This is a genomic window from Acinetobacter sp. T63, assembly GCF_053852345.1.
In genome coordinates this window covers 1,672,473-1,787,815 of the sequence record NZ_CM132659.1, presented here as the reverse complement: position 1 = coordinate 1,787,815, position 115,343 = coordinate 1,672,473, and the positions used below count along the sequence as shown (strand labels likewise).

The 115,343-nt window shown below is 45.9% G+C and carries 104 protein-coding genes and 1 pseudogene (2 of these 105 cut by a window edge); 47 read left to right on the top strand and 58 right to left on the bottom strand.

From position 1 onward, the window contains the following. The 10 genes from ACVLR6_RS08660 to ACVLR6_RS08615 all read right to left on the bottom strand — a co-directional run. Window positions 1–209: the beginning of a MetQ/NlpA family ABC transporter substrate-binding protein gene (locus ACVLR6_RS08660; protein ID WP_005178787.1), read on the bottom strand. 661 nt of this gene lie to the left of the window's left edge; 209 of the gene's 870 nt are visible here — the first part of the coding sequence; it begins with the start codon at window positions 207–209; the stop codon falls past the left edge of the window. Window positions 210–715: 506 nt separating this feature from the next. After that, on the bottom strand, window positions 716–1,267 hold the full coding sequence (locus ACVLR6_RS08655) for a GNAT family N-acetyltransferase (RefSeq protein WP_075174398.1): 552 nt from the start codon (window positions 1,265–1,267) through the stop codon (window positions 716–718). 251 nt (window positions 1,268–1,518) lie between these two features. Further along, window positions 1,519–2,802, bottom strand: coding sequence for a phosphoribosylamine--glycine ligase (purD, locus tag ACVLR6_RS08650; protein ID WP_016659107.1), 1,284 nt, complete (start codon window positions 2,800–2,802; stop codon window positions 1,519–1,521). Between the two features lie 155 nt (window positions 2,803–2,957). Then, window positions 2,958–4,532 carry a bifunctional phosphoribosylaminoimidazolecarboxamide formyltransferase/IMP cyclohydrolase gene (gene purH, locus ACVLR6_RS08645; RefSeq protein WP_005178775.1) on the bottom strand — a complete coding sequence of 525 codons (1,575 nt, stop codon included), beginning with the start codon at window positions 4,530–4,532 and terminating at the stop codon, window positions 2,958–2,960. Window positions 4,533–4,623: 91 nt separating this feature from the next. Further along, the gene (fis, locus tag ACVLR6_RS08640) at window positions 4,624–4,893 is read right to left on the bottom strand and encodes a DNA-binding transcriptional regulator Fis (protein WP_001086304.1); all 270 of its coding nucleotides are present in this window, start codon (window positions 4,891–4,893) and stop codon (window positions 4,624–4,626) included. Window positions 4,894–5,261: 368 nt separating this feature from the next. Continuing rightward, complete coding sequence (locus ACVLR6_RS08635) at window positions 5,262–6,131, bottom strand: DUF3426 domain-containing protein (RefSeq protein ID WP_104491618.1); 870 nt, start codon at window positions 6,129–6,131, stop codon at window positions 5,262–5,264. Window positions 6,132–6,149: 18 nt separating this feature from the next. Next, window positions 6,150–7,052, bottom strand: a complete 903-nt coding sequence (prmA, locus tag ACVLR6_RS08630) for a 50S ribosomal protein L11 methyltransferase (RefSeq protein WP_005178769.1) — start codon at window positions 7,050–7,052, stop codon at window positions 6,150–6,152. Window positions 7,053–7,169: 117 nt separating this feature from the next. Beyond that, a complete protein-coding gene (locus tag ACVLR6_RS08625; RefSeq protein WP_016659105.1) occupies window positions 7,170–8,057 on the bottom strand; it encodes a bile acid:sodium symporter family protein in 888 nt (295 codons plus the stop codon). A 77-nt stretch (window positions 8,058–8,134) separates the two neighbouring features. Next, window positions 8,135–9,019, bottom strand: a complete 885-nt coding sequence (locus tag ACVLR6_RS08620; protein ID WP_160241209.1) for a bile acid:sodium symporter family protein — start codon at window positions 9,017–9,019, stop codon at window positions 8,135–8,137. A 162-nt stretch (window positions 9,020–9,181) separates the two neighbouring features. Next, window positions 9,182–9,541 carry a hypothetical protein gene (locus ACVLR6_RS08615; RefSeq protein WP_045794918.1) on the bottom strand — a complete coding sequence of 120 codons (360 nt, stop codon included), beginning with the start codon at window positions 9,539–9,541 and terminating at the stop codon, window positions 9,182–9,184. Between the two features lie 261 nt (window positions 9,542–9,802). Here ACVLR6_RS08615 and mnmG point away from each other — a divergent pair, with 261 nt between their 5' ends. Further along, complete coding sequence (mnmG, locus tag ACVLR6_RS08610; protein ID WP_016659103.1) at window positions 9,803–11,683, top strand: tRNA uridine-5-carboxymethylaminomethyl(34) synthesis enzyme MnmG; 1,881 nt, start codon at window positions 9,803–9,805, stop codon at window positions 11,681–11,683. Window positions 11,684–12,007: 324 nt separating this feature from the next. Here the strand turns inward: mnmG and ACVLR6_RS08605 are convergent, their stop codons facing one another. Continuing rightward, entirely contained in the window at window positions 12,008–13,006 is a 999-nt protein-coding gene (locus tag ACVLR6_RS08605) for a helix-turn-helix transcriptional regulator (protein ID WP_016659102.1), read from the bottom strand. A gap of 245 nt (window positions 13,007–13,251) precedes the next feature. Here ACVLR6_RS08605 and ACVLR6_RS08600 point away from each other — a divergent pair, with 245 nt between their 5' ends. The 5 genes from ACVLR6_RS08600 to ACVLR6_RS08580 all read left to right on the top strand — a co-directional run bounded on the left by ACVLR6_RS08600 (window position 13,252) and on the right by ACVLR6_RS08580 (window position 17,497). Beyond that, window positions 13,252–14,802: a circularly permuted type 2 ATP-grasp protein gene (locus tag ACVLR6_RS08600; RefSeq protein ID WP_455994985.1), complete on the top strand. Its 1,551-nt coding sequence runs from the start codon at window positions 13,252–13,254 to the stop codon at window positions 14,800–14,802. Between the two features lie 20 nt (window positions 14,803–14,822). Then, window positions 14,823–15,425, top strand: coding sequence for an alpha-E domain-containing protein (locus ACVLR6_RS08595; RefSeq protein WP_045794921.1), 603 nt, complete (start codon window positions 14,823–14,825; stop codon window positions 15,423–15,425). Continuing rightward, window positions 15,422–16,201 (top strand): transglutaminase family protein, encoded by a 780-nt coding sequence (locus ACVLR6_RS08590; RefSeq protein ID WP_104491613.1) that lies wholly within the window; start codon window positions 15,422–15,424, stop codon window positions 16,199–16,201. The genes ACVLR6_RS08595 and ACVLR6_RS08590 overlap by 4 nt, the downstream gene beginning before the upstream one ends. Before the next feature lie 30 nt (window positions 16,202–16,231). Next, the gene (locus ACVLR6_RS08585; RefSeq protein ID WP_104471041.1) at window positions 16,232–16,966 is read left to right on the top strand and encodes a proteasome-type protease; all 735 of its coding nucleotides are present in this window, start codon (window positions 16,232–16,234) and stop codon (window positions 16,964–16,966) included. Between the two features lie 96 nt (window positions 16,967–17,062). Continuing rightward, window positions 17,063–17,497, top strand: coding sequence for a BLUF domain-containing protein (locus ACVLR6_RS08580; protein WP_104488928.1), 435 nt, complete (start codon window positions 17,063–17,065; stop codon window positions 17,495–17,497). Window positions 17,498–17,565: 68 nt separating this feature from the next. Here the strand turns inward: ACVLR6_RS08580 and alr are convergent, their stop codons facing one another. From alr to ppsA, 12 genes are all read right to left on the bottom strand, one after another. Next, window positions 17,566–18,636, bottom strand: coding sequence for an alanine racemase (gene alr / locus ACVLR6_RS08575; protein WP_455994982.1), 1,071 nt, complete (start codon window positions 18,634–18,636; stop codon window positions 17,566–17,568). 45 nt (window positions 18,637–18,681) lie between these two features. Continuing rightward, window positions 18,682–20,127 (bottom strand): replicative DNA helicase, encoded by a 1,446-nt coding sequence (gene dnaB / locus ACVLR6_RS08570; protein ID WP_005178744.1) that lies wholly within the window; start codon window positions 20,125–20,127, stop codon window positions 18,682–18,684. 209 nt (window positions 20,128–20,336) lie between these two features. Continuing rightward, on the bottom strand, window positions 20,337–20,783 hold the full coding sequence (gene rplI / locus ACVLR6_RS08565) for a 50S ribosomal protein L9 (RefSeq protein ID WP_005178742.1): 447 nt from the start codon (window positions 20,781–20,783) through the stop codon (window positions 20,337–20,339). Window positions 20,784–20,792: 9 nt separating this feature from the next. Then, window positions 20,793–21,020: a 30S ribosomal protein S18 gene (gene rpsR, locus ACVLR6_RS08560; protein WP_004719336.1), complete on the bottom strand. Its 228-nt coding sequence runs from the start codon at window positions 21,018–21,020 to the stop codon at window positions 20,793–20,795. A gap of 11 nt (window positions 21,021–21,031) precedes the next feature. Then, the gene (gene rpsF / locus ACVLR6_RS08555; RefSeq protein WP_005178734.1) at window positions 21,032–21,421 is read right to left on the bottom strand and encodes a 30S ribosomal protein S6; all 390 of its coding nucleotides are present in this window, start codon (window positions 21,419–21,421) and stop codon (window positions 21,032–21,034) included. 298 nt (window positions 21,422–21,719) lie between these two features. Then, a complete protein-coding gene (gene cyoE / locus ACVLR6_RS08550) occupies window positions 21,720–22,598 on the bottom strand; it encodes a heme o synthase (RefSeq protein ID WP_016659096.1) in 879 nt (292 codons plus the stop codon). A 10-nt stretch (window positions 22,599–22,608) separates the two neighbouring features. Further along, window positions 22,609–22,938 carry a cytochrome o ubiquinol oxidase subunit IV gene (locus ACVLR6_RS08545; protein WP_171065104.1) on the bottom strand — a complete coding sequence of 110 codons (330 nt, stop codon included), beginning with the start codon at window positions 22,936–22,938 and terminating at the stop codon, window positions 22,609–22,611. Then, entirely contained in the window at window positions 22,935–23,555 is a 621-nt protein-coding gene (cyoC, locus tag ACVLR6_RS08540) for a cytochrome o ubiquinol oxidase subunit III (protein ID WP_005178726.1), read from the bottom strand. The genes ACVLR6_RS08545 and cyoC overlap by 4 nt, the downstream gene beginning before the upstream one ends. A gap of 4 nt (window positions 23,556–23,559) precedes the next feature. Beyond that, window positions 23,560–25,542 carry a cytochrome o ubiquinol oxidase subunit I gene (gene cyoB / locus ACVLR6_RS08535; RefSeq protein WP_104491607.1) on the bottom strand — a complete coding sequence of 661 codons (1,983 nt, stop codon included), beginning with the start codon at window positions 25,540–25,542 and terminating at the stop codon, window positions 23,560–23,562. Window positions 25,543–25,545: 3 nt separating this feature from the next. Further along, entirely contained in the window at window positions 25,546–26,622 is a 1,077-nt protein-coding gene (gene cyoA, locus ACVLR6_RS08530) for a ubiquinol oxidase subunit II (protein ID WP_104491605.1), read from the bottom strand. Between the two features lie 297 nt (window positions 26,623–26,919). Further along, window positions 26,920–27,714, bottom strand: coding sequence for an RDD family protein (locus ACVLR6_RS08525; protein WP_104488924.1), 795 nt, complete (start codon window positions 27,712–27,714; stop codon window positions 26,920–26,922). Window positions 27,715–27,780: 66 nt separating this feature from the next. Continuing rightward, the gene (gene ppsA, locus ACVLR6_RS08520) at window positions 27,781–30,159 is read right to left on the bottom strand and encodes a phosphoenolpyruvate synthase (protein ID WP_005178721.1); all 2,379 of its coding nucleotides are present in this window, start codon (window positions 30,157–30,159) and stop codon (window positions 27,781–27,783) included. 155 nt (window positions 30,160–30,314) lie between these two features. Here ppsA and ppsR point away from each other — a divergent pair, with 155 nt between their 5' ends. After that, window positions 30,315–31,151: a posphoenolpyruvate synthetase regulatory kinase/phosphorylase PpsR gene (gene ppsR, locus ACVLR6_RS08515; RefSeq protein ID WP_104488923.1), complete on the top strand. Its 837-nt coding sequence runs from the start codon at window positions 30,315–30,317 to the stop codon at window positions 31,149–31,151. Window positions 31,152–31,334: 183 nt separating this feature from the next. On the opposite strand, the gene ACVLR6_RS08510 is transcribed toward ppsR, so the two are convergent. From ACVLR6_RS08510 to ACVLR6_RS08495, 4 genes are all read right to left on the bottom strand, one after another. Next, the gene (locus tag ACVLR6_RS08510) at window positions 31,335–31,904 is read right to left on the bottom strand and encodes an NAD(P)/FAD-dependent oxidoreductase (protein ID WP_005178717.1); all 570 of its coding nucleotides are present in this window, start codon (window positions 31,902–31,904) and stop codon (window positions 31,335–31,337) included. A 220-nt stretch (window positions 31,905–32,124) separates the two neighbouring features. After that, a complete protein-coding gene (locus ACVLR6_RS08505) occupies window positions 32,125–33,120 on the bottom strand; it encodes an LLM class flavin-dependent oxidoreductase (RefSeq protein ID WP_005178716.1) in 996 nt (331 codons plus the stop codon). A gap of 150 nt (window positions 33,121–33,270) precedes the next feature. Next, the gene (locus tag ACVLR6_RS08500) at window positions 33,271–33,774 is read right to left on the bottom strand and encodes a glycine zipper domain-containing protein (RefSeq protein ID WP_005178715.1); all 504 of its coding nucleotides are present in this window, start codon (window positions 33,772–33,774) and stop codon (window positions 33,271–33,273) included. Between the two features lie 223 nt (window positions 33,775–33,997). Beyond that, entirely contained in the window at window positions 33,998–34,420 is a 423-nt protein-coding gene (locus tag ACVLR6_RS08495) for a glycine zipper domain-containing protein (RefSeq protein ID WP_005178713.1), read from the bottom strand. A gap of 358 nt (window positions 34,421–34,778) precedes the next feature. Between ACVLR6_RS08495 and prfA the strand changes: the two genes are divergently transcribed. Together prfA and prmC are read left to right on the top strand one after the other, a co-directional pair. Beyond that, on the top strand, window positions 34,779–35,867 hold the full coding sequence (gene prfA / locus ACVLR6_RS08490) for a peptide chain release factor 1 (RefSeq protein ID WP_005178710.1): 1,089 nt from the start codon (window positions 34,779–34,781) through the stop codon (window positions 35,865–35,867). Next, window positions 35,867–36,694, top strand: coding sequence for a peptide chain release factor N(5)-glutamine methyltransferase (prmC, locus tag ACVLR6_RS08485; protein WP_075166875.1), 828 nt, complete (start codon window positions 35,867–35,869; stop codon window positions 36,692–36,694). Before prfA ends, prmC begins: the two co-directional genes overlap by 1 nt. Here the strand turns inward: prmC and ACVLR6_RS08480 are convergent. The 3 genes from ACVLR6_RS08480 to ACVLR6_RS08470 all read right to left on the bottom strand — a co-directional run bounded on the left by ACVLR6_RS08480 (window position 36,691) and on the right by ACVLR6_RS08470 (window position 39,345). Then, entirely contained in the window at window positions 36,691–37,602 is a 912-nt protein-coding gene (locus ACVLR6_RS08480) for a bestrophin family protein (RefSeq protein WP_005178708.1), read from the bottom strand. The two genes, prmC and ACVLR6_RS08480, sit on opposite strands and share 4 nt — an antisense overlap. A 149-nt stretch (window positions 37,603–37,751) precedes the next feature. Next, a complete protein-coding gene (locus tag ACVLR6_RS08475) occupies window positions 37,752–38,102 on the bottom strand; it encodes a hypothetical protein (RefSeq protein ID WP_005178707.1) in 351 nt (116 codons plus the stop codon). Between the two features lie 223 nt (window positions 38,103–38,325). Next, entirely contained in the window at window positions 38,326–39,345 is a 1,020-nt protein-coding gene (locus ACVLR6_RS08470; protein WP_016659091.1) for an AraC family transcriptional regulator, read from the bottom strand. 159 nt (window positions 39,346–39,504) lie between these two features. On the opposite strand from ACVLR6_RS08470, the gene ACVLR6_RS08465 reads away from it, so the two are divergent. From ACVLR6_RS08465 to ACVLR6_RS08455, 3 genes are all read left to right on the top strand, one after another. After that, window positions 39,505–40,275: a 3-hydroxyacyl-CoA dehydrogenase gene (locus ACVLR6_RS08465; RefSeq protein ID WP_005178702.1), complete on the top strand. Its 771-nt coding sequence runs from the start codon at window positions 39,505–39,507 to the stop codon at window positions 40,273–40,275. Window positions 40,276–40,453: 178 nt separating this feature from the next. After that, window positions 40,454–41,590: an acyl-CoA dehydrogenase family protein gene (locus tag ACVLR6_RS08460; protein WP_005178699.1), complete on the top strand. Its 1,137-nt coding sequence runs from the start codon at window positions 40,454–40,456 to the stop codon at window positions 41,588–41,590. A gap of 298 nt (window positions 41,591–41,888) precedes the next feature. Then, on the top strand, window positions 41,889–43,529 hold the full coding sequence (locus tag ACVLR6_RS08455) for an AMP-binding protein (RefSeq protein WP_168384382.1): 1,641 nt from the start codon (window positions 41,889–41,891) through the stop codon (window positions 43,527–43,529). 181 nt (window positions 43,530–43,710) lie between these two features. Here the strand turns inward: ACVLR6_RS08455 and ACVLR6_RS08450 are convergent, their stop codons facing one another. Then, a complete protein-coding gene (locus tag ACVLR6_RS08450) occupies window positions 43,711–44,211 on the bottom strand; it encodes a pyridoxamine 5'-phosphate oxidase family protein (RefSeq protein ID WP_168397733.1) in 501 nt (166 codons plus the stop codon). A 294-nt stretch (window positions 44,212–44,505) separates the two neighbouring features. Between ACVLR6_RS08450 and ACVLR6_RS08445 the strand changes: the two genes are divergently transcribed. From ACVLR6_RS08445 to ACVLR6_RS08430, 4 genes are all read left to right on the top strand, one after another. Next, window positions 44,506–45,279 carry a HesA/MoeB/ThiF family protein gene (locus ACVLR6_RS08445; protein WP_168397732.1) on the top strand — a complete coding sequence of 258 codons (774 nt, stop codon included), beginning with the start codon at window positions 44,506–44,508 and terminating at the stop codon, window positions 45,277–45,279. Between the two features lie 59 nt (window positions 45,280–45,338). Beyond that, window positions 45,339–46,637 carry an ABC1 kinase family protein gene (locus tag ACVLR6_RS08440; RefSeq protein WP_075166870.1) on the top strand — a complete coding sequence of 433 codons (1,299 nt, stop codon included), beginning with the start codon at window positions 45,339–45,341 and terminating at the stop codon, window positions 46,635–46,637. Window positions 46,638–46,755: 118 nt separating this feature from the next. Beyond that, the gene (gene folB, locus ACVLR6_RS08435) at window positions 46,756–47,136 is read left to right on the top strand and encodes a dihydroneopterin aldolase (RefSeq protein WP_016659086.1); all 381 of its coding nucleotides are present in this window, start codon (window positions 46,756–46,758) and stop codon (window positions 47,134–47,136) included. Then, window positions 47,093–47,530 carry a 2-amino-4-hydroxy-6-hydroxymethyldihydropteridine diphosphokinase gene (locus ACVLR6_RS08430; protein ID WP_005178682.1) on the top strand — a complete coding sequence of 146 codons (438 nt, stop codon included), beginning with the start codon at window positions 47,093–47,095 and terminating at the stop codon, window positions 47,528–47,530. Before folB ends, ACVLR6_RS08430 begins: the two co-directional genes overlap by 44 nt. A gap of 168 nt (window positions 47,531–47,698) precedes the next feature. Here ACVLR6_RS08430 and coq7 read toward each other — a convergent pair whose 3' ends face one another. Next, window positions 47,699–48,334, bottom strand: a complete 636-nt coding sequence (gene coq7, locus ACVLR6_RS08425) for a 2-polyprenyl-3-methyl-6-methoxy-1,4-benzoquinone monooxygenase (protein ID WP_005178679.1) — start codon at window positions 48,332–48,334, stop codon at window positions 47,699–47,701. A 4-nt stretch (window positions 48,335–48,338) separates the two neighbouring features. Next, the gene (locus ACVLR6_RS08420; protein WP_016659084.1) at window positions 48,339–49,658 is read right to left on the bottom strand and encodes an MFS transporter; all 1,320 of its coding nucleotides are present in this window, start codon (window positions 49,656–49,658) and stop codon (window positions 48,339–48,341) included. 177 nt (window positions 49,659–49,835) lie between these two features. Between ACVLR6_RS08420 and ACVLR6_RS08415 the strand changes: the two genes are divergently transcribed. The 9 genes and pseudogenes from ACVLR6_RS08415 to ACVLR6_RS08375 all read left to right on the top strand — a co-directional run bounded on the left by ACVLR6_RS08415 (window position 49,836) and on the right by ACVLR6_RS08375 (window position 67,401). Beyond that, window positions 49,836–52,586 carry an autotransporter assembly complex protein TamA gene (locus tag ACVLR6_RS08415; protein WP_104488918.1) on the top strand — a complete coding sequence of 917 codons (2,751 nt, stop codon included), beginning with the start codon at window positions 49,836–49,838 and terminating at the stop codon, window positions 52,584–52,586. A 21-nt stretch (window positions 52,587–52,607) separates the two neighbouring features. Then, window positions 52,608–57,119 (top strand): translocation/assembly module TamB domain-containing protein, encoded by a 4,512-nt coding sequence (locus ACVLR6_RS08410; RefSeq protein ID WP_455994973.1) that lies wholly within the window; start codon window positions 52,608–52,610, stop codon window positions 57,117–57,119. A 107-nt stretch (window positions 57,120–57,226) separates the two neighbouring features. Beyond that, the gene (locus tag ACVLR6_RS08405) at window positions 57,227–57,586 is read left to right on the top strand and encodes a hypothetical protein (protein ID WP_016659081.1); all 360 of its coding nucleotides are present in this window, start codon (window positions 57,227–57,229) and stop codon (window positions 57,584–57,586) included. A 271-nt stretch (window positions 57,587–57,857) separates the two neighbouring features. Beyond that, the gene (locus tag ACVLR6_RS08400) at window positions 57,858–58,127 is read left to right on the top strand and encodes a hypothetical protein (RefSeq protein WP_045795477.1); all 270 of its coding nucleotides are present in this window, start codon (window positions 57,858–57,860) and stop codon (window positions 58,125–58,127) included. A gap of 295 nt (window positions 58,128–58,422) precedes the next feature. After that, the gene (locus tag ACVLR6_RS08395) at window positions 58,423–61,062 is read left to right on the top strand and encodes a bifunctional aconitate hydratase 2/2-methylisocitrate dehydratase (RefSeq protein WP_160243688.1); all 2,640 of its coding nucleotides are present in this window, start codon (window positions 58,423–58,425) and stop codon (window positions 61,060–61,062) included. Between the two features lie 64 nt (window positions 61,063–61,126). Continuing rightward, on the top strand, window positions 61,127–63,244 hold the full coding sequence (locus ACVLR6_RS08390; RefSeq protein WP_168416758.1) for a hypothetical protein: 2,118 nt from the start codon (window positions 61,127–61,129) through the stop codon (window positions 63,242–63,244). Beyond that, window positions 63,237–63,440, top strand: a pseudogene (locus ACVLR6_RS08385) (hypothetical protein); the annotation flags it as partial. The gene ACVLR6_RS08390 and the pseudogene ACVLR6_RS08385, both read left to right, overlap by 8 nt. Before the next feature lie 606 nt (window positions 63,441–64,046). After that, window positions 64,047–66,269 carry a DUF6351 family protein gene (locus ACVLR6_RS08380; protein WP_160243040.1) on the top strand — a complete coding sequence of 741 codons (2,223 nt, stop codon included), beginning with the start codon at window positions 64,047–64,049 and terminating at the stop codon, window positions 66,267–66,269. A gap of 394 nt (window positions 66,270–66,663) precedes the next feature. Then, a complete protein-coding gene (locus ACVLR6_RS08375) occupies window positions 66,664–67,401 on the top strand; it encodes a hypothetical protein (RefSeq protein WP_455994970.1) in 738 nt (245 codons plus the stop codon). Here the strand turns inward: ACVLR6_RS08375 and thiM are convergent. The 3 genes from thiM to ACVLR6_RS08360 all read right to left on the bottom strand — a co-directional run bounded on the left by thiM (window position 67,398) and on the right by ACVLR6_RS08360 (window position 69,893). Further along, on the bottom strand, window positions 67,398–68,261 hold the full coding sequence (gene thiM / locus ACVLR6_RS08370) for a hydroxyethylthiazole kinase (protein ID WP_016659073.1): 864 nt from the start codon (window positions 68,259–68,261) through the stop codon (window positions 67,398–67,400). The genes ACVLR6_RS08375 and thiM overlap by 4 nt on opposite strands. An 11-nt stretch (window positions 68,262–68,272) precedes the next feature. Beyond that, window positions 68,273–69,439, bottom strand: coding sequence for a hypothetical protein (locus ACVLR6_RS08365; protein WP_177155725.1), 1,167 nt, complete (start codon window positions 69,437–69,439; stop codon window positions 68,273–68,275). 196 nt (window positions 69,440–69,635) lie between these two features. Then, entirely contained in the window at window positions 69,636–69,893 is a 258-nt protein-coding gene (locus ACVLR6_RS08360; RefSeq protein WP_005178638.1) for a hypothetical protein, read from the bottom strand. A gap of 664 nt (window positions 69,894–70,557) precedes the next feature. On the opposite strand from ACVLR6_RS08360, the gene pepN reads away from it, so the two are divergent. Beyond that, window positions 70,558–73,164: an aminopeptidase N gene (gene pepN, locus ACVLR6_RS08355; RefSeq protein WP_455994966.1), complete on the top strand. Its 2,607-nt coding sequence runs from the start codon at window positions 70,558–70,560 to the stop codon at window positions 73,162–73,164. Between the two features lie 240 nt (window positions 73,165–73,404). Continuing rightward, window positions 73,405–73,620, top strand: a complete 216-nt coding sequence (locus tag ACVLR6_RS08350; protein WP_005178631.1) for a hypothetical protein — start codon at window positions 73,405–73,407, stop codon at window positions 73,618–73,620. A gap of 70 nt (window positions 73,621–73,690) precedes the next feature. Here ACVLR6_RS08350 and ACVLR6_RS08345 read toward each other — a convergent pair whose 3' ends face one another. Next, a complete protein-coding gene (locus ACVLR6_RS08345; RefSeq protein WP_005178630.1) occupies window positions 73,691–74,137 on the bottom strand; it encodes a universal stress protein in 447 nt (148 codons plus the stop codon). A 106-nt stretch (window positions 74,138–74,243) separates the two neighbouring features. Continuing rightward, complete coding sequence (locus tag ACVLR6_RS08340; protein WP_005178628.1) at window positions 74,244–74,687, bottom strand: universal stress protein; 444 nt, start codon at window positions 74,685–74,687, stop codon at window positions 74,244–74,246. A 284-nt stretch (window positions 74,688–74,971) separates the two neighbouring features. Between ACVLR6_RS08340 and ACVLR6_RS08335 the strand changes: the two genes are divergently transcribed. Beyond that, window positions 74,972–75,991, top strand: a complete 1,020-nt coding sequence (locus ACVLR6_RS08335) for an alpha/beta hydrolase (protein WP_005178627.1) — start codon at window positions 74,972–74,974, stop codon at window positions 75,989–75,991. A gap of 25 nt (window positions 75,992–76,016) precedes the next feature. On the opposite strand, the gene ACVLR6_RS08330 is transcribed toward ACVLR6_RS08335, so the two are convergent. From ACVLR6_RS08330 to aceR, 4 genes are all read right to left on the bottom strand, one after another. Beyond that, on the bottom strand, window positions 76,017–77,195 hold the full coding sequence (locus tag ACVLR6_RS08330) for a benzoate/H(+) symporter BenE family transporter (RefSeq protein ID WP_168370568.1): 1,179 nt from the start codon (window positions 77,193–77,195) through the stop codon (window positions 76,017–76,019). Window positions 77,196–77,303: 108 nt separating this feature from the next. Continuing rightward, on the bottom strand, window positions 77,304–77,957 hold the full coding sequence (gene leuE / locus ACVLR6_RS08325) for a leucine efflux protein LeuE (RefSeq protein WP_104489198.1): 654 nt from the start codon (window positions 77,955–77,957) through the stop codon (window positions 77,304–77,306). 91 nt (window positions 77,958–78,048) lie between these two features. Next, window positions 78,049–79,032 carry a transaldolase gene (gene tal / locus ACVLR6_RS08320; protein ID WP_455994961.1) on the bottom strand — a complete coding sequence of 328 codons (984 nt, stop codon included), beginning with the start codon at window positions 79,030–79,032 and terminating at the stop codon, window positions 78,049–78,051. Window positions 79,033–79,127: 95 nt separating this feature from the next. Further along, a complete protein-coding gene (gene aceR / locus ACVLR6_RS08315) occupies window positions 79,128–80,018 on the bottom strand; it encodes an HTH-type transcriptional regulator AceR (RefSeq protein ID WP_005178622.1) in 891 nt (296 codons plus the stop codon). Window positions 80,019–80,116: 98 nt separating this feature from the next. Here aceR and aceI point away from each other — a divergent pair, with 98 nt between their 5' ends. Continuing rightward, a complete protein-coding gene (gene aceI, locus ACVLR6_RS08310) occupies window positions 80,117–80,551 on the top strand; it encodes a chlorhexidine efflux PACE transporter AceI (protein WP_005178621.1) in 435 nt (144 codons plus the stop codon). A gap of 104 nt (window positions 80,552–80,655) precedes the next feature. Here the strand turns inward: aceI and ACVLR6_RS08305 are convergent, their stop codons facing one another. After that, window positions 80,656–82,167, bottom strand: coding sequence for an acetyl-CoA C-acetyltransferase (locus tag ACVLR6_RS08305; RefSeq protein WP_045795462.1), 1,512 nt, complete (start codon window positions 82,165–82,167; stop codon window positions 80,656–80,658). Between the two features lie 242 nt (window positions 82,168–82,409). Between ACVLR6_RS08305 and ACVLR6_RS08300 the strand changes: the two genes are divergently transcribed. The 5 genes from ACVLR6_RS08300 to dnaX all read left to right on the top strand — a co-directional run bounded on the left by ACVLR6_RS08300 (window position 82,410) and on the right by dnaX (window position 88,929). Beyond that, on the top strand, window positions 82,410–83,801 hold the full coding sequence (locus tag ACVLR6_RS08300; RefSeq protein WP_180069590.1) for a 3-oxoacyl-ACP reductase: 1,392 nt from the start codon (window positions 82,410–82,412) through the stop codon (window positions 83,799–83,801). A gap of 165 nt (window positions 83,802–83,966) precedes the next feature. Next, the gene (locus ACVLR6_RS08295) at window positions 83,967–84,821 is read left to right on the top strand and encodes a MaoC family dehydratase (RefSeq protein ID WP_104489202.1); all 855 of its coding nucleotides are present in this window, start codon (window positions 83,967–83,969) and stop codon (window positions 84,819–84,821) included. Window positions 84,822–84,890: 69 nt separating this feature from the next. Beyond that, window positions 84,891–86,156 (top strand): serine hydrolase domain-containing protein, encoded by a 1,266-nt coding sequence (locus tag ACVLR6_RS08290; protein WP_168398705.1) that lies wholly within the window; start codon window positions 84,891–84,893, stop codon window positions 86,154–86,156. Between the two features lie 71 nt (window positions 86,157–86,227). Beyond that, on the top strand, window positions 86,228–86,671 hold the full coding sequence (locus tag ACVLR6_RS08285; protein WP_160243045.1) for a copper resistance protein NlpE N-terminal domain-containing protein: 444 nt from the start codon (window positions 86,228–86,230) through the stop codon (window positions 86,669–86,671). Window positions 86,672–86,817: 146 nt separating this feature from the next. Beyond that, complete coding sequence (gene dnaX, locus ACVLR6_RS08280) at window positions 86,818–88,929, top strand: DNA polymerase III subunit gamma/tau (protein WP_455994957.1); 2,112 nt, start codon at window positions 86,818–86,820, stop codon at window positions 88,927–88,929. A 24-nt stretch (window positions 88,930–88,953) separates the two neighbouring features. On the opposite strand, the gene ACVLR6_RS08275 is transcribed toward dnaX, so the two are convergent. Then, window positions 88,954–89,391 (bottom strand): acyl-CoA thioesterase, encoded by a 438-nt coding sequence (locus tag ACVLR6_RS08275; RefSeq protein ID WP_075166843.1) that lies wholly within the window; start codon window positions 89,389–89,391, stop codon window positions 88,954–88,956. A 72-nt stretch (window positions 89,392–89,463) separates the two neighbouring features. Further along, window positions 89,464–90,624, bottom strand: coding sequence for an iron-containing alcohol dehydrogenase (locus tag ACVLR6_RS08270; RefSeq protein WP_168370171.1), 1,161 nt, complete (start codon window positions 90,622–90,624; stop codon window positions 89,464–89,466). Window positions 90,625–90,742: 118 nt separating this feature from the next. Here ACVLR6_RS08270 and ACVLR6_RS08265 point away from each other — a divergent pair, with 118 nt between their 5' ends. From ACVLR6_RS08265 to ACVLR6_RS08250, 4 genes are read left to right on the top strand one after another with little or no spacing between them, the layout of a single operon-like run. After that, window positions 90,743–91,249 carry a low molecular weight protein-tyrosine-phosphatase gene (locus ACVLR6_RS08265; RefSeq protein ID WP_005178601.1) on the top strand — a complete coding sequence of 169 codons (507 nt, stop codon included), beginning with the start codon at window positions 90,743–90,745 and terminating at the stop codon, window positions 91,247–91,249. 15 nt (window positions 91,250–91,264) lie between these two features. After that, complete coding sequence (gene murB / locus ACVLR6_RS08260) at window positions 91,265–92,302, top strand: UDP-N-acetylmuramate dehydrogenase (protein WP_104471077.1); 1,038 nt, start codon at window positions 91,265–91,267, stop codon at window positions 92,300–92,302. A gap of 15 nt (window positions 92,303–92,317) precedes the next feature. Next, window positions 92,318–93,445: a YdcF family protein gene (locus ACVLR6_RS08255; RefSeq protein ID WP_016659056.1), complete on the top strand. Its 1,128-nt coding sequence runs from the start codon at window positions 92,318–92,320 to the stop codon at window positions 93,443–93,445. Continuing rightward, window positions 93,445–94,488, top strand: coding sequence for an alpha/beta hydrolase (locus ACVLR6_RS08250; RefSeq protein ID WP_455994954.1), 1,044 nt, complete (start codon window positions 93,445–93,447; stop codon window positions 94,486–94,488). The genes ACVLR6_RS08255 and ACVLR6_RS08250 overlap by 1 nt, the downstream gene beginning before the upstream one ends. Window positions 94,489–94,529: 41 nt before the next feature. Here the strand turns inward: ACVLR6_RS08250 and ACVLR6_RS08245 are convergent, their stop codons facing one another. Further along, on the bottom strand, window positions 94,530–96,200 hold the full coding sequence (locus tag ACVLR6_RS08245; protein WP_005178590.1) for an FMN-binding glutamate synthase family protein: 1,671 nt from the start codon (window positions 96,198–96,200) through the stop codon (window positions 94,530–94,532). A 262-nt stretch (window positions 96,201–96,462) separates the two neighbouring features. Here ACVLR6_RS08245 and ACVLR6_RS08240 point away from each other — a divergent pair, with 262 nt between their 5' ends. Both ACVLR6_RS08240 and ACVLR6_RS08235 read left to right on the top strand, forming a co-directional pair. Next, a complete protein-coding gene (locus tag ACVLR6_RS08240) occupies window positions 96,463–97,149 on the top strand; it encodes a response regulator (RefSeq protein WP_016659055.1) in 687 nt (228 codons plus the stop codon). Next, the gene (locus tag ACVLR6_RS08235) at window positions 97,146–99,035 is read left to right on the top strand and encodes a sensor histidine kinase (RefSeq protein WP_410487397.1); all 1,890 of its coding nucleotides are present in this window, start codon (window positions 97,146–97,148) and stop codon (window positions 99,033–99,035) included. The genes ACVLR6_RS08240 and ACVLR6_RS08235 overlap by 4 nt, the downstream gene beginning before the upstream one ends. A 4-nt stretch (window positions 99,036–99,039) precedes the next feature. Here the strand turns inward: ACVLR6_RS08235 and ACVLR6_RS08230 are convergent, their stop codons facing one another. From ACVLR6_RS08230 to ACVLR6_RS08220, 3 genes are all read right to left on the bottom strand, one after another. Then, window positions 99,040–100,221, bottom strand: coding sequence for a ribosomal protein uL16 3-hydroxylase (locus ACVLR6_RS08230; RefSeq protein ID WP_005178584.1), 1,182 nt, complete (start codon window positions 100,219–100,221; stop codon window positions 99,040–99,042). A gap of 169 nt (window positions 100,222–100,390) precedes the next feature. After that, a complete protein-coding gene (locus ACVLR6_RS08225) occupies window positions 100,391–100,981 on the bottom strand; it encodes a Maf family protein (RefSeq protein ID WP_127801439.1) in 591 nt (196 codons plus the stop codon). Further along, window positions 100,981–101,364, bottom strand: a complete 384-nt coding sequence (locus ACVLR6_RS08220) for a DUF2237 family protein (protein WP_034597805.1) — start codon at window positions 101,362–101,364, stop codon at window positions 100,981–100,983. Before ACVLR6_RS08220 ends, ACVLR6_RS08225 begins: the two co-directional genes overlap by 1 nt. Window positions 101,365–101,507: 143 nt before the next feature. On the opposite strand from ACVLR6_RS08220, the gene ACVLR6_RS08215 reads away from it, so the two are divergent. The 4 genes from ACVLR6_RS08215 (at window position 101,508) to ACVLR6_RS08200 (ending at window position 105,245) form a co-directional block, all read left to right on the top strand. Continuing rightward, the gene (locus ACVLR6_RS08215; protein WP_005178578.1) at window positions 101,508–102,695 is read left to right on the top strand and encodes a phosphoglycerate kinase; all 1,188 of its coding nucleotides are present in this window, start codon (window positions 101,508–101,510) and stop codon (window positions 102,693–102,695) included. 132 nt (window positions 102,696–102,827) lie between these two features. Next, the gene (locus ACVLR6_RS08210) at window positions 102,828–103,103 is read left to right on the top strand and encodes a hypothetical protein (RefSeq protein WP_455994950.1); all 276 of its coding nucleotides are present in this window, start codon (window positions 102,828–102,830) and stop codon (window positions 103,101–103,103) included. A 137-nt stretch (window positions 103,104–103,240) separates the two neighbouring features. Then, window positions 103,241–104,278 carry a class II fructose-bisphosphate aldolase gene (gene fba / locus ACVLR6_RS08205; RefSeq protein WP_005178575.1) on the top strand — a complete coding sequence of 346 codons (1,038 nt, stop codon included), beginning with the start codon at window positions 103,241–103,243 and terminating at the stop codon, window positions 104,276–104,278. A gap of 112 nt (window positions 104,279–104,390) precedes the next feature. Continuing rightward, entirely contained in the window at window positions 104,391–105,245 is an 855-nt protein-coding gene (locus ACVLR6_RS08200) for a DMT family transporter (protein ID WP_104494872.1), read from the top strand. Here ACVLR6_RS08200 and ACVLR6_RS08195 read toward each other — a convergent pair. Further along, window positions 105,208–105,441: a hypothetical protein gene (locus tag ACVLR6_RS08195; RefSeq protein ID WP_005178570.1), complete on the bottom strand. Its 234-nt coding sequence runs from the start codon at window positions 105,439–105,441 to the stop codon at window positions 105,208–105,210. The genes ACVLR6_RS08200 and ACVLR6_RS08195 overlap by 38 nt on opposite strands. A gap of 97 nt (window positions 105,442–105,538) precedes the next feature. Further along, window positions 105,539–106,192: an oxygen-insensitive NAD(P)H nitroreductase gene (gene nfsB / locus ACVLR6_RS08190; RefSeq protein WP_005178567.1), complete on the bottom strand. Its 654-nt coding sequence runs from the start codon at window positions 106,190–106,192 to the stop codon at window positions 105,539–105,541. A gap of 248 nt (window positions 106,193–106,440) precedes the next feature. Here nfsB and hpaI point away from each other — a divergent pair, with 248 nt between their 5' ends. After that, entirely contained in the window at window positions 106,441–107,235 is a 795-nt protein-coding gene (gene hpaI / locus ACVLR6_RS08185; RefSeq protein WP_104489211.1) for a 4-hydroxy-2-oxoheptanedioate aldolase, read from the top strand. 63 nt (window positions 107,236–107,298) lie between these two features. Here the strand turns inward: hpaI and ACVLR6_RS08180 are convergent, their stop codons facing one another. Both ACVLR6_RS08180 and ACVLR6_RS08175 read right to left on the bottom strand, forming a co-directional pair. Next, on the bottom strand, window positions 107,299–108,018 hold the full coding sequence (locus ACVLR6_RS08180; RefSeq protein ID WP_016659048.1) for a UDP-2,3-diacylglucosamine diphosphatase: 720 nt from the start codon (window positions 108,016–108,018) through the stop codon (window positions 107,299–107,301). A gap of 57 nt (window positions 108,019–108,075) precedes the next feature. Beyond that, on the bottom strand, window positions 108,076–108,585 hold the full coding sequence (locus ACVLR6_RS08175; protein ID WP_005178561.1) for a peptidylprolyl isomerase: 510 nt from the start codon (window positions 108,583–108,585) through the stop codon (window positions 108,076–108,078). Window positions 108,586–108,751: 166 nt separating this feature from the next. Between ACVLR6_RS08175 and ACVLR6_RS08170 the strand changes: the two genes are divergently transcribed. Then, window positions 108,752–110,476 carry a glutamine--tRNA ligase/YqeY domain fusion protein gene (locus tag ACVLR6_RS08170; protein ID WP_455994945.1) on the top strand — a complete coding sequence of 575 codons (1,725 nt, stop codon included), beginning with the start codon at window positions 108,752–108,754 and terminating at the stop codon, window positions 110,474–110,476. Window positions 110,477–110,616: 140 nt separating this feature from the next. On the opposite strand, the gene ACVLR6_RS08165 is transcribed toward ACVLR6_RS08170, so the two are convergent. After that, entirely contained in the window at window positions 110,617–111,147 is a 531-nt protein-coding gene (locus tag ACVLR6_RS08165; protein ID WP_016659043.1) for a lecithin retinol acyltransferase family protein, read from the bottom strand. Between the two features lie 84 nt (window positions 111,148–111,231). Between ACVLR6_RS08165 and ACVLR6_RS08160 the strand changes: the two genes are divergently transcribed. Continuing rightward, the gene (locus ACVLR6_RS08160) at window positions 111,232–112,080 is read left to right on the top strand and encodes a phosphodiester glycosidase family protein (RefSeq protein ID WP_455994942.1); all 849 of its coding nucleotides are present in this window, start codon (window positions 111,232–111,234) and stop codon (window positions 112,078–112,080) included. On the opposite strand, the gene ACVLR6_RS08155 is transcribed toward ACVLR6_RS08160, so the two are convergent. From ACVLR6_RS08155 to putA, 4 genes are all read right to left on the bottom strand, one after another. Further along, window positions 112,067–112,321, bottom strand: coding sequence for a hypothetical protein (locus ACVLR6_RS08155; protein ID WP_045795440.1), 255 nt, complete (start codon window positions 112,319–112,321; stop codon window positions 112,067–112,069). The two genes, ACVLR6_RS08160 and ACVLR6_RS08155, sit on opposite strands and share 14 nt — an antisense overlap. Window positions 112,322–112,487: 166 nt before the next feature. After that, window positions 112,488–112,712, bottom strand: a complete 225-nt coding sequence (locus tag ACVLR6_RS08150; protein WP_005178553.1) for a hypothetical protein — start codon at window positions 112,710–112,712, stop codon at window positions 112,488–112,490. Between the two features lie 243 nt (window positions 112,713–112,955). Further along, a complete protein-coding gene (gene trmA / locus ACVLR6_RS08145) occupies window positions 112,956–114,038 on the bottom strand; it encodes a tRNA (uridine(54)-C5)-methyltransferase TrmA (protein WP_455994939.1) in 1,083 nt (360 codons plus the stop codon). A gap of 252 nt (window positions 114,039–114,290) precedes the next feature. Then, window positions 114,291–115,343 carry the 3' portion of a trifunctional transcriptional regulator/proline dehydrogenase/L-glutamate gamma-semialdehyde dehydrogenase gene (putA, locus tag ACVLR6_RS08140; protein WP_455994936.1) on the bottom strand. Its footprint extends 2,700 nt past the window's final position, so the window shows 1,053 of its 3,753 coding nt (coding positions 2,701–3,753); its start codon lies beyond the right edge, outside the window; the stop codon is at window positions 114,291–114,293.

Sequence of the window (115,343 nt, the reverse complement as noted above, 5' to 3'; positions counted from 1 at the left end):
TTCACTTCCAGCTTGATACCCGCCGCTTCAGTTTCAGGCAAAGTCGCAATATAGCGCCAGATGTCAGCATCGGAACCGGTAGATGCCATGGTGACGGTTTGTACAGTTGCAGCATCAGTTTGTGCGGCGTCAGTTGCCGGCGTTTCCTGTTTTGCACAGCCAGCTAAACCAACAGAAAGACCTAGAACCAGGCCAAGGAACTTTTTCATGTGTCCATCCCAAATAAAGTGAAGCAGCCAGGCTGTTACTTTATTGATAATTTTAAGCGCCGGGGTTTCACTTGAGCCGAAAGAGGCGAGATTCAAGTCCGTCCAGTGCGCGAATTCGTTTAGGCTTTTAGCTATCTGCTGTATTTTTCAATTGACTTTAAAAACGCTTAAAGCCATGTAATTGAAAACTTTATTTTTAGAAGATAGCGAAAAAATGGCCTACATCATAACAATAAATTGATATACAAAATAGTGTATAGAAACTAGACCTTTAGCCGTATTCCTGCATAAGTAAAGTTCATAAAATAAGAAAAGAATAAATAAATCAATTTACTATTTTGAATTGAAAGGGCTAAATCTATGAAAAAATCTTATAGATGTTTATATAAAAAATTATCCAATCTAAATCGTAAAAATAGATATAGCGCAGATGGGGTAGGATGATAGATCTTTATAATGATTATTTCCTTCAATCCTATGACAGTTCTCATCCAAACTTGAGATTTTTAATGCGCTTGCAGATAGCTTTGGCGATCAATCTGATAGAGCACATGCATAAGTAAAGGATGATCTGCCGGCACCAGCGGATGCGCAAAGGTTTTGACTTTGCTTAAGCCAATTTTTTGCATGACTTTTTCCGAGGGCGTGTTGAGCACGGTAGTAAAGGAAACTACGTTGTCCAGCTGTAGCTCACGAAAAGCATAATCCAGTACGGCTTTTGAGCCTTCGGTGGCATAACCGTTGTGCCAGTATTGCTTGGCTAGTCGCCAGCCAATTTCAATACATGGAGCAAAATCATAGTGTTCTAGATGCTGATGTAAACCAATAAACCCGATAAATTCACCGCTACTTTTTAGTTCGACAGCAAACAGGCCCCAGCCGTGTGTGGCAATAAAATTCTGGATGCGTTGCATAAAAGCCAGACTTTGCTGCTCGGTCAAGGGATTGAGGAAATAACGCATGACTTCAGGATCGGCACACATTTGGATAAATGGGGCAGCGTCGCTGTCTTGCCATTGGCGGAGGATCAGGCGAGGGGTTTGCAGGTGGATTTTCATGTTAAAACGATTAATAAGCTCTTGATGCATCATAAATGCATTTATCAAGAAAAGAATGATAATTTCCGTAATGAGATAAGACATGGAATCCCTTCTCTTGCGCTATATATGGCTCAGGGAGAAGGTGAGGCGGAGGGTTGGCTTCATAATGAAAAATTAAAGCACCTCTCCTGAGAGGAGAGGGAAAATTTAGAAGCATAAAAAACCCCGCATTCAGCGGGGTTTTTTTACTTAATCAATCTAAGAGAGAATTAAGCATTTTCACGCGCAATCGCACGGTAACCAATATCTTTACGATATTGAACGCCGTCGAAGGTTACTTTTTGGCAAAGTTCTAAAGCTTTTGCTTGTGCTTCACCAATGGTGTTGCCTAGTGCAGTTACGCAAAGTACACGACCACCAGCAGTGACAATCTCACCATTTTCATTGGCTTTTGTACCGGCATGGAACACTTTGGCATCGGTCATTTCGGTGTTTAAACCAGAAATCACATCGCCATTGCTAGACGTTTCTGGGTAGCCTTTAGATGCTAAAACAATACCGACAGTCTTACGCTCATCCCATTCAGCTTCTGCTGGCAAGTTACCTGCAATACCAGCCTCAACCAGATCAACCAAAGATGATTTTAAACGCATCATGATTGGTTGAGTTTCAGGGTCGCCGAAACGACAGTTAAACTCGATCACCTTTGGTTGACCTTGTTCATCAATCATCAAGCCAGCGTACAAGAAACCGGTGTATACGTGACCATCTGCTTTCATACCGTCAACGGTTGGGCGCATTACTTCTTTCATCACGCGCTCAAATACGTCTGCAGTCACCACAGGCGCAGGAGAGTAGGCACCCATACCGCCTGTGTTTGGACCTTGGTCGCCTTCAAAAATACGTTTATGGTCTTGAGAAGTGGCCATTGGCAAGATGTTGTCGCCATCAATCATACAAATGAATGATGCTTCTTCACCTGCAAGGAATTCTTCGATGACTACGCGAGAACCGGCATCACCAAATTTGTTGCCTGCCAGCATGTCATCAATGGCTGCAAATGCTTCTTCGTTGGTCATCGCCACGATTACGCCTTTACCTGCAGCAAGACCATCCGCCTTAATCACAATCGGCGCACCATTTTTTTCAACAAAGGCTTTGGCTGCATCAACTTCAGTGAATACGTCATAGAATGCAGTTGGAATGTTGTGGCGTTTTAAGAAATGCTTGGCAAATGCTTTAGAGCCTTCAAGCTGCGCTGCAAACTGGGTTGGACCCCAGATTTTTAAACCTGCTTCACGGCAAGCATCCACCACACCATTGACCAGCGGTGCTTCAGGACCAACCACGATTAAATCTACCGCATTGTTTTTTGCAAAGTCGATAATCGCCGCATTGTCTAAAATGCTTAAATTGATGTTTTCACATTTAGCTTCGGTTGCTGTACCTGCGTTGCCTGGTGCAACAAAAACTTTAGCAACTTTTTCATCTTGTGCGATTTTCCATGCCAATGCATGTTCACGACCGCCATTACCCAAAACTAAAATGTTCATTTAAAAAATCCCTCAAAATTGAATCCCTCCCAACCTCCCTTTAAGAAAGGGAGGGGAATCGCGAAAAACACTGTTCTCTTACGCGAAAAGTCCCCCTTTTTACAAAGGGGGATTTAGGGGGATGATTAAATACGACTTCTAATTAATTTAGTTAATTAGTGACGGAAGTGACGCATGCCAGTGAACACCATGGCAATACCAGCTTCGTCAGCTGCTGCAATGGTTTCTTCATCACGCATAGAACCACCCGGCTGGATAATGCATTTGATCCCTGCTTTCGCAGCGTTATCAATACCATCACGGAACGGGAAGAATGCGTCAGATGCCATCACTGCACCTTCAACCACGAGGCCTGCATGTTCAGCTTTAATTGCTGCAATACGCGCAGAGTTTACACGGCTCATTTGGCCTGCGCCCACACCTATGGTTTGACGGTTTTTCGCATACACAATCGCGTTAGACTTCACGTATTTCGCCACTTTCCAGGCAAAGATCATGTCGTCAATTTCTTGCTCGGTTGGAGCACGTTTGGTCACCACTTTAAGATCATCTTTGGTGATCATGCCCAAGTCTTGGTCTTGCACCAGCAAACCACCGTTGACACGTTTGTAGTCCATTTGTGGCGCACGTTCGTCAATTGCTGGTAATTCGCCACAGACCAGTACACGTACGTTTTTCTTCGCGCCAGTCACGTCCAAAACACCTTCAGCAACGCTTGGTGCAATAATCACTTCAACGAATTGACGGTCAACAATGGCTTGTGCAGTTGCAACGTCTAATTCACGGTTGAATGCAATGATGCCACCGAATGCAGATTCAGGATCGGTTGCATAAGCCAAGTCGTAAGCCGCTTGAATGCCGTCTAAAGATACCGCAACACCACATGGGTTGGCGTGTTTTACGATCACACAAGCAGGTTTCGCGAATGATTTCACGCATTCAAGCGCAGCATCAGTGTCGGCGATGTTGTTATAAGAAAGTTCTTTACCTTGCAGCTGTTTAGCTGTTGAAACAGATGCTTCAGTTGCCGCTGGGTCTACATAGAATGCAGCCGATTGATGCGGGTTTTCACCGTAACGTAAATCTTGTGCTTTGTTCAATTGTGTATTGAACGTACGCGCAAATTTGTCTGCTTCGCCTTGTTCTTTACCTACGCGAGCGCCTAAGTAAGATGCGATCATGCCGTCGTATTGTGCAGTATGTTCAAATGCTTTCACTGCCAGGTCAAAACGGGTTGCGTATGACAGGCTGCCTTCAGCTTTAAGCTCGGCAATAACAGTCGCATAGTCAGATGCGTTGACGACGATACCGACAGACGCATGGTTTTTCGCCGCAGCACGAACCATGGTTGGACCACCGATGTCGATGTTTTCAATCGCATCTGGCAGGGTGCAGTCAGGTTTTGCAACCGTTGCTGCAAATGGATAAAGGTTCACTACCACCAAATCGATTGCATCGATGTTGTGTTCTGCCATTACAGCTTCGTCTAGACCGCGACGAGCCAGAATGCCGCCATGAATTTTAGGATGTAAAGTTTTTACACGACCATCCATCATTTCTGGAAAACCGGTGTGCTCTGAAACTTCAACTACAGCGATATTGTTGTCTTTAAGCAACTTATATGTACCGCCTGTAGATAAAATTTCTACCCCAAGAGCCACTAGATTTTGTGCAAATTCAACAATTCCAGTTTTGTCAGAAACAGAGATTAAAGCGCGTTTAATAGTCATGATTTTCGTCACAGTTATCAAAAAACAGATTAAAACATTAGCAAAATGCGGTTAAAAAAAATGCCCACGAAAGCCGCGAGCACTTTATCATTTATTCACTCATTAAACCGTGAGCTTTTAACTTTTTACGTAAAGTACCACGGTTTAAGCCTAGAATCTCGGCAGCACGTGTCTGGTTGCCACGTGTATATTCTAGAACTACAGATAAAAGAGGTTTCTCCATTTCTGCTAGCACCATGTCATACACCTGAGAAGGTTGCTCGCCTTGCAATTGAGCAAAGTAATGGCGAACTGCGCGATCAACGTGGATACGAAGAGCGACATCAGATTGTGCAGTAAAAATAGGAGATTTGCTATTCATGCGAATTAATCCGAAAAATCAGATATCACTTGGGTAAAGTGATATATAAATGTGGTCTATAAATAAATGAACCCCGTTTTAGATCCTAAAACGAGAGTTCTAAAACTGGAACATTTAGCTTGCCACAACTCACAGCGCTGGTCGAAAAATAAGCGTAACAATAGATTAATAATTGTTACAGACCAAAAATCGAAACGAAAAAACCTGCTCAATACGCGTTATTGAAAATAAGGCGCATTCTGCGAGTTTCTATTTGTTTTGAATTACTGAGGAGTATGCAGCACTAAGCTTACGTGGCGCGTATCATACCATTGTCTTAGAAAAAGTGAGCAAGAAAACTGCACTTTTTTTACATTTTTTTTTAATTTTTAAGGCTTGATAATTTCTAAATTATAGGTATCAAAGCTTTTTCGGGTCACTGGCAGCTGAATTTCAAACTTGAATGGGGTATTTTTTGGAATCCGCTCAATGCTGGCCAGACTTTTAATTAAATACTCTTTCGGTTCGAGTACATAGGACGCCACTTCTTCATTATCATCTTTTAAGGTGATTTTCAGTTTTGGCAATACCAAACTCTTGTCATGAAAATTGATCAGCTCGCCGGAGAACAAGGTATGTTCATGGTCATAGCGTTTCACCCGCACACGGTTAATTGAAATCAGGCTGTACTGCTTTTCAAAGGTTTCACAGTTAAACAGCTGGCAGACCCCGTTAAAAGCCACAGTCAGGGCAGGGCTGTTGTTCATGAATTTCGGGTTAAACCATAGAATCTGGAAAATCAGCAAACCGACCAGACTAAAATTGACAATACCCCACAGCGTGTAATAGCCCGCACCATGTTTCTTGCGTTCTTGCTGCAGTTCATTTTCAGACAGATTCATCGAGGGAATACTGGCAATCGGTTCGGTGCTGAAATAATTCAGATTGTTTAAGTAGGTCTTTAAATCAATATTGGAATGTTCAACCTTACGGTCAAAAATATCCAGCAGATGGGTTTCATGTGTGTCGTCAAAAGCCAGACCATGATCGGCCAGAACCGGCGAACTGACCTGTCCACCAGTAAAACCGTTGTATTCGAGCTGGGTTGGCGCAGGCTTTGGCTGCACCAGATGCGAGAGTGCATTAAAGGTAGAGGCACATTTGGGACAGCAAACCATGCCCTGAGCCACTGTAAGCTGTGCAACAGAAACTTTATAGGTGGTTAAACACTCGGGGCACTTGGTCTGCTTTTCACTCATAAGATCTATAGAGGTTGATTAATGCGGCTGGCGCTTCCCGGAAATTCGGCACCAGTTTTCTTCACGTTTTTCGACCTCTAATATATCAAAAAATTCAGAATAAACACTAGAAACTTCAGCAACTTGCTCTTCGATTACACCTGCAAGTGCGAACTCTCCCTCAGATTTGGTTAAAGTTGCGAATTCAGGCGCAAGCATCATTAACGGGCCAGCCAGAATGTTGGCAACCAGTACATCGGCTTTCTGATCTTTTAAGGTTTCATTAAACTCTTCAGGCAGACCGACAAACAGACGATCCAGTACGCCATTCAATTCAGCATTTTGCTGGGTGGCTAAAACCGCTTGTGGGTCAATATCAGTGGCATAGACTTTTTTCGCACCTAAAAGTAGGGCAGCAACACCTAAAATGCCAGAACCGCAACCATAGTCGATGACGATTTTATCTTTAACATCGGTTTTACCTAACCATTGCAGGCACAGGAACGTTGAGGCATGGTTACCGGTACCAAAGGCCAGACCCGGATCCAGTTTAATATTCACCGCATCTGCTTCAGGGGGCTCTAGCCATTCCGGTACAATCCAGAATTTTTCAGCAATCTGGATTGGCTCGTAATAATCCATCCATGAGCGTTCCCAGACCTGATCTTCCAGGAATTCGCTACGCATTGGTGCATCTGGCAGTTGAGTGCGAATGAAAGTTTCCAGCGCAGCCACATCAATTTCTTCGTTTTCGTCCTGTGCATAAATACCGGTCACAATCACCTTGTTCCACAGCGGTGTTTCGCCTGGAAGTGGTTCAAGCAAGTCCTGATTTTCAGCATCATCCAGCGTTACACTCACGGCGCCAAGTGAGCTGAGTAATGTTTCAGTAAAGTCGACTTGAGCTTGATCAACAGTAATATGTATTTGTAACCACTTCACAGGAATAACCTAATTTGTTTTTTCAAAAGGATATTGTAGCGGAAGGCAATCGGTTTCGCCTACCAATGTACAAAATAAAAAGGATGCCAGCGCGACATCCTTGGGTGAAAAAAGTACTTAACTGTTTGCCACCACAGGCTTGGGTTCGGCAATCGGCACAAAGCGGTTTAATAACATGCCAAAGATGGCGGCGAAGATATACATGAAAATAGAATAGACTGCCGCCGGCATGGCCACGGTTGAACTGGCCATAACGGTTAAGGCAATGGTCATGGCAAGCGTGCTGTTATGAATCCCAATTTCAAAGGCACTGGCACGGGCCTGGGCGCTATTAATCCCAAACAGGCGTGGGACGAAGTAACCAATCACCAGACTGGAAATACAGAACAGTGCGGTAGCCAGGCCAATATCACCAATATAATTCAGGATATTGTGTCGCTCCTGCACAATAGCCCCGATGATAATTAAAATCAGAAAGATCACTGCAAAAATCCGTAAGGGCTTGTTCAGTTTCTCGGTCAGTCGCGGGGCATAATGACGAATTAACATGCCAATAATCACCGGCACAATAATAATCCCGAATACCTGCAAGATTTTACTGAATTGCAGGCCAATGCTTTGGTCAGCCTGTAAAAAGTGGGCAATTGCGAAATTGACAATAATCGGTAAGGTCAGTGCTGCAATGACCGAGTTAATTGCGGTTAAGGTAATGTTGAGCGCCAGATCGCCCTTAAATAAATAACTGAACAGGTTGGCGGTACTGCCACCCGGCGAAGCAGCCAGCAGCATCATGCCGACGGCCAGTAACGGCGGTAGTGCCAGAATTTTACATAATAAAAAGGCAATCCCGACCAGCAATACCAGCTGGCAAAATAGTGCGACCAGGACTGCTTTGGGGTGTTTGGTAACGCGTGCGAAATCTTTGGGCGTGAGTTCCAGCCCCAGCCCAACCATAATAATGGCCAGCGCCAAGGGCAGCATAACGGTAATAATGCCTGAATCCATATGACCTTCCTGTCAAATTTATCCTTGTGAGAAAAGACAGTTGCTTCATGCAAAATATCTTTTACTGTTTATTCAAATTACTCTATGACTTTCTGTTTTACCGAATTTAACGGCATTCGTCTAGCCAGTAAATGTCCAAAGATCAAGGCAAACATATACATGAAGATGGTGTAAATGGCGGCAGGAATGGCAATCTGGGTGCTTTGTAGTACCGACAGTGCCAGGGTTAAAGACAGCGCGGTGTTATGAATACTCATAAAGAAACCGCAGGAGCGCGCCTGCTGTTCGGAAATGTCCATCAGCTGTGGCAGCACATAACCGGCCACCAGACTGACAAAAGCATACAGGGCGGTGGCCAGTCCAACCTGTTCCATATACTGCGCCAGCTGATAGCGCTCCTGAAAGAGCGCGAAAAAGAACAGGGCAAAAATAAAATATACCGACATGCGCCGAATTGGTTTACTCAGCCGTTTGGCCAGCTCTGGAAAAGACGAGCGAATGGCCATTCCCAGACAGACTGGTACTAAAATTAGCAGGAAGGTATAGGCAATCCGTTCAATTGGCATGTTGATTTCGGTCTGATCGGCCATGAAATAGCGCATGGCAATGCTAATGATAAAAGGCAGGGTTAAAATGGCCATCACCGAATTGATGGCGACCACGACAATATTTAAAGCCACATCGCCTTTATAGACATAGCTGAACAGGGCAGAGGTAGAGCCGCTAGGGGTGGCCGACAGCAGCATTAACCCCACTGCCAGCAAAGGAGGCAGTTCTAAAAACAGGCAGAGAATAAATGCCAGTCCAACCAGCAAGACCTGCCGGGTAAACAAGGCAATAAAAATGACTTTCGGTTGCTGATTGACCCGAATAAAATCTTTAGGGCTGAGTAGCAAGCCCAAACCCATCATTAATACCGCCAAGGTTAGCGGTAGAAAGAAGGTAAAAATGCCGCTTTGCATGGCATCATCCTATTTAATTCTTATTTTCCCCAGTTTCAGTGTAATTGAGTTGAGTTTTAAATCAACCATAAAAATAATAAAAACAGCCATTTACTTGGTAATAAATGGCTGTTTTCTTGATTGAGTTCACATATTTTGGCTAGATGTGAATCGGGTTGGAGTTTACATTTGAGCAGGACGCGGCGGGGTAAATCCAAGGGCACATTTACCACGAACTTCTGCACCGGAAATGGTTGCCGTGGTTGCATTCATGTCTTGGCCACAGGTGGTATACAGTGCAGCTTCATCACCCTGAATATCGAGTTTTCTGTCTGCCGGGAAGAACTGTGGCTGGCAGGTACCGTTCCAGATAATGCCACGATAGGCAAAGCTGACCGCAGCACCTTGAGATTTGCCTTTACAGACATTCTGATAGCGCTGTGAATCGTACACTTTTTCAACTTTGTCATTTGCCTGTACAGCTGCAAATGGAGATAAACATAAACCGCAGAGGATGGATGAGAGGAGTATCTTCTTATTCATAATTCGTACCTGTGCTTGTTTGTAATGAGTACATGATTTAGGATAAAAAATAATCAAAATAAAACAACCTATATCTGGTTAATTTTTAATATGAAATGTTTTTATTTGCAGTATATCTGCAACGTTCATTTACATTGCCAGCCAATCAATCAGGTGAAAAACCACGAGAAAATCCAAATAAAATTGACTTAATCTGTCAACTTATACGCCGGCTTTTGCTATAATATTCTGTCATTTCTTTTTATCTCTCAATTTACCACTATGCATTATCCTAAAGTTTACGATGTCATTGTTATCGGCGGCGGTCACGCGGGTACGGAAGCGGCTTTGGCTGCGGCGCGTATGGGCCGACAAACCTTGCTCTTAACTCATAACATTGAGACTTTGGGGCAGATGAGCTGTAACCCGGCCATTGGTGGTATTGGTAAATCGCATCTGGTGCGTGAAATTGATGCCTTGGGCGGTGCGATGGCGCTGGCTGCCGATAAAGGCGGGATTCAATTCCGTATTCTGAACTCGCGTAAAGGTGCTGCAGTGCGTGCCACACGTGCGCAGGCTGATCGGGTTCGTTATAAAGCCGCGATTCGTGAAACGCTTGAGAACCAAGCAAACTTGGATATTTTCCAGCAAGCAGCAGATGACCTGATTGTTGAAGGCGATACTGTAAAAGGTGTGGTCACCCAAATGGGCATTCGCTTTGATGCCAAAACGGTAGTGCTGACTGCCGGGACCTTTCTGGGTGGCGTGATTCACGTCGGTCTGGAAAAATCAAGCGGTGGCCGTGCCGGTGATCCGCCCTCTATTTCTCTGGCACACCGTTTACGTGAATTACAACTGCCAGTGGGCCGTTTAAAAACCGGTACACCACCACGTATTGATGCACGTTCAGTTGATTTTTCGGTGATGACCCCACAACCGGGGGATTTCCCGTCTCCAGTGATGTCGTTTATGGGTGATGCCTCGATGCATCCTGAACAGGTCAACTGTTATATCACCCATACCAATGAAAAAACCCATGACATTATTCGTGGTGGTTTGGATCGTTCGCCAATGTATACCGGCGTGATTGAAGGGGTAGGTCCACGTTACTGTCCTTCGATTGAAGATAAAATTCACCGTTTTGCCGACAAAGATTCGCACCAAGTGTTCTTGGAGCCTGAAGGCTTAGATACCCACGAGCTGTATCCAAACGGTATTTCAACTTCACTGCCTTTTGATGTGCAGTTTGAATTGGTACGCTCAATCCGTGGTATGGAAAATGCGCATATTCTGCGTCCGGGTTATGCGATTGAATACGATTATTTCAACCCGCAAGCGTTGAAATTCACTTTGGAAACCAAAGCGATTAATAACCTGTACTTTGCCGGTCAAATCAACGGGACTACTGGTTATGAAGAAGCCGGTGCGCAAGGTCTGCTTGCAGGTTTGAACGCTGCACGCCGTGCCTGGGATCAGGAACAGTGGACGCCAAAACGTGATGAAGCGTATATGGGCGTACTGGTTGACGACCTGATTACCTTGGGAACCAAAGAACCGTACCGGATGTTCACCTCACGTGCCGAATACCGTTTAATGCTGCGTGAAGATAACGCAGATCAGCGTTTAACCGCGATTGGCCGTGAACTGGGTCTGGTGGATGATGCACGCTGGAATGCTTACTGTGAAAAAATGGATGCAGTTGAGCGTGAGAAAGGCCGTTTACAGCACTTGTGGGCTGCGCCAAATAACCCGATGGGTAAAAAATTCGTTGAAATGACGGGTGCAGACCTTTCTAAAGAGTGTTCTGCAATTGACCTGCTAAAACGTCCAAACATCACTTTTGCGCAAATTGCCGAACTGACTGGTTCAGAAGTATCGCAGCAAGTCGGTGACCAGATTGAAATTGCGGTGAAATACGAAGGGTATATCAACCGTCAGCATGAAGATGTAGCGCAGATGAAACGTCTGGAAGAAACCAAAATCCCGGCTGATTTTGATTATGACGGCGTATCTGGTCTGTCGCGTGAAATCACCATGAAGCTGAAACAGGTATTGCCGGAAACTCTGGCACAGGCCAGTCGTATTCCAGGCGTGACTCCTGCGGCAGTTCAATTGGTGATGATCACCATTCGTAAAAATGCCCAAGCCCGTAAATCTGCTTAAAAGATCCTAATTTGTGAAAAAGCCCGCGGTTGAGATCGCGGGCTTTTTTATGTGCTGAATAAATAAAGTGGAAATTGAGTTTAAGAAAAAAACAGATTTAAGCTGCAGATCTTATGATTTCACAGATGATATTGGAGCCGTTACAGTGATCTTATCCAAACAGAGAGGAGTGCACGATGACCTTAAAAACCATTCGTTATAATACGGCTGAACTGGCATGCTAACGGCAATCGCATCCTGTTCAACTTCCCTAAAATCAGCAGCGATAACAACAAAATTGAAAAAATGATAAGCAAATGTTAGGTCCCGGACTTGGGACCTTTTTTATTCATTGACTTGATGCACAGCGTCAGATACTTCTGCCGGCTCAATCTGTACCAGTTTTTTGCCAAAACTGCGCAGCCACCACACCAGTTGCGAGGTAAACGGCACATTGGAAATGACCTGATACAAGCCATTGTCCAGCTGGATAATCTGCTGGTCTTTGCTTAAACGGGTTTCTTCAAAATAATGTGCATCGGCTTCTGACATGGTCAGTTTCAACTCGATATTTTCAGTCGGCTTGCTGTAATCGACTCTAAAGCCCAGCGCGCCGGATTCAATATAGGCATCAATATCAAAATTAACCGGATGCAGGGCGCGGGAATTTAATACCTCCGCCGATTTAAAGCGATGCAGGGCAAAGGTTTGAATATCGGTTTTGTCGTGTCGGGTGCAAATCAGATAAATCACTGCACCTTTTTGTACCAGCGCCAGCGGATTCAGAATATAGGTCTTTTCTTCCGAAGCGGTGGTACGTGGATGGTAAACACATTCCAGCTGTTTATCCTGCAATAAGCCTTCATAAATGGCCTGTTGTGCGCTTTTATCGACCACTGGCGGAATCAGCGGCTGAATGGCCGGCACAATCCGCACCCGGTTAATCCACTGGCGGACATTGTTCTGGGTCGACAGGCTGCGCCGTGCCAGATCAAACCACGGAGTCATTTCCTCAATCAGGCTAGGTGGTAACAGATGTTTGAGATGTTCTTCCACCATCATAAAGGTGACTGCCTGTGAGCTGGTCATGTGCGGCAGGCTTTGTAGTGGTGCATCGGAGCGCCAGCGCCAGCCTTGCGGGACGGTGCCATTATTTTCAATCGGGAAGCGCTGCGAAATCTGGTTTAAATCGCGCTGGATGGTACGTAGGCTGATATCAATGCCTTCACGTTGCAGAATTTCCTGTAATTCACGGGTGCCCATCCATTTTCCGGTAGAAAGGCGGGACAGGATTTGCCACTGGCGATAGAGGCTATTGGACGTTTCTTTTTCTTGTGTCGACATATTGGAATCAGCGCTGAGATAAATATTGGAGAGTACATGGCTATAGTCCACACAATAAGAAATGTCATGCTTTTTGGCAAGTGGCAGGCACGAGGTCTGGCCATAAATTGATACAAGATGAAGCAAAATAAGATTTGTTTTATCTGTACAGATCGGCGATAAAGAAAGAGTGAATGCTAAGTCACAATTATTGGCACTGGAATTGCTTATATAAAATTAGAAAGGATAACAATGATGAGGTTTGTATGCTGAAAGAAAATCAAGATACAAATTCAATAGATACAATAACATCAGACCATCTTTTAGAGCGGGTGCAGGTCTCGGTGACCGATATTTCGCTGCCGCAGCAAAAATCATCCGTATTATTCGAACAATTGAAATCTGAATTTTTTAATGAATTGTCGGGCGAACAGAGCCTTGCCGATAGTGCCGCGCAGAAAATCGAACAATGGCTGACCCAGCACAGTTTAGAAGAACTGACAGCACTGAATGATGCCGCCAAAGCACATTTTCTGTATCAGGGAATTACCTTTACCGTGTATGGCGATCAGGAAGGCACCGAGCGCACCATTCCTTTTGATATTATTCCGCGGGTTATGGCCCGGCAGCAATGGAATACAGTGGCCTTGGGCTGTGCCCAGCGTACCCGGGCGCTAAATCTGTTTTTACATGATATTTATCATCAACAGGATATTCTAAAAGCCGGTATCGTACCGGAACTGCAGGTGCTGACCCACGAAGCCTATCAGCCACATATGCTTGGTCATGGTCTGAAGGGTAAGGTCTATAGTCAGATTAGTGGCATTGACATTATTCGTGATCAGCACGGTGAATTTTTTGTGCTGGAAGACAATTTAAGAACGCCATCGGGTGTGTCTTATATGCTGGAAAGCCGTAAGATTAGCCAGAAACTGATTCCCCAGCTGTATCAGCAGAATAATATTCAGGGCATCGAGCATTATCCGCAGCTTTTAAAAGAAATTCTGGCCGAAAATGCCTATGTCGATCAGCCTTTTATTGTGGTGCTGACACCGGGGCGTTATAACAGTGCCTATTATGAACATGCATTTTTAGCCCGTGAGATGGGTGTACCTTTGGTAACATCGAGTGACCTGTTTGTATTAAATGACAAGGTTTATGTGAAAACGGTGCGGGGCAAACAGCAGGTTGATGTAATTTATCGCAGGGTAGATGATGCATTTTTAGACCCGCTCTGTTTCAGACCGGACAGCACCCTGGGTGTACCGGGCCTGATGTCGGTCTATTTACAGCATCACGTCGTCATCGCCAATGCGCCGGGTACCGGGGTGGCCGATGACAAATCCATTTATCCTTATGTCGATAAAATGATTCATTTCTATTTGGGTGAACAACCAATCTTAAATAATGTCCCGACCTATCAATGCCGCGAAGCAGATGATCTGGCCTATGTGCTGGAACATCTGGAACAGTTGGTAGTGAAAGAAGCACAAGGTTCAGGTGGATATGGCATGCTGATTGGTCCTCAAGCCTCCGAGGAGCAACTGGCCGAGTTTAAAATGAAAATTCTGGCCGCACCGCAAGCCTACATTGCCCAGCCGACCCTGAATCTGTCGGTGAGTCCGACCTTAACCGAACAGGGCATTGCCGAACGGCATATTGATTTACGTCCTTTTGTGCTCAGCTCGCCTTATCGTACTGAAATTGTTCCCGGTGGCTTAACCCGTGTGGCCATGCAGGCCGGTTCGCTGGTGGTCAATTCATCTCAAGGTGGTGGCATTAAAGATACCTGGGTGGTTGATCCCTTACATTCATAACAACTCCCAAGGAGAATCATGTGATTTTACTGAGTCGTAATGCACAGCAGATTTTCTGGTTGGGTCGTTATTTGACCCGCATCCAGTATTTATGCAGTCAGTTTCCATTTAAATATAATGATGATGCCTTGCAGTATGCACACGCCTTCTGTTTGCCAGCCTTTGATGCGGCATCTTTAAATGAGCTGATTCTAAATCCGGAACAGCCCGCCTCTTTTCATCAGCAGTTTCAGTATGCCAAAGATAATATTCAGGATTTACGCGGGGTCTTGTCGGCACATGCCTATGCCGAATTAAACCAGTACATTAAAAATGCCAAAGAAAATCCAGCCTATATCTGTGATGTAGTTGGAGATTGTCATGAAGTCTTAGAAGCTGAAGCATCTGATATTTTCCTGTTCTTTAAACTGGGGCAGCATCTCGAGCAACTGGACCGGCAATTGCGCTTAAAGCAGGATATTCAGGGCACGGTCTATTATATTGAAGTGGTGGTGGGATTATTGACCCAAGCCGGCTGGGATTCTTTATCCGAAATCTGGATGAAGCTGAAGCAGCAGCCCGACAGCATGCATTTTTACCAGTTTAGTGACCATATCCAGCAACTGTTCGAGGCCGATGCATGAGGCTCATGATTAATCACCAGACCCATTATCATTATTCGGCACCGGCCTGTAACAGTATTCAATATATTAAAATGACCCCGCCGAACAATGCCCATCAACAGGTTCATCATTGGGCGATTAGTGTGCCAGGGGAATCCGAGATTAAACAGGATGCTTTTCAGAATATCTGGATGACCAGCACCCAGCGCTTTAGCTATCAAAGTCTGAGTATTATGGCGCAGGGTATTGTCGAGTTGCGTCCGCAGACGCGATGGGGCCTGCAAGATCAGCTGAATCCCTATCTATTTTTACAACCAACAGCCAGCACGCTGTGCAGCCCTGAAATGCAGTGTTTTGCACGGCAGTATGTGTTGCAGGTGAATCGTGACAACCTGATCCGTTTGTCAGAAGCGATTTTAAGCCATATGCCATACCGTCCGGCCCAAACTTCGGTGCAGACCACCGCCATTGAAGCCTTTCAGGCCAAACAGGGCGTCTGTCAGGACCATGCCCATGTGCTGATTGCCATGTGTAAATCTTTAGGCATCCCGGCACGTTATGTTTCCGGTTATTTATATAGCAGCAACAGTTCACATCTTGCCAGCCATGCCTGGGTAGAGGTATTTTTAGAACAGCACTGGTACTGTTTTGATGTCAGCAATCTGGCTTTTCAGCCAGACTCGCATGTCTATCTGGCCGTCGGGCGGGATTATTGGGATGTGGCGCCGGTCCGTGGCGTAAGAGAAAAAGGCGGCATCGAGCACATGCAGACCATGGTGCAGGTTCTAGCCTGCTAAGTAATGGATGACAATTAAAAGGATAATGCTATGACGTATTGCTGTGCGCTGCGTTTAAAAGATGGTCTGGTGTTTATTAGTGATTCGCGTACCAATGCCGGGGTCGATCACATTTCGGTATTTCGCAAGCTGTATACCTTTGGGGTGGAAGGCGAGCGCCTGATTACCATTCAGACCTCGGGCAACCTAGCGACCACACAGGCAGTCATCGGTCATTTAAAAAATCATCTGACTTTAAACCAGGAACCGCATTTATATAGTGTCAAAACCATGTTTGAAGTGGCAGAATTGGTGGGTTGTTTGCTGAAAAAAGTCATTCAGGATGTTACCGACGATAAAGACGAGCAGCATAATTATTATTGCAATTTGCTGGTGGGCGGGCAGATTAAAGGCGAGCCGATGCAGCTGTATCATATTTATCCGCAAGGGAATTTTATTTGCGCCACGCGTGATACGCCGTTTTTCCAGATTGGGGAAAGCAAATATGGCAAACCAATTCTTGACCGGGCTTTGCGCTACGATATGTCGTTAGAGGATGCCTTGCGCTGTGGCCTGATTTCTTTTGATTCCACTTTACGTTCCAATGTGTCCGTGGGGATGCCGCTGGACTGTATGGTCTATCATAAAGACAGCCTGCATATTCCTTTGGGCAAACGCATTTACGAAGAAGACCCGTACTTTGAATATATCAGCAAGCAGTGGTCCGATACCTTAAGACGCGGGTTGCAGGAATTGCCGGTGCCAACTGAAGATTATTTGACTTAAAAGCTCAGTCCCTTTATTTTAATCAAGTTTTCCTTGAATGATAAATCCTTAAGAAAATCAAAAAATATTCGTACAGATCATGATAAGGACTTGAATATGTTTCAGCTTTGCTATGCCAGCCAGAGTACCTCGACGGCTGAAAATTTACTGCAAGATTTACGCAATATTCTGACCGAAGCGCGCAATGCTAATACCCAGCATCAGGTATCGGGTGTGCTGTGCTATGCAGAGGGTTATTTTTTTCAATGTCTGCAAGGTGATGAACAGGCCGTTCAGGAAGTTTTTGCCGGGATTGTTGGTGATCCGCGTCATCAGAATATCCAAATTTTTACCGAGAATCATGTTGCCCAGCAGCGTTTTCAGGATTGGGCCATGAAATATGTGATGCGTAATAGCGAGATTAAAGCCTATTTTCAGCAACTCGGTCATGCGCAATTTTTACCGCATCAATTAAATGCCACACAGGTTGATGGATTGCTTCAGGTGCTATATGAGGCGCTAAATCATTCGGTGGTAGATGAGGTGGCTTAAATCTGCTGCCTGCGTTATAAAAAGAATAAAAAAAGAACCTCCATTGAGATTCTCTTTTATTGAAAAGATTAAATAACTTTACGGTCCGGACGCTGGGTTAAGCGGCACAACAGCTCATAACCAATGGTGCCATTGGCCGCTGCGACATCATCCACTAATCGTTGCTTGCCCCAAAGCTCGACTTCCGTGCCTAACTGAACATCCAATCCAGTTACATCAATAGCAATCATATCCATGGCAACACGACCGACTACAGCTGCTTTTTGGCCGTTAATGGCGACAAAATTCTGCGCAAAGAAGGCACGTGGATAACCATCACCGTAGCCAATGGACACAATAGCCAGTTGCATAGCTTTATCGGCAGTAAAGGTCGAGCCATAACCAACCTGTTCACCGGCCTGAATCTCATTTAAGGCAATAATTTCTGCGCTAAAGGTCATCACCGGTTTTAAATCTAGTGCATAAATATCTCGGTCTGCAAACGGAGTTGCGCCATAAAGCATGATGCCGGGACGGACAAAATCAAAATGCAGTTCCGGATATTTATAGATGGCAGCAGAATTACAGCACGAAGCTAAAATCGGTGCGCAGTCGTTTTTTACTTCCAGAAACTGACGGATCTGTTCATCATTCAGTGGATGATCAGCATCTGCATTGGCAAAGTGCATCGCCAGAACACAGGTAAAGCCGGCCGATTTTAATTGCTGAATGACCTCTTTAATCACCTCAAGTTTAAAGCCCAGACGGTTCATGCCGCTGTTGAGCTTAACCCAGACTTTCAGATTTTTAGAGATATAGGCATCTTTGTGCGCAATGAGCCATGTAACCTGTTCAGGCTGATGCACCACAATCTCGATATTCCGTTCAATGACAATTGGCATTTCATCTTTAGTGAACACGCCTTCAATCAGGGTGATGGGTTGCTGGAACCCCAGTTCACGAATTTCCAGTGCTTCTTGTAAACAGGCGACACCAAAGGCATCGCTGTCTTGTAAGGCTGCTAAGCAGTCTTTAACGCCATGTCCATAAGCATTGGCTTTGACCATACTGACAATTTTGGCAGTTGGGGCAAGTTGTCTGACACGGTTTAAATTATATTGAAGCGCAGCGCGATCAATATAAACTGTAGCTTGGCGCACCCTTATTTACTCCTACAGGGTCATGGAAAGGCAATGATGGCTGAATTATTCATCATCATCGTACTGAGCATAAAACTCAGGGGAAAGGTTACTAAAGCGGGTGTATTGGCCTTCAAACGCCAGACGCACGGTGCCAATCGGGCCGTTACGCTGTTTACCAATAATAATTTCGGCAGTACCGGCTTCTTTAGATTCCTTGTTATAGACCTCATCACGGTAAATGAACATGATCAAGTCGGCATCCTGCTCAATCGCACCCGATTCACGTAAGTCGGACATTACCGGGCGTTTGTTGGGACGGTTTTCCAGCGAGCGGTTGAGCTGGGAGAGGGCAATGACCGGACATTGCATTTCTTTGGCCAGGGCTTTCAAGCTACGCGAAATTTCTGAAATCTCGCCGACACGGTTATCGCCCATGCCCGGTACTTTCATCAGCTGCAAATAGTCGACCATGATACAGCCGAGTTTGCCGCCGTGCTGTTTGGCAATTCGGCGTGCACGCGAACGTACTTCGGTTGGAGGGAGCGCTGATGAGTCATCAATGTATAAATGCTTTTCTTGTAGCTGTAAAATGGTGCCGGTGACTTTGGACCATTCATCGCCGCTGAGTTTGCCGGAACGTAAATTCCCCTGATGCACTTTGCCATACGAGGAAATCAGACGCATGGCAATTGAATCGGCTGGCATTTCCATGGAGTAAACCAGCGCCGGCAGGTCGTTATTGAACAGTACACTTTCAACCAGGTTCATGGCAAAGGTGGTTTTACCCATTGACGGACGGGCCGCAACAATAATCAGGTCGCCAGCTTGCATCCCCGAAGTTTTATTGTCCAGCTCGACAAAGCCGGTGGTCAGACCGGTAATGTTGCCATCCATTTGCGACAGTTCATTTAACTTGTCGAAGACATCGGCCACGACGGTATTAATGGCTTTCGGACCGGCATTTTTCTTGTTGTTATTGTGCTGCTCGGCAATCTGGAAAATATTGGTTTCAGCGAGGTCTAGAATTTCACTGACAGTGCGGCCTTTGGTGTCATAGGCATTTTGCAGAATTTCCGAGCTGACTTTAATCATGTTTCTTAAGGTCGAAAACTCTTTAATTTTAGCCGCATAAGTTTCCAGGTTATAGAAACTCGATGGTGAATCGGCCATCAGCTGCATGAGATATTCTTCACCACCAATGGCATCAAGCAGATTGTGCTTGATCAGCCAGTCATTGACCAGAACGGCATCATAAGGGGAGTTTTCTTTGGCCAGGGTATCAATGGCACGGTAAATATATTTGTGTCGCGTGGCGTAGAAATCGGATTCCTGTAATACATCTCCGACCTGTTCCAGTGATTCGGCCACGGTCATGAGGGCAGCCAGAACGGCCTGCTCAATGGCCAGGTTATGCGGCGGGGTGCGAAACTCTTTGAGCGCACCGGAATCGTTGCTGGAACTCTCTGTTTTGACTGGAGTTGGTTTGGTGTTGGCCAGCGCCTGTGACATATAATTCCCTGATTTTAATACGATGAATACCAAATAAAACCGGTGGTCTTATAGCATGAATTCAATAAACGGTGTAACCACAAATCATACGCGCTCTGGCAAAAAAAGCGAGCAGATTTTAAGAACGGATAGCTTACAAAAAGGTGAGGAGATTTTTACAGAAATAAAAAAAGAGCATGCCAAGGCATGCCCTTTTTTCTTGCGAGAAATTACTCAGATACGATAGTAACGAGAACTTCAGCAACAACATCATGGTGCAATTGGATTGCGATGTTGAATTCACCAGTGTGACGAAGCGCACCGTTTGGTAAACGAACTTCTGAACGGTCTACTTCTAAACCAGCGTTCGTTAACGCGTCAGCGATGTCACGAGTACCGATTGAACCGAATAATTTACCTTCGTCACCCGCTTTCGCAGTGATTACGATATTTACTTCGTTCAGTTGGTCAGCACGTGCTTGAGCAGCAGCCAATACTTCAGCTTCTTGCTTCTCAAGTTCAGCACGACGAGCTTCAAAAGCAGCAGTGTTTGCTTCAGTCGCAGCAACTGCTTTACCTTGAGGGATAAGGAAGTTACGGCCGTAACCAGCTTTAACTGATACTTTATCGCCTAATTTACCAAGGTTTTTAATGCGTTGTAATAAGATAATATCCACAGCTCAACCTCACTTATGATTGTCAGTGTAAGGGATCAACGCTAAGTAGCGAGCTTGTTTGATCGCAAGCGCTAATTGACGTTGGTAACGAGCTTTAGTACCTGTAATACGGCTAGGAACGATCTTGCCGTTTTCAGTGATGTACTGTTTTAAAGTATCGATATCTTTGTAGTCGATGTACGTAACGTTCTCAGCTGTAAAGCGGCAGAACTTGCGACGACGGTAAAAACGTGCCATTGATGTTCTCCTTATGCTTCAGCAGAGTCTTGGTTAACTTGTTGTGCTTCTTCACGTTGAGCTTTACGCGCACGTTTTTCTTCAGCACTCTTAGCCAGTAAAGACTCTTCAGTGATAGCGTTTTCACGACGGATGATTAAGCTACGAAGGATCGCGTCGTTATAACGGAACAATTCTTCAAGTTCATCAAGAGTCGTTTGACCACATTCAACGTTCATTAAAATGTAGTGCGCTTTGTGAATTTTGTTAATTGGGTAAGCCAATTGACGACGGCCCCAATCTTCTAAACGGTGAATTTGACCTTCAGCTTCTTTGATGTGAGTCAGGTAACGTTCTACCATACCCACAACTTGATCGCTTTGGTCTGGGTGTACCAAAAGTACGATTTCGTAGTGACGCATTATCAGCTCCTTACGGTTTATGCAGCCCCTGACCAAATAGCCAGAAGCAAGGAGTCACAACCAGGGTTGTGTCGCAAAATTGCGAAGCGTGAATTTTAGTGCTTTTGCTAACGAAATACAAGCCATTGAACAAAGAGCTTGATCACTTATTTCAACAAAAGAGTGAGGTGGGGGAATTATGGTAATAAGCTTACTAATAGAGAGTAAGTATCTATAAATCAGAAAAAAGAGATCGAAGAAAAGAAAACTGGAATTAGAAGGGGAGTCCCATCTTAAAAGATAGAGAGGGCTCTATCTTTTAAAAGAGGATGATTGAATTTGCAGGAGCTTGCGCAGTAATGCTGAAGCTTAAACTGATCACGGTAATTAAAATTACAGAGAACAGGAAAAAGCGCTTTGCCCACAGCTGATCATTTTCTGCTTTAAAGCCGAGGATGGCAATGTACAGCCAGTAAATACACAGGGCATTTAAAATGAGCAAATATAACCAGTTGGCATATCCAAATACAAATAAGGCATTCATGACCACTGTAAACAGAATCACATAAATTAGCGACTCTACTTTGGTGCGATACACAGAACGCGCCACAGGTAAAATTGGAATACCTGCATTTTTGTAGTCATCGAAGCGGTAAATGGCAATCGCCCAGGAATGCGGCATTTGCCACAGTGCATAGCCCAGAAAAATAAGCAGGGCAGCCAGGTCAAACTGGTTTGCAACCGCAGTATAACCAATAACCGGTGGGCTTGCGCCCGAAATACTACCAATAATGGTCTGATGAATGGTGGTGCGTTTGGTCCATAAGCTATAAAAGCCGACATAAACTACAAAACCAATCACGGCAAAAAGGAAAGCGTACGCATTTACCCCAAACCATAAAATGCTAAAACCCAGTACACCCAGCACTAAAGCAAACACTAAAGCAACCGGAACTGAAATGGTTTTTTTTACCATCGCACGATTTTGTGTACGTTGCATTTTTTGGTCGATGTCTTGGTCAATTACGTTATTAACCACACATCCAGATGCCACTACCAGGGTAGTGCCCAGAAGGGTAAGAAGCAGGAGAAGGAAATCTACAGAACCTTGAGTGGCTACAAAGTAGCCACCCAAAGTGGTAACGAAGTTACCGAAGAGAATTCCTGGCTTAGTCAGGAATAAATACTTTTTCAGCATGACAACCAGTTTAGATCATCATGTTGTAGTGAAGGTAGTTCATAATCCATACTGAACCGACTAACAGAATAGCGATACAGAGGATTGTATAAATAAACGCAATCACGTTCCAGCGTTGTTCTGAAGACGAGTTCATGTGCAGGAAGTAAACTAACTGTACAAGAACCTGAGCAACCGCAGTAATCGCAATAACTGTGACCAGCAGACCGCGGCTAAAACCACCTGCCATAACCATACCAAAAGGAATAACGGTTAAAATAACAGACAGGATAAAGCCAACAGAGTACTGCTTGAAGTTACCGTGTGATGCGCCAGCAGCGTTGTGATCGTGACCCATTATAGAACTCCCATCAAGTAAACGACGCTGAATACACAGATCCATACGATGTCAAGGAAGTGCCAGAACAAGCTTAGGCAAGCAAGACGACGCATGTTAGGTAGAGTCAAACCATATTTCTTGATTTGAATCATTAACACGATCATCCATACCAGACCAGAAGTAACGTGAATACCGTGCGTACCAACTAAAGTAAAGAACGCAGATAAGAACGCACTAACGCTTGGGCCATGACCAGCGTGAACTAAATGATTGAACTCATATAGTTCCATGCCAATAAAGATCGCACCGAAGATCCATGTGATGCCTAACCAAGTTAAAACTTTAGCAACATCTTTTTTGTATGCAGCCAGAACTGCAAAACCAAAGGTTACTGAAGAGATCAGCAGGGCGAAGGTTTCAGTTAAAACGAAACCTAAAGACTCGCCAAAAAGATCTTTTGCACTTGGAGTACCAACTGGAACGTGGCTGCTTAATACAGCGAATGCAATGAAGAGTGTACCGAAAATGATCAAGTCACTCATCAAGTAAGTCCAGAAACCAAAGACAGTGATGTCAGTATCATCGTGATGATGATGCTCATCGTGTCCGTGGTTGTCGTGATGAAGTACCTCAGCCATTGTCTTAGTCCTTCTTCAAGTGTTTTTCAAGTAAGGCATAACGTTCGTTTTCAATGCGTTCTACTTCTGCTGCAGGAACATAGTAGTCCACTTTCTTCGTGAACGAGCTCACGATGAACGAAATGATAGACGCGATAAACGTTACAACTACTAACCACCAGATGTGCCAGATAAGTGCAAAGCCCATTACTGTGATAAACATAGCAATCACAAAGCCCGCAGCACGGTTGGTTGGCATGTGGATGTCTTCGTACTTCGCTGGTTTCGCGTAAGCTACGCCATTCTCTTTGTCAGTCCAGAAAGTATCAATACCATTGATCTTTGGAAGATGCGCAAAGTTATAGAACGGAGCAGGAGATGAAGTCGCCCATTCAAGGGTACGGCCATCCCAAGGGTCGCCAGTGTGGTCAAGACGCTGGTTACGTTGCAAGAAGCCAACAATGATTTGCATCAAGAAGCATGCAATACCAATGGCAATCATTACCGAACCCACCATCGCGATCATGACATATGGGTCCCAATCTGGGTTGTCATATGTGTTCAGACGACGCGTCATACCCATGAAACCAAGGATATACAGCGGCATGAACGCAAAGTAGAAACCTAAGAACCAGAACCAGAATGCAGCTTTACCCCAAGTTTCATTCAGTCTCCAACCAAACATTTTTGGCCAGTAGAAAATGATACCTGCGAACATCGCGAATACTACACCACCAATAATTACGTTATGGAAGTGAGCGATCAGGAATAAAGAGTTGTGTACCAGGAAGTCCGCTGGTGGAACTGCCATTAATACACCTGTTAAACCACCGATACCGAAAGTCACTAGGAAGCCAAGTGTCCACAGCATTGGAGTTGTGTAGGTGATGCGGCCCTTGTACATGGTGAATAACCAAGAGAAGATTTTCACACCCGTCGGGATCGCAATAATCATGGTCATGATACCGAAGAACGCGTTAACGTTGGCACCTGCACCCATGGTAAAGAAGTGGTGAACCCATACAACGAAAGACAATACAGTAATTGCTACAGTTGCATACACCATTGATTTGTAGCCGAACAACGTTTTACGAGAGAACGTCGCAACAACTTCTGAGTAAATACCAAATGCTGGTAATACCAAGATATAAACTTCAGGGTGACCCCAAGTCCAGATCAGGTTTACATACAACATTGGGCTACCACCCATGTCGTTTGTAAAGAAGTGGAAACCGAAGTAACGGTCAAGCGTTAACATTGCAATTGTTGCAGTTAACACTGGGAATGAAGCAATGATCAGTACCGCTGTACATAAAGATGTCCAGGTAAAGATCGGCATGTCCATTAATTTCATGCCAGGCGCACGCATCTTGATGATGGTAACGAAGAAGTTAACACCCGTTAGAAGCGTACCTAAACCGGAGATCTGTAATGCCCAGATATAGTAGTCCATACCTACGCCTGGAGAGTATTCAATACCTGACAGTGGAGGATAAGCCATCCAGCCTGTTGCAGCGAACTCACCAATTGCAAGTGAAACCATGATTAGACCCGCAGCACCAGCGAACAGCCAGAAGCTTAAAGAGTTTAATAATGGGAAGGCAACGTCACGAGCACCAATCTGTAAAGGTACAGAGATGTTCATCAAGCCTACTACAAGACCCATTGCCACGAAGAAGATCATGATCACACCGTGTGCGGTGAAGATCTGGTCGTAGTGCTCAGGGTGTAAATAACCTTCGCCACCACCTCGTGCAAGGAATTGCTGAAGACGCATCATGATCGCATCGGCGAAACCACGCAGCAGCATGACCACAGACACGATGATATACATGATACCAATTTTTTTATGGTCTACAGATGTGAACCATTCATTCCACAGGTAACCCCATTTCTTGAAGTAGGTAATACCCGCAACAAGAACGAGACCGCCCAGGATCATCATTACAACTGTAGCCTGTACGATTGGATCGTACGGAATTGCATCTAGTCCTAACTTACCAAACATGTCTTATTCCTCTACAGAAGCAGTCGCATGTTCAACGTTTACATGAGCTTCTGAAGCAGGCGCTTCAAGCGCAGTTTCAGCTTGAGCTGAATGGTCTGCACCATGATAGTTACTCATGTATTTATTGATCACAGATTCAAACAAGCCTTGCTCTACAGAAGAGTAATAAGTCACAGGATGTGGCTGAGTCTTATAAGGACCTTCTGCTTCAGCAGTTGCAGCAAGTTTTTTCTCTAGTTCTGTTTTCGCGTTACGAACCATTGCATCAATTTGTTTCTGTGAACGGTTACCGTCACGTAAAGATGCAAATTCAGCTTGATCTAGAACTGTTTTTTGAACAGCTTCAGGATTGATCGTTGTGCCTTGTCCGGCTTTAACCGCAGTTACCCATTGATCAAAATCAGCTTCAGTTACAGAGTGAGCAAGGAAGCGCATTTGAGAGAAACCGTAACCTGAGTAGTTAGACGAGAAGCCGCGGTATTGACCAGTGCTGTTCGCTAATATGTTCAGGTGAGTCTGCATACCCGCCATTGCATAAATCTGACCAGACAATGCAGGGATAAAGAACGAGTTCATTGTAAAGTTAGATGTTAAACGAAGGCTTACCGGAGTTTGCTCTGGGAAGCGGATTTCGTTAACAGTCGCAATGTTCTGTTCTGGGTAGATGAAGATCCATTTGAATTGTTCGGCAATAACCTGAACAGTTAATGGAGCCTTATCTGACTCGATTGGACGGTATGGGTCATACTTGTGGGAACCCCACCAAGTTAACCAAGCTAAAATACCAATAATAATAACCGGGATACCCCAAACCACGATTTCAATCGCAGTAGAGTGTGCCCATGTTGGTTTATAGTCTGCATCTTTATTTGATGCGCGATATTTCCAACCAAACCATAATGCCATGATGATTGAAGGAATCACCACTAATAGCATCAAGTAGATCGCAGTCATCATCAGGTTCGATTGACCTTCAGCAACTGGACCTTGCGAGTTTAGAAGTACCATATCACCACCACACCCGGTTAAGAGTGCAGCCATCGTAGATAAAGACAATACAGCTAAAATCGTTTGTCTCATTTTACAACCTCGGTGAAGAGTCCCATTCCCTAATTTAATTATGGGATAGCGATTATAGTGTCGCATGATTGATAAGTATTTTTTTGACGCAAAAATCCTTGTCAATCATGATACACCGCTACGTTGTAGGGCATTATGCCTGATATCGACAAACTAAGCTACTCAAAAAGCGGCTTTAAATGACTGTAATAAAAACCGATTCTGTCACTCGGAATTAACTTTTTTACGAAATATTTTTATTTGTATATCAATGTAATGAATAAAAAAGGGATGAAATTTCATCCCTTTTTTGATCTTTTATTTTTCTTGCTTTACGACTTTGGTTTTGGCCAGTTTGTCATGCAAAGTCTGACGTTTTTCACCCAAAGCGAAGATATAATCGGCAATTGTAATAAACGGCATGAATAACAGATTCAAAATAATGAAAACCAGGGTACGCAGGGCAAATACGCGGGTCAGGCCTACTTTGCTGTGGTCTTCAGCATCGACAATCTTGATTTTGGTTAAACGTTTACCAATACTCTGTCCACTTTTGGCCAGTAGAAATGCCTGAATCCCGAGCATAATCAGCAGGTAAATAGCCATCATTTGCCAGGCATCGGCAGGAATCAGGCGAAACAGTTCCGACTGTAGTTGCACGGCCTGATCAGAGCTGGTGGCTGACTGCATTTTTTGTTGTAGTTCAGACAGTTGACCAAACTGGTCCTGCGTTAAAAAGAAAGATGGAATGGCGGCGGCGGGTAACCACAGCAACAGGTCAATAATTTTCGCCAGTGCGCGCGTGCCGATAGAGGCCAGTTCGGTTTGAGCGGCTTTTGCTTGCGGCTGGTTCAGGCTTGAATTGTTATAGCTGGCGGTATTCTGCGGCTGCTGAAACGGTGATGCTTCTGGTGCGGCCGGCGCAGGCTCGTAGCCTTCAGGTTGATATACAAGTTTACCTTGGGTGAGCTCACCTAAAGCTTTCCATTCTGTCATCCCTTGATGCCATGCAAGATCTGTCAGTAACACTTGCTGGCTGGCAAGCATCTGGTTTACTTGCTCCAGGGTATATGGACCGGCTTGTTGATTATTTCGTGCCAAGTAAATCTGCATAAAGTTTAAATCTCAAATCTATAAATAAAAAAGACCCAATGAATGGGTCTTTTTTAACATGTTTTATTAAGCTTGTTGAGCTTTTTCTTCAGCAAGGAAGAACCAGGTGTCTAATACTGAGTCTGGGTTCAGCGACACAGATTCAATCCCTTGTTCCATCAGCCATTTTGCCAGGTCAGGGTGGTCAGATGGACCTTGACCACAGATGCCGACATATTTGCCCGCTTTACGGCAAGCATGAATCGCCATCGACAGCAGGGCTTTTACCGCTGCATCACGTTCATCAAACAGGTGAGAAACAATACCTGAGTCACGGTCTAAACCAAGGGTTAACTGGGTCAAGTCGTTTGAACCGATTGAGAAACCGTCGAAGTGTTCAAGGAATTGCTCAGCCAACAGGGCGTTGGTTGGTAATTCACACATCATGATCACTTTCAGACCATTTTCACCACGTTTCAGGCCATTTTGTGCCAGCAGTTCCATCACACGTTTCGCTTCAGCCACAGTACGTACAAATGGAATCATGATTTGTACGTTGGTTAAGCCCATTTCATCACGGACTTTTTTCAGTGCGCGACATTCAAGCTCGAAGCAGTCACGGAAGTTGTCTGATACATAACGGCTTGCACCACGGAAGCCTAGCATCGGGTTTTCTTCTTCCGGCTCGTATAACTTACCGCCAATCAGGTTGGCATATTCGTTTGATTTGAAGTCAGACATACGCACGATGACTGGCTTGTCTGCAAACGCGGCTGCCAGCGTTGAAATACCTTCTACCAGTTTTTCCACATAGAATTCAACTGGAGAAGTATAACCCGCAGTACGTGCCATTACGGCTGCACGTGTTTCACGTGGCAAGCTGTCAATATTCAGTAGTGCTTTTGGATGCACACCAATCATACGGTTAATGATGAACTCAAGACGTGCCAGGCCAATGCCTTCGTTTGGAATTTGCGCGAAGTCAAATGCACGGTCCGGGTTACCCACGTTCATCATGATCTTGAACGGCAGCGCAGGCATCGACTCGATTGAGTTACGTTGTACTTCAAAATCTAAAGCACCTTCGTAAATGAAACCGGTATCACCTTCAGCACAAGATACTGTCACTTCCTGACCGTCAGTCAAGACTTCAGTGGCATTACCACAACCCACAATTGCAGGAACACCTAATTCACGCGCAATAATCGCAGCGTGACAGGTACGACCACCACGGTTCGTGACAATGGCAGCGGCACGTTTCATCACTGGTTCCCAATCCGGGTCGGTCATGTCAGAAACCAGTACATCACCGTCTTGGACTTTGTCCATTTCTTTAATCGAGGTTACGATGCGAACTTTACCAGAACCGATACGCTGACCAATTGAACGGCCTTCACACAACACAGTGCCGCGTTGTTTCAGCAGGTAGCGTTCCATGGTGCCCACGTTTTGACGGCTTTTCACTGTTTCCGGACGCGCCTGAACAATGTAAATTAAACCGTCATCACCATCTTTGGCCCATTCGATGTCCATTGGTGCACCATAGTGCTCTTCAATGATTAACGCCTGTTTTGCCAGTTCTTGCAGTTCGTGATCGTTTAAGGCGAACTGTTGACGATCCGCTTTTTCAACATCAACCACAACCACAGATTTACCAGCCGCACCTTCTTCACCATAAATCATTTTCTGGTGTTTAGAACCAAGGTTACGACGTAAAACCGCATGCTTACCTGCTCTTAACAGCGGCTTAGAGATATAGAATTCGTCAGGGTTAACCGCACCTTGTACCACCATTTCACCCAGACCGTAAGAAGCCGTAATAAAGACTGCATCACGGAAACCAGATTCTGTATCCAGGGTGAACATTACACCTGCGGCACCTGTTTCTGAGCGCACCATGCGTTGTACGCCAGCAGACAGGGCAACAACATCATGGTCAAAGTTTTGGTGTACACGGTAAGAAATTGCGCGGTCGTTGTACAAAGAGGCAAATACTTCTTTAATGGCAATCAGGACGTTGTCGATGCCACGGATGTTCAGGAAAGTTTCCTGTTGACCCGCGAAAGAAGCATCTGGCAAATCTTCTGCGGTAGCAGATGAACGAACGGCAACCGCGATGTCAGGGTTACCGTTAGAAAGTTCTGCGAAAGCATCGCGGATTTCTTTTTCAAGTTCTGCCGTAAGCGGAGTGTCGACAATCCATTGACGGATTTTTGCGCCTGTCTCAGCAAGAGCATTGACGTCATCTACATTTAACGTTTTAAGCTCGGCTTGAATTTTAGCGTTTAGGCCACTTTGCTCGAGAAATTCACGATAAGCTTGAGCCGTTGTCGCAAAGCCACCTGGTACAGAGACGCCAGCATTAGACAAATGGCTGATCATTTCGCCCAGAGATGAGTTTTTCCCACCTACGAGCTCAACGTCGTGTTTCCCTAATTTTTCTAGACCAATTACGCGCGCTTCCAAAGTTATTACTCCACTTTTGCAGTATTAATCACTATCTTGGCATGAAATTATATTGAATATGCTTAGCTTTTTGATTTAACTAAGCGACAGTCATGTAAGATCAGTTTACTATAAAGATTATATAGCACTAAGACAAATGTTTAAGGAGAATTTTAATGTCCGAAGGTAAACAAATTAAGCGGAGTGTTTTTTTTATTTCCGATGGAACTGCAATTACAGCTGAAACCCTTGGACATTCACTCTTAGCGCAATTTCCAAATGTAGACTTTGATATTCACATTCATCCTTATATTACGTCTGAAGAAGCGGCAATGAATGTGGTGACTGAGATTAATGCGCGTGCACAGCAAGATGGTCAACTGCCTTTGGTTTTTGACACGCTAGTAGATCAATATGTGCGTGACATTATTAACACTGCAAAAGCGATTAACCTAGATGTGTTCGAAGGCTTAATTAGCAAGCTTTCAGAGGAATTGGGTACACCACCAACCACCTTGGTTGGACAAACTCACGCAGTGACAGATTCTGAGTCATATAAGGCACGTATTGATGCGGTGCATTTTGCTTTGGACAATGATGATGGCGCACGTACCCGTCACTATGACAAAGCTGATCTGATTCTCATTGGCGTATCCCGTTCTGGTAAAACCCCAACCTCGATTTATTTGTCATTACAGTTTGGTATACGTGTGGCCAACTATCCACTGACCGAAGAAGATCTGGACGATAACCGCTTGCCAGCTGTGCTGCGCCCACATAAACATAAATTATTCGGTTTGATGATTGATGCCGAGCGTCTGGTGGCAATTCGTACCGAACGTAAAGCCAATAGCCGTTATGCCAGCTTTAACCAGTGCCAGATGGAATTACGCGCCATTGAAGGCATTTATATTTCTGAAGGTATTAAATACCTGAACGTGTCTGAAATGTCGATTGAAGAAATTTCGACCCGTGTCCTGCAAATGACCGGTCTAAAACGTCGTATTGGTTAAGTAATTGTTATTAAAACTGGAATACTGCAGGCTGCAGTATTCCAGTGGATATTAGACTGAAAATAAATTAAAAAACTAAAAAAACGGTCTAAAATCCTGTTTCATCCATTGCTCTCATCGGCTTGAAAATTAATAACACTTTTCTCTTAATTTACCGCTCTTTTAATTTACTTGTACCTGTATTTACTTTTCCGGATTACGGTGAGTCGTAATAATCACATCGACCTTATATTCACTGCCATCAATGGTATAAATACTGTGTTCTGCAATTCGGGCAATGGGCCAGGTAATTAACTGGCAGTTATCACGTTGCAGCGCAGCATAATAACTGTCCGATTTAAAATAGGCGTGCTGGGTATCGGCAATATTCGGGGTCAGCTGACGTTTTAGCCAGGTATCTACCACCTGCGCATCTAAAAAGCGCAAGGCCAGAATATTCTTGACCCGGTTGTTAAACAGCCGGCGGTTTTTAAATACCAGCGGATGGCTGATTAAACGATGGATACCGCGTTCGGTACTCGGTAATACAAAATGCGGTTCAATCTGAAAGACTTTAACCTGACTGGCGACCTGGGCAATTTTGTCCAGCTGCGAGACACTGTCCTGATTGGCACCAATAATCGCCACGCTGCGTTGACTGAAGTCATGCTGTTTGCTGTCTTTGGCACTGATGCAAAGCCCCTGAAAGGCATGAAAGTCTGCTGCACAATTTTCAAAAACGCTTTTGCCGGTATCCTGCTGTTTAACGACCATGAGGGCATCCTTTCATTCTTGGTTTTATCAATTTAGATGTTTTACTCTATTTTTAGTCAGCTCTTGCTGGAAGGTAAAGCACTTTAACTATCTGGCCAGTCATTTCGGTCACGGTGACGAAAATATCAGTGCAGGATGGGGCGAGAATAGATTCACCGTCACAATAAAAAAAGCCTGTAAATCCACACGGTTTACAGGCTCCATTACAGCTCGATGAAACTTATTTGAGCTGCATCAGGTAGTCAAAGTTTTGCAGACGTTTTTCAGTGTCATAGACATCACAGGTAAAGATAAACTCATCGACCTCATAACGGCTCAACAACTGTTCTAAGCCGGCTTTAACAGTCGAAGGTGAGCCAATTTGACCCATGGCATAGAAGTTATCCACCGACATTTTTTCAGCCGGTGACCATAAACCGTCCATGCTGGCGACTGGCGCTTTCAGTTTCAGGCTCTGACCACGCATTAAACCTAAAACCCGCTGATAGGCACTGGTGGCCAAAAACTGCGCTTCTTCATCGGTGGCCGCCACGACCGTTGGCACGCCCATCGATACATAAGGCCGATCTAGATATTCAGACGGCTGGAAGTTATCCCGATACAGCTGAATGGCCTGACCGAGCATCCGCGGCGCAAAGTGTGAGGCAAACGAGTAGGGCAGACCCAATCGGGCTGCCAGCTGGGCACTAAACAGGCTGGAACCGAGTAACCAGACCGGAACATGGGTGCCTTGTCCCGGCGTCGCTACAATGCGTTGCTGCGGTTCAGGTTCTTTGAAATAGTGCAGAATTTCCAGCACATCTTGCGGGAACTGGTCTTCAGTTTCCTGACGGCCACGGCGCAAGGCACGCATGGTGGTCTGATCAGTGCCGGGCGCACGACCAAGACCCAGCTCAATCCGGTCCGGATAGAGTGTAGCCAGTGTACCGAACTGTTCTGCCACCACTAAAGGGGCGTGGTTGGGCAACATAATCCCGCCAGAGCCGACTTTTAAAGTCTGGGTGTTGGCCAGAATGTAGCCGAGCAGCACCGCTGTGGCCGAGCTGGCAATGCCGTCCATATTATGATGTTCAGCCAGCCAGAAGCGGGCATAGCCCAGTTTTTCTGCCCGTTGCGCCAGCTCTAGCGCATGATGCAGGGAAAATTGAATGGTTTTATCGTCACGAACCGGTGCCAGTTCCAGAATGGAAAATTGTGTGTCTTTTAAACTGCGCATTGGCGTTCTCTATTCACATATCTATGGCTCACAGCATACGTTGTGTCCCGATGTTTGTATATCGCTTTTTTTCGATATAAGGTTTCATCGTGTAAAACAACACAAGCACCCGAGGGTGCTTGTGATAGGTTTAGATTCTGAACTTTGAAATTAACGGCGTTTTCCGTTTTTATAATGACCCAGATGCAGGCCATTATCACTGCGGTAACGGTCATTATAACGATAGTCGTTGTAACGGTAGCCACGGCTGTCGTAGCGACGATCATAACGGTCATCATAACGGCGATCTTCGCTGACTTTGGTACCTAACACTGCACCGGCACCACCACCTAAGGCTGCGCCAATATAACCACCATTGCTGCCGGCCATGTTTTTACCGACACTATAACCACCAGCGCTACCTAAAGCGGCACCAATGGCTGCACCATTGCGGTCACGTTTATCGGCAGAGACTGCTGCACCACCGGCACCACCCAAGGCAGAACCAATTAACGCACCGGTTGAGCCGCCCATTTGCTGGCCAATGGCTGCACCGACCACACCACCTAAAGCGGAACCTACTGCGACACGGGTGTTGTTGTCGGCGTGTGCTGTACCCATCATAAGCGCTGAGCTGGCCAGTACTGTACTCAATAAAATTTTGTTGATCTTCATGGTTACACTCCAAAGAGCACATTCAATTTGTCTTGACTTTAATGTAGAAAAACTTTGAGAAAAGATCGTGGAGGGCACAGGTGTCAAAATGCTAATTTTGGTCAACGCTGTGTAATTTTTCTGTCGAATCTCTTCATAATTGCCTCCTCATCCATCTACTGAAAAAATGAAATCCCAGGCGTAAAAAAAGCATCCTGAAGATGCTTTTTTTACAAGGGGAGAATTAACGACGACGTTTTTTCTTCCATTTACGTTCCTGGTAACGGTCGTATTCTTTATCTTTGGAAATCTTGTTACCCAGCGCTGCACCACCGGCTGCACCGAGCGCTGCACCAATATAACCACCGTTAGTACCGCCCATGTTCTGACCCACGGTATAACCCGCACCGCCACCTAAGGCACCGCCAATGGCAGATTCAGTACGATGGCGTTTGTTACTGGCTACAGCTGCGCCACCTGCACCACCTAAAGCCGCACCAATGGTTGCACCCGTGGTACCGCCCATGTTTTTACCTAAGGCTGTACCTGCGACACTACCTAAGGCACTGGCTGCAGCTACACGGGTCGCATTGTCAGCATGTGCATTCACCGTCATGAAAGAAGTGGCAGCAAGCGTTGCACTTAATAAAACAGCATTGAGTTTCATATTCACTCCATGTCCAAGAGCGGACTTTTTAATGTCATTTGATGGCAGTAAATGTAACAAAAGGATTCCCTGCAAATATGGAGAGGCACCTTCATAATTCAGTGCTTTGGTTTCGGCTTTGTATAAGTTGTATTAAAACTGTCGATTTTATCGGCAGCCCAGACTTTAAATTGAAAGAGGCAGGATGCATCTCTTGCACGCTGTAGCGTATTTGCCGGATTTGGCCATCAACCACGCAGTTTCTGCTACGAATAAAGATGTTATTTGCTGGCCAGAATCGTTAAACTATGGCAATTTTTTGATTTCGCTGGCCTTATTGAATTAGGGCGACAGCCTGTATATTGAGATAATTTGCACAATGAAAGAATCGTTACGTTTACGATTAGATCAACTTTCTGACCGTCACGAAGAATTAACAGCACTCTTGGCCGATGCTGAAGTCATTTCCGATAACAAACGCTTTCGCCAGCTGTCGCGCGAACACAATGACCTGAGCGAAATTACCGAAGTCTGGGGCAAATATACCCAGGCCGAAGCCGATATTGAAACGGCTGAAGCAATGCTGTCCGATCCTGACTTTAAAGAGATGGCGCAGGAAGAGATCAAGGAAAACAAGGCATTGATTGAACAGCTGGAAGCGGATTTAAACATCCTGATGATTCCTAAAGATCCGAATGATGCCAACTCGGCCTATCTGGAAATTCGTGCCGGCACCGGTGGTGATGAAGCAGCAATTTTCTCCGGCGATTTATTCCGCATGTACAGCAAATATGCCGAATCTCAAGGCTGGCGTATTGAAGTGCTGTCAGAAAACGAAGGCGAACACGGCGGCTATAAAGAAGTGATTTGTCTGGTTAATGGTGACGGGGTCTATGGCCGCCTGAAATTTGAAAGTGGCGCACATCGTGTCCAGCGTGTTCCGGCAACTGAATCGCAAGGCCGTGTACATACGTCCGCCTGTACCGTGGCTATTTTGCCTGAAATTGATGTCGATACTACAGTTGATATTAACCCGGCAGATTTACGTATTGATACCTACCGCGCGTCGGGTGCCGGTGGTCAGCACGTCAACAAAACTGACTCTGCGGTGCGTATTACCCATATTCCAACCGGAACGGTAGTGGAATGTCAGGAAGAACGTTCGCAGCACAAGAACAAAGCCAAAGCCATGGCCTTATTGGCCTCACGTCTGGAAAATGCCAAACGTGCTGCAGCAGATGCTGCCACTTCGGAAATGCGTCGTGACTTGGTCGGTTCCGGTGACCGTTCCGAGCGTATTCGCACCTATAACTATCCGCAAGGGCGGATGACCGATCATCGTATTAACTTAACTTTATATAAGTTAGATGCAGTGATGGAAGGTGATTTAACCGAATTGCTGGACAGCCTGCACCGTGAATATCAGGCCGATCAGCTGGCGTTACTTGCCCAGCAAAATGGTGGCTAATGAAAATTGCCGATGCACTGGCCATTCGTGGCGTAGCAGACAGCTACGAACGTCAGGAAAATCTCTGGCTACTGGAGCATATTCTAGGTTTATCTGCCTTGGCGCTGAAATATCAGGCCGATCGTGAGCTAAGCCCAGAACAGGAACAGCAATATCTTGCGGGTATTGCCCGGATTGAAGCAGGTGAACCCTTGGCCTATGTCACCGGTTCACAGCCATTCTGGACACTGGATTTAAAAGTCACACCAGATACCCTGGTGCCAAGACCAGATACCGAAGTACTGGTAGAAAGCTGTTTGCAACTGGATTTACCGGCACAAGCGGCGATTATCGACTTGGGTACCGGCACCGGTGCGATTGCCTTGGCCTTGGCATCGGAACGTCCGGATTGGCAGGTGACTGCAACCGATATCTATCCGCCGACTCTGGCGGTTGCCAAAGAAAATGCGCAGACGCATAACTTGGAGCGGGTAGAGTTTAAGCTGGGCGCCTGGTTTGCTGCTTTAGGCGTTCCTGCCGAGCCGAGGTTTGATCTGATTGTGTCGAATCCACCGTATATTGCGGCTGATGATGTACATATGAAAGATTTGGCCACCGAACCTGAACGGGCCTTAGTGGCGGCCAAGCAGGGCTTATCTGATCTTGAGATTATTATTCAGCAAGGCAAGCACTGGTTAAAACCGCAAGGCTGGATTGCTGTAGAGCATGGTTATGATCAGGCAGTAGCTGTGCAAAATATCTTTAACGATGCCGGTTTTGTTGCGGTACGCACCATTCTGGATTATGGCGGTAATGATCGGGTGACTATCGGCCAACTCGGCGATTAAGTCAGGTTGCCTTTAATCGCCTGAATGGCCGGAGGTAATTCTTCACCCAAGGCACTCAGCATTTCCCGTTCGATTAGCCGGACCATGGCACTCAGTGGCAGGTCATTGTCTTGCAGGCCAAACGGTTCTTCCAGCTGTTCGCTTAAGGCATCCAAGCCCAAAAACAGATAGGCAATCAATCCCACCAGAATGGGGGTCCAGATACCTAAATTCGCCTCTAAACTAAAAGGCAGAATAAAGCAGAAACAGTACACGGTGCGGTGTAGCAATACCGAATACGAAAAAGGTAACGGTGTGGTCAGAATCCGGTCACAACCGGCCTGAATATCCCCTAAGCTGATAATGTGCTTGTTCAGGCCATGATAGACAATATCTGACAGTTCGCCGCTGTGCAGGGCCTTGACCAGATCTTTCTGAATCTGTTCCAGAATAAACTGGGCGGCATTAATATGCCCAAACAGCGCCTGATAATCGGCCGGGCTTAAATTGACCTTGTTATGATAAAAATCAATCGGCTCATTCTGGGTGCGCAGCCGGTTTTTCAGTAAATTGCTAAACAGCATTACCCGATACATCAGCACCTGACGTTCGGCGGGCGGCAACACATAGGAATCACGGGCAAGATGGCGTGAGGTGGCAATCAGCTGCCCCCATAATTTGCGGCCTTCCCACCAGCGTTCATAACTGGCAGTATTTCTGAAACTGAGGAAAATCGACAGGATAACCCCGAAAATGGTAAAGCCAATCGCGGGCACGGCCGGCGCCTGTACATAATGATGCGAGGACAGATAGACCAGCACGGTGGAAATGAACACCACCATCATTAAGGCCGGCATGACCTTGGGCAAGATGGTGCCTGACCATGCAAAAAGTAATGCGAAACTGTTGCTTTTATCCCGAATAATCATAGTGCTTCTGCGCGGATGCTCAGCCGTAGTGTTCCATAGCCGGACAAGGCAATGCAAGCCGTATACGTTGGGATGATTCAGTATAATCCAGTCAAAAAAAGTGACGCCGTAGCGTCACTTGAATAAGGCGTTGGGTAACTGCTCAAGATTTACATTGGATAATCTTGCAGACAGTCAGATACTTCCACTTGAGCCAGGCTATCGGTTTCTAAAGCCAGACACAGCGCTACAATTTTTGCCGTTTCGCTCAGGTTTTCATCTTTAAGTGCTAAGCCTGCTTGTAAGGCGTGCAGATCTTCCTGAGGAATATCTAAGGCTTGTGCCGCTTCTAGCGCATCTTCACGATCAAAAAATGCCGCCATCGCATTACGTAACTGATCTTCAGAGGTGTTGAGAATGCCTTGATTCAGCAATTCATCAAGTTGCTCTGAAGGAGTAGAAAGTGCGTGATTAAAATTTTGAACCAGATTTTGTGCAAGCACATCAATCATCTTAAGCATGGGAACCTCTAAAGATGGAGTACAACAAGGAGGAGGAGGGATTACAGCCAAAATTGCATAGAATCTATGCGATAAATTGAGTGAAAATTAATCTATTTTGGTGTGATTGGCAATGCTGTTACGATGAATGACCGGTTCAAATACTGCACTTGAAATGCCAAGTGCTTCATATTGCAACTTATATTTAAAAGTTCTGAGTTAAAAATATCAGCATAAATAACGGCTAGCTTTGATTCTGCCGGTAGGCCCCCGGATTTAAGCCAGTCCACTTTTTAAAGGCTCGGTGAAAGGCACTTGGATCATGAAAATTCAGCCGTTCACTAATATCTTGTAGCGATAGCTCGGTTTTCGATAGCAGTTCAATCGCGGTATCGCGGCGGATTTCATTTTTCAGTTGCTGATAGCTGGTACCTTCCTGTTTTAAACGGCGCTGAAAAGTGGCGCCTGACATATTCAGTTGTCGGGTCAGTTCATGCAGTTCCAGCCATTCACTTGGCGGACGCTGCATCAGTTGTTTGCGAATCATCGTGCTTAACGCATGCGGATTTTTAAAACGCACCAGCAGGTTATACGGGGTTTGCTGTAAAAAGCGTTTCCAGCTGCGCTCATCCTGCTTGATTTTTAGACCCAAAGCCTGCGCATCAAAATAGATTCGGTTGTCGGGTTGTTCATAGCGAATGTTTTCACAAAAGCGCACCCGATAATCTGCATCATCGCTTGGAGCCGGGCATTTTAGTTCGATTTTTTGAATGGCAATGCGCTGTCCACTGAGCCAGCAGATCAGGCTATGCACCAGCATTAAATAAGTCGCATAACTGAACATGGCTTTGGGCTGCGCCCGATCATGAAGGGTCAGCACAGCAGCATCTTTGTTGAGCTGCAGTTCCCCGCGCAGATCATCCAGAATCAGGTTGAAAAACTTTAGAATCTCTTTCAGTGCGGTTTCAATGGTATCGGCAGAGTAGACCCATTTGGACAATAAACGATAACTGCCACGGCGCAGCGGATGGCTGTCCATACCAAAAAACTCATCATTCATGGCATCGGCCAGGGCAATCCACAGCTGCCCATATTGCAGCACCGACACCCGCGCTTTGGCCGAATGCATCAGCTCCAGCGGAATACCGGCCCGGGTCAGAATGGAGTGAATTTCCACCCCTTGCTGCTGGGCGGCTTGCAGTGCTTCATGCACCAGTGCAATAGAAATGGTGCCTTTACTATAATGCAAATGGGATGGCGTCATCGCGTGTCTATTCAATTTAAAATTATGTTAAAAATGCTATTGTTCAAAGGCATCATGCATGATGCTGTATTTGGAAATTGTACTCAAGCTGGAGTCTGATTACTCTGCATCTTAAGTCGAGTATGTGTCATTGATAACAAAACTATTTGGGAAAATAAAATGAAGATTCAAGGAAAAGTATGTGTGGTTACCGGTGGTGCATCTGGTTTGGGCGCTGCTACTGCACAGTATCTGGTGGAGCAGGGGGCCAATGTCATTCTGGTCGATATGAATCAGGAGCTGGGTACGCAAATGGCACAGCAATTGGGTGAAAAAGCCCAGTTTAAGGCGCTGGATGTGACCGATGAAGCCGCGGTAGAGCAATTCTTTGCCGAGATTGAGCAGCACTATGGCCAGTTAAATGGTCTGGTCAACTGTGCCGGCATCGCACCTTCAGCCAAAGTGCTGGGCAAAGAAGGCTTACATAGCTTAAGCATGTTCCAGAAAGTGCTGGACATTAATGTCAGTGGCAGCTTTAACATGATTCGTTTTGCTGCGCAGCTGATGGCCAAATATCAACTGCAAGCTGGTGAAGAAGAGCGCGGTGTAATTGTCAATACCGCTTCAGTGGCGGCGTATGAAGGACAGATTGGTCAGGCGGCCTATTCTGCGTCCAAAGGTGCGATTGTGGCGATGACCTTGCCGCTAGCGCGTGAACTGGCCCGTGAATCGATCCGCGTGATGACCATTGCACCGGGGATTATGGAAACACCAATGCTGAAAGCCTTTCCACAGCATGTGCAGGATGCTTTGGGGCAGATGGTGCCATATCCACCGCGTCTGGCTAAGCCACATGAATTTGCCCAGTTGGTAGGACAGATTTTTGAAAATGGCTATTTGAATGGTGAGGTGATTCGTCTGGATGGTGCGATCCGGATGCAGCCTAAATAAGTACAATGCTTAAAAAAGCAGCCCTTTGCTGGGTTAAATAAATAGCCTAAGTAAATAAAAATAAGATAAACCCATCTGGTCTGGTTGTCGTGCTGATGCTGCAGCTAGACCATCCCCCAAGTTTTTAGATCAGCCAGCGTACTTCAGCCGAATCCAACGTAATGAGAACGAGAAAGCAATGATTTTAAATGAACAACAAAAAATGGTTCAGGACATGATGCGTAGCTATGCGCAGGAGAAATTGAAACCGACCGCAGCCGAACGCGATAAAACCGCACAGTTTCCGGCACAGGAACTGAAAGAGCTGGGCGCTTTAGGTGCACTGGGTATGACTGTATCGGAACAGTGGGGTGGTGCCGGTCTGGATTATATCTCGCTGGTGCTGGCTTTAGAGGAAATTGCCGCAGGAGATGGTGCGATTTCGACGATTGTGAGTGTGCAAAACTCTTTACCGTGCGGCATCATTCAGCGTTATGGCACTGAAGCGCAAAAACAGCATTATCTGACCAAACTGGCGACCGGTGAATGGTTAGGCTGTTTTTGCCTGACCGAACCGCAAGTCGGTTCCGATGCTAGTGCCATCGAATGCAAGGCTGAACGTGATGGTGACAGCTGGATATTAAATGGCACTAAGCAGTTTATTACCACCGGTAAACACGCCCAGCTGGCTTTGGTCTTTGCTGTGACCGATAAATCTGCTGGCAAAAAAGGCATTTCCTGCTTTTTGGTCCCGACCGAGAACCCCGGATATATCGTGTCGCGTTTAGAAGACAAAATGGGGCAGCATTGTTCCGATACGGCGACTATTGTGCTGGATCAATGCCGTATTCCAGCTGATCATCTGCTCGGTCAGGAAGGCGAAGGCTATAAAATTGCTTTGTCCAATCTGGAGTCAGGCCGGATCGGGATTGCTGCCCAATCGGTGGGGATGGCGCGTGCTGCTTTAGATGCCGCCGTGGAATATGCCAATGAACGTAAAGCCTTTGGGGTTGAGATCGTGCAACATCAGGCAGTGGCTTTTCGTCTGGCCGATATGGCCACGCAAATTGAAGCGGCGCGTCAGTTGATTTTGCATGCAGCCAGCTTAAAAGATGCCGGTTTACCGTGTTTAAAAGAGGCTTCGATGGCCAAACTGTTTGCTTCAACCATGGCAGAGCGCGTCTGCTCCGATGCCATCCAGATTCATGGCGGTTATGGTTATGTGTCCGACTTCCCGGTAGAACGGATTTACCGCGATGTTCGGGTTAGCCAGATTTATGAAGGCGCTTCGGATATTCAGCGTTTGGTGATTGCCCGGGCTGTGACCCAGTCTTAAACCGGCGTTGATACAGCAATATGTCCAAACACGGCATCACGATTGAGGCCAATGGAAATTGCTGTGGTGCCCTCCTTATGCTGAACTGAAGCATAAGATGTTATTCATCATCTAACCCATCTCCCATGTGAAGACCGCTTTGCATGGGTACAATCTAAAAATAGCCGTATAAGAAATAACCCTGCAGTCGGATGGATTGCAGACCATCAGCCCGATGGCATGAAAACAACAAGGAACACGTTCTGCAATACGGATGTTTTTGCAGATTAATCGCCCCGAAGGATAAGAGGTTGCCCCCATGAAAACGTTGCAAGACGCCTATCAAGATTTTAATTTGGAACAACTGATTGCTACCCAGTTACAGGGAACGGCACAGGCACTGAATGCCTATACCGAATGCTGTGGCCGATATTCTGGACAGCAGCACACCGCTTTGATCTGGGAAGGTAAGCAGGGTGAATCAGCTCGTTGGAGCTTTGATCAGCTGGCTGAGGCTTCGGGCAAGCTGGCCAATTATTTTCAGGCCATGGGTTTAAAAGCAGGCGACTGTATTGCCGGTCTGCTGCCACGTACTCCGGAATTACTGATTACCGTATTGGCCACCTGGCGGATGGGCGCGGTCTATCAGCCGCTATTTACAGCCTTTGAATCGAAAGCGATTGAACACCGGCTGGAGGCTGCCAATACCCGGTTTATTGTGACCCATACCGAGCAACGCGCCAAACTCAGTTCATTGCAGCAGATTGGTATATTAACCGTCGGTGCTGAAGCGGCTGGAACAGGTGATGCCGATTTCTGGCAGCAGCTGAATCAGCATTCTGCCAGTTTTGAGCCGGTACTGCGCAGCTTTGAAGATGACTTCCTGATGATGTTTACTTCGGGTACCACGGGTCTGGCAAAATCGGTGCCGGTGCCTTTAAAAGCCTTGCTGGCCTTTAAAGGTTATATGCAGTATGCGGTCGATTTACGTGCTGAAGATTCGTTCTGGAATCTGGCCGATCCGGGCTGGGCCTATGGGTTGTATTATGGCATTACCGGGCCGCTCAGTCTGGGGCATAGTATTATCATGGATGAACGACCATTTAGTGTCGATCATGCACTGGAAGTCATTCAAAAATATCAGGTCAGCAATTTGGCCGGTTCGCCAACAGCCTTTCGTATGTTCTTTGGCTTTAAAGAAAAATTTGCCGGTGTACCTAAAACCTTGCGCGTGGTCAGCAGTGCCGGTGAGCCACTAACCCCAGAAGTTATTCACTGGTTTAAACAGGATCTCGAGGTCAATGTTTACGATCAGTACGGACAAACTGAACTGGGCATGGTGATTGCCAATCATCATGCGCTGGAACATCACAAAAAAGTGGGCTCGGCCGGTTATGCCATTCCGGGACATCGTTTTGCGGTATTAAATGCACAGCATCAGGAAGTTGCCGCGGGTGAAATTGGCACGCTGGCGCTGGATGAATCACAATCTCCATTAATGTGGTTTAAAGGCTATGCCGGACATAACCGTAAATCCTTTGTGGGCCAGTACTATTTAACCGGTGATACGGTGCGTTTAAATGAGCTGGGCGGAATTGATTTTATTGGGCGTGCAGACGATGTCATTACAACTTCGGGCTATCGGGTCGGACCGTTTGATGTCGAAAGCACCTTGCTGGAATGCGAGGAAGTGCTGGAATCAGCCGTGGTGGGTAAACCGGACCCGGCGCGTACTGAAATCGTTAAAGCCTTTGTGGTGCTAAAAGCACAATTTGCTGCAAGTCCGGCACTGGAACAAAAACTACAGCATTATGTGCGTTCACGTTTATCCAAACATGCTTATCCGAAAGAGATTGAATTTGTCGAGGCTTTACCCAAAACCTCCAGCGGCAAGATTCAACGCAATATCCTTAAGCAGCAGGAAATTGATAAACAGATACTGTTGGAAAAAGTCAGTTAAGAGGAGATAGAAGACAATTAAAATTATTTAATTTATGTAATTTGTATGTCATTACATTTGGTTTCTTGATATTGATTTTTATCAGTTTTATTTTTATCTATAAAAAGTCACGCAAGAATCTGCAAAATACAGGTCAAAGCGTGACTTTTTTTATGGCTATTTCAAGGCGTATATGTGGCTGTTATAAATCCATTTTCTGGTGTTCAGAATTGGGTTCACCAGTTTTACCGGTCAGATTGCCTTTCAGTACTTTAAATAACTGGGTGACTTTATTGTCGGTGACATTCCAGTATTCGGCACTAATCGCTTCTGCCACCAGAACACGCACCGAAGGATCATCCTTGCCGTTAAACCAGTTTTCCGCCCATGGATTCCAGAGCTGATCAATCAGGGCACGATCTGTACTGATTTGCGCATGTGCACTCATCGACACATAAATCCCGTCTGAGGGTTTGGAGAACGCCAGACCAATCTGGTTACGGCCGTTGGTCACTGCTGTAACCAGATCATTGCTGTCACGCAAAATAAAATACAAATTCTGACGTTCATGCAGCTTTTCAGAATTGAGCATGGTCATTGGCTGTGCATGAATTTCTTGGGTTTCGGTGTGGTGACTGATCATGGTGAAGCGTACATCTTTAATCAGTTCCCATAATTTGTCGCGGTTATGTTGATCGTTCATGTGCTTTGCTCCTGATGTCAGTAAATGCGCTTTTACGCAAAAGAACTCATTCACAAGCAGAGTAAAACGATTTTTGTGCTTCGCGTAGCGGTCTCACCTAACTCATACAGATTCAGGGTAAAACAATATCTGCGCTCAACAAAAGCGCATCAGGCAAGACAGTTGTTTACATATCATCCAGACCAAGAGGTTATACATAAAACGAAGGGCGGCGAACACCGAAAAAACAGTGGGTAAGGCTGTTAAAAAAAATCAATCGAATTACACTATAGCCAGCAAAAAACAGGAAGATAAATGGTGACACTTGAGGATAACTGGCAGGAACTGAGCGATGCAGAAATGCATTTATATAGTCGCCAGATTTTGCTGGATGGCTGGGACATCGAAGCGCAGGAAAAATTAAAACTGGCCAATGTGCTGATTGTCGGCTGTGGCGGTATCGGCTGTAGCAGTGCTGAACTGTTGGCGCGCGCCGGGGTCGGAAAAATCACCCTCATTGATGCCGATACGATTGAAATCAGTAATTTGCAACGTCAAATTGCCTATAGCACAGAAGATTTAGGCTTCTATAAGGCCGACATTCTGGCCAAGCGTCTGCAAAAGATTAATCCGCATATTCAGGTACATGCCATCACAGCCAAACTGGATGACAGCAATGCTATCGGACTGATTGCCCAGCAGGATCTGGTTTTAGATGGCTGTGATAATTTCAGTACCCGTTATCTGGTCAATCGTGTTTGTGTGCAGCATCAGGTGGCGCTGATTAGCGCCTCGGCTATTGGTTTTCAGGGCCAGCTGTTTATGGTGGAAGGCGATTCGGCTTGTTATGAATGCCTGTTTCCAAAAGAAGATCAGGCCAATGAAAGCCTGCGCTGCGCCGATTCCGGTGTGCTGGCCACGACTCCGAATGTGATGGCCAGTTTACAGGCGCATCATACCTTGATCTATTTAGGTCTGGGAATTGCTGCGTTAAAACAGAAGCTGCTGCTCTGGGATGGGCTGAGTTTAAAACAGCGCCTGCTGGCGTTTGAAAAAGACCGAAATTGCCCATGCTGTCAGGCAAGATAAATCTATCTGACACCAATTTTTTGCTACACTGACTCAAATTTAATTTCATCGAAGACATTATGAAAAACAATATCTGGTTAGATGGCCTTCGTTCCGTGGCGCGTATGGGCGAAACGGCAGTCGTGGCGGCCAAAGCCGGCCTGAAATATGCGACTGAAAAACCCAGCAATGCCAAACTGATGCGTGAAACCTTTGAATCGCTCGGTTCAACCTATATCAAGCTGGGGCAGTTTATTGCCAGCACGCCATCTTTGTTTCCACGTGAGTATGTGGAAGAGTTTCAGGGCTGTTTAGATCAAACTCCATCATTGCCGTTTAGCTATGTACAGCAGGTGCTGGCTTCAGAATTCGCCGGGCGTGATTTAGGCGAAATTTTTGCCTCGATTGATGAAACCCCGCTGGCTTCGGCTTCCATTGCCCAGGTGCATGCTGCCAAGCTGGTCTCGGGCGAAGATGTGGTGATTAAAGTCCAGAAACCGGGTGTGGAAACCATTTTATATACTGACCTGAATGTGCTGCACTGGGCCACCAAGCTGCTGGAAAAAGCCGTACCAAAAGTAAAATTCGCCTCTCTGGCTGATATTGTCGAAGAAATTAAAGTCCGTATGGTGCGCGAAGTCGACTTTATTGAAGAAGCCAAAAACCTGGATGATTTTGTCAATTATCTGAACCTGACCCAGAATCAGGCCGCAACAGCGCCAAAGGTGTATCATCAGTATTCCACTCGCCGGGTGTTGACCATGCAGCGTCTTTTCGGGGTGCCTTTAACCGATTTTGAAGTGGTGAAGCAGTACGCCAAAGACCCGTCGCAGGTGTTAATTACCGCCATGAATACCTGGTTTGGCAGCCTGATGATGTGTAACAGTTTCCATGCCGACCTGCATGCCGGCAACCTGATGTTGCTGGAAGATGGCCGCGTCGGTTTTATTGATTTTGGGATTGTCGGGCAGCTGAAGCCGGAAGTCTGGACCGCTTGTATCGCCTTTATGGATGCCTTGCAGAATACCGACTACACGCTGATGGCGGAAAACATGCTGAAAATGGGCATGACCGATACCCAGATTGACACTAAAATTCTGGCGCAAGATTTGGAACGTCTGTTTAGTGGTGTATTGCTGGCCGATCCCCAGGAAATCCTCAGTTCAAATCCGGCCGATTTAAATGACATCATGATGGATATGGTGGCGGTTGGTGAACGTCATGGCATCCGTTTCCCGCGTGATTTTGCGCTGCTGTTCAAGCAAATGCTGTACTTTGACCGTTTCATGCGTATCCTGGCGCCGTATACTGACATTTATGCCGACCAGCGCTTGCAGATGGTACAAAGTATGGACCCAAATCTGCTGCTCAAACATTAATTTATAGACATCGCCCAGCGTTTATATAACAAGCTGTTGCTGCTACATCGCAAAGTGACACGTGATGCTAATGTAGCAGGCAGGCGATGATTCACGTTATACACGCCCGAGTAATCCGATGGACGCAATTATTATTGAAGGCTTAAAGGTCGAAACAGTGGTGGGCTGTTTTAACTGGGAGCGTCAGATTATCCAGCCTTTGCTGCTGGACTTAAGCATTCAGTGCAGTCTGGAGCAGGCTGCCTGTTCTGATGAACTGGAAGATACCCTGAACTATGCCGAAATTTGCGAAATTTCTGCGCAAGTGATTCAGGCCGCTCAGCCAAAATTGATTGAACATGCAGCAAAGCTGGTGCTGGATGCACTTTTTGCTCACTATCCTACAGTTGAATCGATTATGATTAGCATCCGCAAGCCTGCCATTATCCCGCAAGCCCAATCTGTAGGAATTCGTCTTGAACGCCACCGAAACGATTTTCGCCCTAGCACTGGCGAGTAATTCTCATCCTGAACAGCATTTTCAACAGGCATTTGCTGCGCTGTCGCGTTTGGGGCGTTTGCAGTGTTCCTCGATTTATCTGATTCCGTGCCGGGATGGGATTGGTGCGGATTACTGGAATGCCGCCTGTCTGCTCAAGAGTGAACACAGTGTCGAGCAGATTCTGGCCTTGCTAAAACAGTTAGAAGCAGATTCCGGGCGGGTACGACCTTCACATCAAATCAGTTTAGATGTGGATTTAATTGCTTGGGGGACAAGCCTGGAGCAAATGCAATTTAATCCAAAGAAATTACCGCTGGCGCTGGATGTAAAAATCCCGATGTTTGAGCTGTGGCACAATGCGGCATTTGCCCACCAGCCCCATCCATTTCCTGTGATTCAATGTTCAGCGTGAAGATGACATGACTCATCAGCAAGCCCGGTTTTATACCGGGCTTTTTAAATTAAGTAGATAAATTGGTCGTGTTGATTTTACTTAAGCTTGCACACGCATGATAAAACAGCCTGCGAGGATGCAGGCTGTTTTTGGAATCTTTCATCAAACATGATGAAGATAAAACGCTTAAATATAATAACTAGTCTTGGTCATCAGTTTTGAAATACCGGTCATAGCAATACGTACAGGCGCAGGGAGATCAACCCCGCCTGCATTTAGCGCCGTATCACGATGATGCAGCTCATCCTCGTTCATTTGTTCCAGAATTTTGCGCGAGCGTTCATCATGTGCTGGCAATTGACGAATATGATCTTCTAAATGCAGGCTGACCTGACGCTCAGTTTCAGCGACAAAACCTAAGCTATATTTATCTCCGGCAATTCCGGCAATAGCGCCCATGCCAAAAGATAGTCCGTACCAGACCGGATTGAGCAGGCTGGTATGGCTATCCAGTTCTTTTAAACGGTCTTCACACCAGGCCAAATGATCCTGTTCTTCAATGGCGGCCTGTTCCATTTCGCGGCGTACATTGGGGAGCTTCGCTGTCAGTGCCTGACCATGATACAGCGCCTGCGCACAAACTTCACCACTATGATTGACCCGCATTAATCCCGCCACATGACGCGCTTCACTCACTGCTAATTGAGTTGGAGTATTTTGCCCAGGATTATCGCGCTGAGCCGAGGTGACACCCGGAACCAGGCTGCGTAAGGCCTGATCAAATGAATGAATAAACTTGTCGAGACCGGTGTAATGACGCATGAATTTAATCCTCCAGAGGGTCTGCTGCAGTATCAAGCATAGACTTGAGTTTAAACAAGAGCCAGATGGTGAATATGGCGCTTAAAACAGCAGTAATACAAAACAGAATTTTAAGGTCAATTTGCAGCACGCTTAAAATAATAATCGAGAAGATGGCTGAAGAAACCATAAAAATCGCATTTAAAATGTTATTGGCTGCCACCACCCGGGCACGATGCGAGCGCGGTGAATAGGCCTGCATCATGGCATATAGGGGCACAATATAAAAACCGCCGCTAATACCGAGCAAAGTCACGGCCAGCATCACATGATAATAACTCCAGCCTTGCTGAAAGACTTCGCTTAAGCCCAGCAGTTCGCCAGTTTGTGGTGGTACAAAGGCCAGGGCGGCGGCCAGATAAAATGCAAATACGGTTAAACCGACTGCACCAATCGGCACCATCTTGATATTTACCTCGGTGCCGCCAATTTTACGACAGAGTAATGAACCGACACCAATCCCGACCGAGAAGAAAGTTAGCAATAAGCTGACCACATTTTCAGAAGCATGCAGGTTTTGCTGGGTCAGCTGCGGAATTTGGGTCAGATACGTCGCGCCATAAAACCAGTACCAGGAGTTACCGAGTAAAATCAGAAAAATCAGCGGCAGGTTTTTGGCATATTTTAAGGTTTGAATACTGGTACGGAAAAAGTTCCAGTCCACCTGTAACTGCGGTGCAGCAATCGGCTGTTTTAAAATAAAACGGCTGGCAAGATAACCGACCACGGCAATAGCCAGCACGGTCAGGCTGATCCAGAGTAAATTACCAGCGGAGAGGGAAATCACCGCGCCGCCTAGAATCATCCCGACCAGAATGGCAATTGAGGTGCCGGACTGGAACAGCGCATTTCCCGACATCAACTCATTCGGTTTCAGGATTTCTGGCAAAATCGCATATTTGATGGGACCAAAAAAGGTCGATTGGGTACCCATTAAAAACAGGGCAAACATCAGCAACCATAAGTTGCCAATCAGGAAGCCGACCGTGGCCAGTAACATCACCGCAATTTCCAGCAGTTTTAAATAACGCACCAGCTGCGAGCGTTCATATTTATCGGCAATTTGTCCGGCTGTGGCCGAGAAAATAAAATAGGGCAAAATGAACAGCAGTGCCGCCAGATTATTCAGGGTGCTGATACTGCCAGATTGCTGACTGATCCAGCCATAGGTAATCACCAGCAGCAAAGCCTGCTTAAACACGTTGTCATTCAGCGCGCCCAGAAACTGGGTACAGAACATGGGCAAGAAGCGTCGTGTGGCTAGCAAATTTTCATTTTTTTCCATAAGAAGTGGACTTCATTAGTTTTATTAAGAAATGTGACCAATTGATATAATTGCCCGAAAATCATGTATGATATTTTGCAGTGTTTTCACTGTTGAAAAAATCCAATAAATTAGAGTCTGTTAGCGAACATTTCATTGCGGATTTTTCCATTAAAAAGATTAAATTTAGAGTTTTCTATGCTTGTGAACCGAACTTTTAAAAAGTCTGCGCTGTCTAACAGTATGCATGCCATAATTCAGTGGAGGCATTCCAGACAACTTTGTCTGAGCATCTTTTTAAGTTTAGTCGCACAGCAGGGCTTTAGTCAAAATCCTCCCGCAGTGGCGGAACCGGCGAGCGATCCGGTCGCATCGGCCGACATGAAACAGGAAATTCGCGATCTGGCGCTCAGCCAAGGCAAAGATACCCCTGAAGAATTAGAAAAAATTGAGAATTTTCAGGTGCCCAGCACTGAGCCGGACAGTCTGGAGATGTTGCAACAGCAGCAAAATAGCAGTGAACCGATAGCCGCTTTTCAGCCAATTGAACTGGAAAATCTGGATGATTTACCGGTAATGCCGGTCGATGCCAATATGGCCGCAGAAATTTTCCAGATCGCTGAACAGGCCAAACAGGAAGCACGCCAGTATCGCGCCGAGCAGAATACCGAAGTACTAATTAATGATGCCACCCAGCAGGAACTGGCCGAAATTAACCAGTCTCCGGTCAATGTCGACCAGCTCATGGACAGTATTCGCGCCGACAGCCAGATTGTGGTGGAAGCGAATACCTCCGGCCGAACCCTGACTGAATTGGGCCTGAATACAGAAGTGGCCGATGCCGATAAACCGGGGTTTTTCCGGCGCTTGCTGTATAAGGTACGTCCACCGCGTGAGTTAAATACTGCACGGGTGCCCCGGATTAGTGCCGATGTGGTGATTACCGGCGCCGAAAATAGTGGTGAAGTTTCCGCAGAGGCCTATGCCACGGCACTGGAAAATCTGCGTGCCAATGTGCGCGGCAAACTGTCCAGTTTTACCCAGGAATCTTTTGCCGATTTTCCCTCGGCTTTACCACAGCTGCGTTCTTTATCTAATCAGGCGGCACAGGCCGTCGGCTTTTATCATGCCGAATTCAAGTTTGAAAAGCTGAATGACAGCCGGGTGCGGGTTCTGGTCACACCAAATACACCGGTGCGTGTGCAGGAGCAGAATATTGAATTTAGCGGCCCAGGTGAGAATCTGGCACAGTTCCAGGTAATTCGCGTCCTGCCCGATCAGGATGTGGGCGATGTGTTTCACCACGGTCTGTATGAAGAGACCAAAACCCGGATTAATGATGCTGCCTCCAATAACGGTTTCTTTGATGGCTATTGGCGCCTGCATGACGTGAAAGTGGCGCAGCCGCAAAATACTGCCGATATTAATCTGCGCTATGAAACCGGCGAGCGTTATACGTTGGGGCCGGCCCAGTTCCGGATGAGCGATCCGAGCAAAGAATTTCCTCTGGATATGGATATTCTGGAAAGCATGGTGCCGTGGGAAGATGGCGCCGATTATACTTTCTGGCGGGTCAATGGTCTGGCCAATAACCTGACCAACTCACGTTATTTTAACTATACGTTGGTCGATACCATGCGTCCCGATCCGCTGGAACGCCCAACAGAGTTGCCACCGGATATTCAGGCCCTGGTTGATCAGCGCAAACTTTCCGCTGAAGACTTCCAGCCGGTTCAGGACCAGAAAGATTTAAGCTCGACTGAAGAAGTGACCCAGTCAGTGGTGGATGAAGACCAGTTTGCCGGCACTCAGGAAGCCGAGCAGAATGAAAACATCCGTCAGCTGCGGGTCGAACAGGAAACCCAGCAATCAGAAGAAGAGCGGCTAAAAGAACAGGCACGTCTGGAAAAGAAAATTCCGGTGATTGTGACTTTGAACGCCGATAAGCTGAACAGTGCAGAAGTTGGTGCCGGTTATGGCACAGATACCGGAATGCGTGTACGTGGCCAGTATCGCCGGGCCATTGTTAACCGTCGTGGTCACTCCTTCGATGCCAACCTGGAACTATCTGAAATCCGCCAGTCTTTAGATGGCCGCTATAGCATTCCCTATAATCATCCACTGAATGACTATATTACTTTGGTGGCCGGTTATGAGCGTGAAGAGCGTAGCGATGTTTCTGCCGGCAATGACCTGTTAATTGAATCGGCAGTGGCCGGCGCCGACCGGATTATTAAAAACCCGCGTGGCAGCTGGCAACATGCTTATGGTCTGCGTTACCGTCTGGACCGTTTAACCCAGAACGGTGTGGTCGATATTGACAAGATTCCTGACGCCTTTATTGGTAATGGTTCCACCGAACAGCAGTCTTTACTGTTCGGTTATGAACTGTCGCGCACCGACAGCAGCCCGCGTGTCAATCCGACCCGTGGTTTCAAGCAGATTTATAAAGTTGAACTTGGCAGTGAAAGTCTGTTGTCCGATGCTGATATGGCAATTTTGAATGCCGGCTGGCGTTTTATTTATTCTCTGGGTGAAAATAACGATCATCAGTTTGTCGGTCGTGCCGATTTGGGTTATATCGTGACCGAAGATTTTAGCAAAGTGCCTTATAATCTGCGTTACTTTGCCGGTGGGGATCAGACCATTCGCGGTTTTGACTTTAAGAGCCTGTCTCCGCAAATTGATGGCTTTAAAATTGGTGGACAAGCACTTGGGGTGGGCTCACTGGAATATAACTATCAATTCAGGGAAGGCTGGCGCGCAGCAATTTTTAGCGATTTTGGTAATGCCTATGATGCCGATTTTAGCAATCCGACCGAATACAGTGTCGGTTTAGGGGTACGCTGGGCATCACCAATTGGCCCGATTCGGGTCGATGTCGCTTCGGGCATTTCGGATGAGAATCATCCAATTCGTCTGCATTTCTTTATTGGCTCGCAATTATAAAATTAAGATTTAGAGAGAACTATGGCTGAAGTTGAACAGCAACCAAATACACCCGCGCCTGTACCCAAAAAGCGCAGAATAGTCAGAAGTGCCTTGTTGTCACTGCTGTTTATGGTGGTGTTGCTGGTATCGGCTTTGGCAATCATGTTCTCGACCGACCGTGGCAGTAAATTCCTGCTCGACCGGGTGCTGGAACGTCAGCAGATCATTCAGTATGAATATGAAGGCGGAAACTTATTACGCGGTATTATCCTGCGCAATATTCTGGTTACGCTAAAATCAGTCGATGTCAAAATTGACCGCGCTGATGTCATGCTGGGCTGGCGCGCCGTGCTGAATAAGGAAATCCATTTTACCCATGCCGATGTGCGTAATCTGCAAATTACCACCAAAGGACCGCCAAGTGATGGACCATTCAAGTTTAATGAAATCCGTCTGCCTTTTGTACTCCGGCTTGATCATGCCGATCTGGACCGTTTGCTGATTCAGACTTCAGGTGGCAGCAAAGTCAATTTTTATGATGTGATCCTGAACGATGCGCTGTGGTCGGGCACCAAACTGGAATTTGAAGATTCCAGTATGCGTATGGATTATCTGTCGGTCAAAAATGCCAGCGGCGATATGGATTTTTATGGCAAATATCCGCTGAATGCCATTGGTGATGTGAATTTACCTTCGTTAAATAACAGCCTGAATATTCATGATATTAAAGTGGTGGCCAAAGGGTCTTTAGATACCATTCAGGCCGGGGTGGCGACCTATACGCCCGATTTGCTCACCGGTTGGGTGGTGCTGCATCCAATGCGTAAAAATGTGCCGATGTTTGGCGAGCTGCAGTTCAATCAATACCATTGGCCGCTGTTACAAGATTGGGAGCTGTATACAGAAGACGGCACAGCCAAGTTTAAGGGTGATATCAAGCGTCTGGATTTAGATGTCGCTACCGATCTGACAGGTAAAGATATTCCAAAAGGACAATATACCGCGCTCATGCATACCGATCTGGTCAATCAGCTGAACATCAGCAACTTAAATGGCCAGCTGATGCAGGGCGCCGTGAATGTGGCTGGTGTGGTCGGCTGGAACGAGCGCGTCAGCTGGGATATTACCGGTCGCCTGGACAAGATTAATCCGAAAGACCCACTCATTCCGCAAGTGGTGCAGGATTTTCTGCCGCCAAGTCTGGATGCTCAAATTGCCTCTAAAGGCCATTTAGAAAATGGAACTCATCTGACGGCGCAGGTCGATTTCGACCGCTATGAAACCTGGAACCTGAAACTGGATCAGAATGCGCCGAAAAACCGCCAGCCAAACCCCATGGTACTGGATGTGCGCTGGAACAATATTGACCGCGCGATGCCTTATATTGGCTGGTTATCCAGTGAATCGGGTGATGTGCAGATGGCCCTGGTCGAAGGCCAGCAAAAGATTTTTGTCGCAACCCAGGTGGCACAGCATGAGCAGGGCGCTTTACCGGCGGGTATGTACAAGGCCGAGCTGAATCTGAAGAACAATAATCTGGATGTACCTAGCTTTAGCTATAACGCCGGCGCCAGCACCTTAACGGGACGTGCGCTGATTGAACTGCCAACCGACAAGCGCCAGCTCAAATGGAATGCTACGTTAAACGCGGACAATTTTAATCCGCAAATTATTGCTGATGCTGCTCCGGTCAATCTGCTGAATGGCCGTTTGCAGGCCAATGGTTTTGCCCGTCCAAACCAGCAGATTATTCATTTAAACAATATTGATTTACGCGGGCGTCTGGCCGAGCAGGATGAAACAGTGCATTTGACCGGGAACAGTACCGTGGCCTTGCTGTTCCATGATGAACGTGCGGGTGGCGGCTTCAAGAGCTTCGCGGTCAATTATGATGGCGCGCTCAACAGCAGTCTGCTGGAAGCCAGTCAGGGCAGTTTAAAGCTGAAACTGTCCGGTACACCGGAGCTGATCAAGATTTCAGACCTGCGTCATGACGGTGTGGCCGGGCAGATTCTGGCCAATGGTATGCTGAACCTGAAAAATGGCATTGGCTGGAACCTGAACGCCTCTTTAATCCGCTTTAAACCGCATTATTTTGTCTCGAGTGTGCGCGGCGAGCTGTCGGGCAATGTACGTACCCAAGGGGTTTGGTCAGATCAGCTTAAACGCATCAATATTGAAAAGCTCAATTTGGCCGGCATGATCAACAATAAACCGGTACGTGGTACCGGTAATCTGGCCCTGTTGATGGATGCCAATCAGCAAGGTTTCCTGCCGCAGCAGTTTGAGGCCAATAATTTATATCTGGCCTATGCCAAGAACCAGATTCAGGCTACTGGTAATGCACAAAACCTGAGAATCAAACTGAATGCACCAGCACTGTATGAACTGTATGCCGGTTTGCGTGGCCGTGCTTATGGCTATTTAAATGTGCAGTCGCAACCACGTTTGCAGGCCACCGCCAATCTGGTGGTCGATGATTTTGGTTTAAATAACCTGTTTAGCGTGCGCAAAATGCGTTTACGCGGTGAATTGCCGACCTCGGAAAATACCCCAACCTTGTTTACGGCCAGTCTGGAAAATCTACGTAGCGGCAACCGTGAAATTCAAAAAGGCGAGATTTCACTGGCCGGTACCCGCCAGGCGCATCTGCTGAAAGTGAAAGCGGAAAACCGTTTAAGTAGCTTCTATGTGCAGCTGGCCGGCGGCTTTAATGCTGAAAATAACTGGCTGGGTCAAATCCAGAAAGGTGATTTTGACTCCTTAAGAACCCGTCTGGTGCAGCGTCAGAATGCCTCGGTCATCTTCCAGACCAAAACCAGTGATCTGTTTGTGGGTGCGCATTGCTGGATGAGCCAGCAAAGCCAGTTGTGTTTTGACCAGCCAATTCGGGTCAATAAAAACCGAGGCAATGTGTCCTTTGTAACCCGCAATGTCGACCTGAACGATTTTGCCGCCTTTATGCCGGAAGGTCTGGCGATTACCGGTAAAGTCAATGGACATGCCAAAGCCTCCTGGGCACAAGGCCAGCGGCCAAAAATTGATGCACGTCTGGTAACCCGTAATGGGGTCATTGGTCTGGCAGGTGATGACCCGCAAGAACTGGGTTCGACCTTAAGCTATGATCAGGTGGCTGTGGTGGCTAAAAGTATTGCCGAAGGTCTGCAAATTCGACTGGATGTGAAAACCCCGGAAATTGGTGCCGGTTATGCCAATGTTATTATTGATCCATATACCGAGCGTAAGCCGATGCGCGGTGAAATTGCCTTTAATGAAGTGCAGTTAAAAGTCTTTAAGCCGTTTATTGCCGATGTGCGTTCTATGGCTGGGGTATTGTCCTTTGCCGGTAAGGTCGGCGGTACGTTAACCCAGCCATTACTGACCGGTGAAATGCGTCTGAAAGATGGTGCCATCAGCATGATTTCCCTGCCGGTGAACCTGACCAATGTGCAGCTGTATTCCTCGATTCGACAGGATTCGGCCACAATTAATGGCGCATTTAACAGTGGTCAGGGCGTGGGACATTTAACCGGTCATGTTGACTGGAAAGGCGTACCGAAAATTCAGCTGAACTTAAAAGGGGATAATCTGCTGGTGCGTCAGGCGCCGCTAATTACCGCCATTGTGACGCCGGATTTATCCATGGAGGTTTTTCCGACTCAGAAACGTTTAAGCTTAAATGGCAAGGTCGATGTGCCGCGTGCGTTAATTTCCATGCCTGAGGCTTCCGATCCGGTGGTGAATCTGTCTTCGGATGTGCGTGTGGTGCATGAAGGGCAAGACCAGCTGGCGGTATTACGCTCTGCACGTCCTTGGGATATTCGTGCCGATCTGGAACTGAATCTGGGCGATCAGGTCATCTTCCAGGGCTTTGACAGCCGTATTCCACTGGTGGGCCGTCTGTATCTGAGTCAGCGTGGTCTGGAAACCGCCATGCGCGCCAATGGTGCAATTGGGGTTAGCCAGCGCGTCAAGATTGAAGCCTATGGCCAAAGTCTGGATTTAAACCGTGCCATCGCCCGTTTTAATGGACCATTAGCCAACCCGAGTCTAGATATTGATGCCAACAAGAGCGTACAGGGCAGCGTAGTCGGGGTGCGGGTGACCGGAACGGCTTCTGGTCCGAATATTCAGGTCTATAACGATGCCGGCTTGTCCGAGCAGGAAGCACTAAATGCCCTGATTACCGGCCGGATTAACGAAGGTGCCAGCGGTTTAAGCCAGACCGACAGTTTCCGTTCCGATGTCAACAATACCATTGCGGCGGCAGGTATCAGTCTTGGTTTAGGCGGCACGCGTGCCCTGACCAACCAGATTGGGCGTACCTTTGGTTTAAGTGGGTTGGCTTTAGATGCACAGGGTACGGGGGATGATACCCAGGTCAGCCTGACCGGTTATATCACTCCGGATCTGTTTATCCGTTATGGCGTGGGCGTGTTTACCCCGGTGAACAAGCTGACTTTGCGTTATCAGATGAACAAACGTTTGTATCTGGAAGCCAGCCAGTCGCTGGAACGTGCCGTGGATATTTTCTATAACTGGCGTTTCTAAGCCGTCTAATCTGGACTATAAAATGCGCTCAACCCGGGCGCATTTTTTCTGGCCGATTTCTCATTCAGGATAACTTTGATTATCATAGCGGAAATAGGAGAGTATGCATGAACAAACTATTCGCTTTGGCTGCCGTAATTGCATTGGCCGGCTGTGCAGAGAAAAAGCCCTTAACCCCGGAAGAGCAGTGGAAAGGTTACTGTACCAGTGTTGGTAATGCAGCACGAACCATCATGCTGGATCGTCAAAATGCCATTGAAAAAGATCAGGCACTGGCTCATGCGGACAAAGTGGAAGATGAAACCACACGTAAATTTATTTTTGAGATTATTGAAACGGTCTATGCCATGCCTGAACAGGAAGTGAAGGGCGATGTAGATGCCGCGCGTGAGAAAATTAAAACGCAATATACAGAAAAATGTCTGGCTACGCCGTATGACGAAATGCCGGATTATCGACGTTTTTAAGTCATGAACCCAAAATGCCAGAGGACATATTTGTGATCTGGCATTTTTTTGTGCTCACTATTTCTGCATATAGATAACAATAATCAAAATTCGCTGCGTTGATTTATATTTTAAGCAGATATTGAGTCTACTATTTCTTCCTCTACTTACTTCTAAATAGCCTAAGCAATATAAATATATATTGTGACACTTTTATTTAGCACTAATATAGAAAAGCTTATCTTTTTAATGAATAATGGATTTAACAATAGCCAGAAGAAAGGAGCACATCATGGACGTGGTTGGTTATCTGCATCATGCAGATTTGCTCTTGGAAGATGAACAGGGCGTGACCATTATTGGCAATAGCAACTATGTGCTCAGTATTGGAGATAAAGTCTATTTTCAACAACTTATTGATGCTGACAGCAAGCGTTATCAGGTCAATATCTCCTTTGCCAGTGCCGGGCATAGTACCCTGCATGAAGATGAAATTCAGGTCAAATTTGAGGGCAGTCGCGAACATCTGCAGCAATATTTAAACAGTACAACGGTACACTAAGGTTGAATAGTAATTGGAACCCGGAAAAGGCAGCATAGTGTTGCCTTTTTTCTATTTAGAATTCGGTTAAAGTGGATTAAAAGCAGCAATGACGGGTCTAAACGTGCTCCGCTTGATTATTGTATAAACAATATGAACATCATTTAGTTATAAAATAATGAGCATCACAAAGAAACACCTTCCTTGCATTAACTTTTAACTGGAATTTTAGTAAAATTTTGCAGTCCATATTACTTGTGAAGCTTTGAACAAGCTGGAATTCACAGGTAATTTTTTAAAAAAGAGGAATAACACCGTGCTAGAAGCTTACCGCCAACACGTTGAAGAACGTGCCGCACTCGGAGTCCCACCGAAGCCACTTGATGATGCTCAAACCGCTGCATTAGTTGAATTATTAAAAAACCCGCCAGCTGGTGAAGAAGCTTTCTTGGTTGATTTGCTTGAAAACCGTGTTCCAGCTGGTGTAGACCAAGCTGCTTATGTAAAAGCTGCTTTCCTGTCTGCTGTTGCAAAAGGCGAAGCGACTTCTCCATTAGTTTCTAAAGAACGTGCGGTTTACTTACTAGGTACTATGCTTGGTGGTTATAACGTAGCGCCTTTAGTTGAACTTCTGGAAAATGCTGAACTTGGTGGTTTAGCGGCTGACGCTCTGAAGAAAACCCTGCTTGTATTTGATGCATTCCACGACGTTGCTGAAAAAGCAAAAGCGGGTAATGACAATGCGAAAGCAGTACTTCAATCATGGGCTGAAGCTGAATGGTTCACTAGCCGTCCAGACGTTCCAGAAGAAATCAAACTGACTGTTTTCAAAGTAACAGGCGAAACGAATACTGACGACTTGTCACCTGCACAAGACGCGTGGAGCCGTCCAGACATTCCATTGCACGCAAATGCAATGCTGAAAAACGTTCGTGATGGTATCAACCCAGAAGTTCCTGGTGAAGTTGGTCCATTAAATCAAATTAAAGAACTGATCGCGAAAGGCAACCAGGTTGCTTACGTTGGTGACGTTGTTGGTACAGGTTCTTCTCGTAAATCTGCAACGAACTCTGTGCTTTGGTTCTTCGGTGACGAACTTCCACACATTCCAAACAAAAAAGACGGCGGTTACTGCTTAGGCGGTAAAATTGCTCCGATTTTCTTCAACACCATGGAAGATGCGGGTGCATTACCAGTTGAGATCGATGTTTCTAACATGAACATGGGTGATGAAATCACTCTGAAAATCGATCACGCTGCTGCAAAAGTAACTGCGTTCAAAAACGGCGAACAAATTGCTGAATCTGAACTGAAAACTCCAGTGCTTCTAGATGAAGTACGTGCCGGTGGCCGTATTAACCTGATCATTGGTCGTGGTTTAACTGGTAAAGCGCGTGAAGCTTTAGGTCTTGCACCATCTACTTTGTTCCGTACTCCAGTACAACCTGAAAACACAGGCAAAGGCTTCACTCAAGCTCAAAAAATGGTAGGTCGCGCTTGTGGTCTTCCAGAAGGTCAAGGTGTTCGCCCTGGTACTTACTGCGAACCTAAGATGACTACTGTTGGTTCTCAAGATACAACAGGTCCAATGACACGTGACGAATTAAAAGATTTAGCTTGTTTAGGTTTCTCTGCAGACTTAGTAATGCAATCTTTCTGTCACACAGCTGCGTATCCAAAACCAGTTGACGTTCAAATGCAACACACGCTTCCTGACTTCATCATGAACCGTGGTGGTGTTTCTTTACGTCCAGGTGACGGTATTATCCACTCTTGGTTAAACCGTATGCTTCTTCCAGATACAGTAGGTACTGGTGGTGACTCGCATACTCGTTTCCCAATTGGTATTTCTTTCCCAGCGGGTTCTGGTCTTGTAGCGTTCGCTGCAGCAACTGGTGTTATGCCACTTGACATGCCTGAGTCTGTACTTGTGAAGTTCAAAGGTAAAATGCAGCCTGGTATCACGCTTCGTGACCTTGTACATGCGATTCCTTACTACGCAATTAAAGAAGGTGACTTAACTGTAGAGAAGAAAGGTAAGAAAAACATCTTCTCTGGTCGTATCTTAGAAATCGACTTAACAGAAATGGAAACTGACTTGACTGTTGAGCAAGCATTTGAATTATCTGATGCTTCTGCTGAACGTTCAGCTGCTGGTTGTTCTATCACACTTTCTGAAGAGAAAGTTGCTGAATACCTTCGTTCAAACATCACTATGCTTAAGTGGATGATTTCTGAAGGTTATGGCGATGCGCGTACTATGGCTCGTCGTGTTGAGAACATGGAAAAATGGTTAGCGAACCCATCACTTCTTAAAGCTGATGCTGACGCTGAATACACGAAAGTGTATGAAATTGACCTTGCAGACATCAAAGAACCTATCCTTTGCTGCCCGAACGATCCAGATGATGCAAAACTTCTTTCTGACGTTCAAGGCGACAAAATTGATGAAGTATTCATCGGTTCTTGTATGACAAACATCGGTCACTTCCGTGCTGCTGGTAAGTTATTAGACAAAGTTCCTGGTGGTTCTTTATCTACTCGTCTATGGTTAGCGCCTCCAACTCGTATGGATGAGCGTCAATTGATGGAAGAAGGCTTCTACAACACTTATGGTAAAGCTGGTGCACGTACAGAAATGCCAGGTTGTTCATTGTGTATGGGTAACCAAGCACGTGTAGCGCCGAACACAACTGTCGTATCAACTTCTACACGTAACTTCCCGAACCGTTTAGGTCAAGGTGCAAACGTATACTTAGCTTCTGCTGAGCTTGCATCTGTTGCTGCGGTTCTTGGTAAATTACCAACTCCAGAAGAGTATCAACAATACGCTTCTCAAATCGACAGCATGTCTGCTGACATTTACAAGTACTTGAACTTTGATCAAATGTCTGAATACACAGATGCTGCTGAAAATGTAGATACGAAGAAAATTGCTGCTGCTCAATTAACCTAATTTATTGAAAAATAAATTAAATTGAGTTAGAAATAAGGGCTGAGTAATCAGCCCTTATTTTTTTATGCAAAATTATTACGAAAATAAATTTGAGTCTCTATTATTAGAATGTGGACATGAGATTGCAAAGCAAAAAATTGTGGAAGATCTCTTATATAAAAGCTCACAACCTAAAAATGGAATTTTTAAAAACAAATTTGATATGTTTTGGCAAGCAAATTTTATAAGTTCGCTTACAGTAGAAAATGTAAGGAGCGAAAATTATATTCTCGCTTTAAGCCAATATATTCGTTTTAATTTAGTTGATAAAAATATCTGTCTCAATTATTTAAATCTTGATGTTCAAAGTTTTATTTTAGCAGTACGTTATTCTGGGCTCATCATTCATTCCAATCATCATTCATGGTGTGTACTAAAGGAAATTGAACAAGAAGTTAAAAATGAAACATTGTATATCTTTTTTCAGACTGTACGACACTTACAATCACAATATAAGCATCGCTTAGAAACTTATGAAGATATAAAAAATAAACTAAACATTGGTCAAGTCACAGCTATGGCTTTTGGAAGTTTATATGCTTATCAGTATTTGATTCCTCATCAAGATTATATTAATTATTTGCCTTATCAATTTGATAAAGATGAAAATAATTCAGCTGAAATGATTTGGAAAGCTTTTGATCATATTGTTAAAACCTCTAGAAAGAATACTAAAAAGTTAACAGAACAATCGATAGCATTGGCATTGAGAAATAAGTTAATGCCTTTCTTGATTGGTGAGGGTATGACTGTGCTTCTTCAAGAGCAGTATGAATTGTATAAAAAGCTTGTAGCTATCAAAATTGAGATTATTAATTATAAAAGAAATGTACTAGAGTCGTTTTGTTTTGATAAGCAGGTAAATTATAAGCTAAACAACTCAGAATTGATTTATACCAATACACAAGAGAGAAAGGATCGTTGGTCAGAGAAAAATTCATTATTAATAAGCTATTGGCTTGGTATTGGTACTGAAAAATTACTAAATTCTGACGCTAAGTATAGCATTATAAATACAGGTGAAAATTTAGAAGCTAATGCAATCGCGTTATCAAAAGCATATGGTGTTCAAGAACAGTTAACTCAAGTTTATGGAATTTCAGATTTCAGTATCAATCATCAGAAACTCGATGTTTATGAAACAATGATTACCATGACTTTATCACAAGCACATTATTTAAAAGATCATATTGAAAAATTTATGAGTTTTTTACCTAATGCAGAAAGTAATTTACATGCATTAACACAGCTTACTATGCATGGTTTTGTGATAGGTGAAAATAGAATGCCTTTCACATTTGCTAAACATGAAGATAAGATTAAAAGAATGTCTTCATGGGTAAAAGGAAGCTCAAATGCTGTCAGAAAAAAGAAAATGGATCAAATCTTAAATTTTTGGAGTTGTAATTTATATCATGAAGATGATGTTTCTACATTTCAACAAAAGCCTTTTTATAAAATAGATAATTTTATTTTTCAATTTCCATGGTTAACAGCATTCCAAAATGTGAACACAATGATGATTAATTATGTTCGTAAATTGCATAAAAATCGATTAGAACTTAAAAATGAAACAGATAATATTGAGTTAAATTTGGCTGAAAAATTTAAAAAGGCTGGATTTGAAGTATTTTGCCAGTATCATCCCCTAGATAGAGAGGTTGGTGAAATTGATCTTATTGCCGTATACGAAAACCATGTGATCGTGGCAGAGGTTAAATCAACATATATTAAAAGTAGTATTCAAGAAATTTATGAATATCGAAACTTCACTTTAAATAAGGCTGCTTATCAACTTTCGAAAAAAGTAGCTCATGTCAGAAATGAGTTTTTAAATCAATATTTTGAAAATTTAGATGATGTAAAAATTCACTCCTGGATTATAGATACAACCTTAGAATTTGATCATCAGTATTTTGATCATCATCTAAAAATATCCATAGATGAAATAATTATATCTTTAAATGGAAAGGTTGATTTTATGGATTCGATTATAGGTGGTCGCTTTGACGTGGAGGAAGTTGCGAATAGTATCGATCCTCTTAAATTTATTGATGATATTGAGAATGATAGATTTTGGAAACATCAAATCGGTAATTATGATAGTTTTATGAATCGTATGATAGGTAAATTGGATGCCTAAACAATCCCGCTTCGTCTGTATCGGTGGCTTCCTTAACGGAACTCAAGTTAAAGACCAAGGCGACAGCTTTATCTGTGCCGAAAATGGCAAACAGATTGTCTACCGTAAACAGGTCATTTTTCATCAGGAAGCTTGGGATCATGACTACTACATTTGCGAAAATGTGACCGATCAACAAGCAAAAGAGTGGGTATTTCAGAAATACGGGGAAACCGTCATCTACCGTAAACGAAAGGCCATGAAAAAGCCCCTTAATTTTAAAAATTAACGGGGCTAGTCGTACCACTCACGTGATACTCATATAAGGCTCATCTCATACTCAGCGTATTAAAGCACACTCTTTCAATTCAACCTACGAAAGTTTTTTCTGATCTTCTGATCATAAGGAGAAGATCACAGTTAAAAGTGGGGGGGAGAAAGTTTTATTGCTCAAAAATAAGCATTTTTTATCTGGAACTTGGATGTTTTGAATTTCTCATTTCATCGTTAAATGGTTACAAAAATTTTCCAATAAGACGGAAAATATTACACGGGAATAAAAGAATTTAATCATTTACCAAGTTAATTAAAGTAAAAGTTATATAACTATTCATCTTTTTAGTCATGCAAAATAGCTTGAAATTAAATCAGATATTCAGAAGCAGAATTTGGTTTTTATCCCTGATTTTGGTGATTTTTTAAAACAGCCCATAAAACAATAAATAACAATAATGACAATAGTTGTTGTCAAATTATCTTTATGCTCATGAATGAAGTTATACATATAAAAACTTCAGAAAAATAATAATTTATGGATGAGCGTATGAAAGGAAAACTGGTATTCAATAGCCTCAATATTGCGGTGTGTAGTGTCATATTGTATGGCTGTGGTGGCGGAGGTGGAGATTCTTCCGGTTCAGGAACATCTTCAAAAGTAGAACGGGAAATGGTGGAGGTGTTATCCACCCGGCCAGATTTAATTACAGACTCGGATGTATTGCTGAAACTGGATCTGCCCGATGATATTCAAACTACGGCGTTGAAAGTGTCCCTGAATGGACAAAATATTAGTGATGTATTTGCCAATGAGCAGCGCCAAGCCTTAGTTGAAGGACTTAAACTGGGCGATAATCAACTCAAGGTTGAAGCAGGGCGTTATTATCAGAATTTAAGCCTGATCAATCATCCTTCGAGTGGACCATTACTGTCTGGCCCGCAGTTAAAGCCCTGGACCTGTACTAATGCGTCGACCGATCAGTTCTGTCAAAAGGCTGTGCAATATAACTATTACTATAAAGATCGCTTGGGACTCATTAAAAGTTATGACCCGGCACAACCGCCGGCCAGTCAGAATATTGCCACCACCACTACCGATGAAGGACTAACGGTGCCATTTATTGTGCGTGAGGAAGTGGGCTATCAGAACCGCGATGAATACCGTTTTGCGGTGTTGTATGATCCGAACCAGCCGTGGACCGCCTTAAAGCCACAAGCGCAATTTAACCATAAACTGGTGGTCACGCATGGCCAAAGCTGTGGTAATGATTACCAGTCTGCCTCTGCGCCAACGGTCATTGCCACTTCAAGTTCCATTTTGCCTGATGTCACCATTTTGGCTTTAGGCCGCGGCTTTGGGGTGATGTCGACTGCACTGTCTCATAGCGGTCATAACTGTAATCTGGCGATTCAGGCAGAATCGCTGATTATGGCCAAAGAGCGTTTTATTGAGCAGTATGGCACCTTGCGCTATACCATCGGGCAGGGCTGTTCAGGTGGTGCGCTGGCAGCACAATGGGTGGCCAATGCCTATCCGGGAATTTATCAGGGGATTTTACCCACTTGCTCATTCCCTGATGCCTGGAGTACCGCTTCACAGTTCGCCGATTATCACCTGATGATTAATTATTTCCAGACTCCAGAAGGCCGTTTAAGCTTCTTGCCGCATCAGATTGCGCATGTTCAGGGACATATTTCTGAAATTAATGGCTATGTCAGTGAGCTGGCCCAGTTTGATGTGGCGCGGCCAAATACCATCTGCAAGGGAATTTCATCGGCGCAGTTATATCATGCCACCAATAATCCTCAAGGCATTCGTTGCTCGATTCAGGATGCTGCAATTAATTTGCTGGCCCCACGTCCAACGGAGCTGTGGACCGAAACTGAAAAACGGATTGGTCGCGGTTTTGCCGGCCTGCCGATGGATAATGTCGGGGTACAATATGGCCTAGACAGCTTGATGAAAAATATCATCACCCCAGAACAGTTTGTACAGTTAAACGAAAAAATAGGTGGTGTGGATATTGATATTCAGGCGGTGCCTGAACGTCTAGAAGCCAATTATACGGCGCTGAACAATGCCTATCGCAGTGGCTTAATTAATGTTGGGAACAACCTGAATAAAGTGGCGATTATTGACTGTCGAGGTCCGGACCCGGCGCTGTTCCATGATTCCTATCGTGCCTTTGCCATTCGGGCGCGACTGGAAAAAGCGCATGGCAATTATAATAACCATGTGATTTATGGCGGTGATCTGGTCATGATTGCCGATGCCAAATGTCTGGAAATCAGCTTTAATGATATGGACCGCTGGTTAAGCAATGTCGAAAAAGACTTAAGTGATTTGCCTATTGCCACCAAACTGACCCAAAACAAACCGGCAGATGTAAAAGATGCTTGTATTACTGCCGGCATCATTAACCGCGAGAATCTGTGCAGCACGCTCAGATTACCGGTATATGGCACACCGCGTATGGTGGCCGGGGACAGCCTGACCACCTATGCCAACAAGTGTCAGCTGAAACCTTTAAATGTGTCGGATTATGGCAATACGGTCCGCTTTAGCAATGAACAGCTCCAGCGATTGCATCGGGTTTTCCCGCAAGGCGTGTGTGACTATAGCCAAGCCCCAGTTGGCTTTGCTGACACCATTGGCTGGATGAGTTATCAGGATCGGCAGGGCAGCGTAGTTTATGGAGGACAACCTTTGCCTGCGGTCAGTTCATCGGCTGCACGCGGCTGGGCATCTAAAGCTTTCCAGTTGTTTTAATTCTTCACACATTTTTTGTTTCACAAAAACCAGTGATTTTTCACTGGTTTTTTATGATTCATTTTGATTTTTAGTTGAAAATTCATGTGATATAACGGCGGTTAGTTCGCCGGTGTGTAGATGGCAGGCAAATAACCTTTGGTCGAATTAAAATGTTAACCAGATCTCATTAATTCGCTGAATTATCAGGTTTTTTAGCGAGAAAGCCCAGATAAGCGTTGTAAAATCATTAGATTAAATTTACTCACAATTATTTTGATTAATATGAATTATTTCATATAATTACAATGATTTATCACAAAATGGACAAATCCCGGAAAATAGTGATAACTGATTCCGGGTTGTGACACTAAAATGAGTCTGAAAAATTAAAACAATCATAGGGTGAAGGATTATGGATATCACTGAGACGGTGTTTGACTTCAAAGCCTTATCCACACAACAACAAGATTATTTTTTTGAAAAAATTGCCGAGTTTGATCAGCAGGTGTTTACGTTAACCTGTGAAAAGGAGCTAAAGAAATATCTGTATGACCCGCAGGCAATTTCGGTCACTATTATTCAATATCATCATCGTGGCAAACTGGTCGGGCAGACCATTATTCCACTGTTGGCCTTAACCCTGTTACATCAGCCAATTCTGGTGGTCAACACACGCGCCAGTTTTTTAAAAAGCTATCGCCATCAATACAACCATAAAATCATCAACAGTGCGCTCAAAGCCATGCTGAACCAGCGCTTTAAATATCCTTTAACGCCCATGTGGTTTATTGCCACCATCAACCAGCCGAAGCTTTATGCACATTTTGTATCACGTGTTCGGGGCTTTTATCCACGCAGTGATATCCGGATGCCGGAGGATTATTTAAGCGTGTTGCAGGTGATGGCCAGCCGGCAACACGACATCCAGAAGCGTGATGAAGATATTTATGTGCATCAGACCTGTGTGCCGCTGCGCAGTGAAGAGGAGCTGCAACAGTTAAGAGTGCATGCCAATCCGCATTGCGATTTTTTTCTGCAACACGCACCGGACTATTTTGATGGCATCGGCCTGATGTGTATTTGCCGTTTAGACAGTAAAACCCTGACCGAAACGGCACTCAACTTTGCTTTGGACCGGAAGGTGTCTTAAGGCGCCAGAAATTTTAAATCGGCATGTTCACGGATGGTGTCCGCATCCAGACTGAAAATTGCATCTATAAACGCCACATTAAAACTGCCAACCTGTGAACTTTGCGCGTGGGCCAGTTTTCCGGCAATGGCAAAATGGACATGCGCGGCAATGGTGGCAATGGTCACCGGACTGACCGCGGCATACGCCGCAATTAAAGCGCCTAGGGCACAGCCGGTTGCGGTGACTTTGGGCTGTAATTCCGAGCCACCATTCACCTGCACCACCTGTTCCAGCTGTCTGGACAGAATAAAATCGGATTCACCGGAAATGGCAATACATTCGGCATGCGCCAATAAGCTTTTGGCCTGTGCATATACCGCGGTGCTGTCCAGGGTCGAATCAACACCTTTGGATTCTACCTGTGCGCCGGCCAAGCCGCCAATTTCCGACGCATTGCCGCGAATCACACTCGGTTGAAAGGCCAATAGCGCATCAACCATATCTGAGCGCCATTTTAAGACGGGCCCATAACCGACCGGGTCCAGCACCCACGGTTTGGCAAGACGCTGGGCCGTTTCTGCCGAAATCTGCATGGCCTGCATCTGTTCGCTGGTCGGTGTGCCCAAATTAATACTTAAGGCGCTGCAAATACTGCTAAAGCTTTCTGCTTCAAAAGGATTATCAATCATGGCCGGTGATGCACCGGCAGCCAGCAGAATATTGGCGGTATAATTGGTCGCAACACTGTTGGTGATACATTGCACCAGTGGTTGCCGGGTTTTGAGCAGGCTCCAGGCTTCAATAATTTTTTCAATCATTGCCGCGGTTTCATCGGGCAGGCTGCTGTCAAGAGTGGAAAGCTGTTCTGGATAATTCATCAGTTACCCCTTTATTGGGTAAAGTAGTGGTCTTGCTGTTTACAGCGACGGCAGAACAAGGACACATAATGCTGGGCATCATAATCGACATCCAGTTCATCCGAGCCGCAGTGCATACAGCGTTTTAAGGCATAAAATTTTAAGCGCGGTTCAATCTTTTCCCAGATTTTCCAGATCGGTTGTACAAAGATCATTTCATCATAATTGAGAAAACGGAAAAATAGAATTTCCACCATTTTGCTCATCGGTAGTTGTGGTGGATGTGGCAGCGTGGTGGTCATCCATTTTTCTTGCAGGCCACGTTCACGGTACTGTTCTACGGTTTTTTTCAGCAGATTGGTATTAATGAATTTTTCATTGCGTGCCTGTAATAATTTCTGGCCATGCAGATAATCCAGCGCGGTTTGCACCAGATAAAAAATCTGACCCACTGCCAGGCTGTCCAGCAGGCGAAAACACAGGCTTTTAAAACTGTTGTTGCCGGAAATTTGCACCTGCCAGATGCGGCAATAAAACTGCATGAACTGCACCACTTTTTCATACATCAGTTCATAGATGGCATCTTTGACTTCATCTGAACTGTGAAAGGGCACGCCCTGACTCAAATTCTGGTAAAACCATTGTCGAAGCTGATGGGTAATACTGAACAGGCTCGGCTCTGAATAACCATCCAGCCGCACATTCACATAATACTGGCCGGCTTCATCGGCGAATTCCTTGGCCACCAGAATCTGCTGGTCAAGCAGCTGTTTGATCAGCTGTTTCTGATATAAATAGTTGGGTGAAAAAGGCTGGAATTTAATCCGTTCCCAGTAAATATATTCATCATGCTGGGTATTTTCATGTACCTGATCGTCCAGCATCGACAATAAAAACAGTTTCTGGATAAAGCTTAACTGATTCAGCTTGTGCTCAATCATGTCTTTATCTTTGCCTTTATTTTTGAGCTTGCGGTTTTCCTGTACCAGCGCTTCTTTAATCAGCTGTTTGCGTTTTTTTTCACAGGCCGGGCAATGACAACTGTGCAAATTGCCCGGATACACTTTATGTTCGCAGTAACTGCACTCGTGATAGCTCAGCTCCTGATCGTACTGTTCGGCTTCCACCCAATACATGGCAGCGCGGCACAGCGGACACGAGGTGCTTTCATCTAACTGTTTTTGCAGAATGTGGAGCATATTCAGGTGCAGTCATCATTTTAGAAATAGGATGTCTGGATTATACATGGCTGGACCGCATTGGTTTGCTCAAAAAAAACATAAAGCAGAAAACTTGGACACTATGCTGAATTTAAACGCCCTGACTTGAACAGCTCTTTTTCATAAAAAATACGGCAGGACGCCGTATTTTAAATGGAAGTTAGAGGAGAGAAGATTATACCGGACACGGTAGCGAATCATCCTCCTCACCAAGTTGCTTGGCCTGAATTAGTGCCTGTACTTTTTTGCTTGGGATTTTCTTGCTGCCCAGGGCATCATAGGTATTCAAAATAGAGGTAACTTCATTGGTCTGCATGGGAATGCCTTCACAGCTCATAAAGAGGGCAATCACTTTATGGTCGATGTTGGCCTGATCGAGGGTTTGCAGGGTTTTAATATTTTCTACACGGACGATATGCTCTTTTAAATACATCTCACACCTCTTCTCGTTTTTTCATCATTGTTATCATGCGCTCGGCGCCTTTAAATACAAGCAAGAAGCGTGCACAAAATGTAGCCGATTTGAAAATAATGTAATGACCTACGCTGAAATGGCGATCCATCCAACTGAAAGCGTCATTTAGCCGATAACTGTTTGACTCTAGAAGCGAAATTGAAAAGCTAAATTTGAATAAATCTCCCTTCGCAAATGCTGGCGAATTGTCACCGGATTTATCTTGACGAAGTCTAAATAAGCCTCTGTTTAGACTTGGGAAATTATCCGGTTTTATCTCGCAGTATATTTTTAGCTGCACAGATCACAGGTCTTTGATTACAGAATGTAGTCAAGTGGCAGCTTTATGTAGGAACTTGTATCTCAATAGCGCAGAATTTCAGGTCAGATGGGCAGAACAGCACCAGCATGGCGCAACACCAGCGCGAGAAGATTTTAGCGGGCAGATTAAGCTGTTGGATTCGCTGCATAATTCAGCATCTCTGTATTTTTAAACAGATTTAGTTGAATGATGAATTGAAAAGTTGTGGCCGGATGCCCATATTAGAACAGAAGCGCATTCAGCAGACAGACTGAAAAAGTTGGCGTATGATCAAGACATCATCCGCATAATGCCCCGGCGTATAAACAATTAGGACATGATATGAATATCGCAGCAAATCCAGTGGTTGAAGCAGACCAAACTATTTATTTAAAAGATTATCAAAAACCTGCATTTCTGGTGGATTCAATTAATCTGGATATTCAGGTGTATGCAGACCACACCATCGTCAATGCTATTTTGGAGATGCAGCGCCAGACCGAAGGTGATCTGGTGCTGCTGGGCCGTGACCTTGAGCTGAAATCTATTCATCTGAACAGTCAGCAACTGACCGAAAATGACTATCAGCTTGATGCTGAACAGCTGGTAATTCAGAATGCGCCAGATCGTGCACGTATTGAAACTCAGGTGGTGATTCATCCGGAAAGCAACACCATGCTGGAAGGTCTGTATCAGGCTGGTGATCTGTTTGTGACCCAGAATGAGCCGGAAGGTTTCCGTAAAATTACCTTCTATCCGGACCGTCCGGATGTGCTGTCGGTATTTACTACCCGGGTGGAAGCCGATAAAAAATATCCGGTGCTGCTGGCCAATGGTAACCTGATTGAAAAAGGCGAGGTCGATGCCCAGCGTCATTATGCGATCTGGCAGGACCCGACCAAAAAGCCAAGTTATCTGTTTGCCTGTGTGGTCGGCGATTTAGCGGTGCTGAAAGACAGCTATGTGACTTCTGAAGGCCGTAATGTGGCACTGGAAATTTATGCGGTAGAAAAAGATATTCCTAAATGTCACATCGCCATGGAAGCGTTAAAACATTCCATGCGCTGGGATGAAGAATATTATGGTCTGCCGTATGACCTCGACAACTATATGATTGTGGCGGTTAGCCAGTTCAATATGGGCGCGATGGAAAACAAGGGCCTGAACATCTTTAACACCTCTTGCGTGCTGGCCGATGAAGAATACACCACCGATGCGGCAATTATGCGGGTTCAGTCGGTCATCGCACACGAATATTTCCATAACTGGACCGGTAACCGGATTACCTGTCGTGACTGGTTCCAGCTGTGTCTAAAAGAAGGCTTGACCGTTTTCCGTGACCAGTCGTTTTCAGAAGATTTACAATCGGCCGCAGTACAACGGATTGATGATGTCGCTGTATTAAAAGCGCATCAGTTCCCGGAAGATTCTGGCCCATTGTCGCATCCGCCACGTCCAGATCATTTTGTTGAAATTAATAACTTTTATACCGCCACGGTGTATGAAAAAGGGGCGGAAATTAACCGCATGATGTCGACCTTGCTCGGCAAGGAAAAATTCCGCGCGGGTACCGATGAGTATTTCCGCCGTCATGATGGTCAGGCGGTGACGGTCGAAGACTGGGTTGCGGCACTGACTGCGGGTTCAGGCGTTGATTTATCGGCATTTTTAACTTGGTATAACCAGCCGGGTACTCCAAAACTGCAGGCACATGGCGAGTATGATGCTTCGACTCAAACCTATCGTTTAAGCTTTAAACAGAGCCTGAAAGCGCATCCGAAATATCCAGACCTGAAAGCCGTGCCAATTCCGGTGGCTTTGGCGCTGTTTAATGCTGAAACCGGCGAGCAATATGCGCTGCAATCTGAGGCCCTGTTTGAAAATGGCGTAAAAGATGGCGTGTATCTGTTTGATCAGGATGAGGCAACCATCGAATTTAGCGGCATTAATGCCAAACCGGTGGTGTCGCTGTTACGTAATTTCTCGGCGCCGGTAAATCTGGAATTTGATGCCAGTGATGCCGAGTTGGCCTTCCTGATGCAGTATGAAACCAACGGCTTTAACCAGTGGCAGGCGACGCAGACCTTGCTGGAGCGCATTTTGCTAAATGGTCATGCGGTAGAAAGTTATCTTCAGGCCATGAAAAACACGGTGCCGGCACTGGTCAATCAGGACCCGTTACTGGCCTCACGAATTTTTGATGTACCAAGTGAAGGTTATTTGGGCAGCCGGATTGATCAGCACTATAGTCCGGTGGACATTCAGGAAAAACGTGAAGCCTTGTTAAATACGCTGGCGCGTGAATTGGGTGCTTTCTGTAAGGAAACTTACTTAAGTCTGGACCCGGACCTGCAAAAAGAGTTTTCACAGGCCATGGGCGTGCGTGCGCTGAAGAATATTATGCTCAGTCTGATGGCACGTCAGGGCGATACCGAAGCCTTTGATCTGGCGCATCAGCAGTATCAGAATACTGGCAATATGTCAGAACGTTTAGGCGCGCTACGTGTACTGGTCTGGAATGATGCACCGCAAGCCGAATCCTGCCTGCAGGATTTCTATGACCGCTTTAAAGATGAAGCGCTGTCTTTAGACCAGTGGTTTACTGTACAGGCCTCCCATCCAAATGCAACGGCTGAAACCATTCATACCTTAACCCAGCATCCGGACTATGATCTGGGTACGCCAAACCGCATTCGTTCGGTCAGTGGTGGTCTGAATATGAATCCGGTAAATACCTGGAGTTTTGGGGTGCAGCATTATATCCATCTGGCCAAATACCTCGATGAAAAGAACCCGATTTTAGGTTCACGTTTGCTGCAGGTGCTGTCACGCTGGTATACGCTGGATGAACCACAGCGCAGTCAGGTACAGGTGGCCCTGGAAACCTTGAAGCCCTTGGTGAAATCGAAAAACGTGGTTGAAACTTTAAACAGTATGCTGAATGTCTAAACCGGTGCAGCTTTCGCTCGAAAAAATAGAATAATGAAGATTTATTTTATTTTCTCGGTATTTAGCTGTAACTTTATGTGAACTTTCCCGCATATTCGCGGGGAGTATGCTAAATTAAGGCTGAAACGTGTTTAGATAATTTAAATAAAAAAGCTCATCATTGTGGTGGGCTTTTTTATTTTTAGTCTGTAAAGGTTCAGGTGAAAAAGCCGGGTTCTGGCGTGAACAAGAGGTTGAGTGATGCTGGTTAAAATTGAAGATGGTTTTTACTTGAATTCACGACATATTATTGCGTTAAGAGTGAACAGAATATTGAATGAAGAGCGTTTTATGGTGTCTATTGAATATACACCACACTCGATGCAGGACAAGGGGCTGTATCAGCGCATCTTTCCGAATAAAATTGAAGCAGAACTGTTTTTACAGGCATTGCATCAGGAAATTTCCAAACCCTGACCGCTGTTCAGCAGATTTAAAAAAAACTCCTCACGTTGAGGAGTTTTTTTATGGCAGCTTTAGATTTACTTTAGACTTTTACAATTAGCACCGGAATAGGCGATTGGGTCAGCACGTTTTGCGCTACGCTACCCAGCATCATTTTCTTGAAACCGGTCCGGCCATGTGAGCCCATAATAATCAGATCGGCACCGACTTCATCGGCAATCTGCATAATGCCATCTGAGGGTGAAACGCCGTGCGCCAGTTTCTGATCGACCTGCACGCCTTCACGCTGGAAAGAATCAAGAATTTCCTGCAAGCGCAGTTTGGCATTTTTTTCGGCCTGCATGAAATAGTCGGTAATGGCCGGAGCAACTTTATAAAAATCGACGCCGACAAATGGGTCAACCGCAATCACGCTCATTACCGTGACCTGGCAGCCTAAATCTTTGGCCAGACTTAAAGCCTGTTCTACAGCAGCATAAGAAATCGGGGATTCATCCACTGGAACAAGAATATGTTTATAGCTGGTCATGACAGTTTTCCTTATTTTTACATATGAATATCGCGGGCTTTATTGAAACTGACAGTGAATGAAAGTACATCAAAAGCATTCAGGATTCTGGACTGTAGTAGGGCAATTAGGCCTTAATGACCAGCACCGGCAATTCAGAACTGCGCAGTACATCCTGAGCAAAACTACCGAGCAGGAATTTCTGGAAGCCTTTACGACCGTGTGAACCCATCACAATCAGGTCAACGCCCATTTCTTGTGCAGCTTCAACCACATGCTTGGCCGATACTTCACCTTCCACAATTTTAGTACTTACAGTAACGCCTGCAGCTTCGGCAATTTGCTGGCCTTCTTTCAGGGCTTTTTGTGCATTACCGTGTGCCTGTACAAAGTATTCTTTCATGATGGCAGATGAATAATAGAAATCGGCATCAGTGAACGGGTCTTCCGCCACCAGACTCACCAGACTCAGCTGACTGTTAAAGGCACGGGCAATTTCAGCTGCATGTTGCACCGCAGAATAGGAAATTTGAGAACCATCGACCGGAACGAGAATATGCTGATACGCCATGGAGAAACTCCTTATTGATATAATGAACTTAATGTTTAGCTATACTCTATAGATAGCACATCACCGGGGGGCATTCAATTTATTCCGGTGTTCTGTCTGCAAAAAAGATACAGATTTTCAATCACAATACCACTTAAGTAGGTCTTTGATTTAACAAATAATTCTGACTGGAATACTCTACATTGTCAGATCGCATTGTCGTGAAAAACCGGGTTCCATCTGCGCGGCGGCTGCTTTATAGTGAAGAAAAATAAAACAGCTGTATAAACAGGAAGATGGGTGAAATGAAGTATCTGATGTTAAGTCTGTGCATGAGCTTGCTGCTGGTACTGAGTGGCTGCCAAAGCACAGCCGGTAATAGCCGTATTATTGCTGGCGCATTTAATCTGACCACCCAATTGCAACAGAAACTGATGGATCGGGATGCACCGCAGCAGGTGCGGGTGCTGGAAAATATCCAGTATCAGCAAGATCCGGATTTAAGCCTGGATGTCTATTTGCCAGCACAGACACCTGATGATACCGGATTACGCCCGGCCGTGGTCTGGATTCATGGCGGTGGCTGGATTTCCGGTTCCAAAGCCCATGCGCGCGGTTATTTTAAACGGCTGGCAGATGCCGGTTATCCGGTGTTTTCACTGCAATATCAACTGGCGCCAGCGGCGACTTATCCCACCCAGTTACACCAGATTAATCAGGCACTGGCCTATATTCAGGAACATGGCGCGCTGTTTGGTGTTGATGCCGAGCAACTATTTCTGGCTGGAGATTCTGCCGGTGCCAATCTGGCCAGCCATTATGCAGCTTTGTTGAGTAATCCGGAATTTGCCGCGCATTCGGAATTTGTGCCGGTTCTGGCCTTAACACAGCTGAAAGGGGTGATTTTGCACTGCGGGATTTATGATTTACCGTATTTTATTAAAACCGCGCCGGATGAAATCAAAATTGTCGAGTGGGGCATTTATAACATGGTGCAGGCCTATACCGGCGACCGCAAACAGGATGCGGAATTTCTGCAGCAGATTTCACCGATTCAGCATATTACTCCCGCGTTTCCACCGGTATTTTTAAGTGGCGGCAATAAGGATTTTCTGACTGATACTCAATCTTTACCGCTGTTAGAGGTGTTAAAGCAGCAGCAGGTGCCAGTAAAAGCAGTATTTTATCCCGACTCTAAACGCTGGCTGATTCATGAATATCAGTTCTTAATGCATCTGCCCGAAAGCCAGCAGACTTTTGAGCAGACCCTGTCATTTCTGGCCGATTATAGTAAAGCGGATCAGACAGATAGATCCGCGCCCTAAAATCTGCTGGTCATCATGTTAGTCTTTAGGATTTGGCTTTCCAGGGAAATTTCATCACCAGTAACACCACCACACCGCAAACCAGTCCCCAGAAGGCCGAGCCAATGCCCCAGAACTGGATGCCTGAAGCGCTTAGTAAAAAGGTCATTAATGCAGCTTCCCGGTCATCGACCTCTTTAAAGGCAATAAAGGCGTTATGGCCAATGGTGCCAAACAGGGCGATACCGGCCAATGCAGTAATCAGCACTGCCGGAAAAGACATCAGCAGGCTGGTTAAGGTGGCGGCAAACAAGCCCATCAGGATATAAAACAGGCCACAGCTCATGCCGGCAATATAGCGTTTTGATGGGTCCGGATGCACCTGATGATCCAGACTAACGGCGGCACTAATCGCTGCAATATTCACGCTATAACAGCCAAAAGGCGATAACACGGCCTGCGCGGTACCGGTCCAGCCGAGCAACTGATTAACATGCGGCTGATAGCCGTAGCTTTTAATAATGGCGATGCCGGGCAAATATTGAGAGGCCAGATTAATCACCAGCAACGGTAAAGCCAGACCCAAAATCGCGGGCAGGCTAAATTCCGGACTGATCCACACTGGTTGTGCCAATGACCAGCTCACCACAGGAAAATGGAAATCCAGTACCAGTGGGCACAGCAGCATCGCCGCGATTACGGTCAGTACAATGCTATAGCGTGGCCAGAAGCGTTTTGACAGTACATAGGCTGCCAGTAAAGACAGAATAAATGCCCATTCATGTTGAATACTGGCGAACAAGGCAATACCAAATTTCAGCAGCACGCCGGCCAGCATGGCGCTGGTCAGGCTTTGTGGAATATAACGAAACAGACGTTCAAAAATACCGAAAAAACCCAACAGTGCAGTCAGCACGCCACACACCAGAAAAGCCCCAATAGCCTGATTCAGACTATAACCACTGCCCGTGGCAATAATCAGGGCCAGTCCGGCGGTTGACCAGGACGTCGACACCGGATATTTGTATTTCCACGAGAGCAGCAAGCCAGACAGGCCAATGCCCAGACCCAAAGCCCAGAACCAGGAGGTAATCTGTTCGGCTGTGGCCCCTAAAGTTTGCGCCGCCTGAATCACCAGTACGGCAGAAACACTAATACCAATTAAAAAAGTGATAAATCCAGCAAAAACAGCCGGAATAGAAAAATCATGTATAAGCTTTTGCATAATCCGTTGCACAATAAAAATGGGAGAGAAAGCCGATAAATCATACGCCTTTCAATGGCCATCTAAACGCTCAAATCTTTATCAGAAGTTAAAAATTTTGCTTGATTTTTATAGGGTCGAGCTGGCCAGTTTTAAGCCAAAACCACAAAACAGCAGGCCAACTGCGGCCACACCGGTCGCGGTAAGGCGGTAATTCCGGTTGAAATAGGTTGCCAGTTTCATTCCGGAAAAAATCAGAATTGACAGATAACTCATGCTGATGATTTGCAGAATAATAGCCAGCAGGGTAAAGGTCAGCGCCGGATAAGGATAGGCCGGATCAACAAATTGCACAAAAAAAGACAGATAAAACAGAATCGCTTTCGGATTTAAAATACTAATGGTTAATGCGGTGCGAAAAGGATGAACCTGTTCTGGCGTACTGCTGCTATTCTTGGTTTGAGTCGAGCGGCTTTTCTCGGGCTGCCAGGTGCGATAGGCGGCAATCATCAGACGTATGCCCAAATAACTTAAATACAGCGCGCCAATCATTTTCAGCGCTATAAACAGCCATGGAAAACTGTGTAGCACGGAGGCTGCGCCAAAGGCGGTACACAGGATTAAAATCAGGTCACCGGTATAAACGCCTAAAGCGCCCAGATAGCCGGCTTTAATGCCAAAGCGTGAGGCAATTGACATCACATATAAAGAGTTGGGGCCGGGCAGGATCACAATTAAAATGGTTCCAATAATGAACGTCATTACGTCAGTGATACCAAACACAGGAAATCCAGAGAACTAAAAAGGCCGATGCAGCATTATATAGCAACATCGGCCTGGAATACGCGCACAGCGGCGCGGCTAAACAGAAAAATTAAGCTTTAATTTCGGCATCAATACCAAAGCCTTGGCGCAATAACTGGCTTAACTGTTCACGCGCTTTAATAAAGCCATCAATACCGCTTTGCAGTAACTGGAAGGCCATTAAGTCATGTTCCAGCTGCTGTTTAAATTTCTCTTTTGTGATCGGCTCCAGCTCGCCTTGAGCTTCAATCGTGTCACTTGAGAGTTGTGCTGTGACTTCACGCTCATCCTGTTCCAGTTCGGCCAGCAGGTTGGGTGAAACGGTTAACAGGTCACAACCGGCCAGCGCCAAGACCTGATCAATACTGCGGAAGCTGGCACCCATGATTTCAGTCTTCACCGCATGCTGTTTGTAGAACTGGTAAATCTTTTTCACGGACAGCACACCCGGATCTTTTTCAATTGGGTAGTACATGACATTTTCGGCTTTTTTGTACCAGTCCAGAATACGCCCGACAAAAGGGGAAATCAGCGTGACGTTGGCATCAGCGCAGGCATATGCCTGATGCAGACCGAATAGCAAGGTTAAATTGGTATGAATGCCTTCTGCTTCCAGCTGTTTTGCGGCCTGAATGCCTTCCCAAGTTGAAGCAATTTTAATCAGGATGCGTTTCTGATCAATACCATATTCTTTATATAGCGCCAGCAGTTCTTTGGCTTTGGCAATAGTGGCATCTGTATCATAAGACAGCGAGGCATCTACCTCAGTCGAGACACGGCCATCAATCAGTTTAAGAATTTCTACCCCGAACTTGACGGTTAAAATATCAATGGTGCGTTCAATCAGCTCGTCTTGCTGATAACCTTCTGCTTTGGCCTGATCAAAGGCTTCGGTTAAAAGCGGTTTGCTGTCGGCCTGTTCAGCCGCCGCGGTAATTAAAGACGGGTTGGTTGTTGCATCTAAAGGACGAAACTTTTCAATGGCAGTTAAGTCACTGCTGTCGGCCACAATAGTTGTTAAGCGTTTTAATTGGTTTAAGGCGTTCTGTGTCATTGAATCCGCTTCTCTAGTTGTTCGGTTATTGCTTATGCAATTATTTATAACACAAACTGGATTTAACCCAAGTGAAAAGCGTTACAGATCAGTGTCTAATTTGTGCTTTTTCGTTGATTGCGCAAGTGATTAATCAAAAAACGAGCAGCCAGCCCCAGTTTGCTTTCACGGCTCCAGACCAGATCGACAAAATATTCAAACTTGGGCGAGAAATCCAGAAAGTCCAAAACCTGTAGTTGCTGCTTTAAGTTCGGGTTTTCATTCAGCATTTGCAGCGGCAACACACCCCAGCCCAGACCCTGTAAAATTAACGAGCAGGCAGTATGATGATTATCAGTGCGCCAGTACTGTTTGGAAAATAACAGTTCCGGCTGAATACGACGGTCACGGCTGGCCACCACAATTTGCCGGCTGTGCAAAATAGCTTCAAAGCTGACCGGTGCCTGTTGAGCCAAGGCAAAATCTCGGGCCGCCACCGGCACCAAGGCTTCGCGTTTCAGTTCTACAAACTGCTCGCCACTGTCGAGCTGTTCACGTTCAAACATCACTGCCAGTTGCGCCGACTGTTCGACCAGCATGTGCATGGCATCTTCCTGTGGCGCTGAAAATATATTGATCTGTAGCGTTGGAAATTCCTGCTGCAGCAGGGCAATGTACTGGGTCCAGTCGCTATGAATCAGCTCGGACACCACCACAATATTCAGTTCTGATTCCAGCCCTTCACTTAACGCTGCGGCATGCTGTTTCCACTGGTTCATTTCAACCAGCAGTTGCTCGGTCTTTTCATACAGGGTTAATGCCTGTGCGGTCGGCACCGGTTCACGCCCGATGCGTTGAAACAGATTCAGGTTCAGGTCAATTTCCAGATTGGCAATTGACATACTTACTGCAGATGGCACTTTTCCCAGTTGCCGCGCCGCTGCGGAAAAAGAACCGCATTCAATCACGGTTTTAAAGATGATCAGCTGTTCCTGGTTCACATTCATGGGCAGCAACCTGTCAATAATATTGAAAGATTCTAACTCGATTTGTCGATAATTTAAAAATAAGATGGCAGCAATTGATGAAATAGATACGGTTTAACATGCTGCTGTCGAAAAGAAGATTAATTCATGCCTTGAGTTATGAACTGATTTTACTGGTGATTATTGCCCTGGCTTTAAGCCTGATTTTCAAGATGCCGCTGGAAGTGACCGGTAGCCTGGGTGTGGCCATGGCAGTAACCTCGGTCTTGTGGAATATGCTGTTTAATCATTTTTTTGAAAAATTTGAAGCACGCAGACAGCTCCAGCGTACGGTGAAAGTACGGATTTTACATGCCATTGGTTTTGAGGGTGGCTTAATGTTAGCCACCATTCCAATGGTGGCCTATGCCATGCAGATGAGTCTGCCCGAGGCCTTTTTGCTGGATTTAAGCCTGACCTTATGTATTTTGGTCTATACCTTTATCTTCCAGTGGGGTTATGACGCGATTGAGGTACGTTTGGGCTATGCACCGGCCTATCGTGAGTCTGTTTAAAATACGTCTGATGAATTTAAGAGCAGACAATAAAAAGGTAATAAAACGTCCATAAAAAAAGCCACTGCACCAGGCAGTGGCTTTTTCAGTGAAGGCAGGGGAAATTACTTCTCGACAATCGCTGTTACACCTTGACCGCCTGCAGCACAGATTGAAATCAGCACACGACCTGAACCTTTTTCATTCAGCAGTTTGGCAGCAGTCGCCAGAATACGTCCGCCGGTTGCAGCAAATGGGTGACCAGCAGCCAGAGAAGAACCTTTTACGTTCAGCTTGTTACGATCAATTGAACCCAATGGTGCTTCTAGACCTAAGCGATCTTTACAGAATTTTGGATCTTCCCAGGCTTTTAAGGTCGACAGCACTTGTGAAGCAAAAGCTTCGTGAATTTCATAGTAGTCAAAGTCTTGTAGAGTCAGACCGGCACGTTCCAGCATCCGTGGTACGGCATAGGCTGGCGCCATAAGCAGGCCTTCTTTCTTCTCGACAAAATCAACTGCAGCCGTTTCCTGGAAGGTTAAGTAAGCCAGTACGTCATGACCATTGGCTTTGGCCCATTCTTCAGAAGCAAGCAGAACACAAGATGCACCATCGGTCAGTGGGGTTGAGTTGCCTGCGGTCATGGTACGCGCATCACCTTTACCAAAGGCTGGTTTCAGTTTAGCCAGTTTCTCTACTGAAGAATCCGGGCGCAAGTTGTTGTCACGCTCTAAACCTAAGAATGGTGTGATCAGGTCATCAAAGAAACCTGCTTCATAGGCGGCTGCCATTTTCTGGTGTGAAGATGCAGCAAGTTCATCCTGCGCTTCACGCGAGATGCCCCATTCCAGCGCAGTAATCGCCTGATGGTCACCCATTGACAGACCGGTACGTGGTTCACCATTTTTCGGTGCATCCATCAGGTCTTTGATATTGATTTTGGTCAGCGCTTTTAAGCGGTCTTTACCGGTTTTGGCAATATTCAGCTCCAGCAGGGCTTTACGTAAACCGTCACCAAAAGCAATCGGGGCATCGGAAGTGGTATCGACACCACCAGCAATACCGACTTCAATTTGGCCCAGAGCAATTTTATTGGCCACTAAAAAAGCTGCCTGCAAACCGGTTCCACACGCTTGCTGAATATCGTAAGCAGGTGTTTCAGGAGCCAATTCAGTGTTCAGTACACACTCACGAGTCATGTTAAAATCACGGCTGTGTTTGAGTACGGCACCGGCAACGACTTCACCGAGGCGTTGGCCTTCTAAACGATAACGTTCTACCAGACCATTTAAAGCGGCGGTGAACATATCGATGTTTGAGGCAGTGAAGTAAGCGCCATTTGAACGTGCAAATGGAATGCGGTTACCACCGATAATCGCAACGCGACGGACAGTGTTTTGGCTCATGGTATTATCCTGTTGACCAGATGTTTCAGTTGTAGTTTCAGAAGGAGGAGGGGTTGTACTTTTTTTACGGGTAGACGCCGCACGGGTGCGTGCAGGTTTAGCCGCAGGGTTTGCTGACGAATTTGCCGTGCCAGAACTTTTGGTTGTACGCGTTGTACTTTTTGATGTATTTGACACAGTTTCTGTAGCAGAATTTTCGACCGCCGGATTTTCTTGAGTTGTTTTGCTCATAAGGCTTTTCCAAGCATGTTGATGATCTTCTTAGGGGTTACATTAGCATAATCTAGAATAGCCTGAATTGACTACAATGACATTGCAGAATGCTTTCAGGTCAAGTCATCTGTATATGATCTCAAGTATTATTCATAACAAACTGATCGATCTATTGAAATACAAAGTATCTGACATCATATTGAAGCTAAAGGATAACTTTAGATTAATCACAAATTCATTTTGTCTGAGAGATAATAATCATGACTGACCAATACCAAGCTTTTGCAAAATCTCCAATTGGTAAATTTGTCATTAAAAATTTAGGCTTGCCATCCCCAACTTTCCTTGAGCGTTTTGACAGCGCCACGCCTGTGGTCAAGGGTGCAGTATTGCTGGGCGCAGCGCCGGAAAGCACATTATCGGGTGCAATTGCCCAGGTCCTGGCCAATATCCATGCCAACAGCTATGCCGGCAATAATGCAGAATTACAGCAGGCTGCTGCACAAGCCGGTTTAAACCTGTGTGCTTTTAACGCGGGCGATAAAGAATCTAAATTTAAAGCGGTGGTCTTTGATGCCTCAGGTATTCAGAACTCTGAGCAGTTAAATGTGCTCTATAACTTTTTTAATCCGGTGGCGCGCCAGATTCAGGCCTCTGGCCGTGTAGTGGTCATTGGCACCACGCCAGAAACCGCCAAAACGGTAAAACATGCAATTGCACAGCGTGCGCTGGAAGGCTTTGTTAAATCGGTCGGGAAAGAGTTTAAAAAAGGTATTGCCGCCAATCTGATTTATGTTGATGACGGCGCTGAAGCAAACCTGGAATCGAGCTTACGTTTTGCCTTGTCACCGCGTTCGGCTTATGTATCGGGTCAGGTGATTCGTGTTTCTAAAGCAGATACAGTCGATGTGGATTGGGCTAAACCATTGGCAGGTAAAACCGCGGTTGTGACTGGTGCCAGCCGTGGTATTGGTGAAGCGATTGCGCATGTATTGGCACGTGATGGTGCGCATGTGATTTGTCTGGATGTACCACAGCAACAGGCCGACTTGGACCGTGTTGCCTCTGAAATTGGGGGTTCAACCCTGGCGATTGATATTACCGCCGCTGATGCGGGCGAGCAGATTAAAGCGGCAGCTGCTGCACAGGGCGGTCTGGATATTATCGTGCACAATGCCGGTATTACCCGTGACAAGACACTGGCTAATATGAAGCCTGAACTGTGGGATCTGGTGATTAACATTAACTTGGCTGCTATTGAACGCGTGAATGACTATCTGCTGGAAAATGACGGTCTGAATGCCAATGGCCGTATTATCTGCGTATCGTCTATTTCAGGGATTGCCGGTAACCTGGGCCAAACCAACTATGCAGCATCAAAAGCAGGCGTGATTGGAGTGGTGAAATATACGGCACCGGTGCTGAAAAATGGTGTGACTATTAACGCTGTGGCTCCGGGCTTTATTGAAACCCAAATGACTGCGGCCATTCCGTTTGCCATTCGTGAAGCGGGCCGCCGTATGAACTCGATGAGTCAGGGCGGTTTACCGGTTGATGTCGCAGAAACCATTGCCTTCTTTGCCTCAACTGCATCTACCGGTTTAAATGGTAACGTGGTGCGTGTTTGTGGTCAGAGTCTGTTAGGGGCTTAATATATCCCTCACTCGGAATCCCCCCTAAAATCCCTCTTTAATAAAGGGGGACTTCTTCTCCCTTTTTGAAGGGAGGTCGGGAGGGATTTGAGGGAATTAAAATAGAAAACCCAATTCTTATTAAAGAAAGGGTGATTTAAAAGATAAATATTCCAAAGGTTCAGTATGAATACTCGCCATTTTAGTCAACTTCCCAAGCCGTATTTAGCCTATCCAAAAGTGATTCAGGGCTTAATTTTTAAAAAGCCGAAGGGTGAAAAAGTTCTGCCGCAAGTTGAATATGTGGTGGATTCATTCAAGGTCGACCAGAAACATTTGAAAGCCTATAACGAAGTCTGTGGTTTTAAAAATAACGGCTATATTCCGGCCATTTATCTGGCGGTGTTATCGCAAAGCCTGCAAATGCACATGATGACTGCGGAAGCTTTCCCATTTCCGATTTTAGGTCTGGTGCATATCCGCAATCAGCTCAAGCAATACCGTAAAGTTGGCGTGAATGAGCAGCTGACTTTATCCTGCAAGTTTGGTGAATTGCAGCCACATGACAAAGGCGTACAGTTTGATTTTATCACCACTGCTAAAGTTGGTAATGAAGTGGTGATGGAAGGTTTAACCACCTATTTGTCACGTCAGAAAAGTGGCAACAAGCCCGCGGCCAAAGCAGCAGAAAGTGCCGTACCGGATTATGTACCGGCAGGACAATGGGATGTGTCGGAAAATACCGGTCGTCGTTATGCGCTGACATCGGGAGATTTTAACCTGATCCATATTCATGCGTTAACCGCCAAAGCCTTTGGTTTTAAACAGGCCATTGCACATGGTATGTGGAGTAAAGCCAAAGCGCTGGCCAATATCCAGTTGCCAGATGCATATGAAGCCGATGTCTGGTTTAAATTGCCAATGTATCTGCCATCTCAGGTGGAATTCTTGACGGCGCAGCAGGCACAAAATACTGACTTCCTGATTCGCAGCAAAAAGAATCAGAAGCCGCATGTCAGCGGTAGCATTCGCCCACTTTAAGTCATAGCGCCTAAGTCCAAACCGGATTTAGGCTTTTTTCATTGTTCACCATATTGCTGGAAAGGATGCATGAACAGCGTAAAAGATTATCTGCGTGCAGATATTCAGAATTATCGTGGTTCAGTGGAAGAACCATTTAAAGATTTAGCCCATCTGTTTAGCCGTTTTCAGGATGCCCGCTCAACGCAAGGCGGCGCCGCGCTGGTGGTTTATTTTCAGGGACATAAAGTCGTTGATATTTATACCGGTCAAAAATCTGCCAATGAAGCCTGGCAGCCGGATAGTCTGTCGGTCTGTTATTCCACCGGAAAAGGCGTGCTGGCCACGCTGGCGCATATTCTGGTGAGTCAGGGGCGGCTGGATTATGATGTGCCGGTGGCTGAATATTGGCCAGAATTTGCGTCGCAGGGCAAACAGCAGCTGACCTTAAGAAATATGCTGTGTCATCGCAGTGGTTTATACGATATCCGTAACCTGATTGCCGATGCCTCGGAAATGGCCGACTGGTCGCATATGCTGGAGGTCATTGCCGCGGCCAAACCGCGTTTTCTGCCGAACAGTGATGCAGCCTATCAGCCCCTGACCTTTGGCTGGCAGGTCGGTGGTGTCTTGGAAAAAGCCTGTAATGAAAGCTTGGCTGTATTGATGCAGCGTCATTTAAGCGAGCCATTGGAATTAAACGGAGCTTATTTTGGCGTGCCGGTAGAGGAATTAGCGCGGGTGGCGCGACCGTTTGCCACATCTCAGCCCGCCCAATCTGCCCAGCCTCCCAAAAAACAGGCTGCTGCTAAACCTGCACGTACCGCATCGCCTTTAGAAAAGCTGCTGGCCTTCAGTGGGCAACATCCGCAAGATTTTCAGGATGCCATGATTCCCAAAGGCATGAAGAAATTTTCATTCTTTAGTGATGCCGGTTTACAGGCGATTGTGCCGGCAGCCTCCGGGGTATTTACGGCACAAAGTCTGGCCAAAATCTATGCCATGCTGGCGCAGGGTGGCCAATGGCAGGGGCAGCGACTGATTTCACCACAGGTGTTTCAGGCCCTAAGTCAGGTACAATATACCGCCCGTGACCGGGTGATGCCGCTGCCAATGCATTGGCGTTTGGGCTATCACCGCATTTTGAGCTTGGGCAAGTCGGCATCGTCAGGTTTTGGTCATATTGGTTTTAATGGTTCAGGGGCCTGGTGTGATCCAGAGCGGAATTTAAGTTTTGCTTATACCCATAATTTTCCGACCGGTTCCATCACCGGCGATTATCGCTTGTGGGGATTAACCCAGGAAACCTTACGCTGTGCCGATGGTGTTTTAAAAGGCCGAAAGGGCTGGTTTTAAACAGTTTGAGATGATTTTTAGCTGTAGCTTGTGCTATGTTCTGGCACTAGTCAATTTGATGTTGTGCAAAGATGAAAAAAGTCATTTTGATTCCGCTGGTGGCCAGTTCAGTTTTACTCGGATGTCAGGATCAAAACTCAACTCAATCCCAAACCGTGGTGGAATCTAAGACCGCAATTCCTGCGTGGGTTGGTGAGTTCAAAGGCACCACGCCTTGTATGGGCTGTTTATCGCGCTGTGATGATTGTCCGGGAATGGCAGTATCTTTAGAACTTCATCAGGATGAAACCTATACCTTGGTGCGTGAAAGTATGAGCCGGCACAATGCACCGGAAGTGATTCAAGGGCGGATTCGCTTTGCAGATGCATCGCGTCAGCAGCTTGAACTGCTGCAAGTCAACACCCGAAATTTGCTGTATATCGATCTTGAAAAACAATTGCTCGAGATTCGTGTAGATCAAACAGGCAAACGCTATCAAATGCAAAGTGATTTTATTCTGGCCAAGTCTGTTTAAATACTGGCTAATCATCTGCTAAATATACTGATTTTTAATCCCTTTTTTGCTGGCGCGAACAAGGGATTTTTCTTTGGATGCGCCCGTCATTTATTTCACTATTTACTAAAAAAACAGTATGCTTAGACCTGTAAAAAGGAGCATACATGTATCAGGTACTTGCGCGTAAATATCGTCCACGTAATTTTAATGAGCTGGTGGGACAAAATCATGTTTCTCGTGCACTGACCAGTGCCTTAGAGCGTGGCCGTTTACACCATGCCTATCTGTTTACCGGGACTCGTGGGGTCGGGAAAACCACCATTGCGCGTATTTTGGCCAAATGCCTGAACTGTGAAACGGGTGTGACCTCTACGCCGTGTGAAGTTTGTCCGACCTGTAAGGCGGTGAATGAAGGCCGTTTTATTGATTTAATCGAGATTGATGCGGCATCACGTACCAAAGTGGAAGATACCCGCGAACTGCTCGATAATGTGCCGTATGCACCAACGCAAGGCCGCTTTAAAGTCTACCTGATTGACGAAGTGCATATGCTCTCGACGCACTCTTTCAATGCCTTGCTAAAAACGCTGGAAGAACCGCCAGAGCATGTTAAATTCCTGTTTGCCACCACCGATCCTCAAAAGCTCCCGATTACGGTCATTTCACGTTGTCTGCAATTTACCTTGCGTCCTTTGGCAGTAGATGAAATTACCGAGCACTTATCTTCAATTCTCAGCAAAGAGCAGATTCAGGCCGAGCAGGATGCAATCTGGCAAATTGCTGAATCGGCGCAAGGTTCATTACGTGATGCCTTGTCCTTAACCGATCAGGCCATTGCCTATGGTCAGGGTGAAATTCATCATCAGGATGTCAAAGACATGCTGGGGCTAATTGACCGCACCATTATTTATGACCTGATTCTGGCGATTCATCAGAACCAGACTGCGCGCGTGAGCGCACTGTTAATGCAGTTCCGTCAGCAGGCACTGGATGTATCACTGGTGCTGGATCAGCTGATTTCGACTTTGCATGAGCTGGCCTTATTGCAATATCTGCCGGATTTAAGCCTGAAATATAGCGCCGAAATTAACCAGAAAATTACCCAGCTGTCGCAGCGCATTTCGGCTCAGGATTTACAGCTGTATTACCAGATTGCCAGCAAAGGTCGCGCAGATTTACAGCTGGCAGTTACCCAGGAGCAGGGCTTTGAGATGTGCGTGCTGCGTCTGCTGGCTTTCCGTCCCTTACAGCCAAATGAAGTGCCCTTGACGCAGGTCAGCGCACAAAGCAACGCAGTTGCTGTAGCACCGGCCGCTGAGTCAGCTACCGCGCAGCCTGAACCGGTGCATCCCGTTGTTTCAGCTGAGGATGAATTAGAAGCTGAAACTGCTGCTATAAACCCACCCGTTGCTGAACCATCATCAGATGATTTTCTGCAGGATGAAGCGTTAGAGGTTGCTGAAGTTGTATCTCCATCCGAACCAGACCATCCGGTGACTACACCGGCAGAAGCGGCATCTGCGCAGATGATTTTTGATCCGGCGGCAGATGAAGTGCTGTTTGATTTAGATGAAGATGATCGTGCTGATCAGCCGGCAACGCAGGAGGAGGCCAGCAGTGATGATTTCCTGTTTGATGAAATTGCACCTTTACCGGAAACGGCCGTTGCGCAGCCAACTCAACAGCCTGCTGAACTTGCAGCACCGGTTTCGTCTGTCGCACAGCCTGAGCTGACGCATCCACAGGATTCCAGTCCGCAAGACAGTTTATTTGCGCAGCCAGCACCGACGTCATCCGTCAACCAGCCTGTCGTTGCTGCTGTAGACAATACCGCTATTCCACGTGCTGATCAGCGCCTGATGCCGCAAGATATTCTGCAACTGCCGGTGCAGTCCTTAGAGGGCGAATGGAGTGTGGAAAAATGGGAATACTGGTTCCGTAATAGTGATTTATCACCGGCAGTTCAGGAACTGGCCCAACACGGCCTGATGACCGGCCAGATTGAAGCTGAGTCGGTTTTCCATATTCCGGAGCAGTATCAGCAATTGTTAAATTCGCAGTTACAGCATTTAGAAGCAGCGCTGAAACAGCAGTGGCCGAACAGCTTCCTGAAAGTGCAGTATGGACAGGTCACAGAGGTGACACCGTATAGCTTGCAGCAGGAACGTAAAGTACGTGCTTATCAACGCGCCAGTGAGCTGCTGCATCAGGAGCCGCAGGTTAAATCGCTGCTCGAAAGTTTTGATGGCGAATTGCAGAATATCCAGTTGAAATAACCACCGTCAGACCATTTCAACCGTTTATTGAGAACGCAGATAAGGCAACAGGGCATTCCGCATTTCGCTTGGAATCGGGGTGCTTTTACGTTGCTGCGCATCGACAAAAACATGCACCATATGTCCTTGAGCTGAAGCCTGCTGCTGATGCTGCTTGAAAATCGCCAGATCATATTTTAGTGAACTGTTGCCCAGCGCTGCAATCGCCACACCGACCTCAATCACTTCCGGATAACTCAGCTCGGCTAAAAAGCTGCAGCCAGAGTCTACCACCAGCCCCATAATCTCGGCCTGATGAATATTCAGTCCGGCTTTCTCAATCAGCAGCGCATTGGCAGCGGTATCGAAGTAGCTGTAATACATGACATTATTGACATGACCATACATGTCGTTGTCTGACCAGCGGGTTTGAATCGGTAAAAAGAAGGTATATTGATCGCGGGTTTTGGCTACCGGTTTCATAAAAAGACGTCATCCCTGAATAGATCGAAAATTTATATTTTTGATTTACCACAACTTAAAATAGCTTCAGCCTTATTGATAAATCGCCTGATAAATGGCCAATGCATCCTGTTTTTCCATGTCGCGTGGATTATTTTGCAGCAGGCGGGTTTGTAACATGGCATCCTCGGCCAGCTGTTCCAGCATGTTTTCAGGTACATTCAGGGCATTCAGTTTTAAGGTCAGACCACTGCGGTCCAGATAGTTTTGCATGTGGTCAATAAACAGATCGCACAAACCATCTACACAACCTTTACTGGATGGGTCGAGCAAGGTCATCAATTCGGCATACTGCTGCTTGGCGGCTGGTGCATTAAATTTCAGCACTTCGGTTAAGACCAGCGCATTGCTGTGCCCATGCGACAAATGAAAATGTCCACCCAGCGGATAGGCCAGTGCATGGACTGCTGCCACCGGTGCATTGGCAAAAGCCTGTCCGGCCAGCATCGAGCCGACCAGCATATTTTGACGGGCTTCTATATTGTTGCCATCTTTTAGCACCAGATGCAGATTCTGGTTCAGCAGTTTAAGTGCCTGAATCGCCAGCATATCGGCATAAAAGTTCTTTTTGTGTTTGGAGGTATAGGCTTCAATGGCATGTACCATCGCATCAATACCGGTGGCGGCGGTAATGTGTGCCGGCAGGTTCTGGGTAAAGTTGGCATCTAAAATGGTGACATCGGCATACAGGGCAGCAGACACAATGCCGGTTTTGGTGGTTTCGCCGGTGGTGACAATGGAAATAGGCGTCACTTCCGAGCCGGTACCGGCCGTGGTTGGAATTAGAATAAGAGGCAAACGCGGTTTTTGCGCCTGATTGATGCCATACATCTCATGCAATTGCTGTTTCTGTTCAGGATGGGCCAGCAGGGCAATAATTTTAGCCACATCCAGCGAGCTGCCGCCCCCAAAACCAATGACTGTATCTATCTGGTTTTGCCGGGCGAATTCGGCGGCTTCCAGCACAATATGTTCCGGTGGATCGGCCTGTACGCTAGAATAAATGCAGTAATTACATCCTGCAGCTTCGAGAATTTCCAAAACAGGCGCATGCAATTGTAATTGCACCATCCCCGGATCGGTCACCAGCAGCACACGTTGATTGTTCTGTTCAGTCAGGAGGGCTTTGAGCTGTTGGATGCTGCCCAGTCCGGCAATAATGTTGGGCACAGTCTGGAATTGAAATGGGCTCATACGCTTTATCCTTAATTTTTATACTTAAATCAACATTTATCTATAGTGACAATATAGGATTCATCCTGCAAATAACTTAACATAAGACACTTTAAAAGAAAGCAGTTTTGAGGTTGTTATGTCATCCAGAACGCCATACAAGGTGTTATGTGTCTGTTTGGGCAATATCTGCCGTTCACCTACCGCGGAAGTGGTGTTCAGACATTATTGTGATGCACAGCAACTGAATATCTGGGTCGATTCTGCCGGCACCAGTAATTATCATCCGGGCAAAGCACCCGATGCGCGCAGCCAGCAACATGCTTTGCAGCGTGGCTATGATTTATCTGCCTTGCGTGCCCGTCAGTTAACCACGCGCGATTTTCTGGATTTTGATCTGATTCTGGCGATGGATCAGGAAAACCTGCAAAATATTCAGCATCTAAAACGTCATGCAGCCGAAGAATATGGCGCAGAGTTGCTACGCGCCAAAGTGGCGCTAATGAGCGAACATGATCCACAATATCCACGTCATGAAGTGCCTGATCCTTATTATGGCGAAGCCGATGGCTTTGAACGCGTGCTGGATCAGTGTGAATCCAGTGCACAGGCCTGGATCAATATTTTAAAAACAGAATTGGCTTAAATCAGGTTTAAGAATATGAACATTCAACATCAGGTCCAGCTTAAGCCTTTTAATACCTTAAATCTGGCTGCAAATGCGTCTCATTATATTAAGGTACATTCCACCGATGATTTAATTGCGGCCTTAAATTATGCCAAGTTGCAGCAGCTGAATGTGCTGATTTTATCGGGCGGCAGTAATATGCTGCTGCCAGAGCAGATTCAGGCGCTGGTGTTACATATGGATATTCAGGGCATTGAATTCCTGAATGAAGATAATGACTTCAGTACCATTCGCGTCGGTGCGGGTCAGGTCTGGCATGATTTTGTGCTCTGGACCACTGAGCAGCAGTTATTTGGCCTGCAAAATCTGGCTTTAATTCCCGGTCTGGTCGGTGCATCACCGGTACAGAATATTGGCGCTTATGGGGTTGAGGTTGGTGAATTTATTGAATCGGTACAGGTTTATGACCGTTATAACGGCCAGTTTAATTCAATTCTGGCCAGTGACTGCCATTTTGCCTATCGCCACAGTATTTTCAAAGAAAATCCGAACCGCTATATCATCACCCATGTCACATTCAAGCTACGGAAACAACCGGACTTGAAACTGAATTATGGCGATTTAAAAACCGCTGTGGGTGATGAGCAAACCGCGGAAAACCTGCAACGCCAGGTGATCCAGATCCGTCAAAGTAAACTGCCAGATCCGCAGCAATTTCCAAATGTCGGCAGCTTCTTTAAAAATCCGGTGGTGACTGCCGCGGTCTATGAACAGCTGGCGACTCAATTCCCGAACATGCCGCATTATCCGCAGCCCGAAGGCCAGGTCAAAATTGCGGCTGGCTGGCTTATTGATCAGGCCGGCTGGAAAGGGAAACAGCTGGGCATGGTTGGTATGTTTCACAAGCAGGCGCTGGTGCTTGTCAATTATGCCAATGCGACCCTGGCCGATGTTCAGGCAACATATCAGGCAGTACAGCAGGACGTGTACCAAAAATTTGGGATACACTTAGAACCAGAACCGGTGCTGTTTAATGACGCCGGGCTGATTATTCCCCACAATACCTTTTAATCAGGTTAGGCATTTATGAATAGAACTCACTGGATGGTGCGTATCGTACAAATGGCGGCTGTGCTATTTGTGCTGATGGGCTGTCTGGTGGTTTTTATCTATTCGCCGTTTTATTCCAAGTTTGTGATAAAAGTGCTGAATACCATTGTGCCGGTGGAGGTCAATGAAGTGGCTGCACAAAGCCAGCAGATGGGGGCACTGACCGATCAGGAAAATCTGGAACCTGGCTCGAATTTGTGGATTGCCCGGCAAGCTTATTTAAAAGTGATGGAAGAAGAGATTCAGGCCAAAAATTCACAGAATCTCACCATCATTCAGGCACGCTATAAAGCCTTGCAGGCTTTAATTCAGGATGAGCAGCGCAGTCAGCAGGAACAAGAGCAGGACAGCACACCGCAAATTCCATTGCTGGCCGATGTTTCCGCATCTGAGGCGCAACTTGCACAGCCTTCACAGCAGTTACAGGATTTATTGGAGTTAGACAGCTCTGAAAATCAGGCCCTAATGGAACAGTATCTGAAATTTTTAAGAACCCATGAAGTGGCAGCGGTTGAAACCGTACCGGTTGATGAAGAAATTTTTCAGGATATCGCACTGATTCAACAACAAAATAGCCAGAAGCCGCAAATAACTTCCCAGCCGTATGCAATTGTGGTTCTGGGCGGCGGTCTGACCTTACATGAAAATCAAAAAGATATTATTGTGAATAACTACACACGACTACGTTTAGAAAAAACCTTAGAAATTGAAAAACAGTATAAATTACCCATTGTGCTGAGCGGTGTTGAAGCACCTTATATGCAGAAATGGCTGGCAGAACGCGGGGTTGAAGCCAACTTGCTGGAAGATCGCAGTATGAACACCTGTGAAAACTCGCGTTTTAGTTCCTTGCTGCTACAGAAAAAAGGCGGCGCACCAACGGTGATTTTAATCACCGATCAATATCACATGCCGCGCACACGCCGTTTGTTTGCCTTAAACGGCATTGAAACCGTGCCGGTGGTCGCGCCAATTCCAACCGAGTTGACCCAATGGCAGCCTAGTGAGCAGAACTATGATCATAGCCGCCGTGCCAATTATGAAATGCTGGCCACCATCCGCGATATGCTGTTTGGTTCGAGCGACTGCCGGGAGGTGCCATAATGCCGAATATCCCGTTTTTAAATCCGAGTGTGCTGAAACAGCTGGATTTACCGGTTCCTAGCCGCGATACCACGCCGCAGGTGCTGGAGCCTTTAAACCTGAACCGGCCTTATGCGCCCACGGTGGATATTCAGGCCTATCGCCAGCTTTACGGTTTTGACAGCTTAGAGTGCGAGCATTGGCAGGGTTATGTGCAAATGCCGCTGTTTAAACTGCATGTGCAGGTATTTCAGCCTAAACTTGAAGTGGGTAAACTGGAAAAAAGCAAAGGCACGGTATTTTTACTGCATGGCTATCTGGAGCACAGCGGTATTTACCAGCCAATTGTCAAAGAAATTCTGGAGCAGGGCTTTAGTGTCTTGACTTATGATTTGCCCGGCCATGGTTTAAGTAATGGCTCACCGGCCAGTATCCAGAATTTTGATCATTACCAGCAGGTATTACATGCCATTTACCAATATGTGCGCAATGCCGATCAATTGCCTAAGCCTTGGCTAGGGGTAGGGCAAAGTACTGGTGGTGCGATCTGGATGCATCATTTACTGGAATTTGCTGAGCGCCGGGAAAATCCGTTTGTCGAGCGGGTGTTGTTATTATCACCTCTCATCCGTCCGGCCAAAAGTGCCTGGTGGCATAATTCGGTGGGCCTCGGAATTATCCGCCGGATTAAACGCGAAGTGCCGCGCCATTTTAGACGCAATAACCATAACCCGGAATTTTTACGTTTTGTGCGCTTAAAAGATCCGTTACAACCACGGATGATGGGCATTGACTGGATTCTGGCCATGTCCAAATGGATGCTGGAAATGGAACAGCGGCCAGCGTGTCGAATTCCGGTGTGGCTGGCCCAAGGCGCGCAGGATCAGACTGTGGACTGGCGTTATAACATCGAGTTTATCCGGCGTAAATTCCGCCTGCAAACCTTGCTGATGCTGGAAGAAGGGTCACATCAACTGATTAATGAGCGCCCGGATATTCGTGCGGCCTTAACCGGTTTGATTCCAGCCTTTTTGCATGCTTCGAATTCCAAGACTTATTATTAAGCTTTTCTCCATTTCATAAAAAAGAGGCGGGTGCCTCTTTTTTAAAATTCTTCCGCTTTGGCCAAATTCCACATGCGAAAATAAAAGTTTTCTTCATCTTTATTTTCACAGCTCAGTAATTCGCCTTCTTTCAACCAGAAATGCAGCTGGGCATAGTTTTTAATTTCCCGGTCGTTAATTCGCTGCGCCAGATGATGGGCACGAATATCGGCCGGGTGTTTTAAACCGGCTGCCGCAATCATTTCCGACAGGGCATGCATGGTATTTTTATGGAAGTTATAGACCCGTTCTGCTTTGGATGGCACATGCAGCGCTTTTTGACGGTCTTTATCCTGGGTGGCGACACCGACCGGACATTGGTTGGTATGGCAGCTTTGTGCCTGAATACAGCCGACAGCAAACATAAAACCGCGAGCGGAATTGACCCAGTCTGCGCCTAAGGCAAAGGTACTGGCAATATCAAAGGCACTAATAATTTTACCACTGGCCCCGAGCTTGATTTTACTGCGCAGGCCCGCGCCAACCAAAGTGTTATGCACAAATAGTAAGCCTTCACGCAGCGGCGTACCAATATAGTCACTAAACTCAATCGGGGAGGCGCCGGTACCGCCTTCTGAGCCATCTACCACAATAAAGTCGGGCACAATTTTGGTCACCAGCATGGCTTTGACGATACTCATAAATTGCCAGGGCTGACCAATACATAGTTTAAAACCCACCGGTTTACCGCCCGATAAATCGCGTAACTGCTGTAAAAATTGCAGCATTTCAATTGGGGTGCTAAAACTAGGATGGCGCGAGGGCGATACACAATCGCGGTCACGTGGTACACCACGAATCTGCGAGATTTCTTCTGAAATTTTATGTTTTGGCAAAATACCGCCATGACCCGGCTTGGCACCTTGAGAGAGTTTGAGTTCAATCATCTTGATATTCGGATTACCGGCCTGACGGGCAAACTTTTCCGGATCAAATAAACCTTCTGCGGTGCGGCAACCAAAGTAGCCACTGGCAATTTGCCAGACAATATCGCCACCATATTCCAGATGATACGGGCTAAGGCTGCCTTCACCGGTGTCATGATAAAAGCCACCGAGTTTGGCACCTTTATTTAAGGCACGGATGGCATTGGCACTCAGGCTGCCAAAACTCATGGCAGAAATATTTAAAATTGACGCGCTATAAGGCTGGCTGCATTGTTCATTGCCAATATGAATCCGAAAGGTTTTCGGATCAGCCGGTGGGCAGGGGCGCAAGGAATGCACAATAAAACGGTAGTCGGCTTCGTACACATCCAAAATCGAGCCAAAGGGTTTATCGGCATTTTCATTTTTGGCACGTTGATAGACCAAACTGCGCTGCATGCGGGAAAAAGGCTGGGCATCCTGATCGGCTTCAATAAAATACTGGCGAATTTCGGGGCGGAAATCTTCAAAAATAAACCGGAAATGACCCATAATCGGGTAGTTTTTCAGAATGGAATGCTTGGTCTGAATGACATCATACAGACCGACCAGACTCAGCAGCGTGGTGATCAGCCAGAGCGAGTTAATTACGCCATCGGACAGAAAATAATAAATATAATGTGGCTCATAAAATAGCCTAAGCCATGTAATGCCCAGCGCAATTAAAATACAGGCAAACCAGACCGAGTGACGGGAGAAAAAAGTATTTAAAAGTTTATGGCGAATGGCTTGGGCTGGACTTGGCATTGTTATGATTTTTCCATTGCGAATTCAATCTTGTATTACTGTGCAGATTCTGAATAGGGCATACAAGTAATGATTTGTGAAATTTGGCAAGGGCTTTAGCACAGCTTAAAAATGAGCAATAAAATCTATAAAAATTAAAAAATAGCTGCTATGCTGAAATCATAAAAATAACAGTGCTAACACTCTGAAATTCCTTAATTCTAGGGATAGAGAACCGTTTAATAATATCGCTATATTGAAAGTTAAAAGATCGGGGAAGACAGTGGACATTACAGAATCAATATTACCGGCCCCTGTGCTGATTGTGGAAGATGAACCCATGATTCAGTCACGCCTCAGACATATCCTCCTTGAAATGGGCTACAGCAATGACATGCTGATTTTTGTTAGCCATTTAAAAGCAGCATTACAGAAAATTGAAGAACAACCGGTGTCTTTGGCGCTGGTCGATTTGGGGTTGCCAGATGGCAATGGGATTGAACTGATTGAACAGCTTCGGGCCAAAGACAGCAGTGTACTAATTTTGGTGATTTCGGCCTGGAGTACACAAAACAGTCTGTTTTCGGCTATTCAGGCGGGCGCCACCGGTTATGTATTAAAAGAACGCGATGATACTGAAGTGATCATGGCCATCCGCAGTATTTTAAGAGGCGGCGCACCGATTGATCCCTTTATTGCCCGGGAAATACTGTCACAGATTTCAGTACAGAAGCCGCAGGAAATTGCCAAGCCGTTTAAACAGCCCGATGAAGATATTGAACAGCTGACCAACCGTGAACATGAAATTCTAAATCTGGTCGCGCAGGGCCTGAGTAATCGGGAAATTGCCGAGCAGCTGTTTGTGTCGCGGTATACCGTGGAAAGTCATATCAAGCATATTTATCGCAAGCTCTCGGTGAGTAAACGTACCAAGGCAGTCAGTACAGCGCGCTCATTAGGCATTTTATGATCTACAGATTGCTCCAGTTTTGGTGCGGCTGTTGTCTTTATCTTTGTCTATCGAGTGCGTATGCAGAGCAAAGCTATGCCATAGACCCGTATTGTCAGGTTAATATTCAGTCGGTCAGCACCGTACAGACACCGGATATTCATAGCCATCCACATACAGGATGGCAACCTGTGACGTTGCCTGATCGCTGGAGTGAACGCTGGCCGGATTATAACGGTGGGGTGTGGTACAAAATTGTCTGGAACTGGTCCTGTCAGGAACCGGCCGTGCTGGATCAGTCGATTGTATTTTCTATTAATTATTTAAACAGTGCGGGTGCGGTGTTTTTAAACCGCGATTTAATCTGGTCAAACCGGCATCTGGAAGAACCACTCTCCAAAAGCTGGAATATGCCACGCTACTGGATTTTACCGATTAGCGGCCTGCGTCCCGACCAGAATGAAATTTTAGTTTATGTGCGGGGCTATGCCTTTCAATCTGCCGGTCTTGGTGATGTTTCCTTCCATAATGTCTATAACAGTTATACGGAATATCAGCAACAGATCTGGGATCGTCGTACCTTATTTGTGATTAATGCAATTTTATCGGCAACCCTGGGTGTGTTGTGTCTGGTGATCTGGCTGTTTCGGCGTAAAGAAGTCAGTTATGGCTGGTTTGCCTTAAGCTGTTTGCTGTGGCTGTTATTTGTCTCCAATATTATTAGCACGGAAACTTATCCCTTCCCGAATACGCTGATGGCGGCACAGGCCAATATTGCCTTTTTTGTGCTGTATATTCTGTCATTCATTGTCTATTTGCTACGTTTTGTGGATAAAAAATTTCCGATACTGGAAGAAACCGCCTTTATCTGTTCGGTGGCGGTGATTCTGGGCATTTTCGTAACGCCACTCGAACATGCACAAACCGTTTTCGGGTTGGTATTTTTAGGCTATAGCCTGCTATTTTTCGGGGTTTTCCTGTATCTGCTGCGTTTAACCTTCCGCGTGCCGCGGGTAGAAAATATCCTGCTGGTGATTTGTTTAAGCCTGATTATTATCTTTGCCGCTTTAGATATTGCACTGTTGGCTGCGCCGTTTGATACCGATTTACAGCCCTTATCACCGTATACCTCGCCGGTGGTGACGCTGTTTATTGCATTAATTCTCGGGATTCGCACCACCAAAAGCATGCAGAAAATTGAGCAGTTTAACCAGCAACTGGAATACCGGGTGTTTGAGGTTCGTGAAGACTTAAAACAGAGCATGTCGGAAAAGCATTATCTGGAACTGGAAAATGTGCGCTTGCAGGAGCGGATTCATCTCTCTCATGATTTGCATGATGGCCTGGGTGCTTCGCTGGTGCGTTCAATGATTATGGTTGATCAGAGCGAGCAGCCCATGAGTAACCGCCAGTTTCTGTCGATTTTGAAATTACTGCGTGATGATTTGCGGCAAATTATTGACAGTGGCTCCTCAATTGGCGCCAAAGTGCCGGAAACGCCGGTGTTATGGATTGCGCCGGTGCGTCATCGTTTTAGCCAGCTCATGGATGAAGTTGAGATGCGGGCCACCTGGAACATTGCCAGTGAATGGGTAGTGCAACCGACACCGCTGCAATGTCTGAACCTGATGCGGGTGCTGGAAGAAAGTCTGACCAATGTGGTGAAGCACAGTCAGGCCAAGCATGTGCAAGTGACACTGGATTTTCCCGATGAACAGACTTTATGTTTAAGTATTCAGGATGATGGAATTGGCTTTGATACCCATGGGGTGCTCGATCATGGGATGAGTATTGGTGTACGCAGTATGAAGCTGCGTCTGGCGCGGATAGGTGCAGAGTTAAAGGTGAACTCTACACCCGGTTATACCTTAATCAAGGCGATTTTAGTGGTATCACCTCAGGATTAGGCCCTTATTCGGCCTCATCTTCTGCATCTTCGGCAGGCAGCAGCATCAGTACAGAATCATTGAGTAACTGAGCCACATCTTCCAGAATGTCTTCATGGTACAGGTCTTCATTAAGCTCGACCAATTCACCATCAGCAATCTGCTTCAGTAAAGGCGCAAACTCATCCGAAATATACAGACCTTCACCGTTGGCCCAGAACAGTAACTCGCCATCTTCTTCGGTATAGAGCAGGCGTGAAGCCGGTTCTAAAATCAGTTGATAGCCCTGATCCAGCGCATCTTCCAGATCGCCAGTACCAATTTCTTCTGCTTCTGGAATATTGTCCGGATATTTTGGCTCTGACATCAGGCTCATGATGGCATCTTCCAACACGGTCGAGTTGTGCAGTTGTGCCAGCAATTCGGCTTTTAAATATTCCAGTTCCGGCTGGGTAATTTGTCCAATCGGGCTGATCTGGTCGCGGATCAGATCTTGCAACGGATTTTTTAGCAACTGGTTGTCAGAAAACTTGTCACTGACGCGATCCATCATGTCGCTGATATTTGGCATACGGAAACCGAAAGAGAAGGTCAGGCAGTCATCTTCGGCCACGCCATAGTGCGATAAACCTGGTGGTACGTAAAGCAGGTCACCTGGTGCCAGCACTTCATCAAAATTGACGTCCATCTCTGGCAGTAATTTCAGCGGCTGACCTGGAACAAATTCGGTTTCGGCATCACACATCTGGCCCAGTTGCCAGCGGCGATGACCATAGCCCTGCACCAGAAATACATCATAGAAGTCGAAGTGTTTGCCGACCGAACCGCCTTTTGGTGCGTACGACACCATAATGTCATCACGGCGCCACTGCGGAATAAACGGGAATTTTTTCCACAGTTCCGCCAGATCAAAAGAGTAGTGATCTACCGCTTGGACCAGCAGCGTCCACAGCTTTGGCATTTTCTGGAAATCGGCCTTTAACAGCGGTGAAGATTTTACGGACCACTGGTTGGGATCACGATCTTTCTGCTTGATTAAGCGGGCGCTGATATTTTCGTCCAGTGCCAGCTCCATGACATCACTCGGCTCAAGAATATTGGCGATTTCAGGCAGGGCATTACGCACCAGCAGCGGTTTTTTTTGCCAATATTCGGCAAGGAATTGTTCAGCGGTGATTCCGCCTAAAACGTCTAAAGGTTGAGACATGTCAAATAACTACAACATAAATTTAGCTGTTATTGTCCCTTGAGTTGTGCGGTGGTGCAAGTGATGAACTTCATCTTAAGGAAATTTAGAAAAGTGGCAGAAGGGAAAAGGTGGCGCAAAAAATGATCAGGACAGGCACCTGATCATTTTGGGTATTGCATTACCGTGTTTAGGGAATCTGCAGATTAAGCTGGCGGAGAATCTGGCACAGCTGAATCATTGGCATACCCATCAAGGTGGTCTGGTCCTGGCCAATCATCTGTTCAAACAGGCTAATCCCCAGACTTTCGCATTTAAAACTGCCGGCACAATGCAGCGGCTGTTCCAGTGCCACATAGCGCTCGATTTCATCCAGGCTCAGTTTACGGAATTTGACCTTATAGTGTTCAACCAGGGTCTGTTCAAAGCCGCTGGATTTTTGCTGTACGCTTAATGCGGTACTAAAGTAGACAATTTTGTCCGAGTTGGCCTGCAGCTGGCGAATGGCTTTTTCCGGGCTTAAGGGCTTGCCAATAAAAATATCGGGCGCACCTTCACGCCACGCCACCTGATCGGAACCTATCACAATGGCTTTAGGATATTGCTCGGCAATACTCTGGGCTTTTTCAAAAGCCAGCCGTTTGGCCAGATCATCGGCATGGCTTTCACCTTGCGGTGATTCATCAATGTCGGGCGTAATACACTGATAGTCGAGCTTTAAACGGTCCATCAGCTCTTTACGGGTCTGGCTGCTGGACGCCAGAATAATCGGACGCTTCATTAGACAGCATATTCCATCAAAATATCTAAGGGAACGTAAGACAGTACCGCCTGATGGCAGGCCTGAATTTTTACGGGTGGTGCTTTACCGGCCTGATAGGCTTCAACCCAGCGGGTCACGCAAATACACCAGAAATCCCCCGGTTTTAAGCCCGGAAATTCGACTTCAGGCAATGGCGTGATCAGGTCATTGCCAATTTTCTGGGAAAAGTTCAGAAATTCCGAGGTCATTTGTGCACAAACAGTGTGCTGGCCCAGATCCGTGGGCGCCGTATGGCAAAAGCCATTACGAAAATAGCCGGTAATCGGGTCAAAACAGCAGCTGGCCAAAGGCTCGCCTAAAACATTTAAACGGTTCAGGGTTGGATCTGGATGTATAGACATAGGCATAAAAATTATCAGGTCTGTTTTTTTCCTATCATAACAAAACTTTGGCAATCGTTAGCTTTTCTGCAAAAGAAGCTAACCTTTTTCTGCATAATCATTTAGAATCTTGGCGATTTTAATATCTAAAAAGTGAGCTATACATGAATTTTCAGCGTATGACTGACCTCGACCTGGCACAAAAGCGTGTTCTGATCCGCGAAGACTTAAACGTGCCGGTGAAAAATGGTGTGATTACCAGCGATGCGCGTTTACGTGCTGCCTTACCGACAATTAAAGCGGCTTTGGAAAAAGGCGCAGCCGTAATGGTGTATTCTCACCTGGGTCGTCCTGTTGAAGGTGAACCTAAAGCTGAACAATCACTTGCGCCTGTCGCAGCTTACCTGACCGAAGCATTAGGTCAGGAAGTCAAATTATTGACTGACTACCTGGATGGTGTAGAGGTAGAAGCAGGTCAAGTGGTGCTACTTGAAAACTGCCGCTTTAACGTGGGTGAAAAGAAAAACAATCCTGAGCTGGCAGCAAAATATGCAGCGCTGTGTGATGTATTCGTAATGGATGCCTTTGGTACTGCGCACCGTGCAGAAGCATCAACCGAAGGTGTGGCGCGTCTTGCTAAAGTGGCAGCAGCAGGTCCTTTACTGGCTGCTGAACTGGATGCACTTGGCCGTGCACTGCAAACACCAGAAAAACCAATGGTGGCCATTGTTGCCGGCTCTAAAGTATCCACCAAGCTGGATGTATTGACATCACTGTCTGACATTTGCGACCAGTTGATTGTGGGTGGTGGTATTGCCAATACTTTCCTGGCTGCTGCGGGTTACAACGTGGGTAAATCACTGTGTGAAAATGATTTGATCGACACAGCCAAAGCCATTGCTGCCAAAGTATCTGTACCACTTCCAACGGATGTGGTAGTTGCTGATGCGTCTGAAATCAACTTTGATGACTTCTTGGGTTCACTGGCGGCTGCCAAAGCAACCGTGAAAAAAGTAGAAGATGTGGCAGACAATGACATGATTCTGGATGTTGGTCCAGAAACGGCAAAAGCATTTGCTGAGATCTTGAAAACTTCTAAAACGATTCTCTGGAATGGCCCAGTTGGCGTATTCGAAGTGGATCAGTTCGGTGAAGGGACTAAAGCCCTGTCTTTAGCGATTGCTGAATCAGAAGGCTTCTCAATTGCAGGTGGTGGTGACACCTTGGCTGCCATCGACAAATATGAAGTTGCAGACAAAATTGGTTATATCTCTACAGGTGGCGGTGCTTTCCTTGAGTTTGTAGAAGGCAAGACCTTACCAGCAGTTGCCGTATTGCTAGAACGTGCTTAATTCGCACACGCTTGCAAGATGACAAAAGGTTGACCTCGGTCAGCCTTTTTTATGCACTTCATTTTTTAGTCATAAAACTGTCATGTTTCTGAAATATTATGATCAAAAATCACCGGGTTGTAGGATATTCTGATGAACCAAAAATTAACTCTTGCCGCGTTACTTGCTGCATCTTTAGCTTTCACTGCATGTGCTAAAAAAGACGACAATGCAACAGCGACCACTGCAGATGCATCAGCAGCTGTAGCGTCAGAGCAAATTTCTGCAGAACAGCAAGCGGCGATTGATGCAATTGATCAGCCAGTACTGGATGAAAACAATACCGATGTGCCTGAAGAAGTGGCCAATGCACCAGCAGATGCCGCAACCCCAGACAGCGCAGCAGCATCAGCATCTGAAGCGCAATAATTCTAAAAGTCCCACAAATTGTAGTAATTTGTATAAAAGTCCCTGCATTGGCAGGGATTTTTTTTAAATACGACGTTTTGTTGCTGAATTGAAACAAATCCCCATGTAGAATATGCAGCATTACCTGGGAGGATATTATGGCTCTTATTTCAATGCGCCAGCTATTGGATCACGCCGGTGAACACGGATACGGCGTACCAGCGTTTAACGTAAACAACTTAGAACAAATGCGCGCAATCATGTTGGCCGCAGATGCGACGAATTCACCTGTAATCGTACAGGCATCTGCAGGTGCCCGTAAGTACGCAGGCGCACCATTCTTACGTCATCTTATTTTGGCTGCAATTGAAGAATGGCCACACATTCCGGTGGTGATGCACCAAGATCACGGTACCAGTCCTGACGTATGTCAACGTTCTATCCAGCTTGGCTTCTCATCAGTCATGATGGATGGTTCACTGGGTGAAGATGGTAAAACTCCGACCTCATATGAATACAACGTAGATGTGACCCGTCGTGTGGTACAAATGGCGCACGCATGTGGCGTTTCTGTTGAAGGTGAAATCGGTTGTCTAGGCAGCCTTGAAACAGGTATGGCCGGCGAAGAAGATGGTGTCGGTGCAGAAGGTGTACTGGATCACTCTCAATTGCTGACTTCAGTTGAAGAAGCACGTTCTTTCGTAGCAGACACCAATGTAGACGCACTGGCAATTGCAGTGGGTACTTCACACGGTGCGTACAAATTTACCCGTCCACCTACAGGCGATATTCTGGCGATTGACCGTATTAAAGAAATTCATGCGGCACTGCCAAATACGCATCTGGTGATGCACGGTTCAAGTTCTGTGCCACAAGAATGGCTGGCAGTGATCAACCAGTACGGCGGTGACATCAAGGAAACTTATGGTGTACCTGTTGAGCAGCTGGTTGAAGCGATCAAGCACGGTGTGCGTAAAATTAACATCGACACCGACTTGCGTCTGGCCTCTACCGGTGCAATGCGTCGCTTCATGGCTGAAAAACCAAGCGAGTTTGACCCACGTAAATTCTTCGCTAAAACGGTCGATGCAATGAAAGATATTTGTGTTGCACGTTACGAAGCGTTTGGTACTGCGGGCAATGCCGACAAGATCCGTCCAATTTCTTTAGAGAAAATGGTAGATCGTTATAAATAATTCCTGGTGAAGTATTTATAAAAAAAAGCCCACATTGCGTGGGCTTTTCTGTATCTGAACCGCTATAGTGCAGCAGAGCAGATCACATAATGCATATAAATAAGAGTAGATCATGGAACTGATTTTAGCAGCGGCCATTTGTAGTGTGGTGGTGTCGATTCTCTTGAAAGTCGCAAAGAACCGCGGCTATTCACCTTTGCAGATGATCAGCTGGAATTATGCCTCGGCCAGTGTGCTGTGTTTTTGGTGGTTTCAGCCTAATGTACAACAGCTGTCCCTCACCGACACGCCGTGGCTGCTGATTCTGGCTTTAGGGGTATTATTGCCAAGCGTATTCCTGTTTTTAGCCAAAGCATTACAAACTGCCGGAATTTTAAAAACCGAAATTGCCCAGCGGCTGTCGGTGGTGCTGTCTTTAACTGCGGCCTATTTTATTTTCCAGGAACAGTTTAATAGCCTGAAAATTGTCGGGATTGCGTTGGGGATTGCAGCGGTACTGTGTATTTTATATTCGCATCGTGGCGGTGCATCGTCCGCCCAGGCGGGTATGCTGTATTTGGCTTTGGTCTGGGTCGGTTATGCGCTGATTGATGTGTTGCTGAAATACACCACCGGTTTAGGCCTGCAGTTTGCGCTGGTATTGAACCTAATGTTCATCTGCGCTTTTATTTTATCGTTGGGGTATATTCTGATTCAGCACAAAAGCTGGGGCAGTGGCAAAAATATAGTGGCCGGCTTAATTTTGGGGATGCTGAATTTTGCCAATATCGCGTTTTATGTCAAGGCGCATATGGCTTTAAAAGATTCACCGGCGGTTGTATTTGCCGGCATGAATATTCTGGTGGTAATTTTAGGGGTAATCAGCGGTTTGCTGTTCTTTAAAGAAAAATTAAAACCCAGCACCGCCATTGGGCTGGGGCTGGGCATCATTAGTGTGATGTGTTTAGCTTATGCGATGACGGCTTGAATTTGATGAAGCTGGCAGCAAAAATCAGCGGATGTTTGATCAGGTCCTGAAGTTCGGCAATGCCCAGTAACAGACCGGCTTTCTGGCAGCTCGGACAATGAGGATAATGGCGTTTTTCCTGCTGATATTGATGCAAATACAGTTTATTGCATTGACGACATTCAAACTTCATTGGGAGCTGGGCAAGGATAGACATCTTTCTTCTCCGGTCTATTATTATTGTGTTGTGAAAGGGAAAGCAAAAATCAAGCCGAAATCAGGGACTTTCGTCCCTGTATTATGTAATGTAGTTCTTACAATTTGGTGAAAATTTCATCTTTATTCAGGCGTGACTTGGGAAGTTTAGCATTAAAGTCCTGCTCACTGCGATAGCCCAAGGTCAGCAGCACCGATGGAATTAAACCCTTGTCCTGTAATTCTAGTTCTTCCGTCAGAATCTGTTCATTAAAGCCGCCAATTGGGGTGGCATCTACACCTTCAATACCGGCAGCCAGCAACATCTGACCCAAGGCAATAAAGGTCTGGTTTTCGGCCCAGCGCTGAATATCACCTTTTTCATTGCGGTAATAATCCACATATCCGCTACGGCTGTCTTTCTGGCCCTGCTTGGCGCTGGCATCTTTAAAACGGCCGCTGACATCATCTTGCTGCAACAAATTGTCCAGATGTTCATCGCTAATATCGGCTTTGGTACAGAACAAAATGGTGTGAGAAGAATCTAAGACTTTAGGCGCATTGTAGGCATATTTCCCGACCAGGGCTTTGGCAATGCGCTGCTTGGCTGCATCATGCTCGGCAATAAAAAAATGCCAGGGCTGGATATTAATAGAAGAGGGGGTAAAACGGAGAATTTCGAGAAAGCGTTCAAACTGCTCTTGAGGAATTTTTTTTGCAGGATCATAGGCTTTGGTGGTATAGCGGCTGCGTACGACGTCGAGCAAATCCATAAAGATACTCCAGCAATAAGGATAAATTGAGAAAGGCTGAACCTTCAGCATCATACGCCATTTTGATGGCTTTGATGGCATATTCGCTGCAATTTTATTGTCAAAATTAACCTTAAAATGTGCTCATCGTATTTTCAGTTATTGCCCGATTAAGTGTTAAATCAAATCACAACAGCGGTTTTGAATATTGGCAATTTTTAAAAATCGGCATTTAATGGAAGTAGGTGTGGACTATAGCGAGCCTGTCGATGGACTATCGTAATCACTTTAAACATAAATTAAAAACCCAGCAGCAGATTGGTTTATGGGTCGGTCTGGCCGATGCCTATGGCACTGAAATTGCGGCCAATGCCGGTTATGACTGGTTGCTGATTGATGGGGAACATGCGCCCAGTGATTTAAGAACCACACTGGCCCAGCTGCAAAGTATTGCGGCCTATCCGTCACAGGCGGTGGTCCGTCCGCCAATTGGCAGTGTGCAGCTTATTAAACAGTTGCTGGATATTGGCGCACAAACCTTATTGATTCCGATGGTGGAAACCGTGGAGCAGGCCGAACTGATGGTTAAAGCAGTGCGTTATCCACCGGAAGGGATTCGCGGTGTAGGTGCGGCTTTGGCACGTGCCACACGCTGGAACAGTATTCCGGATTATTATGCCACTGCACATGAAAATATCTGTTTGCTGATTCAGATTGAGTCAGTTACAGGGCTGGAAAATCTGGATGACATCTTAAAAGTCGATGGTATTGATGGGGTATTTATTGGTGCAGTAGATTTATCTGCCACTATGGGTTATGAAGGCAATCCGAACCATCCTGACGTGCAAAACGCAGTGGTTGATGCAATTCAACGAATTCGCGCATCGGGTAAAGCGGCCGGGATTTTATCGACTCAACATGACGTGACGCAAAAATATATTGAACTGGGTACCGAATTTGTCGCTGTCGGTGTCGATACCAGCGTATTAATGAATTCCTTGCGTGAGCTGCTGGCCAAATATAAAACCGGAGCGAGCTGGGTAAAACCTGAAGGGGGGTATTAAGCGGTCATTATTAACCTGACAGATGATGCAGGAGGTGGGGATTTATAGTCATCCACCTGCTGCTTAATAGGTCCAGCGTTTCAGTTGCAGGTGAGTGGTAGGCTGTTCAGGATCAATTTCCAGAATCAGTGCCTCATGCGCACGCCAGTCCCCCAGCACAATCCGCTTTTTGCCATTCAGCTCATGGATGGCTGGTCGATGGGTATGACCATGAATCAGTACATCCACCTCGGCCAAAGCCTGCGTTACCGCAGCCGGATTCACATCCATCACTTCATACGATTTCACTTCTTTAGAAGCGCGGCTTTGTTTGCGAAAACCGTTGGCCAGTTTGCTGCGAAAGGACAGCGGAGTTTTTCTTAACAGACGCAGCACGAGCGGATGACGAATAACTTTTTTAAAGCGCTGATAGGATACATCATCGGTGCACAAGGCATCGCCATGTTCCAGACGATAGCGGGTCTGGCCAATAGTGAGGGTGTCAATTTCAGGTAATAATTGCCCGTTAAACTGCTGTAAAAAAACCTCATGCAGTGCGAAATCGCGGTTGCCGACCTGAAAATACAGCTGATTGCCTGCGGCATTAAACTGTTTTAAAGCGCTGACAATTTCATCCAGCCAAGGGGCGGTGTAGTCATCGCCAATCCAGGCATTGAACCAGTCGCCTAAAATATACAGCTGGGTGTTTTGATCCTGATAAGCACGTAATAAATCTAAAAACCCCCGAACGAGTCGAGGGTGATCAGGTGACAAATGTAAATCTGAAATAAACAGATAGGTCACAATCTTTTCCTTGGAATCTCCCAACGCCCTTAAATAACGGGAGGTTGAGAGGGATTCTTATTCAGAAATGATCTTGGCAGATTCGATGACCACATTTTCTAGTGGAACATCAGCGTGGTAACCACGGTTGCCTGTACGTACGCCTTTGATTTCAGCAACTACATCCATACCTTCAACTACTTTACCAAATACGGCATAACCCCAACCTTGTGCAGTTTTGCCCGTGTGGTTTAGGAAGGAGTTGTTTTTCACGTTAATGAAGAATTGAGCAGATGCAGAGTGCGGAGCCTGGGTACGCGCCATTGCAATGGTCCCTTCGTCATTGCTCAGACCGTTGTCTGCTTCGTTTTCGATTGAATCACGGGTTGCTTTTTCTTTGAAGTTTTCATCAAAGCCGCCGCCTTGAATCATGAAACCATCGATGACACGGTGGAAAATTACGCCATCATAGAAACCGTCACGAACGTATTGAAGGAAGTTCTCAGCAGTTTTAGGTGCTTTTTCAGTGTTAAGCTCAAGAACAATACGACCTTTGTTGGTGTTTAATTCGACTTGAGGAAAACTCATTGTGTTATCTCCTAATCATGGACAAAAAAGCCATGGGTTTTTTGGTTGAGAGAAGCATAAGCAAACTGTAAACTACAAGGCAAGTAAAAACGTTATTTTCTTTGTTAAAAAGTGGGAATAGCGTTTTAATTATCCTAAATTTTTATCTAGAAGTGATTTATTAACTATGAAGCCGAATGATGCTGTTTCATCTCTGCCTAACACCCCGACACCAAGTAACCATGCCTCTGTCGATGCTGCGCAGCAAGAACAACAGCCGGGCTTAGATTTTGTGCGTCAGGTCATTACCGATGATCTGGCAGCAGGCCGTACTGAAAAAGTGATCACACGTTTTCCACCAGAACCGAACGGTTACTTACATATTGGTCACGTGAAAGCAATTTGCCTGAATTTCGGGATTGCCGAAGAATTTAACGGTTTATGTAACTTACGTTTTGACGATACCAACCCGGATGCCGAAGAACAAGAATATGTAGATGGTATTGCCAATGACGTGAAATGGTTGGGCTTTAACTGGAATGGCGAGCCACGCTATGCATCAAGCTATTTTGACCAGCTGTATAGCTGGGCGGTGCAGTTAATTGAACAGGGTGATGCCTATGTCGATTTGCAAACTCCTGAAGAAATCAAGCTGAATCGTGGTTCATTTGTCGAGTCGGGCAAAAACTCACCGTATCGTGATGCGTCTGTAGAAGACAACCTGGCGCGTTTTGAACAGATGCGTAATGGTGCGCTGGGCGAAGGTCAGGCGGTATTGCGTGCCAAAATTGATATGGCATCGCCAAACGTACATATGCGTGACCCAATTTTGTACCGTGTGCTACATTCCGAGCATCACCAGACCGGTGACAAATGGAAAATGTACCCAATGTACGACTATGCGCATCCATTATCCGATGCGATTGAAGGCATTACTCATTCACTGTGTACGCTTGAATTCCAGGATCACCGTCCGTTCTATGACTGGGTGGTGGAAAAGGTAAAATCAGCGGCGGTACCACGTCAGTATGAATCCAGCCGTTTAAACGTCGATTACACCATTACCTCAAAGCGTAAGCTGCGCCGTCTGGTGGAAGGTGGTTTTGTTAAGGGTTGGGACGACCCGCGTATGCCAACTGTAGTGGGTATGCGTCGTCGTGGCTTTACTCCGGAAGGCTTGCGTGATTTTTGTAAGCGCGTTGGTGTGTCGAAGTCTGACGGGATTGTCGATGTGGCAATGCTGGAATACTGCATCCGTCAGTCGCTGGAAAATACCGCAGCGCGTGGTATGGCTGTGCTGAATCCATTAAAAGTGACGTTAACCAATCTGCCAGCAGAAATGGATCTGACTCATTCGCGCCATCCAAACGTAGATATGGGTGAGCGTGTCATTCCGCTCACCTCTGAAATCTATATTGACCGTAAAGATTTCGAAGAAGAGCCACCAAAAGGCTTTAAACGTCTGATTCCGGGCGGTGAAGTGCGTTTACGTCATGCCTATGTGATCAAGTGCGACGAAATCATTAAAGATGACAACGGTGAAATTATTGAGCTGAAATGTTCAATCGACCCTGAAACTTTAGGTAAGAATCCGGAAGGCCGTAAAGTGAAAGGTGTGATTCACTGGGTATCTGCCACTAAAGGCGTGAAAGCTGAAGTGCGTATTTACGACCGTCTATTCACCGAATCTGACCCAGAAGTCGGCGATGACTTCCTGGCGAATCTGAATCCGGACTCATTGAAAGTGGTACAAGCGGTTATTGAGCCGGCTTTAGCGCAAGCGCAAGCAGAAGATCGTTTCCAGTTTGAACGTGAAGGTTATTTCGTGGCAGATCAGTATGATCATTCCAGCGAAACACCAGTGTTTAACCGTATTCTGGACTTAAAAGACAGCTTCAAACCGGGCAAATAAAAGCGCATTTTGCTAGATGATTGAAAAAGCCTGCTGGACTCAGCGGGCTTTTTTATGCGGTGTTGAAAATGGAAAGTAAACGTTGAAAGGAAGTAGCACGTTAAATTAAAAAAAATTTGATTTACAGATGATCCGGTGTGTTATTTCTTTTCATCGTGTTTATAAAACAGATGGGTCGGCATCTGCATTTTGGCTTTGTCGCGCAATTTCTTTTTAATATACAGCACCAGGGCAAAACAGGTGGTGGTCAGGGTCAGCATCATGCTGTTCATATAGCTCATTAAGGAGCTGACATAACCAATGGTGGTTAAGCGGTTCATCATCCGGAAGACTTGCGGACTGCTTTCCACGCCGGTAATGGCCCAGGTGCATAAATGTTCGCAGTTGTTGATAATCAGGTGATAATTATTTTCATGCATCCGTGAACGCATCCGGCGCACCACTTTACGGCCTTTATATTTGGGTTGATCATAATGCTGCACATGCACCGGTTTGCCATGACTGAACTTGTCTAGGCTGGTGATTTCAATCGGATGTTTTTTAAATAAATGTGCAAAACCGGAATAATGAATGACACGACCACGTCCAGCATAAATCCCGTGGTGGGTATAGCCGAAATGTTTGACAATCAGATGCGCCCCTAAAGGGAACCGTGTGTTCTGCTTGAGCATTGTGACATTAGTAAAGTGACAGGTGTATTTTAAAGCTCTAGTGTACTGCTTCTTGGCACAAGAATCGACAGGGTGGCGACAAGAATGGCTGAATTATACAACGATGAACAGGGAACAGATGCAATGAAAAAGTTAGGACAGTACTTTGCACGAGTTACTGCCAAACCGCTGTTAAAACTGCTGATTCTGCTGGGTGCTTGCAGTGCAAACTGGGCACAGGCACAGCCGCAAATCTACAGCTGGCAGCTGAAACATAGGCTGGGTGATTTTGATGTCACGGAAATCCGATCAATGGCGCAGCTGAAGCTGGTATTAAAGAATACAGCACAGCAGCCCTATCGTTATTTCACTGCGCTCCAGGATAATCTGCAACCGTGTCAGCAGCTAGAGTTTGCCATGAATGCCGGGATGTTCCATGCCGATTATGCACCCGTCGGGCTGTATATTGAAGAGGGCAAGAGGGTAAGCCAGTTAAATACCCAGACCCAAGGCTGGGGTAATTTTCTGATTCAGCCGAATGGGGTACTGGCCTGGGACAAGCAGCCACTGTTGATGATCACCCAGCAGTATCAGCAGGCCAATGTGCAACCGAAATATGCCACCCAATCTGGCCCGATGCTGGTGATTGACGGAAAAATTAACCCAAACTTTATTCCGGATTCCGATTCCAGAAAAATCCGCAATGGCGTTGGGCTGAAAGACGCCACCCTGTATTTTGTGATCAGCCAGCAGCCAATAAATTTTTATGACTTTGCCCGGCTGTTTCAGCAGCAGCTTAAGACACCGAATGCGCTGTACTTGGATGGTTCAGTATCTTCTGTGTATATTGCGGCCTTAAAACGCCATCGCCAGTACCGCGCAGTTGGCCCGATGCTGGCGTATATTGATGATTCAGCCTGCGCGACTGAGCCAGAAAAATCTACTGGCCAATAATGCCTAAGGTCTGGGTTTGCTGGCTGCAGAGGCGTTTGGCATCTTCAGTCGACATTTCTTTGATTCCGGCCTCAAACTGTTTTTTCTGGAATTGACGTTGTTCTTCCGAAAGCCCCATTTTTGTGCTCAAGCTGTCCATCTTGTCCCAGGCTTCTTCACATTCTGCCGGCATACGGTCGCAGCCTGTGAGGGCCAGGCAGAGCAGTGGAAGGGTAAGAGCGCCGATCATTTTGTTGTTCATCATGGTGTCCTTATTGTTATGTATTGAATTAAAAATACGATCAAGACTGATCTAAGCCCTTGAGCATACATGAAAAAAATGTCAAAACTAAGAAATCTGATTGAAATCAGACCAATAAAAAAGGCACCTAGAAATTCTAAATGCCTTTTTCTGTGGTCAGACTCTGCTATTGCAGGGGTAAATGTTGAAGTTCATTCAACTCTTTACGGCTATAGCCGCGCGAAGCGAGAACCTTTTTAATACCGATAATCACATCTTCATCTGTCGCTTTTGCTAAAGCTTCAAGAAGCTGTTCATTTGTCTTACAAGAGCAATCATTTTCAACACAAGCAATCTGATTCTTATGCTCGTTTTGCTGTTCCTGAGCGAACAGCTTTTGCCAAAAACTCATAGAGCCTTCATTTGCAACCTAACATAGCTCGAAATATAGCCAATTTAAAAATTAATGCAAGTCGACTAAAGTGATAAAAGCAGCAAACAGACTCTAGAAATTTCGATAGCTTGTAACAGTTTAAACGTAATTATGATTGCTATAAGCCTTGATTATAACTAAGTTGCTTGTTTTTATAAGAAAAAAGGAAGATTAAAAAATCTTCCTTTTCGGACTGAATAATATAATTTGAAACAAATTGTTTTAGATCTTTTCCAGTAAGACACCAGATTCCACATGATGGGTATAAGGGAATTGATCAAACAAGGCAAATTGGGTGATCTTGTGGGTGCTGGCCAAAGTCTGCAAATTGTCATGCAGCGTATCCGGATTACAGGAGATATAAATAATCCGCTCAAAACGCTGCAACAGTTTTAAGGTTTCGGCATCAATACCGGCACGTGGTGGGTCCACAAAAACGGTGTCAAACTGATAGCTGGACATCTCAATGCCGGCTTCCTGCAAACGGCGGAATTCACGCTCGCCGTTGTAGGCCTGGGTAAATTCTTCGGCAGATAAACGCGCCACCTGAATATTGTCAATCTGGTTCTGCTCAATATTCCACTGCGCCGCATAAACTGAAGATTTGGCCAGTTCTGTGGCTAAGACGCGATTAAAACGGGTCGACAGCGGCAGGGTAAAGTTACCATTGCCACAGTACAGCTCTAACAGGTCCTGATTGGAGTGTCCGGCAGCTGTACAGGCCCATTCCAGCATGTGCTGGCAAACGCGCGCATTCGGCTGGGTAAAGCTGCTTTCAATCTGTTTGTATTGATATTGGAGCTCAAAGACTTGCAGTTCTTCCACCACAAACTCATCGCTCAGCACCAGTTTCTGGCCACGGCTCCGGCCAATAATCTTAATCTGCAGTTGCTCGGCCAGCTGTTTGGCCAACGCTTCCCACTCTGCAGTTAATGGACAGCGATAAATCAGTGAAACTAGCATTTCACCTTTTAAGGTTGCCAGAAAATGCACTTCAAACAGGCGATTGGATAACAGCGGTTCTGCTTTTAAGGCATTCAGCAGTACCGGCATTAACTGGTTGATGCTGGCATCGGCAATTGGAAATTCATCAATTCGAATGACTTTTTTGTTCTGCTGCTCATCGCGTTCAAACATGGCATAAAACAGGTCATCTTCGGTATGCCAAATCCGGAATTCTGCACGCATACGGAAATGCTGTTCAGGCGAGGCAAACACCTCCAGCGCTGGAGGATTAAATTCGGCAAACTGTGCAGAAATACGTGCAACTTTGGCATCAAGTTGTTGCTGATAAGATGAAGTCATATGCAGTAAAAATCACAAACCCATTGAGACAGGGGATGGTAACAAAGTTTCAGGCAGATGCCTAAAGATATTCTGTGCAAACCTTAAATTGCGGTAGCGTGACGGGAGAAATCGAGCCTCGGCTCAACAGATCGGCAGATTAAAGCCGGGAAATAGATCACTTGCGAGAGCAAAGATAAAAAAAGCCAAACCAACAGAGACCAGGGAGAGTTGGTTTGGCAAAGAGGAATAACACCATGAAAAGGGGTGGCTTTAATCCAGCGTCATCAGGCTGGCGTTCCCTCCAGCTGCAGCAGTATTAATGCTGATGGCCCGTTCAATCACCAGACGTTCCAGCGGAATTTTCGGATCATTCGGTTTGAGATGGCTGATGCCGACAATCGCTCCGGCACGCTGCGCTACCGTTTGCTGTAACTCCAGCAATTGCGCCGAGCTGCCATGATGCAGCACTGCATCATAATCGCCATGCAGCAGGTCTGGGATCACGCGAATCCGCTGGACAATCTCTGGCGGCATTTTCGGCAGATATTTCAGCATGAAGCGGTTTTCTGCCAGAACCACCGGCTGACTGCCGACTGCAAAAATCGCCAGTAACTGATGAATCTGATCCAGCTCCTGTTCAGCCAGGGATAGCACGGCATGACGTGGCAAAATCGTATACTGATTACTTTCACCGGTTGGACCAGTCAGGTTAAAACTCTGACCCGTGGCAATTTTTTCCGGTAGCTGAATCAGCTGCTGCGGGAACTCGGCCTGTACCCAGTTCACCAATTGGCTATACAGGGCAGGCATTGCTGCTGCATGTAGAGTCTGCACCGCAAATGGTTGAGCCAGTTTTTTCTGCGAGCAGTATTGCATTAAGCGGTAGAGATACAACGGTCCACCGGCCTTAGGTCCGGTCCCCGACAGGCCTTCGCCACCAAAAGGTTGTACCCCGACCACCGCACCAACAATATTACGGTTGATATACAGGTTGCCGACTTCGGCCTGGGCAATTACGCTATGAATGGTTTCATCAATACGGGTATGCAAGCCCATGGTCAGGCCATAACCTTTGGCATTGATTTGTGCCAGCAGTTGATCAAGCTGTCCGTAACGGTAGCGAATCACATGCAGTACCGGGCCAAATACTTCACGCTCCAGATCATCCAGATGCGGCAGTTCAATCAGCGTTGGTGGTACAAAAGTGCCGTGTTGCAAGCTTGCATCGCTTTGCTTATTCCACATCAACTGATGCACCGGATAGCCCTTAATGCGCATTTTTTCAATATGACGCTCAATATTGTTCTGTGCTTCCAGGTCAAT

Excerpts from the sequence above, each read along its gene's own strand:
- ACVLR6_RS08655 (WP_075174398.1), bottom strand. The coding sequence starts at position 1,267 with ATGAAAATCCACCTGCAAACCCCTCGCCTGATCCTCCGCCAATGGCAA.
- purD (WP_016659107.1), bottom strand. The coding sequence starts at position 2,802 with ATGAACATTTTAGTTTTGGGTAATGGCGGTCGTGAACATGCATTGGCA.
- purH (WP_005178775.1), bottom strand. The coding sequence starts at position 4,532 with ATGACTATTAAACGCGCTTTAATCTCTGTTTCTGACAAAACTGGAATT.
- fis (WP_001086304.1), bottom strand. The coding sequence starts at position 4,893 with ATGAATAGCAAATCTCCTATTTTTACTGCACAATCTGATGTCGCTCTT.
- ACVLR6_RS08635 (WP_104491618.1), bottom strand. The coding sequence starts at position 6,131 with ATGAGTGAAAAGCAGACCAAGTGCCCCGAGTGTTTAACCACCTATAAA.
- ACVLR6_RS08625 (WP_016659105.1), bottom strand. The coding sequence starts at position 8,057 with ATGGATTCAGGCATTATTACCGTTATGCTGCCCTTGGCGCTGGCCATT.
- ACVLR6_RS08620 (WP_160241209.1), bottom strand. The coding sequence starts at position 9,019 with ATGCAAAGCGGCATTTTTACCTTCTTTCTACCGCTAACCTTGGCGGTA.
- ACVLR6_RS08615 (WP_045794918.1), bottom strand. The coding sequence starts at position 9,541 with ATGAATAAGAAGATACTCCTCTCATCCATCCTCTGCGGTTTATGTTTA.
- mnmG (WP_016659103.1), top strand. The coding sequence starts at position 9,803 with ATGCATTATCCTAAAGTTTACGATGTCATTGTTATCGGCGGCGGTCAC.
- ACVLR6_RS08605 (WP_016659102.1), bottom strand. The coding sequence starts at position 13,006 with ATGTCGACACAAGAAAAAGAAACGTCCAATAGCCTCTATCGCCAGTGG.
- ACVLR6_RS08600 (WP_455994985.1), top strand. The coding sequence starts at position 13,252 with ATGCTGAAAGAAAATCAAGATACAAATTCAATAGATACAATAACATCA.
- ACVLR6_RS08590 (WP_104491613.1), top strand. The coding sequence starts at position 15,422 with ATGAGGCTCATGATTAATCACCAGACCCATTATCATTATTCGGCACCG.
- ACVLR6_RS08585 (WP_104471041.1), top strand. The coding sequence starts at position 16,232 with ATGACGTATTGCTGTGCGCTGCGTTTAAAAGATGGTCTGGTGTTTATT.
- ACVLR6_RS08580 (WP_104488928.1), top strand. The coding sequence starts at position 17,063 with ATGTTTCAGCTTTGCTATGCCAGCCAGAGTACCTCGACGGCTGAAAAT.
- dnaB (WP_005178744.1), bottom strand. The coding sequence starts at position 20,127 with ATGTCACAGGCGCTGGCCAACACCAAACCAACTCCAGTCAAAACAGAG.
- rpsR (WP_004719336.1), bottom strand. The coding sequence starts at position 21,020 with ATGGCACGTTTTTACCGTCGTCGCAAGTTCTGCCGCTTTACAGCTGAG.
- rpsF (WP_005178734.1), bottom strand. The coding sequence starts at position 21,421 with ATGCGTCACTACGAAATCGTACTTTTGGTACACCCAGACCAAAGCGAT.
- cyoE (WP_016659096.1), bottom strand. The coding sequence starts at position 22,598 with ATGCTGAAAAAGTATTTATTCCTGACTAAGCCAGGAATTCTCTTCGGT.
- cyoC (WP_005178726.1), bottom strand. The coding sequence starts at position 23,555 with ATGGCTGAGGTACTTCATCACGACAACCACGGACACGATGAGCATCAT.
- cyoB (WP_104491607.1), bottom strand. The coding sequence starts at position 25,542 with ATGTTTGGTAAGTTAGGACTAGATGCAATTCCGTACGATCCAATCGTA.
- cyoA (WP_104491605.1), bottom strand. The coding sequence starts at position 26,622 with ATGAGACAAACGATTTTAGCTGTATTGTCTTTATCTACGATGGCTGCA.
- ACVLR6_RS08525 (WP_104488924.1), bottom strand. The coding sequence starts at position 27,714 with ATGCAGATTTACTTGGCACGAAATAATCAACAAGCCGGTCCATATACC.
- ppsR (WP_104488923.1), top strand. The coding sequence starts at position 30,315 with ATGTCCGAAGGTAAACAAATTAAGCGGAGTGTTTTTTTTATTTCCGAT.
- ACVLR6_RS08510 (WP_005178717.1), bottom strand. The coding sequence starts at position 31,904 with ATGGTCGTTAAACAGCAGGATACCGGCAAAAGCGTTTTTGAAAATTGT.
- ACVLR6_RS08505 (WP_005178716.1), bottom strand. The coding sequence starts at position 33,120 with ATGCGCAGTTTAAAAGACACACAATTTTCCATTCTGGAACTGGCACCG.
- ACVLR6_RS08500 (WP_005178715.1), bottom strand. The coding sequence starts at position 33,774 with ATGAAGATCAACAAAATTTTATTGAGTACAGTACTGGCCAGCTCAGCG.
- ACVLR6_RS08495 (WP_005178713.1), bottom strand. The coding sequence starts at position 34,420 with ATGAAACTCAATGCTGTTTTATTAAGTGCAACGCTTGCTGCCACTTCT.
- prfA (WP_005178710.1), top strand. The coding sequence starts at position 34,779 with ATGAAAGAATCGTTACGTTTACGATTAGATCAACTTTCTGACCGTCAC.
- prmC (WP_075166875.1), top strand. The coding sequence starts at position 35,867 with ATGAAAATTGCCGATGCACTGGCCATTCGTGGCGTAGCAGACAGCTAC.
- ACVLR6_RS08480 (WP_005178708.1), bottom strand. The coding sequence starts at position 37,602 with ATGATTATTCGGGATAAAAGCAACAGTTTCGCATTACTTTTTGCATGG.
- ACVLR6_RS08475 (WP_005178707.1), bottom strand. The coding sequence starts at position 38,102 with ATGCTTAAGATGATTGATGTGCTTGCACAAAATCTGGTTCAAAATTTT.
- ACVLR6_RS08470 (WP_016659091.1), bottom strand. The coding sequence starts at position 39,345 with ATGACGCCATCCCATTTGCATTATAGTAAAGGCACCATTTCTATTGCA.
- ACVLR6_RS08465 (WP_005178702.1), top strand. The coding sequence starts at position 39,505 with ATGAAGATTCAAGGAAAAGTATGTGTGGTTACCGGTGGTGCATCTGGT.
- ACVLR6_RS08460 (WP_005178699.1), top strand. The coding sequence starts at position 40,454 with ATGATTTTAAATGAACAACAAAAAATGGTTCAGGACATGATGCGTAGC.
- ACVLR6_RS08455 (WP_168384382.1), top strand. The coding sequence starts at position 41,889 with ATGAAAACGTTGCAAGACGCCTATCAAGATTTTAATTTGGAACAACTG.
- ACVLR6_RS08450 (WP_168397733.1), bottom strand. The coding sequence starts at position 44,211 with ATGAACGATCAACATAACCGCGACAAATTATGGGAACTGATTAAAGAT.
- ACVLR6_RS08445 (WP_168397732.1), top strand. The coding sequence starts at position 44,506 with ATGGTGACACTTGAGGATAACTGGCAGGAACTGAGCGATGCAGAAATG.
- ACVLR6_RS08440 (WP_075166870.1), top strand. The coding sequence starts at position 45,339 with ATGAAAAACAATATCTGGTTAGATGGCCTTCGTTCCGTGGCGCGTATG.
- folB (WP_016659086.1), top strand. The coding sequence starts at position 46,756 with ATGGACGCAATTATTATTGAAGGCTTAAAGGTCGAAACAGTGGTGGGC.
- coq7 (WP_005178679.1), bottom strand. The coding sequence starts at position 48,334 with ATGCGTCATTACACCGGTCTCGACAAGTTTATTCATTCATTTGATCAG.
- ACVLR6_RS08420 (WP_016659084.1), bottom strand. The coding sequence starts at position 49,658 with ATGGAAAAAAATGAAAATTTGCTAGCCACACGACGCTTCTTGCCCATG.
- ACVLR6_RS08415 (WP_104488918.1), top strand. The coding sequence starts at position 49,836 with ATGCTTGTGAACCGAACTTTTAAAAAGTCTGCGCTGTCTAACAGTATG.
- ACVLR6_RS08410 (WP_455994973.1), top strand. The coding sequence starts at position 52,608 with ATGGCTGAAGTTGAACAGCAACCAAATACACCCGCGCCTGTACCCAAA.
- ACVLR6_RS08405 (WP_016659081.1), top strand. The coding sequence starts at position 57,227 with ATGAACAAACTATTCGCTTTGGCTGCCGTAATTGCATTGGCCGGCTGT.
- ACVLR6_RS08400 (WP_045795477.1), top strand. The coding sequence starts at position 57,858 with ATGGACGTGGTTGGTTATCTGCATCATGCAGATTTGCTCTTGGAAGAT.
- ACVLR6_RS08390 (WP_168416758.1), top strand. The coding sequence starts at position 61,127 with ATGCAAAATTATTACGAAAATAAATTTGAGTCTCTATTATTAGAATGT.
- ACVLR6_RS08380 (WP_160243040.1), top strand. The coding sequence starts at position 64,047 with ATGAAAGGAAAACTGGTATTCAATAGCCTCAATATTGCGGTGTGTAGT.
- ACVLR6_RS08375 (WP_455994970.1), top strand. The coding sequence starts at position 66,664 with ATGGATATCACTGAGACGGTGTTTGACTTCAAAGCCTTATCCACACAA.
- thiM (WP_016659073.1), bottom strand. The coding sequence starts at position 68,261 with ATGAATTATCCAGAACAGCTTTCCACTCTTGACAGCAGCCTGCCCGAT.
- ACVLR6_RS08365 (WP_177155725.1), bottom strand. The coding sequence starts at position 69,439 with ATGCTCCACATTCTGCAAAAACAGTTAGATGAAAGCACCTCGTGTCCG.
- ACVLR6_RS08360 (WP_005178638.1), bottom strand. The coding sequence starts at position 69,893 with ATGTATTTAAAAGAGCATATCGTCCGTGTAGAAAATATTAAAACCCTG.
- pepN (WP_455994966.1), top strand. The coding sequence starts at position 70,558 with ATGAATATCGCAGCAAATCCAGTGGTTGAAGCAGACCAAACTATTTAT.
- ACVLR6_RS08350 (WP_005178631.1), top strand. The coding sequence starts at position 73,405 with ATGCTGGTTAAAATTGAAGATGGTTTTTACTTGAATTCACGACATATT.
- ACVLR6_RS08345 (WP_005178630.1), bottom strand. The coding sequence starts at position 74,137 with ATGACCAGCTATAAACATATTCTTGTTCCAGTGGATGAATCCCCGATT.
- ACVLR6_RS08340 (WP_005178628.1), bottom strand. The coding sequence starts at position 74,687 with ATGGCGTATCAGCATATTCTCGTTCCGGTCGATGGTTCTCAAATTTCC.
- ACVLR6_RS08335 (WP_005178627.1), top strand. The coding sequence starts at position 74,972 with ATGAAGTATCTGATGTTAAGTCTGTGCATGAGCTTGCTGCTGGTACTG.
- ACVLR6_RS08330 (WP_168370568.1), bottom strand. The coding sequence starts at position 77,195 with ATGCAAAAGCTTATACATGATTTTTCTATTCCGGCTGTTTTTGCTGGA.
- tal (WP_455994961.1), bottom strand. The coding sequence starts at position 79,032 with ATGACACAGAACGCCTTAAACCAATTAAAACGCTTAACAACTATTGTG.
- aceR (WP_005178622.1), bottom strand. The coding sequence starts at position 80,018 with ATGAATGTGAACCAGGAACAGCTGATCATCTTTAAAACCGTGATTGAA.
- aceI (WP_005178621.1), top strand. The coding sequence starts at position 80,117 with ATGCTGCTGTCGAAAAGAAGATTAATTCATGCCTTGAGTTATGAACTG.
- ACVLR6_RS08305 (WP_045795462.1), bottom strand. The coding sequence starts at position 82,167 with ATGAGCAAAACAACTCAAGAAAATCCGGCGGTCGAAAATTCTGCTACA.
- ACVLR6_RS08300 (WP_180069590.1), top strand. The coding sequence starts at position 82,410 with ATGACTGACCAATACCAAGCTTTTGCAAAATCTCCAATTGGTAAATTT.
- ACVLR6_RS08295 (WP_104489202.1), top strand. The coding sequence starts at position 83,967 with ATGAATACTCGCCATTTTAGTCAACTTCCCAAGCCGTATTTAGCCTAT.
- ACVLR6_RS08290 (WP_168398705.1), top strand. The coding sequence starts at position 84,891 with ATGAACAGCGTAAAAGATTATCTGCGTGCAGATATTCAGAATTATCGT.
- ACVLR6_RS08285 (WP_160243045.1), top strand. The coding sequence starts at position 86,228 with ATGAAAAAAGTCATTTTGATTCCGCTGGTGGCCAGTTCAGTTTTACTC.
- dnaX (WP_455994957.1), top strand. The coding sequence starts at position 86,818 with ATGTATCAGGTACTTGCGCGTAAATATCGTCCACGTAATTTTAATGAG.
- ACVLR6_RS08275 (WP_075166843.1), bottom strand. The coding sequence starts at position 89,391 with ATGAAACCGGTAGCCAAAACCCGCGATCAATATACCTTCTTTTTACCG.
- ACVLR6_RS08270 (WP_168370171.1), bottom strand. The coding sequence starts at position 90,624 with ATGAGCCCATTTCAATTCCAGACTGTGCCCAACATTATTGCCGGACTG.
- ACVLR6_RS08265 (WP_005178601.1), top strand. The coding sequence starts at position 90,743 with ATGTCATCCAGAACGCCATACAAGGTGTTATGTGTCTGTTTGGGCAAT.
- murB (WP_104471077.1), top strand. The coding sequence starts at position 91,265 with ATGAACATTCAACATCAGGTCCAGCTTAAGCCTTTTAATACCTTAAAT.
- ACVLR6_RS08255 (WP_016659056.1), top strand. The coding sequence starts at position 92,318 with ATGAATAGAACTCACTGGATGGTGCGTATCGTACAAATGGCGGCTGTG.
- ACVLR6_RS08250 (WP_455994954.1), top strand. The coding sequence starts at position 93,445 with ATGCCGAATATCCCGTTTTTAAATCCGAGTGTGCTGAAACAGCTGGAT.
- ACVLR6_RS08245 (WP_005178590.1), bottom strand. The coding sequence starts at position 96,200 with ATGCCAAGTCCAGCCCAAGCCATTCGCCATAAACTTTTAAATACTTTT.
- ACVLR6_RS08235 (WP_410487397.1), top strand. The coding sequence starts at position 97,146 with ATGATCTACAGATTGCTCCAGTTTTGGTGCGGCTGTTGTCTTTATCTT.
- ACVLR6_RS08230 (WP_005178584.1), bottom strand. The coding sequence starts at position 100,221 with ATGTCTCAACCTTTAGACGTTTTAGGCGGAATCACCGCTGAACAATTC.
- ACVLR6_RS08225 (WP_127801439.1), bottom strand. The coding sequence starts at position 100,981 with ATGAAGCGTCCGATTATTCTGGCGTCCAGCAGCCAGACCCGTAAAGAG.
- ACVLR6_RS08220 (WP_034597805.1), bottom strand. The coding sequence starts at position 101,364 with ATGTCTATACATCCAGATCCAACCCTGAACCGTTTAAATGTTTTAGGC.
- ACVLR6_RS08215 (WP_005178578.1), top strand. The coding sequence starts at position 101,508 with ATGAATTTTCAGCGTATGACTGACCTCGACCTGGCACAAAAGCGTGTT.
- ACVLR6_RS08210 (WP_455994950.1), top strand. The coding sequence starts at position 102,828 with ATGAACCAAAAATTAACTCTTGCCGCGTTACTTGCTGCATCTTTAGCT.
- fba (WP_005178575.1), top strand. The coding sequence starts at position 103,241 with ATGGCTCTTATTTCAATGCGCCAGCTATTGGATCACGCCGGTGAACAC.
- ACVLR6_RS08200 (WP_104494872.1), top strand. The coding sequence starts at position 104,391 with ATGGAACTGATTTTAGCAGCGGCCATTTGTAGTGTGGTGGTGTCGATT.
- ACVLR6_RS08195 (WP_005178570.1), bottom strand. The coding sequence starts at position 105,441 with ATGTCTATCCTTGCCCAGCTCCCAATGAAGTTTGAATGTCGTCAATGC.
- nfsB (WP_005178567.1), bottom strand. The coding sequence starts at position 106,192 with ATGGATTTGCTCGACGTCGTACGCAGCCGCTATACCACCAAAGCCTAT.
- hpaI (WP_104489211.1), top strand. The coding sequence starts at position 106,441 with ATGGACTATCGTAATCACTTTAAACATAAATTAAAAACCCAGCAGCAG.
- ACVLR6_RS08175 (WP_005178561.1), bottom strand. The coding sequence starts at position 108,585 with ATGAGTTTTCCTCAAGTCGAATTAAACACCAACAAAGGTCGTATTGTT.
- ACVLR6_RS08170 (WP_455994945.1), top strand. The coding sequence starts at position 108,752 with ATGAAGCCGAATGATGCTGTTTCATCTCTGCCTAACACCCCGACACCA.
- ACVLR6_RS08165 (WP_016659043.1), bottom strand. The coding sequence starts at position 111,147 with ATGCTCAAGCAGAACACACGGTTCCCTTTAGGGGCGCATCTGATTGTC.
- ACVLR6_RS08160 (WP_455994942.1), top strand. The coding sequence starts at position 111,232 with ATGGCTGAATTATACAACGATGAACAGGGAACAGATGCAATGAAAAAG.
- ACVLR6_RS08155 (WP_045795440.1), bottom strand. The coding sequence starts at position 112,321 with ATGAACAACAAAATGATCGGCGCTCTTACCCTTCCACTGCTCTGCCTG.
- ACVLR6_RS08150 (WP_005178553.1), bottom strand. The coding sequence starts at position 112,712 with ATGAGTTTTTGGCAAAAGCTGTTCGCTCAGGAACAGCAAAACGAGCAT.
- trmA (WP_455994939.1), bottom strand. The coding sequence starts at position 114,038 with ATGACTTCATCTTATCAGCAACAACTTGATGCCAAAGTTGCACGTATT.